Origin of the sequence: Candidatus Dorea massiliensis AP6, from assembly GCF_964245105.1 — a bacterium.
GTDB lineage: Bacteria > Bacillota > Clostridia > Lachnospirales > Lachnospiraceae > Laedolimicola > Laedolimicola intestinihominis.
In genome coordinates, this window is the sequence record NZ_CAXTKW010000014.1 from 1 (window position 1) to 115,343 (window position 115,343).

The window sequence follows — 115,343 nt, forward strand, 5'->3', positions numbered from 1 at the left end:
TTCAATCCTAACACAGGATCCCGGTGCTTTCTTTCTTTTTTCTATTAACTTTTCCTACAAAAACTTTACCCTACGTTATTACGTAACAATCTTGCCTATCTGCAGACTTCTGTCCCATATATTCTGTCTCTGCTGTTATTACAGATATTTCCGCACAAAGTGAAACAGACAGCTCGCGCTGTCTGTTTCAGGAGAAGGTATTTCTTTTTACTTATGGGGTGTAGCAAAAACTATATAATGTATTGGGGGTTTTACGAGTATTATTATATCATAATGTCGCGATAAGTGTGCACAAACTTCACAAAAATCAGCATCTGTTTTTGTGAAATATTCACAATTTCATTCCGTCATAATGACGAAAACGCTAGTCTGGCGCTGTAAAAAAAGGGATCTCACTAAATCGTGAAATCCCTAAAAGCTCACTTTTATACAGCCGGTACGGCCTCTTCCTTTTCAAACAATGCCTCAAACTCGTCCCGGGAGATCTTTTCTTTCTCCAGAAGCAACGCTGCGGCTGCGTCCAGGACGTCGCGGTGATCCAGGATGATGGCTTTGGCCTTATCGTAGCACTCGTCTACGATGCGCTTGACTTCCGAATCGATCTTGCTTGCCACGTTCTCGCCATAACCCTTGGTGTGGCCGTAGTCACGGCCCAGGAAGACTTCCTCGTCGGAATCATAGCTGACCAGGCCAAGCTCGTCGGACATGCCATACTTGGTGACCATGGCGCGGGCCACACGGGTAGCCTGCTTGATATCCTGGGAAGCGCCGGTGGTGATATCGTCGAAAATCAGTTCTTCGGCGATACGTCCACCTAAGGATACCTCGATATCCTGCAGCATCTTTCCCTTGGTATTGAACATCTCATCCTTCTCCGGCAATGGCATGGTGTAGCCGGCCGCTCCTACGCCGGTGGGAATGATAGATACACTGTATACAGGTCCCACATCCGGCAGCACATGGAACAGGATCGCGTGCCCTGCCTCGTGGTACGCGGTGATGCGCTTCTCCTTCTCGGAGACGATGCGGCTCTTTTTCTCTGCGCCGATGCCCACCTTCACGAAGGACTTGCGGATATCCGCCTGGGTGATATAAGGACGGTTGTCCTTGGCTGCCAGAATGGCTGCCTCGTTCATCAGATTTTCCAGATCCGCGCCGGTCATGCCTGCGGTGGTCTGGGCTATCTGCTTCAAATCCACATCCTCTGCCAGCGGCTTATTCTTCGCATGAACCTGCAGAATCTCTTCTCTGCCGCGCACATCCGGTCTGCCCACCATGATCTTACGGTCAAAACGACCCGGACGCAAGATAGCCGGATCGAGAATGTCCACACGGTTGGTGGCCGCCATGACGATGATGCCCTCGTTGACGCCGAAGCCGTCCATCTCCACCAGCAGCTGGTTCAGGGTCTGCTCACGCTCATCATGACCGCCGCCCATACCGCTGCCGCGGCGTCTCGCCACCGCGTCAATCTCGTCGATAAATACGATACAGGGGCTGTTCTTCTTGGCATCCGCGAACAGATCACGGACACGAGAAGCACCTACACCGACAAACATCTCTACGAAATCCGAACCGGAGATACTGAAGAACGGCACGCCTGCCTCGCCTGCGACGGCCTTGGCCAGCAGGGTCTTACCGGTTCCGGGAGGACCCTCCAGCAGCACGCCTTTCGGGATGCGCGCGCCTACCTGAGTATATTTCTGTGGAAGCTTCAGGAAATCTACGATCTCACGAAGCTCTTCTTTTTCTTCCTGCAGACCTGCCACATTTTTAAAGGTGGTGTGAATCTGCTCCTGGGTGGTCATACGGGCCCGGCTTCTGCCGAAGTCCATCATCTTGCCGCCACCGCCGCCGTTGGCCTGACGGTTCATCAGGATCATCATAACGACTACGGCCACTACAGCCGCCAGAAGGGGCGCGCCCAGGGACGCCATCCAGTTATTGGTGCTCACTGCAGCAAAGGCTACCGCCACATTCTCAGACTCCAGAAGCTCTCTGGCCTCTGTGGTGTCTGCCACATTCACATCCTGACGGCTGCCGTCCTTCAGGGTCAGGCGCACCGTGCCGGTAGGTGTAGCTTCGGACTGGCTGATCACGGCAGATACTACCTCGCCGTTCTCCACGGCAGTCTCAAACTGCTGATAGGTATACAGATTTTCCATGTCCATCCGTTTTACGTAGGTACTGAACAGATAGACCAGCACCAGTAAAAATACGAAATAGATTCCGGAAATCCGAAATTGTCTGTTGTTCAAAATGTGTCCTCCTTATATCCGTACGTTCAGCCCGCGCCGTTCGCAGTTAATCAACGAACTCCAGTACTCCGATGTACGGCAGATTCCTGTATTTCTGATCGTAATCCAGACCATAGCCCACCACGAACTCATCCGGAATCGTAAATCCGGTGTATTCCACGTCCACATCTACGACTCTGCGGTCCGGCTTGTCAAGCAGGGTACACAAGGTCATGGTCTTCGGATTACGCTGTCCCAGAAGCTTTACCAGGTGGCTTAAGGTCCGTCCGGAATCGATGATGTCCTCTACGATAATCACGTTCTTGCCCTGCAGCGGCTCGTCCAGGTCCTTGCTTAAGCGTACCACGCCGCTGGACTTGGTCTCCGCGCCGTAGCTGGATACCTGCATAAAGTCGATGGTCACCGGCACGGTAATTCTCTTGGCCAGCTCGCATACAAAGAATACGCTGCCCTTCAGGATACAAATCAGGTGAACCTCTTCGCCTGCAAACTTTTCGCTGATCTTCTGTCCCAGCTCTCTGATCTTCGCGTCTACTTCCTCTTCGGGAATCATAACTCTGATTTTCTCAGCCATGTTCATTTCCTCCGCTTATCTGTACTTTTAAAATGTTCCTTGTCTCTTCCGTGACCTTGTACGCTTCGCTGATACGATGCCCCGGAATCCATACAATATGCGCTCCATCCGCCAGCAGCAGAAGCTCGTCCCGCTCCGATGCCGGCACCTTTTCATCAATCAGATACGCCTTCAGCTTTTTGCGCCCGTGCGCTCTGTTAATCTCCAGATAATCCCCGGGCTTACGCCCCCGGATCTCCAGACATTTTTTTATTTTATCATAGTCAAACCATTTCGTATATGTTTTTTGGGGAATAATTTCAATTTTTTCCGCCGGATACAGGGCAAATTCCCATTTTCGTCCCTGGATGGCAACGCTGCCGGGAATCTCCGGACAAAACGATATGGGACTGGTTTTCTCACCGTCCTGCTGCCGCGCAGGCTTCTCACTCCGACTGAGCCGCACGCCCTCATATTCCCGTCTTGCGCTGCGGCCACCCGGCAGATCCATTCTGCTCCCGGTCTGCTTTTCGAACAGCTCCCGGAGCATCTCGATGTGAACCCGCTCCACGTCCTTGAGTCCGCCAAGCTCCGCCATGCACCGTCGCAGCAGTCTGCTTCCGATCAGGGGATCCTGCATGGAAAATGCGTTGGTGAATACAAACCGTGCGCCGTCCTCTTCCCGCACACAGATTCGGTAGGCTTCCGCCGTCTTCCGCTCCAGAAACGCCTCCACCTCCCCAAGCTCCGCAGCCGCCTCGGCCACATGTCGGATCGCCTTCGCATTGACGCTCTCCCGGACCGTCTTCAGAATGTCGCCCCGAATCCGGTTGCGTGTGTAGTCCATGCTCAGGTTCGTGCTGTCAGTGCGCCAGGCTATCCCTCGCCCGGTCAGCCACGTCTCGATTTCCTCACGCTCTGCGCAGAGCAAAGGCCGAATGATATTGTCCCGCGCCGGGCTCATGCCGGACAGCCCCTTTAGGCCGCTTCCGCGGAACAGCTGAAACAGTACCGTCTCCGCCTGATCCCCCGCATGGTGGGCCACCGCAATCCGCGCGCCCCCAAGACGCTCCGCTTCCTCCGCGAAGGCCTCATACCTGCAGAGCCGGCCGGCCTCCTCCAGCGTCAGATGCTCCCGCTTAGCCCGGTCCTGCACGTCAAAGGAACGGACGGAAAGCGGAACCTCCAGGCTTCCGCAAAGCTCCCGCACATAGGCCTCGTCCCCGTCGGCCTCCGCGCCCCGCAGACAATGATTTACATGCACTGCGGACAGCGCTGCGCCCTTTTCTCCGCACAGCTCTTTTAACAGGAAAAGCAGGCATACGGAATCCGCACCTCCCGATATGCCCGCCACAATCCTGTCTCCCGGACGAATCATCTGATATTTTTCTGTAAATGCACGCACACGATCCAGCATTTCCCAGTTTTCCTTTCGTAGTTTTTCCATTGCTTATAGTATACCATATCTCTTTAATACTTTACCAGCCCCATCACCAACACCGTCATATCGTCGACAGGCTCCTTCTCCCGGTACTGACGCACCCGGGCCAGAATGTAAGCTGCCAGCTCGGACGGATTTCCTGTATCGTGCTCCAGAATGATATCCTTTATCAATTTCTCCTGATGAGCCGCAGGCAACGCATCCAGCACACCGTCGGTGACCATGATGACCATGTCGCCGTCGTAGAGCTTTTTACTGGTACAGTCCGGCTCCAGCTTGTGAAAGACGCCCGCAGGCAGGCTGGTTGAGGAAATGGTTTCCACCCAGTTTTCCCGCCGGATAAAGGTGGTGGACGCGCCCACCTTCAGGAACTCGCAGATACCCGTATACAAATCCAGCGAACTGATATCAATGGTGGAGAACACCTGCGCGTCCGACCGCACGATCAACGCCGAATTGATCATCCGCACCGCCGTCTCCTTGGAGAATCCCGCCTCCAGAAACTGCTCCAGCAGATCGATGACCATCTCACTGTCCCGGTAAGCCGCCATGCCGGACCCCATACCGTCCGACAGCGCCCCGATAAACTGCCCCTCCCGGCACCGATGCAGGGAAAAATTGTCCCCGGAAATGGTTTCTTTACTTTTGACCGCCTTCTCTACGCCGCAGAGCACTTGGAAGTTCGTCCGTTCCGCGAAAAGCACCGTCACCTTCTCACTGCCCACAAAGGCCCGGCTGTCCTTGCCCGGCATCATGGCCTTCTTCATCATCCTGGACAATACCTCTGCAATATCCTTCGTCGCCACACATTTCCGCCTGCGGGTACTGACCGTCAGATATACCTCCTGCCGCCGGTGCTCCTCCTGATAGACCAGCACTGAATGGACGCAGAGTCCCATACCCTTCAGCTTTTTCGCTAAAACCTGTTCCAGTTCCTCGTCTGGCCTGGTATCCCAGGCATATTCTACGGTATCCGTCATGATCTGGGCCATTTCCCCCAGCTGTATCGCCACTGCAGCGCGGTTTTCCTCCAGCCTGTTCTTCCAGAGCAGCTTCATTTTCTCTGTCTTATCCAGCTGTTCGTTCTCCGGAACGGCTTCCACTTTCTGTCCTTCTCCCGCGAAGCTTACCGCCAGATTGCCGAAGGCCTCCCGGTAATCCCGCAGGCGCTGCTGCACCGGATTGGGCGCTTCCTCATTTTCCATGGGAAGGGGTCTTAAAATCCATGCCAGAATCCCGCCGCAGATTACCGTCAGTGAACACACCAAAAGCCCCTGGGCCGCCCCCAGCAGGATGGCGTAATCCCGATCCATCTGAAGCATCCCCACGCCGATCTGCATCGCCGCCACACAGCTGCCCGCCACAATTCCGTAGAGCCAGCCGTAATTTTCCTCTCGTCTCACCTTTTACTCCTCCTCGTCTTCTGTGTGTGTCTGTGTGATTGGGAATTATAGAGGACAGAAACGGATTATTTTGTCAAATGGAGGCGGGTGATTTCAGATCTTTTCGGCAAAAGGGGACATAGAATTCTGTTTAAGAACCTGCCGGAAAGCATAAAGGCTGTCCGGAACCTTCCCTGTCCCGGACAGCCTTTACATACACGTATTATGTAAACCAATTATTCTTTAGCCTTGAACAGAATCTCATCCGGATAAACCAGTCCGAGCCGCTCCTTCGCCACTTCCTCCACATACTTCTTGGTCTGGACGTATTTGCCAAGCTCCTCGATATCCTTCGAGCGCTGTTCCTCTTCTTCGATCTGAGCCATCAGCTGTTCTTCCTGATTCTGATAGGCCGCGTTCTTCTGCTGGAGCCGATGCTTTGCATAAAAACCCGTTACCAGAAGACACATGACTGTCAGTACAATCAGTCGGTAGCCCATACGCTTTCTGCGATTCATTCCGCGCCGGGTCTTCGTCGTCATAGCTCCTTCCGCCTCACTTTCATTCTGAAAACTGTTTCCACAGCCAGTCTTTCTTCGCGTTTTCCACAGAAACCTCTGTCTGTGGGTATATTTATTTGATTATAATCTTTTTTATACATTTATGCAATTTTTTTCTTATGAAATTGACCATATTTCGAAACATTTTCGAAAGCAGCAGCCAGGAAAGCATGCCCAGCACCACTGCCGCCACAGCAAAGCCCCTTACCGCCCCGCTGTTCTCCCGGTACAGCATCCGGAAAATCAGGAAACCGCAGAGCAGCCAGTAAGCCAGATCCTCCGCTGCCATCCAGACGGTCCCATGGAAAACCAGCCGCCGGAAGACCTTCAATCCCCCGTACAGGAAGGCCAGGACCGCGCCGCAAAGGAAGGCTTTTCCAAAAAACTGCAGTTCAAAAAGAATTCCACCGGCCATAGGCTATTTGAACAGGCGGCCCAGGATCGACGCGCCCGCCTTATGAAAATCTGTGACCTCCGAGTAGGCCATGCTGTCAATCCGCCCCTCGATATCCACCTCGCCCTTTTCCAGGGTCAGACGGTTCACATGGAGATCGGCGCCTTTGATGGTCAGCATACCCTGTTCCGTCTCCAGCAGGATTTCCGCGATATCGAAGGAAATCACGTCGGTCACGCCGCTGATGGTGCCCGTCCGCCGGTTGCTTAAGAGCAGCTTGTGGGCTTTCGCGTATTGCTTTTCTTCCAAAAAAAGACCTCCCCATACACTTACTAGTTTACAACTAAATGTATGAAAAGGTCTTTCTCATTATTCCTGTTTTTAAAGATAACGGTAGAGCTCCTTGGCGTCATCCTTGCGGACGGTCTCCTGAACGTCCAGAACCTCCACCTTTACGGACTTGCTGCCAAACTGAATCTCGATGACGTCACCCGTCTTCACGTTCACAGACGCCTTGGCCACCTTGTCGTTGACCAGCACGCGTCCCGCGTCACAGGCTTCATTGGCTACGGTCCTCCGCTTAATCAGCCGGGAAATCTTTAAATATTTATCAAGACGCATAGATTAGTTCAGGGCATCCTTCAGTGCTTTTCCAGCCTTAAACTTCGGGGACTTGGAAGCCGCAATCTTCATAGCCTCGCCAGTCTGCGGGTTTCTTCCCTCTCTTGCAGCTCTCTCAGATACCTCGAAGGTTCCGAATCCAACCAGCTGGATCTTCTCGCCCTTCTTCAGCTCCTCTGCTACTACATCTGTGAAAGCCTTCAGAGCCTTCTCTGCGTCCTTCTTGGATAATTCAGTCTTCTCTGCAATAGCAGCAACTAATTCCATTCTGTTCATCTGGTAATTCCTCCTAATAATACTACTACTCTTTTTTGTCGATGATATGTCTGTGTGTGCGTTCTGCCATATCTTCTTTCCTATTTATACCCGTTTCTCAATTATTTGTCAAGGCATTTCGGGTTTTGTTACTCAAATATGGGAGCGATTGCTGCTGCCAGCGCATCCTTCTGTGCCTGGGCTTCTGCCAGATCTTTTCCGAGTGTAGTAAAATAGGTTTTGATCTTCGGCTCGGTTCCGGAGGGACGAACGATGACCTCGGCGCCGCCTTCCAGCTTGTACGCCAGAACATTGGCTGCCGGGAGTCCTGTCTCCTCAGGCTTCTTATAATCAGTTACCTTCACTACCGCATAATCGTCGAGCTTTGCAGGCGGATTCTGGCGCAGCCCGTCCATAATGCCGGCCATCTTGTCCATACCGGACAGTCCCGGGAACTCAAAGCTGTCTACCTTGTTCAGATAACGGCCATATTTCTCATAGATCTCCTCCAGACGCTGTTTGATAGAGGAACCAATGCTCCGGTAATAAGCTGCCATCTCACAGATGAGCATGGAACCGATAATCGCGTCCTTGTCACGTACATAGGGGCCTGCCAGATAACCGTAGCTCTCCTCAAAGCCGAAGATAAAGCGGTCTACCTCACCTGCTGCCTCCAGCTGCGCGATCTGGTCTCCAATCCATTTGAAGCCGGTCAGAACACTTCTCAGCTCCACGCCGTAATTCTTCGCTACCGCATCCGCCAGCGGAGTGGATACGATGGATTTCACCGCCACCGGATTCTTCGGCATGGTGCCCTTCTCGATGCGGCCTGCGCAAATGTAGTCCAGAAGCAGTACGCCCATCTCATTACCGGATACCAGCTCGTAGCTGCCGTCCGGACACTTCATGGCGATACCCACGCGGTCCGCATCCGGGTCAGTGGCCAGCATCAGGTCTGCCTCTGTCTTCTTGGCCAGCTCCAGTCCCAGACGAAGAGCCTCAAAGATCTCCGGGTTCGGGTACGGGCAGGTGGGGAAGTGACCGTCCGGATACTGCTGCTCCGGTACAATGGTCACGTCAGTGATGCCGATATCCTTCAGCACCCTGGTAACCGGCACCAGACCGGAACCGTTCAGCGGGGAGTATACCAGCTTCAGGCCGGATGCAGCGCAGATTCCCGGACGCACGCTGCGGGCCTCGATAGCCTGGTACAGGGCTTCCTTACAGTCGTCGCCCACATATTCAATAAGTCCGGCCTTGATTCCTTCCTCAAAATCCATAACCTTCGCGCCGGTCAGGATATCTGTCTTCTGAATCTCCGTGTATACAATATCAGCCGCCTCGTCCGTCATCTGGCAGCCGTCCGGGCCGTAGGCCTTATAGCCGTTGTATTTCGCCGGATTGTGGGACGCGGTCACCATGATACCCGCATTGGCCTCATAATAACGGGTCGCGAAGCTCAGGGCCGGAACCGGCATCAGAGCATCGTAGATGCGAACCTTGATTCCATTGGCTGCCAGTACGCTGGCTGCTGTCTTCGCGAATACGTCGCTGTTGATACGGCTGTCGTAGCTAATGGCTACCAGCTGCTTGCCGCCCTGGGTCTTTACCCAGTTGGCCAGACCCTGGGTGGCCTGACGAACCACATAGATATTCATACGGTTAGATCCTGCTCCCAGCACGCCGCGCAGGCCTGCAGTACCGAACTTTAGGGCCACTGCGAAGCGATCCTTAATCTCATCGTCCTTACCCTCGATACCCTTCAGTTCCTCTGTCAGAGCCGGATCCTCCAGTTCTGTGTCCATCCAACGCTTATAATCGTCCAAATACATAACTTATACCTCACTCATACAGTTTTTTAGATAGAGTTACCTATGCTTAATTTTAGAATATTTGTACAGCAAAGTCAATGTATCCGGGCATATTTTACAGCACATTTACGATACCCATAACTCTTTTACCATTTTCTTCCTGCGTTCATTCTGGGCCAGGAAAACCTGCAGCTTCTCGGCGCTTTTTTCCGGCACCCAGGCCTTGTTGGTATGGTAATAATGATGCACCAGCTTCCAGGCCTTCTCCGGGTAACAGAGGCTGGCAGCCAGATAGGCCCGCTCCTCCCCGGACAGAGGGCGTTCCCGCTCGTAGGCTGTCAGCATCCGCTCTGCCAGCCCACCGTTCCAGTTGTGCTTCTCCATGATTTTCCGCAGGAACTGGCTCACATCGTTCATCTGCACATTGATTTCAAACCGGGAGAAGTTCACCAGGGCCGTTTCCTGCCGCTGAAGCAGGATATTGTGATGGACATACTCCCCGTGGCAGAGGTGTTCGCCATCCACGGCCTGCTGATACAGCTTTTCACTGCCGGAAGCCTTCAGAAGCTCCAGGGCATCCGCTCCATTCTGGAAAATGGTTTCGGCGCACTGAAGATATAAGAGTTCAAACTCGCCCTTTTTCTGCCGGGTACGGATAAAATTCCGGGCACGCTTCATTTCCCGGTTATGCTTTTCTAACTCTTCCGACCGGTCGGCGCCCAGAATCCGGCGGCGCTCCGCCCCTTCTGTGCGCAGAACGCCCCGAAGCTCCCGGTGAACCCGGGCCAGCAGACGCATACTTTTCAAAAGCTCTTCCTCATTCTTCGGATCGCATTCCCGCCCCGGCGGCCAGTCCTTGATGATGTAGGGCGTCTCATAGTCGCCGATGGTCACAAGCTCCCCTTCTTTGTTGGCCTGCACCTGATCCACGGCGCAGACGCCGCGCTCCGCCAGAATCCCCAGCACCCGCTGTTCCAGGGGAAGCTTTGCGCGCGAGCCTGCAAATTCCTTTATCATTTTTAAGCCGTCTTTTGTCTCCAACATGATTCCGCCCCGGCCGCCGTAGCTTCGAAGAACCTCCAGATCATACTGCTCCAGGATTTGCAGCGCTTTTTCGTTCACAAAAATCCCCCCGTTCCTTTCAAATCTATGAGGAAACGAGGGGTAATATTCTTTCTAAGAGATATTCTTTTGTATTGTATTCCGGGTGCTCGATAACGGCCTCCAGCATGGCGTTCAGGATGACTCCTAAGGTCGGTCCCGGCTTCACGCCCGCATCTATGAGATCTCGGCCGGTCACGGCCAGATCCTTTAGGGACAGGCAGTTTTGGGCTTCCAGTATCTCTGTATACAGACGCTCGATTTCTGACAGCCGCGCAAGCTTCTCCGGCAGCAGCGCCGGATTCTGGGCCAGCGCATCCGCCCGGGCAAGCTTCAGATAATCCGGAAACAGATCCGCGCCAATCCGGTGAATGGCCCGGCGCACGCCCCGATGATTCAGCGGAAACTGCCGATCATCATGGAACTCCACCAGCCTCACCACTCTTTTGCGGGTGTCGTTGTCAAATTTCAGGCGGCGTAAGATTCCATTTGCCATCTCGGCACCAAGCTTCGCATGCCCGTGAAAATGGTCAATACCCTGCTCATCCGTAGTACGGGTGGCAGGCTTGCCCATATCGTGCAGCAAAGCTGCCCAGCGGAGGGCTTTGTCCTTCTCTACGCCGGTCAGGGTCCGCAGAATGTGTTCACCCACGTTCCAGCAGTGATGGGGATTGTGCTGGGGCGTCTCCATGCAGGCGTCAAATTCCGGCAGAATCACCGCCGTGATGCCCGTCTCCCAGACCACACGGAAGGTCTCCGGGTGATCCGAGGTCAGAAGCTTCATCAGCTCCACCTGAATCCGCTCGGCGCTGACCTTAGTCAGTCTCGGTGCAAATTCCGCCAGGGCCGCTTTTGTCTCCGCCTCAATCTCAAAATCCAGCTGGGCAGAAAAACGGACTGCCCGCAGGATTCGCAGGGCGTCCTCGGTAAACCGCTCTCTCGGGTCGCCCACACAGCGGATCTGTCCGCACTCTAGGTCGCCGATACCGCCGAAGGCATCTACCAGACCCTCTTTTTCATTATATGCCATGGCATTGATGGTAAAGTCCCGCCGCTTCAGATCTTCCAGAAGATTTGGCGTGAACAGCACCTGCTCCGGGTGGCGGCCGTCCAGATATTCGCCGTCAATCCGGTAGGTGGTGACCTCGAAGCCTTCTTTTCCGTTCAGGACCGTCACGGTTCCGTGCTGGAGCCCCGTGTCCACCGTTCTGGGAAATAAAGCCTTCACCTGCTCCGGTCTGGCGTTGGTGGTGATATCCCAGTCCGCCGCCTCCCGTCCCAGAATGGCGTCGCGCACACAGCCGCCCACCACATAGGCTTCGTAGCCTGCCTCCGCAAGAGTTGCAATGATTTCATTTGCTTTTTCCGGGATCTGAATCTTCATGTGCGCGTGTCCTTTCTATCTTATTTCCGGGTGTTTTCCGTCAGAATCTATATATGTAAGATTCTTCCAGATAAGCTGTAATGGAAAAGCGGCCCGAGGGGTTTGGCCTCCAGCCGCTTCTCGTAACTGTTCAGTAGCTTCTCAGCCCTGAATCATTTTCTTCTATCATTTTTAGTATGCCTTGCCCCAGTAAACAAGCGCCTTCGCAGGCTTTCCGCAGCACACGCAGGTGTCCGCGATGTGATCCTGCTTGAAGGGCATACAACGGGAAGTAGCCGTGGTATCTTCCTTAATCTTGTCCTCGCAGGCCTGATCGCCGCACCACATGGCGCGTACGAAGCCCGGCTTCTCATTGATGGTCTTGACGAACTCCTCGTAAGTGGCTGCGTCGTAGGTATGGGAATCGCGATGCTTTCTCGCACGCTCCAGCATATCGCTCTGCATAGTGGTCAGCACTTCGCCTACCTTCGCTGCCAGCTCCGGAATCGCTGCTACGATCTTCTCACGGGTGTCGCGGCGCACGATAACGGCCTGATTTGCCTCGATATCCTTCGGTCCGATTTCGATACGTACCGGGATACCCTTCATCTCCTGCTCGGAGAACTTCCAGCCCGGACTCTTATCGGAATCATCTACCTTTACCTTGAAGCCTGCGTCCAGCAGCGCGGATTTCAGCTCATATGCCTTGTCCAGCACGCCTTCCTTGTGCTGCGCAATCGGGATGACCATAACCTGGGTCGGCGCGATACGCGGCGGCAGAACCAGTCCGCTGTTATCGCCGTGAACCATGATGATAGCTCCGATCAGACGGGTGGTCATACCCCAGGACGTCTGATGTACATACTGAAGGGTGTTGTCTTTTGCTGTATACTGAATACCAAATGCCTTTGCGAAGCCATCGCCGAAGTTGTGGCTGGTACCGGACTGCAGCGCCTTACCGTCGTGCATCAGGGCTTCGATGGTGTAGGTCGCCTCTGCGCCGGCAAATTTCTCCTTATCGGTCTTACGTCCACGGATAACCGGCATTGCCAACACTTCCTCGCAGAAGTCCGCATATACGTTCAGCATCTGCTGAGTACGTGCCTCAGCCTCCTCTGCTGTCGCGTGAGCGGTATGACCCTCCTGCCACAAGAATTCGCGGGAGCGCAGGAACGGACGGGTGGTCTTCTCCCAACGCATAACAGAGCACCACTGATTGTATACCTTCGGCAGATCACGATAGGACTGGATCTCTTTGGAATAGAAATCACAGAACAGAGTCTCGGAGGTCGGACGGATGCACATACGCTCCTGCAGCGGCTCCAGTCCGCCGTGGGTTACCCATGCTACCTCAGGCGCAAAGCCCTCCACATGATCCTTCTCCTTCTGAAGCAGGCTCTCCGGAATCAGCATGGGCAGGTAGACATTCTCTACTCCTGTCGCCTTAAAACGCGCGTCCAGCTCCTTCTGAATATTTTCCCAGATCGCGTAGCCTGCCGGCTTGATAACCATGCAGCCCTTTACGCTTGTATAATCGGTCAGTTCCGCTTTTTTCACCACATCGGTGTACCACTGTGCGAAATCCACGTCCATGGAAGTGATCTCTTCGACCAGTTTCTTCTCCTTCGCCATCTTGTTCTCCTTCTCGCCCATCGGGGCTTTTTCTCATTTATTTTCCTCTAACAGTAAGCTGTTATGATTATCACGCCCGGGTGGGCGTATCTTTTTGTATTGTAGTACGGAAATGGCGATTTTGTCAAGGTTTTCGCGGTCTGAGGAGCAATTTGAGTGAAACGGCGAATCCTTATGACCTTAAATAACTTGACCCATCGTAAAATCAATTTCTCTATCGGAATATTATCAATTTAATTACTGCTGATTTTCTGCTAAACAAAACTCCGTAAAAATAATAATAGGGGCAATTTACTTTGACGGATTTTCCATATTTGGGTACAATAGAACTATCTACTTTGATTGGAGGATTCCCATGGACGAACAGGAGATTCAGAAACTGGTGGCCCGGCAGCGGCGGTGTTTCCGGTCGGGTTCGACACTTTCTTATAAAAACCGGATGGCCGCCCTGACCCGCCTCGAACATTTGGTGGCAGAACATGAAACAGAACTCCAGGAAGCTCTGCAGCTGGATCTGGGCAAAAGCGCCGCAGAAAGCTATATGTGTGAGACCGGCCTTCTTTTAAACGAAATTCATTATCTGAAGCATCATCTGCGCCTCTGGATGCAGGATCGGATCGTCCCGACGCCGTTGGCGCAGTTTTGCTCGACAAGTTACCAGAAGCCTTCGCCCTACGGCGTGACACTGATCATGAGTCCCTGGAACTATCCGCTGCTCCTGACCCTGGAGCCGCTGGCAGACGCCCTGGCCGCCGGTAATACGGCGATTTTAAAGCCCAGCGCCTACTCCATTCACACCAGCCGCCTGATGGAGCGTCTGATTCCGGCTTATTTCCCGGCGTCCCGGGTGGCTGTCGTAACCGGAGGACGGGCGGAAAACGCAGCGCTGCTGGAACAGCATTTCGACTATATCTTTTTCACCGGCAGCAAATCGGTGGGCCGCTTCGTCATGGAGAAGGCCGCCGCGCACCTGACTCCGGTGACCCTGGAGCTGGGCGGAAAGAGTCCCTGCATCGTGGACCGTACCGCGGATATCCATGCGGCGGCCCGGCGCATCGTCTTCGGCAAGTTTCTGAACTGCGGACAGACCTGCGTGGCTCCCGACTACATTCTCTGCGATATCCGGGTGAAAAACCGGCTCATAGAAGAGCTGATCCGGCAGATCCGCGCCCAGCTTGGCGAGCGTCCCCTGGAAAATGAGAATTACGGCCATATCATCAATGAAAAACATTTTCTGCGGATCCTGAATCTGATGAATCCGGCTAAGACTGTCTTTGGTGGACGGACAGACGCCGAAGCCTTGAAAATTGAACCCACCATCCTTGACCGGGTCTCCTGGCGGGACGACGTGATGCAGGAGGAAATCTTTGGACCGTTGCTGCCGATTCTGACCTACGATTCCATCGACGAAGTGATTCGCACCATCAACGAGAGGCCCCATCCGCTGGCTCTCTACGTCTTCACCCGGAACCGGAAGCTGGCCAGCCGGGTGCTGACCCGCTGCTCCTTTGGCGGCGGCTGCGTCAATGACACGATCATCCACCTGGCTACGCCGTACATGGGCTTCGGCGGCTTCGGGGAGAGCGGTATGGGCAGTTATCATGGGAAGGCCGGGTTTGAGACCTTTTCCCACCGTAAGAGTATCGTGGATAAGAAGGGATGGCCGGATCTGCCCATGCGGTATCAGCCGTATACGGAAGGAAAGCGGCGGCTGGTGAAAATGTTTCTGCGATAACATCTATTTCGAAGGAGTATCTGCTTCATTTGCCGATGCTCCTTCTTTTTTATCTGCATCCACCCTCTTCCACAATTCCTGAATAATTAGTACTGATAAAGGCCCCAGCACGATCCCGCCCGCTCCGTAGATCTTCACGCCCACATACACACTGGCCAGCACCACCACCGGCAGCAGCTTCAGATGGGCGCCCACCAGCCTGGGCTCCAGAAGCTCCCGGGTCAGGGTGCAAAGACCATAAGTCACAGCTAACACGACAGCCGCCCGATATCGCTTCTGCCAGATGACCAGAATCAGAATCCATGGCACAAACACCGTCCCCGTTCCGAAGATCGGCAGCGCGTCCAGAAAACCGGTGCCGACTCCGGCCAGCAGCGGGCTTTTTGCCGTTCCCGAGCTCCAGATTCCAACGGTGCAGATCAACATCACCAGTCCCATGATGATACACTGGGCATGCAGGTAACGACCAATGGCCCGGGAGATTCCCCGAAGCGCTTCGGACACGTTTTCATAGAAGCTCCACCGCTGTCCCATTTCCCGCAGCTTGTCATAATCACCTGCCAGCAGAATCGCGGCAATTCCCGTCACAAAGGCGCCGGTAAGGAAGCCGCCCAAGACGCGTACCGCCTGCCAGGATCCTCCGAACACACCCGGCAGGAGCTGCTCCCAGGTCTTATCTCCGATACAGGCTGTCTGCTCCTCTACAAACTGCATCATCATCCTGCTATCTATATGAAGCATACCCCCAAACCGTTCACAGCACTGTGCCAGAAGCTCCCCCACCCGTCCCGGGTAGCTGAAATACACGCACAACCGCCGGATCTGAATATGCAGATTTCGACCCGCCAACGCTCCGGCTGACACAAGCCCTCCTGCTGCCCCTATGATCAGCACCGCCATGGAAATTCCCGGGCGGATATGAAGCCGTTTCTTTAACCATGCAAGCAGCGGCCTGCACCAGTACACAATCGCTCCCGCGATCAAAAACGGAATCACCAGTGGCGCCAGGTACTTCATTGCAAGCCCGACCGTCACTGCGATTCCGATTTTCTTCCACAAGTTCTGATATTTCCGCACCCATTCCATAAAGCCGCTCCTTTTGCATCCGCTTGAACTGACAGGCCCCGAAAAAGCGAACGGCTTCTCCCTTTTCTGTCCGTCTTAGTATCTGCAAAAATGAGCGTTTTACGCTGTGGATAACTGATTTACATAAATTTCTGAAACACCGGATTTTCCGGCTTCCGTTCAAATTCCATCCATTTTCCGGTGGACGGATGGCGGAATTTTATCCGATATGCACACAGGGCCGGGAAGGAGTTATCCACATTATCCACATAGTTTTCAACCTTTCCATATTTGCGGTCGCCCACCAGAGGGGTTCCTCTGCCCGCCATCTGCACCCGAATCTGATGATGACGGCCTGTTTCCAGGCGGATTTCCAGCATTTCCAGGTTATCCACCCGCTTTAAAATCCGGTAGCGGAGCACTGCTTTTTTAGCCCCGGCATGTCCCTCCTGTACCATCTCAGAGCGGTTATTTTTCCCGTCCTTCCACAGGTAATCCACGCACTCGTTCCAGTTTTCCACCAAGTTTTCCACATTATCCACAGGTTTTCCACAGAACTTTTCCTCATTGGGGACAGGATGTGGACACTTATCCACACTGTGCCGAACCGCCAGATAGGTTTTCTGCATCTCTTTTCCGGCTGACTGCTTACTTAAGGCTGCCGCAGCCTTCGGATTTAACGCAAATACCACCAGTCCCTCCACCGGCTGATCCAGCCGATGAATCAGTCCCAGATAGGGCGCGCCGCCCTTTGGATTCTTCTTATATAAGTAATTTTTCAGCAGGCTCTCACAGTCCTTCGCTCCCACCCGCGCGCTCTGCACCGGCACCCCGGCAGGCTTGCGAATAACCAGCACATCCTTGTCCTCGTAAATGATTTCCAGTTCTTTCATATGCTCTCCGTTTTGTAGATAGAAAAAGATTGCCCTCCCGCTTCCGCGCTGAAGGGCAATCTCATTATAACGTTATTTTTCCCCTATCGTCAATGCTTTAAAACCGTCTCCGTGTACTTCATTTGACTCCCAGATAATCATAAAGGATTCCGGATCCAGCCTTTTTACCTGCTGCGTAATCTCAAACATCTGTTTATTATTGCAGACGCAGAGTACCGCATATTTTTTCTCCTGCCGGTATCCGCCCATGACTGGAATAATCGTAGAGCCTCTGTGGCAGCAATCCTCGATTCCATCCGAAATCTTTTTACCATCCTTTGTAATAATCATGGTCATTTTTCCGGCATTTCTTCCGTACATGGTCTTATTGATCACTGCTCCTGCCAGATAATTGATAATCAATCCGTAGATAACGCCTTCTGTATCCCCGAAAATCAGCCAGGTAACGCCAATGACGCTGACTGCGAAAAGGAAGGTAATATTGCCCAAAGGCAGATACGGCTTCTTCGCCTTTAATGCCATAATCAGGAAGTCCGCGCCACCGGTCGAGGAATTCTGCATATAAATCAGCGCGTATCCTACCCCGCCCAAAACGCCGGTGCAAATCGCAGCCAGCATCCGATTTCCCGTAAAAACAGGAAGCAGAGGAGCCACGTAGTCCATCAGCAACGAGGAAATTACCATGCAGCGCACAGACCGCAGAAAAAAACCTTTTCCCAGCATTCGAAAGCAGAGAATCACCACCGGAATATTTAAAAGCACATTGGACAAACCCAGTGGAATCCGGAACAACCGATACAGAATCAATGCGATTCCGGAGAAACCGGTCATGGGAAATTCCGCGGCCGCCGCAAAATTATAAATACTCACGGCGACCAGCAGACTTCCCAGCACCTCCAGAAAAAAGGATTCCCAATTCAGCTTTTTCCCAAACATATCCTTATTTCAGCTCCGGCCAATATCCTTTATTAGCTTCAATCAGTTCATCCAGAATCTGCTTTGCCACAGTAGCGCTGGGTACGGTTTTGGATAAGGTCAGTGCCTGCCACAGCTTATGATAGGAGCCGGTAATCCATGCGTCTACGACCAGTTTTTCCACCGATACCTGCTGCTCCATCAGTCCCTTCTGGAACTGGGGAATCTCACCCATGGCCAGCGGCTCGATACCGTTCTTTCCCACCAGACAGGGCACTTCCACCATGGCTGTCGGATCAAAGTTTGCAATAGCTCCCTTATTTTCCGTAATCAGCAGCATTCTTTCATGGGTATTATTGGCAATTCCGGTTGCCAGATCCACAATGAAGGTTGCGTGATTATCCACATCAAACAAATCATCATGGCAGTGGCCGTCCTCCGCCACCTTCCGGCATGCTGTAAATACATCCTTTTCACGGCCATCCATAACCTCGTTCGTACGGGTATAATTCTTATCCGAATGCTTTACCACATAATCCTGGAACAGATAATATTTCAGATAGGTATTCGGCAGATACGCATCATCCAATTCCAGAATATCCCGGGCCTTCTGATAAGTTGCGTGCCAGCTGTCACGCTTCGGGTCTGTATACAGAGATTCATCTTCCACGTAGCCGTACTTCCGCACATGCTCTTTCAGACGGGGCATCAGATCGTTTCCTGCCTTATCATGAATCTCCGTCCACCATCCAAAGTGATTCAATCCAAAATACCGCACATCCATCTCTTTTCTGGATTTCAGACCCAGTATAGTCGCCATGTGATTTTCCAGCTCAATAGGCATATCGCAGATATTGATAATTTTGGAATTGGGGCGCAGCCGTCTGGTCGCTTCAGCCACAATCGCCGCCGGGTTAGAGTAGTTCAGCATCCAGGCATTCGGAGAATATTTCTCCATATAGTCCAGATTCTCCAAAATTCCACCAATCGAACGCATGCCGTAAGCGATACCGCCCGGGCCACAAGTTTCCTGTCCAACCACATCGTATTTCAGCGGAATCTTCTCATCCAGCTCGCGCATAGCGTATTTTCCTACACGAATCTGCGCCATGGCAAAGTCGATATCTGTATACGCCTCCTCCGGATTGGTGGATGCCAGGAATTCAATCTCCGGTGCTTTCTCGTGGATAATGATTTCGCATGCTCTGGCAATCACTTCCTGACGCTCCGGATCATTGTCATAAAGCTTGATTTTCCGTAACGGGAAACGATCCAGCTGACTTAACAGCATCAGAACCATACCCGGCGTATACGTACTTCCGCCGCCTACAATCAATACAGAATATTTTTTCATAATATATTTCCTCCTATTTCTTTAATTGCTTTCTGACAGATTCTTTAATAATACCTACGGTCGTTCCGTAAATAATCTGAATGTTCCGATCATCAATGACGCGAATGGCTGTGCAACCCGTTTTATTCAGCATCTCCTTGTCAACAAGGGAACCATCTTTTAATACCACACGCAGACGGGACATACAGGAATCTACCTCCTCAATATTGTCCTTGCCGCCCAGACCCTTGATGATAGTCAGTGCTTTCAGCGTTTTCGGGTCCGTCGCTGCATCCACGCTGCTACCTTCCTCTGAATCATTCGCCTCCTGCAGTGCTTCCAGAGATGCGTCATAATCACCTCCGCGCCCCGGAGTCTTCACGTTGAATTTCAGGATAAACCAGCGGAAAATTGCATAGTTGGCAATAAATTCGCCAATGGTTACAAAAACACATACCCACCAGTGAGAGTCTGAACGTAAAAGTCCAAATACAACAAATTCAATGATTCCGGAACCGTAACCAATCTGATTTCCGAATAGATACATAAATACCCAGCTTAATCCATAAAGAACTGCATAAATCACATACAGAACCGGAGCCGTAAACAGGAAGATAAATTCCAGCGGTTCTGAGATACCTGCAATCATGGCTGTGGTCACACCTGCCAGAATCAGCGGTTTTACTGCTTTTTTCTTATCCGCGTCCGCACACTGGTAAATTGCAAGTCCGATAGCCGGAAGTGCGCCCAGCATCATCGGAATCTGCGGTCCATAGGAGAATTTCACCATTTCACGCAGAGTGGTATTCAATGGAAGTCCCTCTGCCAGATACTGCATGAAGGCCGGTCTCTGACCCTCTACAATACCGGAAGCAAACTCAAATATACCGGACACAGAAGTATCACGTACAACAGAAATCCAGATCTGATGGAGACCGGTGGGAATCAACAGTCGCTCTACAAAACCGTACAGCCACAGGCCAAAGACGCCCATCTGATTCAGAATGGTTGCCAGTCCATTGATACCGCGGGAAATAAACACCCATACGAAGGGGAACAGATTTCCCAGAATCATAAAGCTGAACACACTGATAATCGGCACAAACCGTACTCCCTGAAAGAAGGAGAACGCCATCGGGAATTTTACCGTATGGAATTTTTTGTGCAGCACACTGGTCAGAATACCTACCAGAATACCTCCCAGCATACCGGCATTTACGGTACTGATACCCAGCACTGTGGTCAGACCATTGCCCGGGAACATGGCTGCGATATTCGGAAAATTATCCACCAGCATTCCCATTCCCGTCAGAAATGACAGATATCCTACAAAGCCCGCGAAGGCTGCGTATTCCTTATCCTCATCCACCAGCGCAAAGGGCAATGCCACTGCGTACAGCGCCGCGAAATTGCTGACTACGATGCTTCCCATCTGAAGCAGTACCTTAAAGATGTACTGAACCATGGTGTTGCCCAAAAAGGGAGCTGCCGCAATAATATCCCCCGATGTAAAAAACGATGCGACTCCCATTAACAGTGACGCTGACGCAATCAGCGACAGCGGCGTCAGAAATGCTTTTGACAATTTCTGAAAAAATACCATTGTATTTCCTTTCTTCATACCTTTCCCTCCTGATAAACAAAAAGACCTTCTGTCCTGAAACATACAGCCTGAATCCCTGTATTTTCAAGATAGACGGTCTTGCCTCCTGTGAGTAACAATCCTACTGGCCTCTGATCCGAAGAATATGCATAGCCAGATAGGCCGCTTCCTCTTCTGATATGTCATAATCAAAGGTCTCACTTATGAAATTTTTAATTTTTTCAATTATCTCTTCCAGCTTTGGCTCCCTGGCCAACAGCCCCGGATACAGGCCCTCCATAATGCCAAACTGAACCTGTTCCTGATTAAAAATACGTCTTGCCAAAAATTTCAAATGCGTAAGAAATCTACTGTACTCAAAGTCATCCTCCCGGCAGTGAATTCCCATCTCCGCTTCCAGAATTTGCAGAATTCCGTTGGTCAGCACCAGAATATTGTTCACATCTACAGATGGTTCTCCCATTCTGGTATTCACAATATGCAACGCGAAATACCCCGCCTCATCCTCCGGAAGCGAAATCCCCATTTCCTTTTCTACCAGCTGTTTCCCGTACCTTCCAATCTGATATTCCCTGTTATACAGGAGTTTAATCTCCTGCAGCATCAGATTGGGCAACGGCTCCTGCTTTTTCTGTCGTTCCACCGCAAAGGAAATATGATCCGCCAACGCAAATACAAACTGCGGACTCAACGTGCATGCAAGCTCCTTTTCCGCATATTCCTGTATCTGTTCCACCAGCTTAAAAACACCCGGTTCAATATGCCGGAAAATCTGCTCGTATTTCTGGAAAAACCGATCCCGTATCTGGTATACCTTTTCTATCTTCTTAACCTCTACCGTATCTCCCGGTTTCTTCTGAAATCCGATTCCAGAGCCCATTAGAATAATTTCTTTTTTATTTGCGACTGTCGCAACGGTATTATTGTTAATGACTCTTGTAATTTTCATGCTCTTCCCCTCTTACGCAACTTAAAATGCAAGCACCGCGCTTTTTCCTGCACATACCTCCCCTTTTTTTAAATATTGCAGGGATCCATAGCTTTCGACCTCCGGCACCAGTACCATGGTTACCAGATTGTATCCCTTCTTATAGAGGGCTTCCCGATCCACCAGCACTGCCGGCGTACCGGCTTTCACTGGCTGATGCGCTTTTACCTGCACCTGAAATCCTTCCCCCTTTTCATTCACTGTGTCGATCCCGATGTGAACCAGAATCTCCGGTCCATCCGGAACTCTGACTCCGAAGGCATGACCTGTCTCCATTACAAAGCTTATCTCACCGTCCACAGGAACTACTATCTGATCTTTTTCCGGAATCACTGCTATGCCGTCACCGACCAGTTTTTCCGAAAAGACACCGTCGCCGACTTCTTCCAGGGAAATCGCCCGACCATCTACCGGAGCGTAAATCTCCGTTTGTTGTTTCTTTTTCTTTAAAAATCCAAACATAGAACCTCCGGGTTATCATTGTCTAAAAACAAAAATGGCATGAGTGAAAAATCACTCATGCCTGCAATTCAGTAACACGTGTTATTGAGCATAATATACAACAGTCCCCCGCTTTTGTCAAGTTGTTTTTTTACATTTTACTCTTTTATATTTTGTCAATAGTTTTGCGACAAGTTTTTGAAAATTATTATGCCGTGATTTTTTCTAACTCTTCTTTAAATAATTCTTCTGATGTTTTGAAACCAAAAATACCCCGTGGGTATGTGTTTATCCAATTTTCTATAAATTCAATGTCCCTATCTTGCTTTTCGTCAAAATCTTCCCCTTTAGGGATATGGCGGCGGATTAGCTTGTTGGTGTTCTCGTTGGTCCCTCTCTCCCAACTACTGTATGGGTGGCAGTAGAATAGATATGTGCGTTTCTCCCCTGGTGTCAATGCTGAACGCTCCATGCCCTTACAATCCGAAAACTCCACGCCGTTATCTACTGTGATGCTTCTAAACACCTTAGAAAACATATCTCCCCATTTTCTTTCTAAACGGTCCAGGGCATCCACCACACTTTCCGCCTTTTGGTCTTTCAGTTTAAATATAATCTCGTCCCTGGTCTTTCTCTCTGTTAATACAAGCATACATGATTTTGTAACGCCTTGTTTACCCTTTACGGTGTCCATTTCCCAATGTCCGAATGTTTCACGGGTTGCCACTTCATCCGGGCGGTTCTCTATGCTCTCCCCGGCTGCTGCCCTCTTCTGTACCTGGACTTTCTTGTTTTTCTTTTTCTTCTTACCCTTAACGGGTAAATGCTTGTTGGTAAGTTTAAGGAATATGCCGTTATCAATATAGCGGTATAGGGTTCTTACGCTTATAGTGGTGCTAAATTCTATTCCGCTTGTTGCTACTGCTGCCAATGCTGCTTCCGGGCTATATTTATTTTCTACAATCTTATTTTCTATGTATTCCGCCAATTTAATATCATTGCCTATTTTAATATTTCTGCCTTTGCCCTGGGCGTTCCAATCATGGGTCTGCTGCCCCTTATCACTACTATAACGCACCTCTTCCGTATAGTCTGAATTTCTATGTACATACTCGCCCCGTTTCATTTCTCTGTAAATAGTGCTTCTGTGAACGTGCAAATAATCCGCAACCTCTTGTACGGAATGACCTTTGTTAAGTAGTGTTTCCATTGATATTCTATCATTTTGGCTTAACTGTTTGTATTTTCTACCCATAAAAATAACCCCCTTGATACGGCAATAGGGACAACCCGGAATAATCCGTTGTTGTCCCCGTCTGTTTCCTATGTTCCTTTACTTATTCTGTGATTTCTTCTTTATAGGTTATTTCAATGGTAATACTAAATGGTGTTTCTGTGTCTAATACGGTATATTCATCATCCCATTCCTTTATCATTTTATATTTTCCGCCGGACACCTCAACCCATATATTTTCTATATTGCCTTTTTTTAAAAGATTTTTTACTCTACTTATGCCGCCCTTTTTTATATCTCCAATGTGGGTATTACGCACAAATACTTGTAGTTGCTCCGCCCCCCCTCACAAGATATAGTGGTTATTGTAGCTTTTTCGTTTATTTCATATTGAAATACTTTTTCATTTTCTTGTTTTTCATCTATAAAATCCCGGTCTTTCATTTTGTAATCTTCGTTTTCATCCACAAGGTCCATAATATCTTCCATGTGGTCTTTTACATTGTCCAGGATAAACCGTTGGTTTTTTATAATATACCTCGGCTTTTTTTCTTCCGGCATCTGTACGGGCTGCGGTTGTACTGCTGCCGTGTTCTTTTTAGAAAATAGGTTACTAAATAATCCCATGTTGTGTTCCCTCGCTTTCTTCCGTGTTACTCTTCTGTTTCTGTTACTGCTTCCATTGCTTCCATTTTTTCTTTTACTGCTGAATACACAAACTCATTTACACTTGTCCCTACTGCTGCCGCTTTTTCCTTTATTACTGCTTTTTCTCCCTTTGGCACAAGTAATTCCATGCGGTCATAGGTTTTCTTTTTATATTCGTTCTGATATTTCGTCTGGTCGAACTCTTTTTTTATTTTTGGCATTTACGCCCTCTTCCTTTCTCTTGCCAAATGGTGTATAATACTTTTTACAGTTTAGGGCGGCTTTGGCAAGTCCACCGCCCTTTCTGTTTCCCTAAAGCCTTACTTATTAAGTAGGGCTTTTACTCTTTCTTTGGCTTCTGCCAGGTCTTTACACTCGTTTAATATTTCAAGTATTTTCCTGGTCTGATTTTCTTCTGCCGTTTCTTTAAGTAACTCGCCTACGTTCATATCCTCGTCCATGAAGTTCTCCTTTCTATGCTTGCCCATTACTCATTAAGTTTGTGTATCTCCCTTAACTGTCTTTATTATATAACATATTCCGTACTATGTCAATACATATTCCGTACTATTTTAAATTTATTTTTATGTGCAATAAGCCCGGCGGAATGTGCCAGGCTTAAAAGTGCGTGTATTTACCATTGATAAAATCACAGAAACAACGGGTTTCAATATATAGTTGCATCATATAGGCGTTTTGGGTTTCCGGGCATTGGTCTAAACGATTGTGTATATAAGCAATGCACCCTTGCCCGGTGTATTCCTCATTGCTTCCCCGTTTCACATTAAAACGTGGGTCAAAACTTGTCAGACAGTACCGCAACGCCTATTGTTGCAACCCCTCAACGGTTTATAGTGGCTTGGGACACTCGCACCCGTTCACGGTGTGGCCGTTTTAGTTGTCGGGCGGCTATTCTTCCGCCCTATTCTTTATTTTATTAAATTCTTTTAGAAATTCCTCAATAACCCAATCTTTTTCTAAACTTTCCGTTTCTGCTAATCTCTTGCAACTCCACAATGCCATTTCCGCTTCCTCTTTAACCTTTTCCCTTGCATCTTTCAACCACTTTTCCATATTGTCTTTCCTTTCCGCTGGGAACTTTTCCCCGGCTTAATGCTTATAGTGCAGTTTCGATAAACTCAACCGCTGCCTTTATGGTTTTGAATGTGTGGAACTCTCTAAAGCCTTTCCCTTCTCTTACTGATACATGGTAAGCACCACGGCTTCCGGTCATTCTTGTTATATCATATCCCTTTACTGTTTTTACTACTTCCCACATTTTCTTTTCCTCACTTTCTTTGTGTTCCTCTCTTAACTGTCTTTATTATATTACATATTCCGTACTATGTCAATACATATTCCGTACTATTTTAAAAATCTTTTAAAATAAAGAAAAAGCACACTTTTTAAAGGTGTGCTTTTAGTTCCGTGATATACATTATTTCCTTGCTCTTTTGGTAGCCAAATTCCTAAAGGCGGCGTTGCTTATGCTGCTGCTAAATTGGCGGCGTTTACTGCTGCCGTCACGGTGTTACCGATACCAATAACAATTCTGTCATTCTTAACCTCGATAACATCATATTTACTGTACCAACACTTAAACATATTGCCGTAGTAATCGTAAGCATTGATAACCTTTACTTTCTGCCCTACCTTGAAGCCGTGGGCGTTTTCTGTTTCTTCCTGGGTCGGAATGTCGGTTGGTACTTCTGCATCCGCCGGGGCTTCTGCAATCTCTTCATCCTTTGCAATGTTGGCGGCGTTTACTGCTGCCGTCACGGTGTTACCGATACCGATAACAACACGGTCCCCGTTTACCTGGATAACATCATATTCATCATAGTAGGTTGCGAAACGCACCCCGTTGTATGTGATGTTGTCAATCACTCTTACCTTGTCCCCCACCTTATAACCGTGGGTTTCCTTGTTCGCCGGTCCCTGGTTCTCTCCGTCCCATGTATCATACTGTGTAAGGTTGTAAGAATTGATGATGTTCATTACATTCTTGATGTATGTAGGACTTGTTGCATATCCGCCGTTTTTGATTGCGGTAATGGCACTTTCGGCGTTTCCGTTGTTTACTGCTCCGGCATAACGGGAACTTCCGCAAATCAGATTGTAATAATCCGCCACGCTCTCTTCCAGGCTATCATAAGCACGGAAAGCGGCGGTAATCTGCGTGTAGGTCTTACCGTCATAGCACTCGTTTGTTTTACTACTGTAAACCTTACCTTTCCAACTGCTGCCGGCCTTAATGCCAAAAAACGCATTGGCTTTTGTCATAAGCCCGGACGTTCCCCACCCGGTTTCTAATGCGGCCTGTGCGATACATACGGACGGTAAAACCCATTTATCACGGGTTAAATATTCTTTTCTTGCGATTGCTGCCAATTTCGCAATAAAGGTGTTTACCTGGTCTTTTGTTGCCATGTCTTATTCCTCGCTTTCTTCTTTTTCTTCCGCTTTCGCTGCGTTCTTGTCCCTTAACTGCAAAAGCACATCTTTTAACTGCTGCGGTATGTTGATAAATTCCGCCGCATTTTCCAAAATGGAAAGTGCTTCATTGCAGATAAAGAAAACAATAACAATTTCCCTTAATGGTATTGTGTCCCCGGTCATTCTCTGCACGTTGTAGGCAACTGCGATAACCACAAATACCATGATTTTTTTTACAATCCCCTTAAATCCGATTGCACTTGAAAGTTCTTTTTTATAGACTGCTTTCAAAATGCCCGTGAAATAATCCAGGATAGCAAAAAGCAATATTGTGTATAACATCACATCCCAACCGCCGAACAACGAAACGATAAAACCGCCAACCAATCCGACAATCACGGAAATAAAGTTAAACATTTTCTCCATTGTTCCATGCTCCTTTCCTTGTTTTTTACAAGTAAATCATATAATGGAACGGCTTTTTATTCTGACCCTTTTTACGCCGTTGCTTCCAGGCGTTCCCATTCATAGAATAACAATTCGTATTCAACCGCCTTTGCAATGTGGTATGTGTCGGCGTGTCCTAAATGTCCCTTTTTGCTTTCATACTTCCGGTTAAATTCTTCCGGCGGCAATTCGCCCAACTCATACGCCTTTACATCTTGCTTTAACTTTCTGATAGATGATTTTCTTACTTTCTTGTGGTCTGCATAGTGGATATATCCGCAAAAATCTATGCCATTCCCGGCGTATAGGATTGTGCTTTTAGGGTTAATATGCAAAAGCATTTCATTTTCCAAAAATTCTTCTATTCTCTTAACCCATTCTTTTAACTGCTCCAAATCATCCGATAGGATAATAAAATCATCCATGTACCGCACAAAATACGGAATATGTAAAACGTGCTTGCAAAATTTATCTAACTTATTGCCGTACACATTCGCAAATAACTGACTTGTGAGGTTTCCAACGGGTATTCCCACGCCGTCCGGCAATATGCCGTTGTGGTCTATAATATCATCCATTAACATAAGGGCTTTCTTATCCCCTATATAGCGGCGGTTTTCATCCTTTAATTTGTCATGCGGTATAGATGCAAAATACTTTGATATATCCCCTTTAAAGGCATACATCCTTAACCCTTGCTTTACCTCTGTTTCATACATCCATTGATACAATGTATCACTTGCGGCGTGCATCCCCTTACCGCTCCGGCAAGCGTAAGAATGGTAATAAAATCCGTTTTCAAATACGGGTTGAATAGCGTTACAAATCATGTGTTGCACCACTCTATCATAGAACGGCAACGCCATAATAAGCCGTTCTTTTGGCTCAAACACCTTAAATATCTTATATTCCCCTTGTCTATATGTTAAATTCTGTATTTCCTCGGTTGCTCTTAAAAGTTCCTCTTCCTTAACCATAGAAAAAGCCAATACCTCATTCGTGTACCGCTTGCACCTTGCCGCCTGGTGGAATGAAGTATTGGCATTTTCAAAGGTCCCCATTTTCTCATGTAGTCCCTTTACTGTTTTCATTTAATCCCTACCAATTTTCAAATATTCTATTTTACTAAAAGGTGGTTTGCTTTGTTAGTTTGTCCGGTATCGCACCGGAACGGGCAAACCGTCTGACTTACTTAAAATGTAAATCTTTGCTAGTGGCCGCTTGGGCTTCTATGTCTATAAAATTGTAAAGTCACACACGCACCGCACACCAATGTTCGTGTTCACGTTCCACGGGTAATTGTTGCAATTGACGGCACGGCTACCGCAATGCACGCCGTTGTTCCAATTGCCGCCGCCAATGAGGGCGTGCAAGGCTCGGAAAGTTCCGTGAACTGGCCCGGTGCATATTAACAGTTTCCCCAAAATAAAATTGGCAATGCCAACATTATTTCCAATTTCCATTCTTTACGGCTTCGATTATTCCGCCAATGATACATCCTAATTCTGTCATTTTCTTACTCAATACTTCGTATCTGTGTTTGCTCATTGCCGGATATTCCAAATCGTAGGAAAGCCGTATGAGGGTTTTGATAAACTGCAACTCTACATCTGCGTTATATATATGGCTCTTTGTCCCGGTCTTTCTAAATCTGATTACTGATTTAAGCATTTCAAAAACCGCCGTTTTAATTTGGCTCTGCAATGCGAATTTCTCAAATTTCGGAAACTGTGACAATATGGGATAAAGGTATAAAAGAAAATCATAGGTCTTTTGATACGCTTTCATGCTCTCCATATACGCATCCGCTTGATTGCTTTTCTTGTTCTCTGCCATGTTTTTATCCTCGGTTTATATATTTTTCTATGGGGTGGGCTTTCGCCCACCCTGGCAGATTACAGACTGTCACACACGCACCGCACACCAATGCCCGTGCCCACGTTCCACGGGTAAAAGCTGCAAGCGACGGCACGGCTACCGCAATGCACGCCGTCGACCCAACCGCCGCCGCCAACGAGGGCGTGCAAGGCTGTTTGTGACGGCATATAAATTTGACCGTAGCCGGACATAACATTGTACCAATTCCAGGATGCAGCGGTTGGGTCTAAACACAACTCGTTAATCCATTCCCACACGTTCCCGGCAATGTCCATAATGTTTTTTACAGAAATTGCATTTTTGATTTTTCCAACGGCGGTTCTTGCAGTGTTGGTTGTTGCGGTCCAACCGTTTGTATTGCTGCCGTCTAATCCCTGGGGGCTTCCCTCTGCTGCAATTAACCACTCTGCAAGGTCCGGTAAACGCTTTCCGACACGGGCAGCCTTTTCATTGGCAATATACCAATTTAAACCCTCTGTACCCGTAATAGGCGTTGCATTATATACAGATTGTAAGCCGTTCGCCCCATCATCTGATGCAAGGTAAATATCAGCCCACAAACCATTCCCCAGGTATGCCATACCGGACGGGTCGCACTTCGGACGGTGTAAGGCGGTCCATACAGAGTTAGGGGCAATGTCCTCACGCACGTTACTTTCCCAACCGCTACCACGCACACTTCCACTTGTATTTACTTCTCTGCCGTATTCATCCACATTTCTAACAAAGCCATAATGGAAACCGCCAATTTTACGGGTGTTTGTATCGTCCCATTCCACGCCGTCCGGGAATGTGGAATTTTCAGAGATTAAATAAACCTCGTTTGAACTGTCCTTGCCATTGTTGCATAAGTAAATGTAATAATCTTTGCCGTGTGCAAAGCTGCTTGCACCGTCCAGGTTGGCGGCGGAAAGCGTTGTTTCTTCGGTCTGAAAAATGGCATCCCCTACCGCAATAACTGCCCCGGCAAGCACGGTTAATTGTCCGGCTGCGGAATACTGTATAAACGCCTTTTCACTCGCTACAATGTCCGATACGGCGGCCATTTTAGCAACTGTGATTTTCGCCCTCTCGTCCGTCATATTCTCGTCATAAACAAATAATCTTCCCATTATGCTAATTCTCCTTTCATCTGCTCCACTTCCTCTTCTGTAATTCCCAGGCGGTCATAAAATGTAACCTCTGCCGGAATACCGATTGTAGCCGCATCCGCCGCAATAGCCTTTGAAAGTGTCAAAATTGTGTGCTTGGTCTGATTGTTATTTGTGGTTGTTTCGGCATCTGCTGCCGCCGTTCCCTCTGCTGCTGCCGCTTCCTGGTCTGCTTCTGCTGCCTTTTCAACCTCGATATGCTCCACGGTCTTAACGGTTGCGGTCACGTTCCCGGCTTTTACCTTGTCCCCCTCTGTAACCTCGTTTACAAACATAAGGGTAACGCCCTTTCTGTCCTCGGTTTTCTCCAGGATAGGGCAAAATATGAAATTCTGATTTTCCAACTTCTCAACTGCTGCCAACCAATCTTCTTTCTTCAATCTGCCTTTCTTTACAAGTTTGTAAGTGTTGACTAAATCCGCCTTTGTCTTAATTACTTTTGGAAATCCTACCATTGTTTAATCCTCTCTTTCTTTTTATTGTGCAATAAATGAACCAATATAATTTCCGATATAGCCCAGGTTTGAACCCTCACGCAATGTAATATTCTGCGTTGTCATAAGATTATCGTTTGTAACCTTAAAGGCTTTCGGTGTAACCATAACGCTTTCCAAATCCGCTTCCACGGTGTATTCTCCGGCTTCCGTGACATAAAAGCCCATTTGGCTTTTTGTAACTGTAACCGTCTGCATGGTCCCCGTGGTCTTATTCGTAAGTTTTACCGTTACCGGGCTTGTAATCTGCTCCAATGTGCTAATGATGTAAACCTTAAAGGCAATGTTGTAAACCTTTTCTTTTACATCATCAATCTGTAATTGCAGTTTCCCGGCAATGTCCCCGGAAAGTTCCGTTTGCTTCTCTTTAAACCACTTATTCCATTGTGCTTCCTGGTCCGTCATAAACGCTTGTGTCATTTCTGCGTATTCTTCAATAAAATTTGCATGGTCTTGTTCCATGCTCTTTTTTTCCAGGGCGAACCATGCGTTAAATTGCTTTGTGAACTGTGAAAAATCAAAGTCCTCAAACTGTGATGCAATGAAACCGCACAATCCCGTGTCTGCCCTGGTGTCTGTAATATCACTTTGGGATATTGCCACCGCTCCGGCTGCCACATAAATTTCCGCTAAACATTTTTCCTGGATTGTGTCATTGTTCGTAAGTTCCGGCGGCTGCGGATTGCTTGAATATGCCCCCTCTAAAATAAAAATGCTTGGTTTTCGCTCTGTTTCATCATTCCGCAATATTACACGGTCAATTCTTGGCAATGTACCGTTTGAACCGCTCACGGGCAATTCTAGGACGGTTGTATTATGGATTGTGTGCAAGTTGATGTATGCGTACCCGGTACGGCTTCCGCCGTCCACCTTTACCGCCATACTTTCCCCGTCTGCGGTTACTTGCAAATGTCCATACGCCACACCCTCTTTATAGAACGGGGCTTTGTCCTCGTTCATATCCTGGCCGTTGTATAAGCGGTCTTTATTTACGGAATTGTAAAAAAATCCTCTTACTGCCATTTGCTTTTCCTCTCCTTTCCTAATTGTCCCAATTTATGGTTGTGGGTAGGGCATCCCCAAAAGTAGGAACAACATACATTCCGCCGTATTCGTAAACCTCGCAAAGTTCCGTAATGCGTAAATTTAATACCTTGTTCCACTTCGCCTTTTCTACTGTCACAATGTCCCCTAAATCGTAATCCGTGCCATAGATAAAATTAACCTCGGCTTCCACTTCGGCTTCTATGTTCTCAATCACGGCGTTTTCCGCTTTGTACTGCTCCCCCCGGATGCGTAACGCTTCCAGGTATTCTGCATTGGTCGAAAAATCATCTTTGTTTATGTCTTTGGCATCCAAAAACTCTTCCCGTAAATCAAACCCCGTTCCGCCGCCTACCGTTACATAAATACGGTCCGCACCGTCCCCGGCCCCACCTACAACAATCTTTGTTTTGGCGGTTTCGTCTGAATAGGTATGTTTTGCACGGTTTAGGTTGTTGTAACTCTCTGAAAAGATTACACGGGGCTTTGTGCCTTGCTTCTTGGTTCTGTCTATGCCTTTATATGTTTCAAAGGTCATTTTCTTACCCTTAAAATCCGGCACTACCCTAAAGCCCAATTCACAATACCGGGCAATCTTAGAAAGATAGGTTAATACATTCTTATAGGTTGCCTGGAATGTTATTTTGGTTGCATCCCCTATTCCTGGGGCTACTTCTAATAACGGTACTGCTGCCATGCGGTTAATCATATAACGCATAGCATCTTCACACGTTCCGTTAAATGTAAACATGGGGCCTGTCAATCTGTCATTGAAATATATAGGCAGAAAATAGCCGTTTCGCACAACCTCATTTACAAGTGTGCTTTCCTCTTCTGTCTGGTCCCCACGGATAACGGCGGCTTCATCTTTGCCCTTTGGTCTTATTACGTTACCCGGCTGCAAAAGTCTTATGTTTTTTTCTGTTGCCGGGGCGTGTAACTCAAACGTGCCGCACTCGTAATATTTTCTATGCCATTGTAAGGATGTATGGTTTTCAATCGTCCCCAGGCGGTACAAATTGCGGTCATATATAATAATTTCCATGCTCTTACACCCCCAAATATGAAATGCGGTAATATACGGACACGGATAAATAGTTAATGCCGCTTTCTGCATTGTATGTAATGGTGTTTGTGCCGTCCTGCAACTGTATAAAATCCCCGTCCTCGTCCAAATACTGATTTATGATTGTTCCGTACATAGAAACAACCGTTTCCCAATCAATCATTCCGTAACGGTCCTTGTGTTCCTCAATTTCTGCCTGGCTCACACCGTCCAAAAGGTATATATTTTTCTTTCCGGTGTGCGTGAAAATAACCACATATTGACCGCTTTGCAATTCAAAATCATTTCCGGCATAACCGACTTTTATATATTTCCCGCTCTCTGAATGGTAAATAGCCGGATTTTTTACAATGCCGTCCGCTCTGAATATTGCAGTTATTCCGATATTGTCCGCACCGTTGTTATTTTCAATTTCCTTTACCAACTCGGCTTCCCGGTGTCCAAATTCCACGCCGTTAATATCAAACCCGTTTTCAAAGTACCAATCTGATACCCAACTTGCCATTACCACTTCCACATCTGACAGGTCCTTAAAATACGGGTCGGTGCAAATAAGGCTAATTGTATAATCCCTTACAACGCCCGTTGTTGCCCCTGGTGTCACGCTTTCCACTCTGTAAGTGATTATTTTTATATCCCCGTCCTCGCTATATTCAAGCGTTCCGGTTCTACCCTTTGGAAACACTCTATACAGTAATTCCCGGTTCTTTCTGTAATCTCCGTCAATCTCTGCGGTTATTACAATGTTTCTTTCCTTTGCCGTGCTTCCCTGGTATGTGCTGCCGTCTGTTGTGGTGTTTTCTGATGTGGTAACATTGCAATCATAACCATATATTCCGTCAAGCCCTAATAGGTGGAATGGGTTATTATCCCAATCCCACCTAAAGGCAATAGAAACATTTTTATCATTTGTACAAGTAACTGTAATATCTGCCATAATTTACCCCCTCTGCATTGCAATAACCATTGCACGGGTCTGTATTCTCGTTTGTCTTGCTACTTCATAAGGGGATAAGGCTTTAGGACTTGTAATATTGATTTCCTGGTGGAAACCTCTATTGTTGCCCTTTAGGTTGTCTGCTGCCGTGTTTACCGCTGAACCCGTAAGCGGTGTTACAACTGCCTTTCCGTTTACCATGCTTAAAAGTTCCGGTCCGGCTTCTGCTACCATTGCCGTACCCTCTCTTAATACACCGCCTTTTGCAAGTCTCGGAAGTGAAAGCGTATCAATTTTTGAAAGCGAAACGCCCGGTATCTCATTGATAATTCCAATTACTCCGTTAATCATTCCGATAAACTTATTTACAACGCCCTCTATTGTTGATAAGCAACTGTTGATTGCTGATTTAAAAGCATCCCCAACCGCTGAACCGATAGCCACACCAACATTTACGAAACAACCTTTAATTTTCTCCCATAAATCAGAGAAAAAAGAAGTTACATTGGCAAATGCGTTTTTTATGTTTGTCCATGCGTTATCAAACTGTGTTTTAAACCATGCCGGAACGGATGCAAGGGCGGTTTTTATCTCCGTCCACCTCGCCCCAAACCATGAACCAATTGCAGCGAATACGTTTGTTACATTGGTGTATGCGTTTGTGAACATAGTTAAAAACCATGTGGCTACTGCTGCAAGGGCGGTTTTTATGTCGTTCCACCTGGCGGCGAACCATGAACCGATTGCAGCGAATACGTTTGTTACATTCGTATAGGCATTTGTAAACATGGTAAGAAACCACGTTGCCACGGTCGCAAGGGCGGTTTTTATGTCGTTCCACCTGGCGGCGAACCATGAACCGATTGCAGAAAAAATTGTGGTTATTGCGTTCCATGCTTCCGTAAATCGGTCACTGAACCACTGACCCACGCCCTGGAATACGGCAACAATGCTATTCCAAATATTGGTAAATAATGTTTTTACATTTACGCCGAACCCCTCTAAAAATCCGATTATGAAATTTATAACCGCCTGGATGATGTTTTTTACAAACGATATTGCACTATTAAACGCACCTTGCAGATACGAAAAGAAACCGTCAAAATCTCCATGTAATAACGCTATAATGGCATTTATGATATTGGTAACAAAATCAATCACATTTTGGATTGCTGCAATTATCGGTGCTGCTGCATTGATAACCCCATTTACAATACTTGCTATGTATGTAAGAACAAATTCAAATACGGGTTTTAATGCAGCCATGAGGTTAATAAACGCTTGCTTTAGGCTCTCCAAAAGCGGTTGTATGGTTGTCCACATCTGCGAAAAGGCATCCTTTACCTTTCCTATGGTCCCGTCCACTTTCTCTTTAAATTCATCATTCGTTTTATATAAAGCAATGAACCCGGCGGCAAGTGCCGCTATAATAGCAATCACTATTCCAACCGGTCCCGTGAGTGCTGATAAAACACCACTCATTCCGCCTATTTTGCTTGTTAATCCCGTTACGGTTTTTATTACCCCGGATATTCCCGTTGACATTTTCCCAAATATGATTAAAGCCGGGCCGATAGCCGCAACAATCATTCCGATTTTTACAATCATCTGCTTTGTGTTGTCGTCCAGGTTTTTAAACCATGTTGTAAACTCTTTTACCTTATTCACAACCTTATCAATTGTTGGCTGCAATGTGGTTAAAATGGAACTTCCCAGGTCTGCCCCGGCAAGTTTCAAATTGTTCATTGCTACGGCTGCATCATCCCACGGGTCTAATGTGGTTTCAAATGTGTCACTTACCACATCCCCATAGTCTGATAAAGCACCGCTTAAATCGTCTACGGATAAACGCCCCTCACGGATTGCCTGGGTCATTTCCGCCGCACCTTTCTTTCCGAAAAGGTCGGATGCAATGGTTAAGGCTTCCGTTTCTGTCTTTGCGTTTTTAATGCTATCTATTGTTTCGGTCAATGCTTCGTCTGCACTCTTGCCGTCTGCCGTTGCGTTCTGAACCGCTTTTTTCATTCCGGCAAGTGCGGTTGAAACATCAACGCCGCTTGCTTCCATTTGTGCAAGCAAATTAACGGATGATGTTAAATCAAGCCCCATTTCTTTAAGGCTTGCACCGTTGGTTGTAAGTGCGGTTTCCAATGTTTCCATTGAAATACCCGTGTCCTGGCCCGCTTTTGTCATAAGCCCCAACACATTTTTTGTCTGTGAGGCATCAACGCCGAATTTTGTCATAATACTGTCCACGCTATCAATAGCCGTGTTTAAATCCGTTCCGTTGATGTTTGCAAATTTAATAAATTCTTTTGAAAGATTTTCTAACTCTGTCCCGGTTGCCCCGAACCTTGTATTTACTTCTCCAACCGCTACGCCCACATCATCCATTGTAGTTGGCATATCTGAAAATACATTGTCCGCTACTGTCGTAAGGCTTTCCAGGGCTTCCCGGGTTGCTCCCGTCTTGGTAATAATGGTGTCATAGCCGTTATCTAATTCCATAGATGCAGCAACCCCGGCTGCTCCTAATGCGGTTATTCCGGCCGTTACGGGCATCATCTTTTCCCCGGCTTTGGTTGCCTTATCCCCTACCGTTCCAAAAGCATCCCCCACCTTTGCAAGCGTTGAATTACTCGCCTTTGCTTGCTCTTCCAGGTTTTTAAGTTCTGCTTCCGTTGCGATTACTTCACGTTTGATTGCCCGGTACTGCTCCTCGGATGCTTCGCCGTTTTTAAACTGCTGCTCCACCTGGGCTTCTGCCGTTTTTAATACATCTAATTTATCTTTGGTTTCGCCTACTGCCTTTGTAAGCAACTGTTGTTTCTGTGCTAAAAGTTCGGTATTCTTGGGGTCTAATTTCAAGCCCTTTTCAACCTCTTTTAACTCATTCTTGGTACTTTTGAGGTCCCCGTTTACACCCTTTAAGGCATTTTGCAACTTGGTTGTATCTCCGCCAATCTCAATAGTAATACCCTTAATGTTGTTAGCCACTTGATTTTCCCCCTTTCTTTCCAAATCTTTCTCTTAATCCCTCACGGTCCGGTTTTGTCTGCTCCATACGGAAGCAATCTTTTAAATATTTCCGTCCCTCTTCAGTCTGTGAATTTTCAAAAATCATTGCTTCCCGTAAGAAGAAAAGGTAAATATCTATTTCCATTTCCTGGACTTCGTAAATATTGATATGGCAATAGTCCATAACCAATTTTTCCGGGCGTGTAAGGATTGTATACGGGATTTCGCCCTTTTTATCCTGGCGTGGATAATAGGGCATTTTTAGTTTGGGTTTGCTTTTAATTCATCCACAAACTCCATGTATGCGTTAAGGATTGCCGTACACTCTTCAATGTCGTAACTCTCTACCTCTTCGGCTGAAACTTTCACATTTCCCATATTGTTGTTTAATACTGCCGCCACAAGGTTATAAATGGTTGATGTATCGGCATCCTCGCCCGTTCCGTTGGCTTCCACATCCTTTATTGCTTCAAAAACGCCCTTTTGCGGCATACGGACAATAATTTTTTTGCCCTTTTCAACCACATTTCCGTTTTCATCCTTTTTATCTTTCAGAGTAAACGGCCAAAAGGTACGTTTAATTTTGTTCATGTTAAATTCTTTTACTGCCATGTTGTGTTCCTCTCTTTCATGCAATAAGGCGGCTCGATTTTTCAACCGGCCGCCCGTTCTTATCGTTGGCCCGTGTTTTGGCTACTCTGTTTTGTCAATATCCTCTGTGTAAAGGATTAAAGTACCCTCTTTGTCCATAGGCTGTGCTTTAAATTCTGCATCAATAACGGTTTCGCTATCCTTTGCAAAGGCAATCGTAAAACCGGCCTGGTTATTACCAACAATCGTTACACGGATATTTCCGTCCTGGGTATCTTTATGGACAAATCGCAAAAGGTATTTCTTACCCGTTGCGTTTCCGATACCGCCAATTTTGACCGTTCTAATTCCCTTTGCCTTATCTTCTGTCACTCTTGCGGTCTGACATAACTTTTCAAGCGTTGTTCCGCACCATGTCATAATTCCGCTTTTAAGGGTGGCTTCCTCTTCCGTAATAATTACTTTGGAAACTTTACCCATATCGTCTTTTGCTTCGTAAAACTCCGGTGCATACTCAATTTCCGCACCGCCCTTAATATGCCCCAGGCGGTTATCTTCTGTTTCAATCACCGCATCATCCGGGATTGCTTCGTTTGTTCCCTGGAAGTCTGTACAATACAAATCTCCGCTACCTAAAACAATGCTTTCTTTGTCCATTCTTATTTCCTCGCTTTTGCAAACATCTTTTCTGTTTCATCCGTTACGCACGCACTCGCTACGATTCCGCTATCAAGAAGAAACTGCAACATCCCGTTGGCTAATGAGTTCGGTGTTATGGTTTCCTCTGCCGGAATTGCTGTTTTAGTTGTTTCTTCCCGTCCTGCTGCTGTCTTGGCTTCTGCTTCCGCTGCTGCCAAAATGCTTTCCGCCGTTGGCTTCTCTTCCGGTTCATTCATTCCGGTAAAGTTCTTGTTTTCTGCTTCCATGTTTTGTTCCTCGCTTTCTTCTGCTGCATAAATGCTTTTTGCTATCTCTTCCGCTATTGCAGTAAATACCGTTGTAGTTACTGCGTTACCAAATTGTTTATATGCCTGGCTATCTGAAACAACTTGTTTCCAATCGTCCATAGGGAACGCTTGTAAAATTCCGTATTCTTTTGGAGTCAACTTTCGCACCCTCAACCGCTTTGTATCAAATATTTTCACTTCCCTTTGCCCCCCCCGGATGTTGTAAGGGTTGGTGCTATTCCATTCACGGAATACACCCGGCGGCATTGGTCTTGGGCCTTTATGTCAAGCATCCCCACCATTTGGCAACCCTGGTTATTTGCTCTTTCCATTGTCTTGTTCCTTTCGCTCTTCTATAACTGCTATCATGTCTTTCTTTCCGGCGTACCCTTTATAATCCCTTGCGGTAAGGCACGGGGAAACATCCGCAATTTTTAAAACATTTCTTCCGCACTTATTGACCGTTACTGTTATGGGAAACTCTGTTGCTCTCTGCCCCCCCTGGATTGATGATAACGTGTTGGTAGTTATGCTTCTTTGTGATGCTTCCGCCCCCCCAACTCGTAATGTTTTACCGCAACCGTTGGGGTCTAAAAGCCCGGTTTCCTCTGCAATGTCCGTAACCACGCTTTCTTCCGTCTGTTCATCTTCCAGGATGATAACGCCGTGTAAATCCTGGGCGGTAAGTGTAAACATTGGCTCGTCCTCTGCCTTTGCCCTCGGTCCGTTCTGCCGCTTGTTGATACGGTCCGGCGTAATGCACGCATGGCACTTTCCCATTTTCTCTAATTTCTCCATTGCCTGGGCTATAATGGTTTGTGCCTTTTCGTCCGGCAAGTAATATTTTTCCGGCACATCTTTTTCCAGGTAATCCGATAATTTCGGTACAAATTCGTGTTGCTCTTTTGGAAATGTAAATGATAGGTTCTTTTTGTTCCTGGTCCCTACTACTGCGTAACGGTCCCGGTTCTGTGGCACGTTCCAATATTTGGAATTAAACATTTCAATATGTGCCGTGTACCCGTGGCGTTCATATTCAAGGCGTAACACGGGCAAATACGGGCGTAATCCTCGCACGTTCTCCGCAATGATAACGGCCGGCATGGCGTGTTCTCTCTCTCTCTCTGTTTCTTCAAGCAATCGCATCATTTCAAAGAAACATCCGCTACGGCTCGCCGCCTTAAAATTGTTACTGCTGCACTTAGGACAAATGGTGTTGCCCGTGTACTCTTCCGGGTTTATCTCTATTTCCTCGCCGCAATCCTCGCATTTTAAAATCATGCCCCGTTGCTTTCCGGCAACGCTCAAATCCTGGCATGGGAAACCAAACGCCCACACATCCGCTTGTGGGATGTCTGCTTGGTGTAATTCCTTAATGTCTGCTTTCTGTACATGGTCCCCTACGTTTGCCCGGTAGCTCTCCACGGCGTATTTATCAAAGTCCCATGCCCCGGCTATTTCATACCCGGCATTTTTAAATGCAATACCCATTCCGCCGCATCCACAAAAAAAGTCATTAACCTTTAATTTTCTTTTCATCTGCTGCCGCCCGTCCTTTCGTTCATTGCTCTGTATAAGTCCTTTTTATTTGTGTAGACTTCGTTGGTCTGAACTCCGGCGGCATTTAACTTTGCTTTCACTTCTAAAAGTTCTTTTCTAAAAAATCTTTCTCTATCTCCCCTTGGTCGCTCTGTGAAATCAACTATTTTCCCCGGTGTTATAAGCAATCTTAATATTTTGGCGGTCGTTTCCCCGTACTGTCTAAAAACGCCATATTCTATATATGTTTTTTGCCATATAAACAATTTGAACCCCAACGCCTTTTCCACATCTTCAATCTTTTTATCAAGTTCCGGCGTTGTGTAGTGCGGTCTGTAAAACCATTTTGATATATCCATGTTGAGTTCCTTTCTATATTGCTGCCGCCTGGCATTTATAAACTTCTCTGTGCTACTTCTGCCCGGTATGGTGTTCCCCCACGCTTCAATTCGTTATAAATCGTTGCTCTGTGAAACCCAACCGCCTTTGCAATATCTGTAACCTTTGCCCCGGTTCGCTCCATTGCTTCAATCTTCTGTCTGTCGGCGTATGTAATACGCTTATCTCCTTTTTTCACGTTTCCGCCCACCTTTCCTTAAAAATTGGCAAAATAAAAAGTGCTACAAGAGTTTTTTAATTCTCTTGTAGCACTCATATTTTCTATAATAAAAAATCAAGTGCGATAGAGTTATTAACCCTTGTCGCACTTGATTTTACAACTTAGCACATTTTACTCTTTTTTTGTTCTTCCAATCGATTTACCCCAGGAATTCCGACAGCACCTCCTTCAGCACCTGCTCCTCCTGGGGATTCAGATTTTTCACAACGTTTTTTACCGGCTTCTCCGTCTCCTGCTGCGTCTGTTGTTCCTGCTCCTCCCGGGCTTCCTGCTCAAAATTCGGAAAGCTCTCCGCCGCCCGGGCCGACAGATTGCTGCGCAGCAGCTCCCGCTTGGTATCCTTCACCACCGAACGAATCTCCCGCACGTCCGCCCACAGATAAAGCACCACGATCAACAACACGGCCCAGGCCGCTATCATCACGATTCGAAACATCCTGTCCCCTCCCGTTTTTTTACTTCCGTATGCCTTTTCCATACGGAATTTTTTCTATCTTTTATTATAAAAGGCAGGCAGGTAAATAAAAAGAGCGGGCGCTCGTCATTGCCCGACAGGGACTGACAAGCTTCCCGCTTATGTGACTTTCTATTCTCCGGCAGCAAGTTACCGGCAAACGAGAGAACCTATGCTTCGCGAATTTTACTCGCTGCCCGCGTAAACTAAAATAAGAGAAGTACCTGTATCGCACTTCTCTTATCCTCTTTAGATTCTGACCGCCAATCTAGTATACATCCTCCGGGATCCGGGACACGAAGTCTTCTACCAGCTTCACGCTGTGCTCGATGGCCTGTGCCTCAAAGGTGGGGTAATCCATCGTGGCGCTGTCATCTGCCTTATCGGAAATGGCGCGGACGATGACGAAGGGTACCTTGTTCAAATACGCCGCCTGCGCAATGGCTGCGCCTTCCATCTCGGTGCAGTAGCCTTCCGTCCAGGACGCAATCTCATTCTTCACGGAACGCTCCGCAATGAACTGATCGCCCGTGACAACCCGTCCCACGAAGACACGGATATCCGGGTTCACTTCCTCGCAGGCTGCTTTCGCCATGGCGATAAGCTCCGGGTCTGCCGGGAAGCTGATCGTATCCATGCGGGGGATCTCGCCTCTGGCATAACCGAACTGCCGCGCGTCCATATCGTGCTGCAGCGCGTCGGATGATACCACGATATCTCCGATATTAATCTCCGCTTTCAGGGAGCCTGCAATTCCTGTATTGATGAGGTGGCTCACATTGAACGCATCCACCAGAATCTGGGCGCACATGCCTGCATTCACCTTGCCGATACCGCTGCGCACCACGACTACCTCACGGCCATTCAGATGACCCTGATAGAACTCCATGGATGCCTTTTTGACTACTACCTCTATTTCCATTTTCTCTTTTAAGAGAGCAACTTCCTCTTCCATCGCTCCAATAATACCTGTTCTGCCCATAGACGCCTCACTTTCTTTGCTTCTCCGTTCTCTATTTTACCAACACTTGTACGGAATTGCAAGAAAGAATCCTTTTGATACCCGCCGGTCAAAAGAGTCGGCCGGAATTCCTCCGGCCGACTCTTTTCATCACATCACAAAACAACAATCACTGCTTTTTCAAAGTGTGTAGATTTTTTTGATTTTTCAGTTACATTTTTTGGTTCCTTTACTTTTCCATATTCAGTTGTGTATAAATGATTGGTAGATGGTTTGTCCTAACCTGCGCCCGGGTATTGGGAGTGGAGCGCGGGTTAGGATGCGGTGATAACACCAGCACTGGTTGTGGTGGATTCCACGGTGCTTCCTTTTACAGCAGTATGTCCGCCTCTTACACGGTATTTGTAGCCTTTTGTTACGGAAATATTGGTTTTATTTCCATGGCAGGATGTAGTGTTCTCTTCCTGGAAATAGTAGCTGGCAATATTTCCGAAATGGCTGCCGCCGTCAGAACTCTCATCCAGATGAAGGCTTACCTTTACATAATCACAGGTCTTGTACGCAGTTGTTGTTCCTGAGATGCTCAACAACCCTGAACCTGTCCGCTTTATTCCGGTAGTTCCATCACATAAATAAGTTCCTCTTGCGATTCCATACCAGGTGTCAATCGCTTCGTCCTCTGTGTTGACATACTCGTGATATCCCGGCATTTCTTCTGCATGGCTGGTGATGGCTCCTGCATTACAAATTCCTCCTACAAGCAGAAGACTCATCAGCGCCATTGCAATTCTTTTCTTGTGCATATGTTTCCCCTCCTTCATATTGCACTTCATTGGTAGTTACGTTAAGAATACGAATGAGGGGAGCCATATCAGACACTTTCGAAAATAATTCCCATAATAATTTGTTCAAACTCTTCCAAATTCAAGTCTGAGATTACATAATAATATGCATTCCCTTGTTCCAACTGAATTACATAGGAATTCGAATTATCTCCCTTATCAATTTTGAATATTTCTACCTTTTTATTTAAATGAAATATATCTACAGTGTCTACTATTTCGCCATCAGTTTTCTTATCAAATGCAGAATCTTCATTTTGTTTATTCTCATATATTATAAGCATTCCACCTTTATACCGAAACTCCATCTGAGCTTCGCCCATCACATCATCTATATATACCTTTTCCAGAACCATATCCTGAGGTTTATCATTCAGCCTGAGCGCCTGAATCCCCAATCTGTCCTCAATTTCCTGATAGGCATCTTTCTCTGAAATGTCCCTGTCTTCTTCCATCTCTCCATTAATAATCGTTGTATTAAAATCCCCATCCTCACTCCGTTTTTCCACCTTCGGCACGAATAATTTCGCGCCGGTAACGCCTGCACCCATTGCAGCCACCAGGATCGCGGCAGCGGCCACGGTGAGGAGCGTGCGCTTCCGAATCCGGAACGGCTTTTTCGCGGGACCGTTCTCATTTTTACTGATGTTCTTATTCTCTTCCTCGGCTTTAATTCGCCGCATCAGATCGTCGAAGGAATCCTCCGGCATCTCCAGGGCAGCCAGCTCGGGATCCGCTGCTTCATGCTCCTGCAGCCGCTTTTCCAGTTCCTCTGCCTCTTTTTCAAATTCACTGCTTATCCATTCACGGAATTTTTCTTCACTCATATTTCTTTCCTTATCGTAATTCTGATAGTTTTGTGTTTTCCGGTTTCCGTGTGAAATCTATCTGCTCCCCTCTGATTTACAATTGACAGAAGGGATGGAACCTAGCATAATAACCTTAGACAGTTATCTACGGAGGTGTAATTTTGAAACGAATTCTTTTGACCGGCGGCGGAACTGCCGGACATGTAACGCCCAATATCGCGCTGTTGCCGCGGCTTCGCGAGCTCGGCTACGACATTTCCTATATGGGTTCCTACGATGGAATCGAGAAAAAGCTCATTACGGAATTCCAGATTCCTTACTACGGCATCTCTTCCGGTAAGCTGCGCCGGTATTTCGACCTGAAAAACTTCTCGGATCCTTTCAAGGTCCTGAAAGGCTACGGCGAAGCCGTCCGCACCATGAAAAAACTGAAGCCGGATGTGGTATTTTCCAAGGGCGGCTTCGTGTCCGTGCCTGTGGTTCTGGCCGCGAAACACTGTAAAGTTCCCTGTATCATCCACGAATCCGATATGACGCCGGGCCTGGCCAATAAGCTGGCAATTCCGGCTGCCTGGAAGGTCTGCTGTAATTTCCCTGAGACTTTGCAGTATCTGCCCAAGGACAAGGCGGTCCTCTCCGGCTCTCCCATCCGCCAGGAGCTGCTGCACGGCGACGCTCTGGCCGCGCGGAGGTTCACCGGTCTCGCCGATGACAAGCCCGTCATTCTGGTTATGGGCGGAAGTCTGGGCGCTGCCGCTGTCAATGAGGCGGTCCGCAAGATTCTTCCCACCCTGCTGAAGGATTTCCATGTGATCCATCTCTGCGGCAAGGGAAAACTGGACGCTTCTCTGTCCGGTCTCTCCGGCTATGTACAGTATGAGTACATTAACGAGGAGCTGAAGGATCTGTTCGCTCTGGCGGATCTGGTCATCTCCCGGGCGGGCGCCAACTCCATCTGCGAGCTGCTGGCCCTTCACAAGCCGAACCTGCTGATTCCGCTCTCCGCTGCAGCCAGCCGGGGCGATCAGATTCTCAATGCCCGTTCCTTCGAGAAACAGGGCTTTAGTCTGGTTCTGGAAGAAGAGACGCTCACCAATGAGCTTCTGCTCCAGACAGTCCGCAAACTCTACGCAGAGCGCGTTTCCTTCTCCGAGGCCATGAAAGCCAGCCGTCAGACCGATTCCATCGATACGATCATCGGGCTCATCGAAGAGGCTGCTGCCCGTTAGGGTAGGCCCCAATTGTTTTCTTTGCGGCGGAAATCTGCATTTCCGCCGCTGTATTATTTATTTTTCCTTTACATCCTGAAACCTGGCCTTCAGCCATTTCTTACATCGTCTCAGATAGGTATCCACCGTACCGACCGGGAATCCGGTCCGTTCCGCGATTTCCTTCTTCGACATTCCAAAATAATCAAAAAGTATCAACATTTCGTACCAGTCCTCATTCTTCTCACGCACTGCGCGCAGAATGTGCAGACACCGATTCTGATTATCCATCTCTGCCGCGTGATATTCCAGAGGATTTTCCGCGCTGCTTACCACCACATCGCTGTTTTTCTCAACGATTTCGTAGTACTTTTTATTGCGACGCAGCCAATCACATGTTTTATTATAGGACACTACCAGCATCCAGCCTTTTGCTTTCTCCTCTTCTATTCTGTCACGGTAACTGTATAATTTCAGAAATGTTTCCTGACAGATATCCTGTGCCAAATAATAATCTTTCGTCATATCATAGACTTGCCGAAGTATCAGGTTTTTATATTTTTCGTGCAGTTCACGAAATTTTTCTTCACTAATCCCCATGCATTTCCCCTGAATTCGGCTTTTTAATTATCTTTTAACAGCTCCACAAGTTCCTCTTTCGCGTCGTCTGTCAACGCTCCCTGTTTCCATCCGATTCCTGCTCCGTCATTCTCGTAACGCGGAATCAGATGCATATGAAAATGGAATACGGTCTGACCGGCTGCTTCTCCGTTGTTCTGAACCAGATTCAATCCATCGCAGCCCAGCTTCTCCTTCATCCGGCTTCCGATTTTCTTTGCCAGCAGAATAGCCTTCTCTGCGTGCTCTTCATCCAACTCCAAAAGATTCGCAAAGTGATCCTTCGGTACCAAAAGCGCATGCCCTCTGGTGGCCGGATTCAGATCCAGAAACGCCCGAAAGTCGTCATCCTCATAAATCGTAGCGGACGGAATCTCTCCATTCGCAATTTTACAGAAAATACAATCATCATGTCTCATTATCATGCTTCCTCCTTTTGTCGAATTTTAAGCTTTTTTGTTTTTATTTGTTGGCGGAATCCATATTGTCACATCCCCGCCCCCATGCTACACTTAGTTACAGGAGTGGTACAAACTATGGATGAACTTAACCTTACTATCGCAAAAATCACACACGAAATACGTAACCCGCTGACTTTAATCAACAGCTCGCTTCAGTTGATTGAGACGATGCACCCTGAGGTGCGGGATTTCCAGTTCTGGAATCAGACCCTGGAAGATGTGGACTATCTGGGACAGCTTCTGGAAGACCTGGCCGCGTATACAGACGGGCGCCGTTTCTTCATGTGCGAGGTGGATATGAAAGAACTGTTTACCTCACTGGAAAGCAGTCTCCAGCCTTACATACAGGAGCATGGGAAACATTTTTCCCTCCATCTGCCTGCGCACCTTCCCACGGTATTTGGAAACCCTATGAAATTGAAACAGGCCTTTCTGAATCTTCTCAAAAATGCCTTTGAGGCCACCGATGAAAGCGGCTGTGTCTCACTGTCTGCCAGAAAATATCTGGATCAGCTCATTATCCGCATCTCTGACGACGGCTGCGGTATGACGCCGGAAGCTGCCGCGGAGCTTTTTACCCCCTTTGCTTCCGGTAAGACCGGCGGAACCGGTCTTGGTCTGGCAATTACCCAGAAAATTGTGAAGGCCCATTACGGAACCATCGAAGTCGCCTCTACTCCCCAGCGAGGTACGACTTTTACCATCACACTTCCTCATTTATAGGGATATTTTAGTATACGATTTTATATAACGCAAGTAAATTTTTGTAAAACTCAGATTATTTCTGAAATGTCAACGGCCCTGCACTTGCAGGGCCGCTTTTTTGTCGTCATTTTGTAACATCTTTAAAATTTCATTATCTGGTTTACTTCAGATATAAATACGGTTGCTCCGCCAATTTTCAGGGTCTTCTCAGCCTGCACCATCATGTTGCCATTGTACTCCCATACTTCGCAGATTTCTTCCCGTTCGGTGCAGCTTTCCTGAATGTACGTTAGTATCCGCTCCTGCTGTTCTTCCTCCACACAGATAAACAGAGTCACGTTCTTCTTATTGGAATAGAGACCAGACGTCTCGAACTTCGTGGCACGAATCCGGTTCTGAATCAACCGGGTCGCCAGCTTCGCGTAATCCTGATCCTGCACAATTACCATCATCAGTTTCATATTTTCTTCCTCCTGACCGCCGGGACGGCACTCTTTTCCCTATAGCCCCAGTATAACGGAGATGGCCAAAAATTACAATCTCCAGCTTAGAAGAAAACGTGTATTATCTCAGCCCCCCATTTCCGGGCACAAAAAAGCACCGACCCCGCAGTCATCTGCAAAACCGGTACCTTAGAGTGCGCGATCAGGGGTTCGAACCCTGGACACCCTGATTAAGAGTCAGGTGCTCTGCCAGCTGAGCTAATCGCGCATATTTTGTTCGTTTTGGGCTGTCCCTCAACGCAAGATTTATTATACTGCATGGTTTTCAAAAATGCAAGCACTTTTTTTCATTTTTCTTGATTTTTTTTTCGATTTTGTTTACAATGTAAAAAAACCGCGTATTTATAAGGTTTTTCGAGTCTCCGGAATTTAGAAACAACTACGTTTCTGAGTGATTTCCTATTCCGGGAACCCAAAAACCATAAAAAATCATTTCTATGTATCTGAAAAAATACACTGTTTACGTACAAAAAGGAGGACTATTTTGAGACTGAAACATGTTAAAGGAGCCGAAGAAGCCATTGCCGCTAATGAATATGTCGTTCACGACGCCAAAGAGCGTCCGGGGAAGTGGCAGGAGCTTTTCGGAAACGATCATCCGATTCATATAGAGATTGGTATGGGAAAAGGACAGTTCCTGATGGAGCTGGCCAGACGGAATCCGGATATTAATTATTTGGGCATGGAGCGCTATAGCAGCGTGCTGCTGCGGGCGCTGCAGAAGATGGAAGAAGAACCGCTGCCGAATCTGTATTTCCTCTGCGAGGACGCGGCGGAGCTGCCGGAGATGTTCGCGAATGGAGAACTGAACCGGATCTATCTGAATTTTTCCGATCCCTGGCCCAAGGCACGGCACGCAAAGCGACGCCTGACTTCCACGGAGTTCCTGGCGCGCTACAATCTGGTGCTGGCGGCGGATGGTCAGATTGAATTCAAGACCGACAATATGGATTTGTTCGATTTCTCACTGGAGAGCGTGGAGGAAGCCGGATGGAAGCTTGTGGGCTGCTCCAGGGATCTGCATCATGATCCAACCATGAATGAGGGCAATATCATGACGGAGTACGAGGAGAAGTTTTCAGCAAAGGGTAACCCCATCTATAAACTGGTTGCCATCCGGTAGGTATTTATTGCAGCCATAATTTCTAAGCTTCTTATACTGCCATGATACTCTAAATACTTTGGCTTAGAGTATCATGGCATACTTTTTTTATTTCCCATCGCTTGTATTCCCTGATTTTTTCACAATTATCAGACAATACCAATTATATTTCGACATTGCAAAAGTCAAGTCTGTTTCCCACTTTATTTTCGTCTTATGCAGTTTTATTCAATCTGTACAGAACGTTTGTTTTTAAAAATACTATGTAAACCTGGGTTTTACACATCCAAAAATGTGGATAATGTGGATAACTTGGTTGATAACTTTATTTTATGGGCTTTTTTGTCCGTTTTTATGTGGATATCTTTTTCACTTATCCACGTGGATTCGTGCATATTTTTATGAAAGGTGGATTTCTTTGTGCAATCTGTAACCGGGTCCGTATATGGGTAACATAAAATTGTGTATGGGTGTCTGATAATTGTAGTATGTTGTCTGATTTTAATTCAGTCCGGCGTGCAGCCAGGGCTTCTCCCTATGGAAAACACCAAGAGGCGGGAACCATTTCGGATTCCCGCCTCTTTAGATTTTATACTATTGGAAATTAAAAAATACGTCTTACACAGATAACGCTCTTATAGTTCGCCGGAGAGGTGTACTTGATTCCGGTGGCCGGTGTGCTGGCATGTACTACGGTGTTATTTCCACAGTAGATAGCTACATGACCACTGTAGCAGAGGATATCACCCGGCTGTGCCTCGGAAAGGCTTACGCCGTATCCTACGCTTCTCATGGCGCTGGAAGAATGGGGCAGACTCACACCGAAGTGCGCGTATACACCCATAACAAAGCCGGAGCAGTCTGTTCCGTTGGTGAGGCTTGTGCCGCCGTATACGTACGGATTACCCACAAACTGACTTGCATAGCTGACTACGGAATTGCCGCTGCTGCTTCCGGAACCGCTGCCTACAACCGCGTTTGAACTGCTGTCGGACTTGGTCTTCGCTGCTACTTCCTCGGCCTTCTTCTTACCTTCCTTTTTCGCAGCCTCTTCCTTGGCCAGACGCGCTTCCTCTTCTGCCTTGGATTCCGCCTGTACGAAATCGGTTCTCAAATCTACATAATCGGTGGATACCCAGCCGTCGCCTTCCTCGATAGATACCTTTACAAAGCCTTCCTGCTCATCGGTAACGGTTAACTCCTCACCTTCACCAATCAATCCCAGGACGCTGGCGTCTGTGGTGGCGTCCGTTCTGACACGCAGAGTCTGGGTGGTGACAGTCGCCACACGCTTGCCGACCTCTTTGGCCAGCTCCTCTGCCTCGTCGCCGGTCACTACATAATCAGCCTTCACATAACCGGTCACGCTGCCGGATGTAATCTTGTACCAGCCGTTCTCTTCTCCGTCCACAGTTCCGGCGGACTTATCATAAAGCTTTCCGACGATCTCACTGTCCTCGCCGGCTTCACTTCTGACATTTACGTAATCATTTACCTTCGCAATGCAGATACCGTCGAACTCTGACGGAGTCATGTCCTCCAGTACCTTCTCATCTGCCTCCGGATCTGCTGCCTGAGCCTCTGACATAACGGAAGCAATTCCTTCCTCTGACGCCAGTGACAGGCTGCTTGCCTCCGCGCGGATTCCGCTGAAGCTAAAGCAAAGCGTTCCTGCGAGACATATCATTGCAAACTTGTGCATGCTATCGTTCCTCCAATGTTATCTGTAGCAGCTCTACGTCCTTCTCATTACACAGAGCTGTTGTTCTTCACTCAAAAGTTTAAATGTTACAAATTTATTAAAACTTATGACTGAATTATAACAGCATGATTATTGTTTGTCAACCTTATCCAGATATTCTTCCGGAGTTATTTTACGCTTCATAATATGACTCGCCGGATTTTCTCTGCAGGGCGCAGGGCTTCATTTTCCGCAAAACTATCATATTTTTCCATTGACATTCCCGGGAAATTTGCTAAAATAAAAGAAACAGTAACCGTTATTATTATCAAATAAAGGAGGGTTTTATGCCAGCTTTAAAATACAGCCGCCAGCGGGAGTCTATCAAGCGCTTTTTGTTGTCCCGGTATGACCACCCCACCGCAGATACCATCTATCTGCACGTAAAGGAGGAATTTCCGAATATCAGCCTCGGCACTGTCTACCGCAACCTGGCGCTGTTGACGGATCTGGGAGAGATTATCAAGATTACCACCGACGGAGCCGACCGCTTCGACGGACATGTGGCGCCCCACTCTCATTTTATATGCAGGAAATGCCATGCGCTCTTTGACATCCATATGGACGACGAGGCCTTTATCGATGAGAAGGCCCAGAACGTATTTCCGGGAATCATCGAAGGGCATACGGTACAGTATTTCGGGCTCTGTGAGGAATGCGCGAAGATACATACGTCCTGATGCCGTTTCTTCTATATATTATAGGAAATGAGATAGCGAAGGATTTAAAATTTATTGATAATAATTTTTAAATAATGCTTGACGAAATCAGGAACGTATGCTATATTAATATCAGTAACAGGAATCGTTACTGATTTAGTAAAAAATAACTGACAATCTTAAATATCAAAAAAAGAAAAGGAGAACAAGATTATGAAGACATGGGTATGTACAGTATGTGGTTACGTTTGGGAAGGCGAGACAGCACCGGAGAAATGTCCGCAGTGTGGCGTTCCGGCATCTAAGTTCAAGGAGCAGGCTGGGGGTCTTACCTGGGCAGCTGAGCATGAGGTAGGCGTTGCACAGGGCGTAAGCGAGGATATCCTTGCAGACCTTCGCGCAAACTTCAACGGCGAGTGCTCTGAGGTTGGTATGTATCTGGCAATGGCTCGCGTAGCTCACAGAGAGGGTTATCCGGAAATCGGTCTCTACTGGGAGAAGGCAGCTTACGAAGAGGCTGAGCACGCTGCAAAATTCGCAGAGCTGCTCGGTGAGGTAGTTACCCCCAGCACCAAGAAGAACCTGGAGCTGAGAGTCGCTGCAGAGCACGGCGCAACCGAGGGCAAATTCGACCTGGCAAAGCGCGCAAAGGCTGCTAACCTGGATGCTATTCATGATACCGTTCATGAGATGGCTAAGGATGAAGCCCGCCACGGCAAAGCATTCGAGGGTCTGTTGAAGAGATACTTTGGCTAAGCTATAAGGCATGCAAAAATGTAAGGAAATGGTTCAGAGGGAGCTTGCTCACTCTGGGCCATTTTTTTACATTTTTATAGGGCGCCAGCCCGACAGTGAGGGACTGCCAACGGCAGTCTCGAATTGGCATGCCTGATAGCCTTACTACCTTCCGGGCATGTAAAAATCCCCTTGACTTTTTTCATTTTCCGCATATAATATGAATATAGTTACACATAGTTTTAAATACTATATATAGAATTATTAAAAACCGTATTCATATTATAGCTAAACGAAAGGGGTTGTTACCATGAAATTTGAAATCAAAGATCCAGGAAGCGCGATTACTCATTTTATCGGCATGCTGATGGCTGCCTTTGCGGCGACGCCGCTCTTAATTCGGGCGGCCAGCAATCCCGATAAGATCCATCTCATTTCCTTAAGCATTTTTATCATCAGCATGATTCTGCTGTACGCGGCCAGCACCACCTATCACACGCTGAACCTGTCCGAACGAACCAACCGCATCCTGCGGAAAATCGATCACTGCATGATCTTCATGCTGATCGCAGGCTCCTATACGCCGGTGTGCCTGATTGTGCTGGGCGGCAAGGTAGGGTATACCCTCTGCGCCATCGTCTGGGGCATCGCCATCGCCGGCATTATCCTGAAGCTGTTCTGGATCACCTGCCCCAAATGGTTTTCCTCGGTGCTGTATATCGCCATGGGCTGGGTGTGCGTGCTGGCTTTCACGCAGATTCTGAACGCCCTGTCACCGGCGGCCTTCGGCTGGCTGCTGGCGGGCGGCATCATTTACACGGTGGGCGGTATTATCTACGCGCTGAAGCTGCCGCTGTTTAACGCCAGACATAAGTATTTTGGCTCCCATGAGATTTTCCATCTGTTTGTAATGGGCGGGAGTATCTGTCATTTTATTATGATGTATGTATTTGTGGCAAAGATGCCGATTGGGTTGTAAAATTTGCATAAAAGAACTCCTTCGCGTATAATAAGAAAGACTCACAACAGCTTCTATTATATGCGAGGGAGTTTTTTATGAACTACACCTACATCCTCCGGTGCGGCGACGGCTCGCTCTACACCGGCTGGACCAACCATCTGAATAAACGCGTGGCGGATCACAACGCAGGCCGCGGCGCCAAATATACGAAAGCGCACCGGCCTGTGGAGCTGGCTTACTATGAGATCTTTGAGACGAAAGAGGAGGCCATGAAACGAGAATGCGCCATCAAAAAATTAAGCCGCCCTCAGAAGGAACGGCTTATTGAATCCGATGCAAATTTACTCTATACGATAGGAGTACCTTCGGAGCAGCATGAAGCACCCACTACAGAAAGTGTACAAAAGTAATTTATGGGAGCAATTCTTTAGGATTGATACTTTCCCCATCCTTCAGCACCTGAAAATACAGGTTACTGCCCTCTTTACTGTAAAAGCGGGTAGGCTCCGCCACATAGCCTATCAGAGCCCCGGCCTGCACGTAGTCGCCCTGCTGCACGGCCGGTTCTTTGATCTGCCCGTAAATAACCTGGTAACCGCTGCCGATATCCATGGTGATGGTTGTGCCGGTCTCATCCACATTTTCAATAGAAATTACCTTTCCGCTGGCTGCGCTCAAAACACTTTGATCTACACTTCCTTCTATTATAATAGCCGGATTGTACTTATACTGATCAAGCGTCGAAAAATAGACTGTCTTGTCCATGCTGAAATCCATCAGAATATTGCCGGCAATGGGCCAGAGAAGCTGATCCGTCTCGGCCGAGAATGACAGGGGCGGCGCCTCCGCGCCTGCGTTTGCCTCAATGATCACCGGCTCGTCCACACTGATTTCCGCGTATTCGCCCTCCAGCTCGGCGTTGTTTGTCTCGGCTGTCTCTGAGCCTTCGACCTGCGCGGTCTCCGCTGCGCTCTCACCGGTCCGGTCCCGGCTGGCGCTTCCCGAAGCCGCCTGCCGCTCGGCCTCCGCTGCCTTCTGCTCCCGGGCGGCTTTCGCCGCCACCTCCTGCTGCCGGGCCTGCGCCGCTTTTTCCGCGTCTGCCACCTCCTGCTCCAGCCTCCGCTGCTGCTCCTCGGTCTTACCCACTGTGTACATGCCAAACAAAGTCACGCCCGCCAGAAGACACAGGCTCAGCGCCACTGTGGCCATCCGCCTTCCCGCCGGGCTCGTCTGCCGTTTCTTTTTTGTTGTCATAAACTTCACCTCTATGATATGATTCCGCTTTTTAAGTGCTATCCCTAGCATAGCCATTTTCGGTAAAGCTTATACAATCCAGATTTTTATAAAAATAAGACAAAATTTCCCGGTAGGTTCGCCCCTCCAGCGCCATCCGCCCAGCTGTATACAGGCTCATGCCAAAGCCGTGGCCCAGTCCCCGGGTGACGATGCGCACACCCTGGTCCGTCTCCTCCGCCGTGAAACAGCTGGAATTCAGCTCATATCGGAACCGAAAGGCTTCGCCGGTCAGTGTCTCATCCCCCAGCCGCACCGTCAGCACGTATCCGGCGCTGTCCCGGCTTTCAATCACCGGCAGCTCCAGCTCCGGGAAATAAAAAATCTGCAGATAATCCGCCGACTCCACATCGCCCGCACAGTCCGCCGAAGTAAGATAGGTATAACCCTCTCCCAATGCGCCGCCCTCTCTGGTCTTTCCGGCGCTAACTGCATGGTAGGGCAGATCTTTCAGTTCCCCTTCCAGAGCCAGCACCTGTCCGGCAGTCTCCTCTGCCGCCGTCCGGCATTTTTCCAGGTATCGCTGACGGTTTTCATAGCTCCAGAGCTTTTCTGCCTCGCCTTCTGTGCAGACCGTAAAGCCCAGCGCTGCCAAATCCTCCTCCCGGATGGCCTCTGCCGCCTGCTGCCAATCCGCCGCTTCATAATATTCCATGGCCGCCCGCAAAAGATTCGTCCGAATCACCACCGCCTGAGCCTTCAACGCCTCGGTCTCATAGGTCACGGATATCTGCATGGGCAGTATCTGCGCCACACAGCGCTCCAGGTTGCCTTCCGCAGGCTCCGTCTGCCCACCCGCCAGCTCGCCGGTGCAGAGTACCACAGCCACATAGGGCAGTAATATCAATATAATCAGAATCGAAGCCGCTGTCTTTATTTTTTCTCTCATTCTACAGCTTATGCGCGGCCACGAAAAAGCAGACCTGGGATTCCGGCCTGCTTTCGCATGGTTTACATAACTTAATTTTCTTTGTCCGCAAGAATCAATTTCCGAATGGCTTCGACGCTCACCTGAATCGCCGCCGTCATGTCCTGGCTTTCCGTGTCATCCATCCCCTGTTTCCTGCGCTCCTGGTTCCAGAGCACGTTCAGCACGCAGCCTGCCCGCATACCCAGGATCTGGGATACAATAAAGACTGCCGCGCTCTCCATCTCCGACGCCAGGCAGCCTGCCTTGATCCAGGCGTCCCATTTGTTCAGGAGCTCGTAGCCTGCCGGCATCCGTTCCGGGCTATGCTGGCCGTAGAAGGAATCCTTGCACTGAACCACGCCCGCGTGATACGTATGGCCCAGCTCTTTTGCGCTCTGGACCAGGGCGTTGGTCACGTCCAGGTTCGCGATAGCCGGGAATTCGATGGGTACATACTCTTTGGACGTTCCCTCCATACGGATAGCTCCGGTGGCCACCACCAGATCGCCGCCCTTCACCGGCAGGGCCATACCGCCGCAGGTGCCGATGCGGATAACCGTATCCACGCCAATCTGATGCAGCTCTTCGATTCCGATGGCCGCTGAGGGACCGCCCATACCAGTTGACATAACATATACTGGTTTCTCCTCAATCTCGCCCACCCAGGTGGTGTATTCCCGGTTCTGTGCCACAAACCGCGGGTTTGCAAGGTGCGCGGCGATTTTCTCCACTCGCCCCGGATCGCCCGGCAGGATGGCGTAGCGCGCCCCGACTTCATTGATAAATCCGATATGGTAAGGTTTCTGATGTTCATTGTACATAAGCCTGACCCCCTTTTTCTTAACCATACACGATTTCACCCCATTTTGCAATGGAATTTCCTGTTACATAAAAAGGACAGACGCCCGAAAACGTCTGTCCCTTTGAAAAAACTGTTTTATTTTGCTTTGGCCTTGTCCTTAACCGGCTCGTCTTCCTTCGGAAGCTCTACGGTCATCTTATCCAGATGCCAGATGTCGTCTACGTACTCCTGGATGGTGCGGTCGGAAGAGAACTTGCCGCTGCATGCGGTGTTCCAGAGGGCTTTCTTCGCCCACTGCTTCTCATCCCGGTATACAGCCTCGATCTTCGCGTGTGTCTCTGCATAGGACCGGAAATCCTTCAGGATAAAGTAGGTATCTGCCCGATCGCTGTTGTTGGTGTTCAACAGGGAATCATACAGATCCCGGAACAGCTCCGGATCCTGAGGTGCGTAATAACCATTGATCAGCTGCATCAGCACGTGACGGATATCCTGATCGGAATTGAAGATGTCCATGGGGTTGTAGCCGCCATGCTGCTCATAATTGATAACCTCGTCTGCGCTCAGACCGAAGATAAAGGCGTTCTCCTCACCCATCTCTTCTACCATTTCCACATTTGCACCGTCCATGGTTCCGATGGTCAGGGCTCCGTTCAGCATGAACTTCATGTTACCGGTACCGGACGCCTCCTTGCTGGCGGTAGAGATCTGCTCGGATACATCTGCTGCTGCGAAGATCAGCTCCGCGTTGGAGACACGGTAATCCTCAATAAATACCACCTTCAGCTTGCCGTTAATGGACGCGTCGTTGTTGATCACGTCTGCCACAGAGTTGATAAGCTTGATGGTCAGCTTCGCGCGGCGGTAGCCTGCTGCAGCCTTGGCGCCGAAGATAAAGGTTCTCGGATAGAATTCCATATCCGGATGCTCTTTGATCTTATTGTACAGATACATCACATGCAGGATGTTCAGCAGCTGACGCTTGTACTCATGCAGTCTCTTCACCTGTACATCGAAGATAGAGCGCGGGTCTACGGTGACGCCGTTGTGCTCCTGGATGTATTTTGCCAGACGCACCTTGTTCTGATACTTGATGTTCATGAACTCCTGCTGCGCCTTCTCGTCGTCTGCGTAAACCTTCAGCTTACTGATCTGGGACAGGTCGGTGATCCACTCGTCGCCGATGTGGTCGGTCACCCACTGAGCCAGCAGCGGATTGCCGTGAAGCAGGAAACGACGCTGGGTGATACCGTTGGTCTTGTTGTTGAACTTCTCCGGCATCATCTCGTAGAAATCCTTCAGCTCCTGCTTTTTCAGGATCTCTGTATGCAGTCTCGCTACGCCGTTTACGGAATGGCCTGCTGCGATAGCCAGATGCGCCATCTTAACCTGTCCGTCATAAATGATAGCCATCTTGCGGATCTTCTCCTGATCGCCCGGATATTTTGCCTGGATATCCAGTACAAAACGACGGTTGATCTCCTCCACGATCTGATATACACGGGGAAGCAGACGGGAGAACAGCTCGATGGGCCATTTCTCAAGGGCCTCTGCCATGATGGTGTGGTTGGTATAAGCGCAGGTCTTAGTGGTGACCTCCCATGCCTCGTCCCACTCCAGGCCTTCCTCGTCGATGAGGATACGCATCAGCTCGGCTACCGCCACGGTCGGATGGGTATCGTTCAGCTGGAACGCCGCCTTCTCGTAAAACTTACGGATGTCGTCATGGTTTCTCTTATAACGGGCAATGGCCTCCTGCACGCTGGCGGAGATAAAGAAATACTGCTGCTTCAGACGCAGCTCCTTGCCTGCCATATGGTTGTCGTTGGGGTACAGAACCTCTACCAGCAGCTTCGCCAGGTTCTCTTCCTCTACGGCCTGCTGATAATCGCCCTTGTCGAAGGCGTCCAGACGGAAGGTATTCATGGCCTCTGCGTCCCAGATACGAAGGGTATTTACTACGTTATTGCCATAGCCTACTACCGGAAGGTCGCAGGGGATAGCGCGTACGGCCTGATAGCCCTTCTGGATAAAATGGTTCTTGCCGTTCTGATCGACTTCTACATCTACATAGCCGCCGAACTTGACGATCTTCGCGTACTCCGGACGGCGGAGCTCGAAGGGATTGCCATCCACAAGCCAGTCGTCGGGAATCTCTTTCTGATAGCCGTTCTCAATTTTCTGCTTGAACATACCATAGCGGTAACGGATACCGCAGCCGTATGCCGCATAGCCCAGGGTTGCCAGAGAATCCAGGAAGCAGGCTGCCAGTCTTCCCAGACCGCCATTTCCCAGAGCTGCGTCCGGCTCCTGATCCTCGATCACGTTCAGATCGCAGCCCAGCTCCTCCAGAGCTTCCTTTACTTCGTCATAATAGGTCAGGTTAATCAGGTTATTGCCAAGAGCACGGCCCATCAAAAATTCCATGGACATGTAATACACGATCTTCGGATCCTGCTTTTTCATCTGCTCCTGGGTCGCAATCCATGCATCGATGATCGCGTCCTTGGTAGCCAACGCTACCGCATGAAAAATCTGGTGCTGTGTTGCCTCTTCAATGGGTGTCCGGTACAGAGTCTTCACGTTGTAAACTACGCTTCTCTTAAAGAGTTCCTTGTCAAAGGGTCTCTTACTCATAATAGTTTCCTCCTCTTTGATACCGTTTATCACTGTTCACTCCGTTCACAGTGACACGCTTCGCAATGCACAGAAATTATACTGTCCGCATCATTTCGTGCTGCAAGACCAGAACGCGCTTACGCACGCTCTACGCCCATGGTAACATTCTCGCCGTTGATACTCCAGTCCTTCACGTAGCCATTGGCCTCGTCGAACTTCACATCCACTGCCAGAACCTCGGACTTGATCTGATCCGCATTGGCCTTGATAAGCTGTTCGATCTTCTCATTGCCCTTGCAGGAAATCACGATCTTGTCGGTTACCTGGAAATCTGCCTCTTTCCGCATGGTCTGCACCTTGCTGATGATCTCGCGGACAAAGCCCTCCTCGATCAGTTCCGGCGTGAGCTTGGTGTCCAGCACTACGGTGATGGTATTGTCACCGTCGGATACGAAGCCTTCGGTCTGTGCCATGTCGATCAGCAGATCCTCCTCCGATAATACCACATTTGTACCATTTACGTCAAATGTGAGGCTTCCCTTCTCCTTCAGCTCGTCCATGGCGGTATTGCCGTCCACCTCAGACAGGTGCTGGCGGATGCCGTTCAGGCACTTTCCATACTTGGGTCCTACGGTCTTCAGCTGCGGCTTGAAGCTATATGTGGTAAATGCGCGGACGTCGTCGGTAAAGTCTACCTTTTTCACATTCAGCTCGTCCTCGATGATCTCGCAGTAGTACTCAGCCAGCTTGTAGGGAGCCTTTACATACATCTGGGCAATGGGCTGACGGTTCTTGATGTTCGCGGTGTTACGGCACGCACGGCCCATCACAACGATCTTCAGAACCTCGTCCATATCGCGCTCCAGCTCTTCGTTGATCCATGCCTTGTTTACAGTCGGGAAGTCGCACAGATGGATGCTCTCGGGAGCGTCCTTGTCGATGCTTCTTACCAGATTCTGGTAAATTTCTTCTGTCATGAAGGGTACCATGGGCGCTGCTGCCTTGGAAATGGTTACCAGGGAGGTATACAGGGTCATATAAGCATTGATCTTATCCTGCTCCATGCCCTTTGCCCAGAAACGCTCACGGCTGCGGCGTACATACCAGTTGGACATATCGTCCACGAACTCCTGAAGGGCTCTTGCTGCCTCCGGGATCCGGTAATTGTTCAGGTTATCGTCGACCTCGCCTACTACGGTGTTCAGCTTGGACAGAAGCCATTTGTCCATGACACTCAGGGAATCATAATTCAGCTCATACTTCGTTGCGTCAAATTCGTCAATGTTGGCATACAGCACGAAGAACGCATAGGTGTTCCAAAGGGTACCCATGAATTTACGCTGTCCTTCCTGTACGGCCTTTCCGTGGAAACGGTTGGGCAGCCAGGGCGCGCTGTTGATGTAGAAATACCAGCGGATGGCGTCTGCGCCGTATTTATCCAGCGCGTCGAAGGGATCCACCGCATTTCCCTTGGACTTACTCATCTTCTGGCCGTTCTCATCCTGTACATGTCCCAGAACGATAACGTTCTCATACGGCGCCTTATTGAACAGAAGAGTGGACTCTGCCAGCAGGGAATAGAACCAGCCTCTGGTCTGGTCTACGGCCTCTGAGATAAACTGTGCCGGGAACTGCTGATGGAACAGCTCCTGATTTTCAAACGGGTAATGATGCTGCGCGAAGGGCATCGCTCCGGAGTCGAACCAGCAATCCAGTACCTCCGGTACGCGGCGCATAGTCTTGCCACAGCAGGGGCATTTCATGGTGATCTGGTCAATGTACGGACGATGGAACTCGACGGTCTTCGCGTTCTCGTCGCCGCTCATCTCATAGAGCTCCTCGCGGCTTCCGATGGACTCCTGGTGTCCGCAGCCTTCACACTCCCAGATGTTCAGCGGAGTTCCCCAGTAACGGTTACGGCTTACGCCCCAGTCCTGAATGTTCTCCAGCCAGTCGCCGAAACGTCCCTTACCGATGCTCTCCGGGATCCAGTTGATGGTATTGTTATTGCGGATCAGGTCATCCTTTACCGCAGTCATTTTGATGAACCAGGACTCACGCGCGTAGTAGATAAGCGGTGTGTCGCAGCGCCAGCAGAACGGATAATCATGCTCGAACTTGGGCGCGTCGAAAAGCTTGCCCTCTGCGTCCAGATCCTTCAGGACTTCGGGGTCAGCCTTCTTTACAAACATACCTGCATACGGCGTCTCGGCGGTCATGTTACCCTTGCCGTCCACGAACTGTACGAAGGGCAGGTCGTAGTTGCGGCCCACGCGTCCGTCGTCCTCACCGAAGGCCGGGGCGATATGAACGATACCGGTACCATCGGACATGCTGACATAGTTGTCTACGGTTACATAGAAGCCCTTTTTATGCTGCTTTGCTGCTGCCTCTCCGGCGCATGCGAACAGCGGCTCATACTCCTTGTACTCCAGATCTTTTCCGACATATTTTTCCAGAACCTCGTAGGCGGGCTTGCCTTCCTCTGCGAGACCGCCCAGCACCTTGTCTGCCAGGGCCTCTGCCAGGTAGTAGGTGTAGCCGTCTGCTGCCTTGACCTTTACGTAGGTGTCGCTGGGGTTCATACACAGACCCACGTTGGACGGCAGGGTCCAGGGGGTGGTGGTCCATGCCAGGAAGTACGCGTCCTCATCCTTTACCTTGAAGCGGACGATGGCGGAGCGCTCCTTCACCTGCTTGTAGCCCTGGGCTACCTCATGGCTGGAAAGGGGGGTACCACAGCGCGGGCAGTAGGGAACGATCTTGAAGCCCTTGTACAGCAGGCCTTTCTTCCAGATCTCCTTCAGCGCCCACCACTCGGACTCAATGTAGTTGTCATCGTATGTGACAAACGGATGCTCCATGTCAGCCCAGAAACCTACGGTGCCGGAGAAATCCTCCCACATGCCCTTGTATTTCCAGACGCTCTCTTTACATTTGCGGATAAACGGATCCAGGCCGTACTGCTCGATCTGCTCCTTACCGTCCAGTCCCAGTGCCTTCTCCACTTCCAGCTCTACCGGAAGTCCGTGGGTATCCCAGCCTGCTTTTCTCGGTACCATGTAACCCTTCATGGTGCGGTATCTGGGGATCATATCCTTGATAACACGGGTCAGTACATGGCCGATATGAGGCTTACCATTGGCGGTAGGCGGTCCATCGTAGAAGGTGTAGGTCTCGCCTTCCTTGCGGCTGTCCATGCTCTTCTCGAAAATGTGATTTTCATCCCAGAACTTTTCAATCTCTTTCTCCCGTCCAACGAAATTCAGATCGGTTGATACTTTGTTGTACATGATTTTTCCTCCTTTTGAAATCACTGAAAACCCTGTTCTCCAGAATTTCAGATTCGCGGGGCTGCGTCCGAAGGGACTTGTGCCTTTCGCGAAAAAAAACGACCCTTGTCCTGTAACAGGACAAAAGCCGATCGCTTCTGTGAAACCACCTTATTACAACATGCCATCACATGTGTCTCCCATAACGGCGGAGTACCGCCGGTACCTAATCATCCCTCTTGTATACAGGATTCTTTCAGCCCGGAGCTCGGAAGTGATTTTCAAAAAGTCCTACTCGCGCCGGGCTTCCACCCTCCCCGGCTCTCTTTGCCTTTTGGAGCTTTCCTACTCTCTTCGTCAATGCTTTTTCTTTATGTTTCGTCGCTATTAGCCAGTATAACCCGTTTTTGCGGGCTTTGTCAACCGTTCGGCAGGGATTTTACACACTTTTTTCTTAAGGAATTTTAAACTTTTTCCCGAAGCCCTTGCGCCTATAGTGGAAATAGCCTATACTTAAATTTACATTTGTTACAATTTTCAATTACGAACCAAATTTTTTCTATCTTCAAGATATATTTTAATTTTTAATTACAGGAGCGTTTTCACATGAAATTTTCACATAAATTTAGATTTTTCACGGGTCTTATGGCCCTTTCCCTGGTAGGCTCCCTCTGTTTTAGCCCTGTTTCCGCAGAAGCTGCAAAGAAGGCCAGTAAGAAATCAGCGAAGCAGATTGCTGCTGAAAAGGCTGCCGCCGAACAGCTGGAGGCGGAACGCCAGGCCGCTTATAATAAGGCCATCGACTCGAACGCCATCGACGGTTGGCCTCAGGGGCCGCAGATCTACGCGGAATCTGCCATCGTCATGGAGGCTTCCAGCGGCGCCATCCTTTATAATAAGGATATGGATATGAAAAATTATCCGGCCAGCATTACGAAGATCATGACTGCGCTTCTGACCCTGGAGAACTGCTCGCTGGACGAAACTGTGACCTATTCCTATAACGCGACCCACACCATCGACGCGGGAAGCAGCAGTATCTATACCACTGAGGACGAGCAGCTGACTGTGGAGCAGTCCCTCTACGCCTTGATGCTGGAGTCCGCCAATGAATGTGCCAACGGCCTGGCCGAGCATGTGGCCGGATCCATCGACGCCTTTGCGGAAATGATGAATCAGAAGGCTGCGGAGCTTGGCTGCACCAATACTCATTTTGCCAACGCCAATGGTCTTCACAACGATAATCATTACACCAGTGCCCACGATATGGCGCTGATTACGAAGGCCGCCATTCAAAATGAAGACTTCTTACGCATCTCCGGTACGGCCAAGTACCAGATGCAGCCCACCAATAAGCGTGATGAAATCACCTATATGACCAATCACCACTATATGATTGCCCCCTACAAAGGCGTCACAAAGTACCTGGACGATTCGGTTATTGCAGGAAAAACCGGCAACACCAGTGTGGCCAAGGGTACTCTGGTCACTGTAGCGGAACGAAACGGCATGACGCTCATCGTTGTGACCATGCGGACTCAGTCCACCGGCGAGAAGGGTGTACCCCTGTTCACCGATACAGCGCTGCTTCTGGATTATGCCTCCGAGAATTTCACCCGGTTTAATGTCTCCGAAAACGAAACAAATTTCTCGGTAGCCGGTTCCGGCACTTCCTATATCGGAAGCGCCATCTTCGGTCAGTCCAAGCCGTTGATTCAGATCGACACCAACGCAGGCATTGTGCTTCCAAACGGAGCTTCCTTTACAGACGCCTCTCCGGAGCTAACCTTCCAGGATGAAAATACGGATTCTGACGTGATTGCCAGTCTCTCCTATACTTACAACGAGGAGCCTGTGGGAACTGCGGATATTTCGCTTACCAAGGATAATTTACAGGAATTTACATTCGATAAAGAAACTGATTCTGACGAAACCGCTGACACGGACGGCACCGAAAAACCGATTCAGCAGACACATTTTATCAAAATCAATGTGCGGATGATTCTGATTGTAGCCGGAATCCTTCTGCTTCTATTCCTGCTTTACCGCTTGCTTCGCCATCTGATGAAGACCTTCCGGTTTTCCATTCATCTGCCGAAGCTCCATCGAAGACGAGCACGTTCCCGCGGAAGACGCACCTCTTTCACCGGATCCAAAACCGGAGCAAAAAATAAGCATTCGGAAAACCGGTATCACCGGACGCCGAAGGACCGGGGCGGATGGGATGATTTGGACCTATAAAATTCACTATTCGTAATAAAAACGAGCACTCACAAATTTTCTGATCGTTGTGAATGCTCGTTTTTTATTACATCACCCGGAAATTTTCAATATCTCCTTCGCCTTCGTCAGCCGCTCGTCAAACTGCTCATAGAAGTCTCTGTCCTTCTCCCATTCCTCCTGATAAAAGCTTTTCAGAATATAGAGGTCTATCATTTTCTGATACTGTTCCCCATTCTGTTCCCCGAGGCGCGCTGTGACGTCTTTCAGGAAATAGTGCCAGTCAATGATGAATTTCTCATTGCGCTTCAGATCCGGCGTGTCGATCCATTTCTGCACCTTTACCTTCAGCTTCGGCTCCCTGGGACATTCGTGTACCTGCAGGAAATACTGAAAGCTGTGGTTCTCATAAAACCGGCCCAGCGGAAAGATCCGGCAGAAGCCCGGCCGCAGCGCATGAATGCTGCAGCGCCCTTCCCCATTCAGGAAGCCACAGCGTTCATTTTCCCCGGAGGTCTTCATGTTCGGCAGAATAATCCCCTCCACCAGGTTCAGCTCCAGCTTGTCCTGCAGAAGCGCCTCAAAGCTCACCTGCAGTCCCGCAGTCAGCCGCCATACATCGTAGGGATCCAGAATAATTGTGCTTCCCATGCTTTCGCAACACTGGGAGCAGCCTGCGCAGCCGCCGCAGTCAGCCTTCACCATATCCCGCAGACCATAGAGCCTTCCGTCGGAAACCTCCTTCATATCAATCTCACGTTCCATCGTTTTTCTCCTTGTCTGTTTTCTTATTTTATGGTACACTGTTCCAGTGAGGTCAGTCAAGACTGACTCGCAGGTTTCTGATGACAGCCGGAGCCAAAGGGTCGAAAAATCCCGGAAATATGGCATGGGTTCCCATAGTTAAATGGATATAACAAGCGCCTCCTAAGCACTAGTTGAGGGTTCGATTCCCCCTGGGAACATCCGAAAAAAGCAGTAATGATTGAAAAAAATCATTGTTGCTTTTTTGTTTTGGTTGGAAATTTCACCATTACCCATTTCCAATTACTATCAATTACCTGTTTCCTTCTCATATTCATATACTTTTCCTTGTGTTTCAATTTTATGTCTTCTATAATAAGGTATAGAAACAGCTATGCATTCAAACTGACAGGGAGGCAGCCGCTATGAAAAAAATGATAACTACAATCCTTTTCCTTATGCTGACACTTCTTTTCGTCGGCTGCGGAAAAGCCGATACCTCAGAGGTAGAAATCGATTATGGAACCTCTTCCCTTTATTCCAAAGAAGACATGGACGCCGCCATGAAGGTCATACGAAAACAGTTCCGTTCCTTTGAGGGCTGCGAATTACATAGCCTCTCCTATATATCCGATGAAACCTGCAGTGATCCCGATACTCTTGCATGGATGAACGATTTGCGAACGGAAAAAGACGAGAAAGAGCCCTTTACCCAATGCATCGCATTTGACAGCAGCTTCCGCTCACCGGAAAATGGCGGCGGCGCATGGGAAGCGAACGAAGAATACACCTGGTCCTGGTGGCTGGCCCGGAGCGAAGGCGGAAAATGGAAGCTCATGACCTGGGGATATTAAGGGAATTCCGCGGGGAATAAATGGCAAATGAAATATACTTCTTGACAGAAACAACAGCGATGGTATATAGTTTTCTTAAATAAAAGGGAGTAACTTACGCTTGCGAATCTGCGTTTGTGGCGTCGTCAATACGGTGGAAGCATCCGGTGTCACAAGAAAACAGTGAGACTTTTATTGCATATTTATGGTGCAATAAAGGTCTCTTTTTTTATACAAAAATTCCTGTTGGCAATACTTAGGAAAAAGGAGGAAATCATATGAAACAAATTTATCAGCAAACACCGGAAGAGGTTCTGAAACATGTGAACAGCAGAGAATCCGGACTTACCGGCGAAGAAGTAAAAAAAGCCAGAGAGATCTACGGCTGGAATGAACTTGCGGAAGGAAAAAAGAAAAGCATCCCACAGATTTTCTTTGAACAGTATCGGGATTTTCTGGTGCTTATTCTGATTGCGTCGGCAATCATATCCGGTGTGCTCGGAGACATGGAAAGCGCGCTCGTTATCCTGATCGTTATCACAATTAACGCAATTTTAGGAACTGTTCAGACCATAAAGGCAGAACAATCCCTGCAAAGCCTGAAGACGCTTGCCGGCCCGGAGGCCAAGGTATTGCGCGACGGCACAGTCATTCAGCTTTCGGCAAGAGAGCTGGTCATCGGGGATATCATCCTGCTTGAGGCTGGCGATATGATTCCGGCAGACGGAAGATTGATCGAGAACGCCAGTCTGAAGATTAACGAAAGCGCTCTTACCGGAGAAAGCCTTGCTGTAGAAAAAAGCCTGGATACTCTTTCCACAGAGGTTCCCCTTGGCGATCGAACCAATATGCTGTTCTCCGGAAGCTTTGTGACCTATGGCCGCGGCAGGGCAGTTGTGACTGCCATCGGAATGCAGACTGAGGTCGGGAAGATTGCCGGACTTTTGAAATCCACCTCAGAAAAGCAGACGCCTCTCCAAGTAAATCTGGAGGCCTTCGGAAAGAAGCTTTCCATCTTAATTCTGTTTTTCTGCGGAATCTTATTTGCCCTCAGCGTATTCCGGGGCGAACAACCCGGCAACGCCTTTCTGTTTGCCGTAGCGCTTGCGGTCGCTGCAATTCCGGAGGCCTTAAGCTCCATCGTCACCATAGTTCTTTCCTTTGGGACGCAGAAAATGGCGAAGGAACACGCTATCATTCGCAAGCTTCAGGCGGTGGAGGGGCTTGGAAGTGTCTCCATTATCTGTTCCGATAAAACAGGAACGCTTACCCAGAACAAGATGACCGTAGAGGATTATTATATAGATGAAAAACGGATTCCCGCGTCTGCCATTGATGTAATGGATCCGGCGCAGCGATATCTTCTGGACTGCAGTATTTTATGCAATGATTCAACCAATGAAAATGGAGTCGAAATCGGAGATCCCACAGAAACTGCTCTGATTAATCTGGGAAGCCGCTGCGGAATTCATGCCGCGGAAGTAAGAAACGCTTATCCCAGGAACGGAGAGCTTCCCTTTGACAGTGAACGTAAAATGATGTCAACCCTTCATAAGATAGACGGTGAGAATCGACTGATCGTAAAGGGCGCGGTAGACTGTCTCCTTGAACGGACGGAACAAATCTGGACCAAAGAGGGCGTCCGGGAAATGACAGCGGACGATAAAGAGAAAATCCAAAAACAGAATCAGGAATTTTCCATGGAAGGACTCCGCGTGCTTGCCTTTACCTACCGGCCACTTCCGGAAAAACATCTCTTAACCGCCGAAGATGAAAATCATCTAATCTTCCTGGGTCTGATCGCTATGATGGATCCGCCAAGAGAAGAATCGAAGACAGCGGTTGCCGAATGTATCAGAGCCGGAATCCGGCCGGTTATGATCACCGGGGATCATAAGATAACAGCGGCGGCAATTGCGAAAAGAATCGGCATTTTACAAGACTTATCTGAAGCCTGCGAGGGAGCGGATATTGAACATTTAAGCGATGAGGAGCTAAAAGCGCTGGTTCCGAATATTTCGGTGTACGCAAGGGTATCCCCGGAGCATAAGATCCGTATTGTCCGCGCATGGCAGGAAAGAGGTATGATTGTCGCAATGACCGGAGACGGCGTCAATGACGCCCCCGCGCTGAAGCAGGCAGACATTGGCGTTGCCATGGGAATCACCGGAACAGAGGTTGCCAAGGATGCCGCAGCGATGGTGCTTACCGATGATAACTTCGCAACAATTGTAAAGGCCGTGGAAAATGGCCGTAACGTCTATCGGAATATTAAGTACGCAATCCAGTTTCTGTTATCCGGAAACTTCGGAGCAATCCTGACGGTTCTTTGCGCGTCGATAGCAGGCTTTCCGGTTCCGTTTGCACCGGTACATCTGCTGTTTATCAATCTTCTGACAGACAGCCTTCCGGCAATTGCCCTGGGCGTAGAGCCCCATAGCAGCGAGGTCATGAAGGAAAAGCCGCGCGCTGCGGGTGAGTCGATTCTGACAAAAGATTTTCTCAGCAAAATCGGCCTGGAGGGCCTGGTCATCGGTATCATGACGATGGTTGGATTTCTGACCGGATACCATCAGAACGGCGCGCTGCTTGGAAGCACGTATGCATTTGGAACCCTTTGCCTGTCGCGTCTGTTCCACGGCTTTAACTGCAAATCCGATCACCCGGTTCTCTTTACCAGCCGCTTCTTTCACAATCCCTGGCTGCTGGGGGCCTTTGCTTTGGGCGCAGTGCTTATCACAGCCGTACTGACCCTTCCCGGCCTTCATCTCCTGTTTAAGGTGGAATCCCTGAACCTGACGCAGCTTGGCCAGGTATACCTGTATGCAGTTATCAGTCTTTTGCTCATTCAGGCGCTGAAATGGATTCGTATGAAATTAAAAAAGAATGGAGAAAACAATGGATCTAAATAACTTATCCATGAAAAAAATCCGCGAACTCATCGTATTTACCGCATTTCTTGTCATTGCGCTGTGGAAATTCGATATCGTGATCGACGTAATAAAAACCATCTGGGACATTCTGTCTCCCTTTGCGCTGGGAGGCGCCATCGCCTTTGTCATCAATGTCCCCATGAACTTCTTAGAAAAGAAGCTCTTTGGAAACGCAAAGGAAAAAGGAACGAAGGCCGCCGAAAAATTCGCGCGGCCCATAAGTCTGCTTCTCACCCTTACCGGGATTGTCGTCCTCCTTGTCCTCGTGATGTTTGGAGTCATTCCCCAGCTTACCAGAACCATCGGAACTCTAATCACAAACATCACTGCCTTTATTCCTCAGATGCAGGCCTGGATCCTGGAATTTTCACACAATAACCAGGAAATCGTGCAGCTGGTAAACCAGATCCGGTTTGATCCGGACCAGGCCGTCAGATGGGGAATGGGCCTTCTGGGAAAAGGAACCGGAAATGTGATGAACACAACCATACTGGCTGTCGGCTCCATCGTCAGCAGTATCACGACCTTTTTTATCGCATTTTCTTTTGCCTGTTATATTCTGTTTCAGAAGGAAAAATTGCGTATCCAGGTAAGGAAGGTCTTTTTTGCCTTTCTCCCAAAAGAAAAGGCGGAGGCTTCCCTTCGAATCTGTTCCCTGACCTATCGGACCTTTGCAAATTTTCTTACCGGACAGTGCCTGGAAGCGGTGATTCTCGGAAGTATGTTTCTTCTTGTCTTAAGTATTTTAAAAATGCCCTATGCGCTTTTAATCGGAATTCTGATTGCGTTTACCGCTTTAATTCCCATTTTCGGCGCATTCATAGGCTGTGCAACGGCAGCCTTTCTCATTTTCATGGTAAGTCCCAAACAGGCTGTTTTGTTTATTCTTGTATTTCTGATTCTTCAACAGCTGGAGGGAAATCTGATTTATCCTCATGTAGTCGGCGGCTCTGTCGGGCTGCCCTCCATCTGGGTGCTTGCGGCTGTGACAATTGGCGGAAATCTGATGGGAATTGTGGGAATGCTTGTCTTTATCCCACTGACCTCCGTTTTGTACACCCTTTTCCGGGAGTACGTATATCTGCGCCTGAAAAAACGGCACATAAACTGGCAAAATTTTTCTTGACCCCTCTTTTTCTCCGCGTTACTATAAGAAAGATTTAAAATCGTATTCTTATGACATCGAAAAGGAGAGCCTGCTATCTATGTTAGATCTGACCGAAGGGCGCCCGTTCCGGGCGCTTCTTATCTTTGCCTTTCCGGTAATCGGAGGCAACCTGTTCCAGTTATTTTACACGCTGGCAGATTCTGTCATTGTGGGACGGACGCTGGGCGCCGACGCGCTGGCTGCCGTGGGCGCCACCAGTATGATTGTATATTTTGTACTCTGCTTTATCCAAGGCTTTACCAATGGCTTCGGTATCTGTCTGGGCCAGCGGTTCGGCGCAAAAGACACAGTCGGTATGCGCAGAAGCGTAGCTGCGTCCACCCTGTTAAGCATCCTTTTTACCATTTTCGTAACACTGGTTTGCTGCGCGCTCTCCCGCCCGATCCTGGACTGGATCCATACGCCGGAGGATATCTATCAGCAGGCCTATGACTATATGTTCGTTATCCTGCTTGGCACCGCCGCGCCGGTCTTCTACAATCTGATCTCCAATCTGCTCCGGGCTCTCGGCGACAGCCGGACACCCCTGTACTTTCTGATCTTTTCTTCGCTCTTAAATGTGGTTCTTGATATCGTTTTTATCGTCCCACTGCACATGGGCGTAGCAGGCGCTGCCTGGGCGACGGTACTGTCCCAGTTTATTTCGGCCTTTTTGTGCCTGATTGCGGGTTTACGTTCCTTTGAAATACTGCGGCTCCACCGGACGGATTTTCACGGCATCGGCACGGATCTTATCTCCCATCTGAAAATCGGTTTTCCCATGGGCTTCCAGATGTCTGTCATGTGCATCGGCCAGATCTCCATGCAGTCTACCGTCAACGCGCTGGGATCTGCGGCAGTCGCCGGCTATACAGCCGCTACCAAGGCCGATCAGGTATCCGTTCTGGTCAATAACGCCATGATGACCGCTATCTCCAACTATGTGGCCCAAAACTATGGAGCCGGTAAAAAGGACAGAATTCTGGCAGGCGTCCGGGCTTCTCTGCTCCAGACGGAGGCCCTAAATCTCCTGATGTGCGCCGGAATCATTCTGCTGCGCCACCCCATTGTAACACTCTTTATCGCAAATCCCAGTGATGAAATCTTCTCCTACGCCAACGGCTATCTGCTGACCGTAGCTCCCTTCTACTGGTTGCTGGGACTTCTGGCTGTCTACCGAACCAGCATCCAGAGCATGCAGAATGGTACTGCTCCCTTTGCCGCCTGTATGATTGAACTTGTCATGCGTCTGGCCGCCACCATTGGCCTTACGGCAGCTATCGGCTATATGGGCGTCTGTCTGGCCAGTCCTCTGGCCTGGGCCGGAGCCTGCGGACTGCTGATTCCGGTATATTACCGGATGATCCGAACTCTGAATTTTGCTGATACTTAAGCAGTTATGGTTTTCTTTCTTACGCTGGCTAAGTCTCCCACACCGGTTCTGTCTCCCGGCTGTCCCGCTCCTGTTCCACGCGCTCAGCGGTATTGCGGATAGCCGCCTCATGACCTGTCAGGGCTGCGAAGGGGGAGAACTGGGCCGCCCGATCAGCGCGGGACATCTGGGGATGTACCGTGGACTGGTGGTGCGGTAAATGGATGATATCTTCGTATGAATCTGATTTTCCCATAAATCAAAATCTTCTTTCTAAATGATTTTCTTTCTGATTTTCCGCATAACAAGCGGCAGCTCTGCCCTAGGCCCGGTGGCCTCCGATCTGGCTGTTCCGGTGCTGGGCGGTGGCTCCTTCCTGCAGGTTCGCTCCCTTCAGGATTGCGTTTTTTCCATATCGTTTCTTGATGTCCAACATGGCTTTCTGCAACCGTTTTTCTTTTTCTAAAGCCTCTTTCTGCGCTTCCGTTTCCTTTTTTTCTGCCTCATAATCGGTAAACAGGCTGAGCTGCTCATAGGTCTCTTTCTTCTGTACGTTCTCTTCCCGCACCAGATGATTGGCCGTCACTGTAATCCGACGTACCAGAAGCTTCGGATCCACAATCCGGGCATACAATTCCGACACTGCCCTCACCAGAAGCTCTGCAGAAGCTGTCTGGCACTCCAGACGGCTCGACCCGTGAGCATGCTTAGGAACCCGGCGTCCATATCGGTCCACGGTAATTTTCCCATGATAATTCTTTCTGCGCTCCGGATCCGTCAGATTCTCTATATCGTATCCAACCGTCAGCACCAGCTGATCGGTCACCAATCCTTTATCCACCAGATCCAGCGCCAGCAAATCGGTCATCTCCCGGACCACCATCCGGGCTTTTTCATATTCATAAGGATACTGCAGCACCTGACCGGAAACTATACTGTTGTTCTCCGGCTTATATGCCTTGATCTCCGGGATCGTACAGGGCTCCCAGCCCCAGGCGTGATCGATCAGAAGCTCCGCGTTGACGCCAAACATTTTATAAAGAAGCTCTTCGTTGTAGTAATCGCCTGGCTTTCCTATAGAACAGCGGGCGACATCACCCATGGTATATATGCCCTGCTCCTGAAGCTTTCTGGCATAGCCGGGACCCACCCGCCAGAAATCCGTCAGCGGCCGGTGTGTCCAGAGCTTCTGCCGATAGGACATCTCATCCAGCTCCGCAATCCGGATTCCGTCTGCATCCGGTCTGGCATGCTTAGCCAGGATATCCATGGCTATCTTGCACAGATACAGATTCGTTCCGATCCCGGCTGTAGCTGTAATACCTGTCTCCCGGTAAACGGAACGAATCATCTCTGTGGCCAGCTCCCGGGGCGTCTTCCGGTAGGTATGCAGATAAGTGCTCACATCCATAAATACCTCGTCGATGGAATAGACATGCATATCCTCCGGCGCAATATAGTTCAGATATATCTCATATATTTGCGAGCTGTATTCCAGATAATACGCCATACGGGGCGTCGCTACAATGTAATCCAGCGCGTATTCCGGATGTGCCGCCAGCTCTGCCGCATCGGAGGATGAGCCTGCAAACCTTCCTCCCGGCGCCCGCCGAAGCCGTTCCGCATTGACCGCACGTACTCTCTCTACTACCTCGAAAAGCCTGGCCCGTCCAGAGATCCCGTATGCCTTCAGCGCAGGCGTCACTGCCAGACAGATGGTTTTTTCCGTCCGCTCCGGATCTGCCACCACCAGATTCGTCGTCAGCGGATCCAGTCCCCGTTCCCGACATTCCACAGAGGCATAGAAGGATTTTAAATCAATCGCCACATAGCAATGTTCTTTTCCCATTTTTCCAAACACCTCCAACCGCTTCCGGTGTCGATTTTCTTATTATGCTTATTATTTTTGTCCTTATTATAAAACAGCCGCATCTTATTTTTAAGAACGGATGTTCGATTTTTATCTGTTTTTCTGTCCCACCTGCCAGAACGCCACCGCGCTGGCCGCCGCCACATTCAGGGAATCTACCCCGTGGGACATAGGAATTTTTACCGTATAATCGCAGTCCGCAATGGTAGAAGCAGCCAGGCCGTCCCCCTCGGTTCCCAGAATCAGTGCCAGCTTTTCCTCACTCATCAGATCCGGATCATCAATACTGACCGAATCGTCCTTCAAAGCCAGGGCTGCGGTTTTAAAGCCAAGCTCCCGCAACAGTCCGATTCCTTTTTCCGGCCAGTCCTCTTTGTCGAAAAAGGTCCAGGGAATCTGAAATACTGTTCCCATACTGACCCGAACCGCCCGGCGGTAAAGGGGATTGCTGCAATCGAAGGTCAGAAGCACCGCATCCATATGAAGGGCAGCCGCGGAACGGAAAATAGCGCCCACATTCGTAGGATTTACCACATTTTCCAGAATGGCAATACGCCGGGCGTTCCCGCACACCTTCCGCACAGACGGAAGGGCTTTCCGGTACATGGCACAGAGCATTCCCCTGGTCAGCTTAAAGCCTGTAAGCTGCGCCAGAACCTCCATTTCCGCCGTGTATACTGGAATATTTCCCAACCGCTCCAGAACCGTCCTTGCTTCTCCCGCAAGCTGCCGTTTTTCCACCAGGCAGGACACCGGCTCATACCCTGCATCCAGCGCCCGTTCGATGACTCTGGGGCTTTCCGCGATAAACATTCCTTCCTTCGGGTTTGCCCGGTTGACTAACTGATTTTCGCTGGTACGCGCGTAGATATCCAGCTCCGGCGCGTCAAAATTACTGATTTCTATGATATGAGACATATTCTTTTCCTTTTCTTATCCACAAAAACGGACTGAATTTTATTCCCCATTCAGTCCGTTTTCCTTTTATACTATCTCTCGTTTTCTGTTAATTATGGTAAATCACCTCGCCCTGCATCCACACCACGCCTTTAAAGCGACGGCCCACTGCCGGTTCACCCAGCAGATCGTCCTTGTTGATGCAGACCTCGAAGACCAGATCGTGGCTCTCCAGCGTCAGAACATAGATCCATTCCTTTGTCAGGCTGTTCTGCACAAGATGATACTCGAGAATCTCTCCCAGCACATTATAATGGTCGCACTCCACGCCGTAAGGCATAAAATACGTAGACACAATCGAGAAGACGTCCTCATGGGCGATCCGCCGTGAAATCATGGAATAGGTGTCCATGTCCTCAATGGTCAGGTTCTCGATGGCCTCCTCATCCCCCTCACGGGCGGCTTTGATAAGCTTCGTCCGCTGCAGAATTGCCTTCGTGTTCTCCTCCGGCGTCAGGCTCTGGGCCACCGGCAGAAGAATCTTGCCTTCTGTGGACAATCCTGCGAATTTCAGTGTGACAGTGCAGGATGAGAAATGGCTCCGCCGCCGTTCACTCAAATAATCCGCCACATTTTGTACATAGAAAATGATCGTGACGCCCATGGCCAGATCGTCGATGACGCCCGCGTAGGATTCTTTCTCCGCATGGCGCTCGATGGTAATATTGTCGTAGAATTTCTCCTGTCTTCCCTGAAAATAGGGAAAATAATATTCGCTCTGATATTCTTCGCGGTCATTGTACTCCCCCCGCAGCATGATGCCCATGCCCGGTGCGAATTCCTTCCGCCGCTCTGAGAAATCGCGTCCTCCATACTCACCGGAAGTCCGCTCACTCTGGTAGCTTTCCTCTGTCATTTTCAACAGGTAATTCAATTCTTCTTTGGTCTGGATTCGGCTGAATCCGATGGCTCTCAGATATTCATGCACTGTAATCACCTCCTTCGGGATCCGTTATCCACAATTCCACCGGGTTATCCACTTTTGTGGAAAACCCGGTGAGTATGTGGATATCTTTTATCTGGAATCTTTTTTTATCGAATCTCTTTCATACCGCCCATGTACGGCTGCAGTGCCTCCGGAATACGAACGCTTCCGTCTGCCTGCAGATTATTCTCCAGGAATGCGATCAGCATACGCGGCGGAGCAACTACGGTATTATTTAATGTATGCGCGAAATACTTGCCCTTTTCCCCGTTGATACGGATTTTCAGACGGCGTGCCTGTGCGTCGCCCAGGTTGGAGCAGCTTCCTACCTCGAAGTACTTCTTCTGACGCGGAGACCATGCTTCTACGTCTACAGACTTCACCTTCAGGTCAGCCAGGTCACCGGAGCAGCACTCCAGCGTACGTACCGGGATGTCCATGGAGCGGAACAGGTCTACGGTATTCTGCCACAGACGATCAAACCACATCTTGCTGTCCTCCGGCTCGCAGACTACGATCATTTCCTGCTTTTCAAACTGGTGAATACGGTATACGCCTCTCTCCTCCAGGCCGTGGGCACCCTTCTCCTTACGGAAGCACGGAGAATAGCTGGTCAGAGTCTTTGGCAGCTCATCCTTCTGCAGGATGCTGTCGATGAATTTTCCGATCATAGAATGCTCGCTGGTACCGATCAGATACAAATCCTCGCCCTCGATCTTGTACATCATAGCGTCCATCTCCGCAAAGCTCATAACGCCGGTAACCACGTTGCTGCGGATCATGAAAGGCGGTACGCAATAGGTAAAGCCTCTGTTAATCATGAAATCACGGGCATAGGCCAGCACTGCGGAATGCAGTCTCGCAATATCGCCCATCAGGTAATAGAATCCGTTTCCGGCTACCTTTCTTGCGCTGTCCAAATCGATGCCGTTGAAACGCTCCATAATCTCGGTGTGGTACGGAATCTCGAAATCCGGAACTACCGGCTCGCCGTAACGCTGAACCTCTACGTTCTCGCTGTCGTCTTTCCCGATCGGTACACTCGGGTCAATGATGTTCGGGATAGTCATCATATCCTTCAGGATCTTCTCATCCAGCTCTTTTTCCTTCTCGGAAAGCTCTGCCAGACGGTCTGCCTCTGCAGCTACCTGCTTCTTAACTTCCTCTGCCTCTTCCTTCTTGCCCTGGCCCATCAGCGCGCCGATCTGCTTGGACAGCTTGTTACGCTCTGCACGTAAGCTGTCTGCTTCCTGCTGAGCAGCTCTCTTCTGCGCATCCAGCTCGATGACCTCGTCTACCAGGCCCAGCTTCTGATCCTGGAACTTATTGCGGATGTTCTGTTTTACGATTTCCGGGTTCTCTCTGACAAATTTTATATCCAGCATGTTTTTTCTCCTTTACTGCTTTCGATACTTAATTTTGCGTCAATCGCACAAGCACGTTGACTCTCTAATGCTCACTTAATCATATAATATCTCTGTGTTTTTTTCAAGCCTGGCTTTTGGCTTTATCCAGGGCTTTCTGCTCGTCCTCGGAGAGAAGGATTTCACTTTCTCCGTTTTTAATTTCCTTGATGTAGGAATAACCGCCTTCGTTACCATAGACGGAATTGATCAGAAATCCGTTATTTTCCTGATCCAGCAGGGCCAAAGCAAAGCTCAAATCACCGCTCATTTCACGAAAGGCATTGTACTTTACCATTCCCATTTTCTGGAAAGTAATTTTCTGGTTCTTGCGGAGGCCAATGATATCTTCACGCAGAATATGGTTCATCTGGTCCACCTTCTCTGCCTTTTCGATACAGGATAAAATAGTTTCCTCCAGGCTTTCCGCATCTTTGCCGCGCATGTAGCGATCCAGCTTGCGACGTAACTTTTTCAGTTTACATAATGTCACAATTATTAAAATCAACAAAATCAGAATCAACGCCAGCATTCCGGCCAGAATGTAGGCTGTATCGATCCCGGTTACCTGATAGACGTACTTTAAAATCGGACTCATCTTAGTGTTCTCCTTTCCTTGATCTGCGCGTGTTTTCAGCGCATCCAGGGATCCCCGTAGGGGATTTCCTTGATCTGCGCGTGTTTTCAGCGCATCCAGGGAGCCCCGTAGGGGATTTCCTTAATTTGCGCATGTTTCCAGCGCATATAGGAATCCCCGTAGGGGATTTCTCCTCTAATTCTTTCTGGTAATGGCTTCAAAGATTCTCTCCAGATCCTCCCGGGAGTAGTATTCGATCTCGATCTTTCCTTTTCCCTTGGCCTTCTGTTTGATCGATACCTTCGTTCCCATAGCCGCTTTCATTTTTTCTTCCAGATCATTGTAAATGAAATCGTCCACCGGATCAGTCTTCGGTTTTTCCGGCTTATTTTCCTGGATTTTCTTTACCAGTTTTTCTACTTCACGGACACTCAGCTTTTCGTCAAATACTCTGGTAGCTATATTGACCTGCAGCTCCGGATCTTCAATTCCCAGCAATGCTCTGGCATGACCGGTACTTAGCATGTCGTCAATGAGCATCTGTTGTACCCGTTCATCCAGCTTCAGAAGACGCATGGAGTTGGTGACAGCGGCACGGCTTTTCGATACTCGCTCCGCCACTTCGTCCTGCTTCAGATGAAATTCGTTCAACAGTTTTTTGTAGGCTAAAGCTTCCTCGATGGGGTTCAGGTTTTCTCTCTGGATGTTCTCGATCAGGGAGATTTCCATGATTTCCAGATCCGTGTATTTCTTAATAATGACCGGAACTTCTTTTAAGCCCGCCATCTTGGCTGCGCGCCAACGGCGTTCGCCTGCGATAATTTCATAGAAACCGTTCTTCTCCTGAACCACCAGTGGCTGGATAACGCCGAACTGTTTGATGGATTCTGCCAGCTCCGCGAGGGAATCTTCATCGAACTGCTTTCTAGGCTGATCCTCTCTCGGTCCTATCTTGGAAAGCTTTACTTTCTGCTCAACTGGTTTTTCTACCACCTTCTCTACTATTTTTTCTACTACTTTCGTCTTTTCCTGAGGCGCTGGTTTGATCGTCTCCGGAATCAGACTGTCCAGACCCTTTCCGAGTCCTCCTCTTCTTGCAGCCATGCCTGCTCCTTTCTATTCTTGCTACTGTTCACTTCATTCACGCTAATCGTTTCGTGTGAAAATGACTGAGAACAGTAATATGCCTTTTCATTTTATACTTATATCCTTTTCATGCTTTGTAATGTAAGTATTCATAAACAGGTTTTATCTGCTCTTATTCCTCCGGACGGTTAATGACCTCCTCGGCCAGGGCACGATAACTTTCTGCGCCGGTAGATTTGGGATCGTAGACTGTGATCGGATATCCATGGCTGGGCGCCTCAGCCAGACGTACGTTTCGTGGGATGATGGTGCTGTATACTTTCTGCTTGACGTTGGCACGGACATTTTCTACTACCTGCAACGACAGGTTGGTGCGGGCGTCAAACATAGTGAATACGATACCCTCGATGTCCAGGTACGGATTCAGACGTTCACGAACCAGATTGATCGTGTGTATTAGCTGGCTTAAGCCTTCCAGAGCATAGTATTCGCACTGGATCGGAACCAGGACAGTGTCAGCAGTGGTCATGGCATTGATCGTCAACAGATTCAGAGACGGCGGACAATCAATGATGATAAAATCATATCGATCACGGATCGTTTCTACCGCCTTCTTAATAATGAATTCTTTTTCATTAATTCCAATCAGTTCGATCTCAGCGGCTGCCAGATCCACATTCGACGGAATCAAATGAAGATTTTCAAATTCCGTATATTCGATACAGTCCTGGATTTCTTTTTCTCCCAGAATCAGGTCATAGATGGTCGTTTCAACCTGATTTTTGTCAACTCCCACTCCGCTGGTGGCATTTCCCTGGGGATCACTGTCTATCAGAAGTACTTTTTTTCCTTTTTCGGCCAGAGCCGCAGCCAGGTTAATCGATGTTGTAGTTTTGCCAACGCCACCTTTCTGATTGGCAACTGCTATGATTCTTCCCATTTTGTTCTCCTTCGATCAAAGGTAGGGCGCAGATTGCCTTGCCTTCGAGAGATGTTTCACGTGAAACATTTAAGCTATATTTTCGTTTTGTCGCGTTAAAATTTATTATAACACAGGATATTTTAGATTGCTATACAGAAACAAATTTTCCCTTATAATGCCTTCCGAGGACAAGCTTTGACACATTCCATACAAAGAATACATTCTGTGCCGTTCTTTCGTTTTCTGGAATTGTCTGTAATATCCACATCCATCGGACACACTCTTTTGCACTTTCCACAGGAAATACATTTTTCCACATTACATTTGACACGAACCAGAGAAAAATAACTTGCAGGCTTCAGAAATACCGTGATCGGACAGAGATATTTACAAAAGGCCCGGTTATCCTTGAAAAGAAAAGCAAGTATAATTCCAATTACGTAATAAAGAATATTTCCGATCACAAAACTCCAAAACATAATGCGCTCCAGATGTCCCACCTGAAGCAAAAATAGGGAAGCTACAAAAATCAATGATATTCCAAATGTGACATAACGTAACTTTTCCCATTTTGTATTACGTGAAGTCTGGGGAATTCTGTAGGGAAGGAAATCCAGAACCATGGCTGTCCAACAAGCATAGCCGCACCAGCCTCTTCCAAAAACAAGCGCCCCAAATATTTTTGCAACGGCATAATGTATCGTTGCCGCTTCAAATACACCGGTAAACAGATAATACCAAAATCCCTCGATCTGCATATTTTCTCCGCAAATCAAGCCCAAATACACGAGCATATAGAGACCAACCAATAGTTGTACCATATGTCTGGCATATCGATAGTTTCTTTGAAAGAGCAGTAATCCAACTGCCAACACGGTACCTATGTAAGAAAAATTAAACAAGTAAAATACCTGTTCCTTTGTCAGCCACAAAATCACCGCTATACTTTCAAATATCAGCCAAAGTCCAACCGGAATATACCATCTTTGACGTTTCACTTTTGCTCCTTCTCTCTATTTATCTGATAAATGTGCCAACCGATGTTCCTCACTATTTTTGTAATCTCCGTGCGTATGCCCATGTTTCTTTTCTGATGTGATATGATGATGTTCATGTGTATGAGTAATGATATGGGTATGAATTCTTCCGTTATGAACATGAACAACGATATGGGAATGCTCATGTAAATGATATCTTACCATAGTGTCATACACAATCATAATGCTACCAATCATCATAAAGATGAGTCCTACAAAATAAGCGGTTGTAAGTTCTTCTCCATTTATAAGAAAGGCTAAAAATGTACCTACAAAGGGTGCCACCGCATAATATGCGCTTGTTTTTGCCGCTCCCAAATCCTTCTGTGCCCTGATATACATAAAGATACTAAGTCCATACGCTACAAATCCAAGCAGCATGGCAAGCATCATATACTTCCATTCCGGAATATGCTCTCTTAAAATAAAGGAAATCACCAGAGAACCACCGCCTGAGAAGATTCCCTTTAAAAACACGATTTCATAAGTACTCTTATCTGAAATCTTTCTGGTACAATTATTTTCCAGTCCCCAACAGCAGGTCGCCAGAATAACAAACAGAGAACCGAGAGAAAACTGAAAACTACCGCTTCCTTCAAAGGAAAGCACAATACTGGATACTGTAATAAAACCAATCGCTGCCCAGAGCCTGGCCGTCACCTTCTCCTTAAATACCAGCAGCGCAATCAGCGTTGTTGTTACAATTTCGAAATTTTCCAATAGCGAAGCGTTTGACACGGATCCGATACGGATTCCAATCATCAGAAATATAGGCGCTGCGATATCCAGCACGATCATTCCTATGGTATATGGAAGATCCTTTTTTGTCAGCCTTTCTAACTTATCCTCCCCTTTTATATGAAACAAATACAGAAATCCAACTCCGATTCCGGCGCCAAGATATAGAAACGCAGCCATCAACGTAGGCGGTATCTGATTTAGAAGAATTTTTGAAAACGGGGTATTGATTGCATAGAAAATAGCTGCAAGTAACGCCAGCACCACTGCTATTGCCTGTCTCTTTTTATTCATACTACCACCTTAGCTTTTTTCTTAAGTCCTGAAACAAACATTGCTGCAATTCCCAGCAGCAAATAAATCAGAGCATATAAAACAAAGACCGTTTCATTTTTATCAAAAATACTCCAGGCTCCGGCTAAAAAGAGCACTGCAGTTATAACCGGAACAATCCACAGCTCTTTTCTGTCTTTTCCTGCATACACGCCGGCAAGGATCGAGTAAATTGGATTTCCCAGATAAAACAGAATAAAACAAACCGCCATTCCATTGTCACCCTTTACAAAAGAAACCGCAAGCCAGGGCAATATCAGCATAACCAAAGCTGATACCAGAATCCAGAACACCACTTTTTTCATCGCTTTTCTCCCTTTTCCACGTCATTCAACCCTTCTCATGCTTTTCAAAATACGCATTTAAAATCACCAGACTTTCCTCGCGCAGTACACCTGCCGTAACCTGTGGCTGCCAGAAAGAATTGTCAAATACCATTTTAGAACAATTACATCCTTCATTTCCAAGGATTTTCTCCAGTTCCATATTACTTGCAGCATAAACCAGACGTCCCAGTTTTACCCACACCATTGCGCCACTGCACATAAAGCAAGGTTCACAGCTGGAATACATGGTATACTCCTGTAAATCCGTGATACCAGTCTGAGCGCAGAATTCACGAATCAGACCAGCTTCCCCATGAAACGTAGGATCGTGTCTGGTGTAAATTTGATTTTCATTGGTAAAAACCATCTCATTGTCCTTGACAAGTACAGCGCCAAAAGGCTCATTGCCATGCTCCACTGCCAACATGGAAAGCTCGATCGCTTTTCTCATAAAAACTTCATCTTGCATATCTCATTTGCTCCCCTCATCATTCATTTCTAATCCTATTCTAACACCAGAATATTCAAAAAGCCACCTGCAACTTTGCAATAGGAATTTATTTTGTTATCAAATACGATTATTTTTACTGTCATTTCTTGAAGTCCAGAAATATAAATCCTCCTCCCGGTGGGGAGGAGGATTTTTGTTTCGTCCATTGTTTGTTTGTAAATCATCACATGTTTCACGTGAAACATCTCACACTCTTAATGCAGCGGCTCCTTGGTTGGCATTCCTGCCTTTCTCGGATATTTCTTTGCCGTCGCCTTCACTTTTTCAATATACAGTAGACAGCGATACATATCTGAACCCGGCAGCATGAATTCCTTCCGCTGTCCAATCCATCCACCCAGAATCTCCACAGCCTTCCCGGCAGCTTCAATCTCCTCCTGTATCTTTCCGGATTTATAGGGTACGAATGCTCCGCCCACCTTCACAAAGGGCAGACAATACTCCGAAAGAGACGCCAAATTTGCCACTGCCCGGGAAACGCAGCAATCGTACTGCTCTCGGTACTCTGCTTTCTTTGCGTATTCTTCCGCTCTTCCATGCAGAGCTTCTACCTGCTCCAGTCCAAGCGCGTCTACAACTTCCTGTAAAAATTTCACTCTCTTGTTCAGGGAATCCAATAGTGTCACCTGAAGCTGTGGGTACACGATTTTCAAAGGAATTCCCGGAAAGCCTGCGCCAGTTCCCACATCGATCCATTTTTCGTTGTCGCCCAGCTCCCGCACTTCCTTTATCATCACACTGTCAATGAAATGCTTCTGCACCACTTCTTCAAATTCTGTAATGGCAGTCAGGTTCATCACTTCATTTTTTGCGATCAGCATCTCATAATACTGCTCAAACTGCTCCGCCTGCTTTTCGCTCAGTTCTATTTGAATTTTGGAGAATTCGTCCCGAATATACGCTCTCTTATCCATGTTCTATTTCCTTATATTATGCTTTTCTATTTCAGATGCTTTTTCTTACTTACCTATCCTTTAAAATTCTGAAAAAGTGTCATCCATATTTTTACATTTATATCAGTATCCATTCTATTTATTTTTTATGCTCCAGCCACACCAACAGCACCGATATATCCGCTGGCGACACGCCCGAAATTCTCGACGCCTGTCCGATAGACAAGGGCCGTACCGCCGTCAACTTTTGCCTTGCTTCTGTCCGCAGACTGGGCACATCGTCATAATTCAAATCTTCCGGAATCTTTTTATTTTCCAATTTTTGGAATTGTTCTACCTGTCTCATCTGTCGCTGAATATAGCCATCGTATTTCATATGGATATTTACCTGCTCGACCACGCCGCGCATCAACTCCGGCCTTTGCGGATCCAATGGCGCCAGGATCTCATAGCTGAGCTCCGGTCGCTTAATCAGCTCCGCCAGAGAAATACCGGAATTCAGCGGTGTACTGCCATGCTCGACCAGAAGCTCCTGCACTTTCTCAGATGTTCCCACGAAGACCTTCTCTACCCTCGCAATTTCCTCCGCAATCTGCCGCTCCTTTTTTAGCAATTTCTGATACCGCTCCTCGGAAATCAGTCCCATCTCATGGCCAATCTTCGTCAAACGCAGATCCGCGTTATCCTGTCGCAGAAGCAGACGGTATTCGGCACGGGACGTCATCATTCGATAAGGCTCCCTATTTTCCTTCGTTACCAGGTCGTCGATCAGAACGCCTATATAGGCCTGGGAGCGATCCAGGATTAGCGGTTCTTCGCCAAGCACGCTTCGCCCCGCGTTGATTCCTGCGATCAGACCCTGAGCCGCCGCCTCCTCATATCCGGAGCTGCCATTAAACTGACCGCCGCTGAACAGGCCGTGCAGCTTTTTAAATTCCAGGGTCGGATAGAGCTGTCTTGCGTCGATACAGTCATACTCAATGGCATAGGCATTTCGTACGATCCGCACATGCTCCAGACCGGCCACTGAGGAATACATGGCGTGCTGCACATCCTCCGGAAGAGAGCTGGACATGCCGCCCACATACATTTCGTTTGTATACAGGCCCTCCGGCTCCAGAAATACCTGATGCCGGTTCTTATCGGCAAAGCGTACTATCTTGTCCTCAATGGACGGACAGTACCGGGGACCGGTTCCCTCGATCATACCGGAATACAGAGGAGAGCGATCAAGATTATCCCGGATAATCTGATGGGTCTTCTCATTGGTATAGGTCAGCCAACAGCTAATCTGGGGCTTCTGAATCTCATCCGGATCGGTCGTAAAGGAGAACGGCACAATCTCCTCATCCCCAAGCTGCTCCTGCATTTTACTGAAATCAATGGAACGCTTATCTACACGGGCCGGTGTTCCGGTCTTAAAACGATACATCTCAATCCCCAGCTTTTTTAAAGAATCTGTCAGATGGGTCGCTGCCTGCAGACCGTTCGGCCCTGTGTAATTGCTGATATCACCATAGATACAGCGCGCCCGCAGATAGGTTCCGGTACAGAGTACCACTGCCTGAGACTCATAGATGGCTCCCGAGGTAGTTTTCACGCCTTTGACGACGCCATCCTCTGCCAGGATTTCCGCCACCTCTGCCTGCACAATAGACAGATGGTCCGTGTTCTCCAGTACCCGGCGCATACTGCGGCTGTATTCCGCCTTGTCCGCCTGCGCCCGCAGGGAATGAACTGCCGGTCCCTTAGATACATTCAGCATTTTCGACTGAATAAAGGTCCGGTCAATATTTTTACCCATTTCTCCGCCCAGCGCGTCAATTTCCCGCACCAGATGTCCTTTGGAGCTTCCGCCTATGTTGGGATTGCAGGGCATCAATGCGATGCTGTCCACACTTACTGTAAAGATAATCGTTTCCAGTCCCATTCTTGCACAGGCAAGAGCAGCCTCACAGCCTGCGTGGCCTGCGCCCACTACTACTACCTGACAGGTTTCCCGATATACATTCTTCATATTCATCACCTGATCTCATATCTAAATTATCGTGATTACGCCATTTTTGCACCAAATGCTTCAGCCTGATCACCTTTTATTTTCCCATACAGAATTTTCCAAATATCTCGTTTGCCAGATCATCGCCAATCTCCTCGCCGATGATAAACCCAAGCGAAGTATACGCATCTTTCAAATCTATCGTAAAGAAATCCTCCGGCATTCCATTTTCGATGCTCTCGATCACCATGGAAAGGCTCTTGGATGCATCCATAAGCGCCTGCTTCTGGCGCAGATTCGTGATCAGCACCTCATCATTAAAATCCACTTCTCCCCGGAAGAACAGACTTCTTATCTTTTCTTCCAGCTCCTGAATGCCCGCTCCTTCCTTTGCGGAAATCACCAGAACCGGATGACCTGTCCTCTCCCGCATGATTTGCGGCGTAATCACCGGAGCCAGATCTGATTTATTCAGCAGCACTAATGCTTTTTTACCCTCCAGCAGCTTCAGAATCTCCTCGTCGCTCTCATCCAGCACCCGGGAGCTGTCCGCCACATAGAGGATCAAATCCGCATCCTCCGCCTGTTTTCTGGCCCTCTCCACACCGATCTGCTCTACCACATCTTCAGTGGAACGGATTCCGGCCGTATCCAGAAGCTGTAAAGATACCTCCCCGAGCTGCAGCTGCTCCTCCAGCACATCCCGGGTGGTTCCGGCAATCTCGGTTACGATGGCGCGTTCCTCCCCCAGAAGTACATTTAAAAGGGATGATTTTCCCGCGTTGGGCTTACCCAGGATAACGGTCTTGATTCCTTCCTTCAGCATCCGTCCACTCTCTGAACTTTTCAGCAGCCTCTCCACTTCTGCGGCAATTCCCCGCATTTTTTCCAGAAGCTCCTCGCTGTACCCATCCAGGCTGATATGCTCCGGATCATCCAGCGCTGCTTCCACAAAGGCCATCTCATATAGAATCTGTGCCCGCAGCTTCTCGATCTCCTGCCGCACGTTTCCCTTAAGCTGGGCCAGAGATGATTTGAGAGCCATTTCATTTTTCGACTGAATCAAATCCATGACGGCCTCTGCCTGGGACAGATCCATCCGCCCGTTCAAGAATGCCCGTTTGGTAAACTCCCCCGGCTCCGCGGCTCTGGCGCCATTTTTCAACACGGCCTCCAGAATCTTCTGCATCACCAGCCGTCCGCCGTGACAATCGATCTCCGCCGTATCCTCCGCCGTATAGCTGTGGGGACCACGCATCAGCATCACCAGCACCTCGTCCAGTACCTGTTCGCCATCTACGGCCATGCCGTAATGCACCGTATAACCAGGCTGTTCACTCATTACCTTTTTTTCGTTTTTCGGTCGAAATACTTTCTCCAACACCGCAAAGGCGTCCGTACCGCTGATTCGGATAATACCGATCCCGGCGCTTCCCATGGCCGTCGCAGCTGCTGCTATCGTATCTGTATGATTCATGTCCTGTCTTAACTCCGTTTAGAGAAAAAGGAACGCCTTAGCGTTCCTTTTTCTTATTATAATTTCGATTATAACGTCCTCTGTTCCGGTTACCGTAGTTGTCCAGCTTTACGCCTTCCTTTAAGGTAACCACCACGCGGCGATAAGGCTCCTCACCTTCGCTATGCGTGCATACAAACTTGTCATTCTGAAGCGCGGAATGAATCACCCGTCTCTCATAGGGATTCATGGGCTCTAAGGATACCGGTTTTCTGGTTCTCTTTACCTTCTGGGCAATGTTCTTTGCCAGATTTTCCAGAGTTGCCTTTCTGCGTTCCCTGTAATTCTCAGTATCCACCTTTACACGGATATAATCCTCGGTATTCTTATTAACCACCAGGCTGGAAAGATACTGGAGAGAATCCAGTGTCTGACCTCTCTTACCGATCAGAACGCCCATATCCGCACCGTCCAGGGTGATATTCATTTCTCTCTCCTGGGGATTCTGGGTGATAGCTACGGTCACTTCCATACCCATGGCGCCAAATACATCCTTCAGAAACTTCTCAACCGGAGCGGTATCTACCGGAATAGCCGGCTTCTCCGGCTTCGGAGCCGGTACGGGAGCGGAAGCTTCCTTCTTCTCCTCTTTCTTTACCTCCGGTTTTGCCTTCGGTGCCTCAGCTTTCGGTGCAGCCGGTTTCTTTACTTCTGCAGGCTTCTCCGGCTTTTTCGGCGCTTCTGCCTTCTTTACCGGTTCAACCGGCTTCGGAGTCTCTTTTTTCTCATTGACACGCTCCAGAAGCTTCTCCATCTCTTTATCAGCCTTCAGCTTGGCCTCAATCTCCTCATCGGATTTCTGATGGGCACGAATAACAGCCTTTCTTCCGCCGATTCCAAGAAAACCGGATGTGGGCTGTGTGATTACTTCGTAAGCGACCTTGTCTCTGGTGGTTCCAAGCTGAATCGCTGCTTCCAGAACCGCATCCTCGACTGTTTTTGCGGAAACCTCAATACTTTCCATATCAGACACCCCCGTCTTTTATTTCTTCTTGTTCTTCTCGTCAAACTTTTCTACCATTCTTGCCTTGGCTGCCAGACTTCCCGGCTTTGCCTCGGTGTTCTTATAGAATTCGGTAGAATCCTGAATCTGCTTTGCGCGCTCTGCGGCACTCAGCTCCGGCTTTTTATTCACGGATTTTACGCTGGTTCTTGCCACGTTGTTCAGCTTCTCAGGCGGCAAACCGTCCTTTTCGCGCTTGCGGTTATATTTCTCGATGTTCTTCTTGATTTCTTCATCAATATCCATCTTGGACAGATACTTGTTAATCACGAGCTGCTGGACCATACGAACCACACCGCTCATAACCCAGTACAGACCCACACCTACGGGAAGCACCGCACAGAAGTATACGGACATCAGCGGCATGAAGTTGTTCACGGCCTTCATGGACTGCATCATCTCGTTGTTGGAATCGTCGCCGCCATTGGCTGCTGCCTGGGGCATCAGACGGACGCTCATCCACTGGGTCAGACCTGCCAGTACCGGAATTGCGATAGCCGCGAGCAGGAACAGATAATTATGCTCACCCAGATACTGCTTTGCGCTGTACCACGGGGAATTGGCGATATTCAGTCCAAAGAAATTATTAAAACCGTCCAGAGTCTGACGCGCTGTCTCCATAACGGAGCTTAAGTCCGGAAATGCGGCTGCTACGCTGTCCCACTCTGCAGTGGACGCTTTATTCAGTACGTCAATGATGGTGTTCTCAGTAAAGCCCTGCTTCTTGAACTGCGCCGCACTCTTCAGACCCATAATGATGTCCTGGGCACCCTTGCTGTTCATCAGCTCAGTAACCAGCGGATAGTAAGCAGCTTTTACCTTATCTACATAAGCCGGAATTGCGTATACCACCCGGTATACAGCCAGCAGAACCGGCAACTGAATCAGAAGCGGCAGACAGCTTCCCGTCTGGGATGTGCCGTACTTTGCGTACACAGCCTTCATCTCGTCCTGCATCTTTACCATGGATACCTGATCCTGCTTACCCTGATACTTCTTCTGAATGGCCTGAATCTCCGGATTCATGCGGACAGACATTCTGGCAAACTTCTGCTGCTTATAAGTCAGCGGAATCATCAGAGTGTATACCACAATGGTAAATAAAATAATGGCCAGACCTACGCTGGGTGTTCCCATGGAATACAGTAAATCAAAAATACGCTCAATCAACCATCCCAGAATTGCCGCAAACTGGCTTAAAATCGGCGTCGCGTTCCGGGTCAAAAATAAACCTGTCAATGAATGAATCCTCCTTAACTATGGTACGGGATCATATCCACCACTGGAAAACGGGTTGCATCTTAAAATTCTCCAGGCGGCAAGAACGCTTCCTTTGACAGCTCCGTATTTCTGAATAGCTTCCAGACCATACTGAGAGCAGCTGGGATAATAAGGACACTTTGTACGTTTCATCGGCGATAGATATTTCTGATAAAATTGAATCAATCTGATCAATACAATTTTCATTCTTTTTTTAAAACTCCCTGAAGCTTTCCCAAGTGAAGCAGCGCGCTTTCGATCTCTCTCATTCCCCGATCCTTCGCGCTGACCCTTGCGATGACTACCATGTCCAAACCACTATTGAACATGTCTTCATGCAGTCTGTAACTTTCCCGAATCAATCTGGTGATTCTGTGCCGCACAATGCTGTTGCCAACCTTTTTGCTGACAGAAACACCGAGACGATTCTTCTCCAGACCGTTCTCCTTCACATATAGTACCAGATAACGGTTGGCACGGGACTTTCCTTCCTTATATAAAAGCTGAAAATCCCGGTTCTTTTTCAAAGATTCTGAATGCGGATACCTCATACACTCTCCACTTAAAGTCTCTACAAACTTAAAGAGAAAAAAAGGCCACATATATGCGGCCTACGCGGATAATTTCTTTCTTCCCTTTAATCTTCTGGCAGCTAATACCTTTCTTCCGCCAGGAGTGCTCATTCTAGCTCTAAATCCGTGAACCTTTGCTCTGGATCTTTTCTTCGGTTGAAATGTCATCTTCATGGTGCCTACACCTCCTATCTACAAAATATCATTTCAATTATATTCATAAAAGCCCATAAAGTCAAGCAATTTGGCGCTAAAATTCATTTTCTTCCCGGATTTTATATATCTTGTGGCTGTTTTTGAGTTATCCACAAGATGTGGATAAAATGTGGATAATAAGTGGATAACCTGATTTTTCTGCTTGATCGCAGTTCTGATTTGGTATATTATTGATTATAGGATAAATTGCTCTTTTTGGGCACTGAGGAGATAAATGATGAATCTGATAAAAGAAAAATGGAGCGAAATTCTCGAACACGTCCGGAAGGAACATGAACTTTCGGATATTTCCTTTGAGACCTGGCTGCTCCCACTGACAGTCTACAGCACTGACAATCATGTAGTGAAGATCATCGTTCCCATGGGCGAACAGATGATTACGTATTTGAATTCCAAATTTAAGACGCCGATTTTTGTGGCCATTGCCGAATTTACCGGCGAGAAATACGAAGTAGAATTCATCACTGAGAAAGAAGCCATGGAGCAGAAAATCACGGAAGTGCCTGCTTCTTCTGCCGCTGCGCCCGCAGAGCGCCCGGTGAACAGTCCGGATTTTGAAAAATCCAATATCAACCCGAAGTTTACCTTCGACACCTTTGTGGTCGGCAGCAACAACAAGTTTGCCCACGCCGCGTCCCTGGCCGTTGCCGAGACACCCGGTAAAGTGTATAACCCTCTTTTCCTGCATGGAGGCGTAGGACTGGGAAAAACCCATCTGATGCACGCCATTGCCAACCATATTTTAAAGGAAAATCCCAATATGAAAGTGCTCTACGTCACCAGTGAGTACTTCACCAACGAGCTGATCGAAACCCTGCGAATGGGCGATCCCTCCGGTATGACCCGCTTCCGTGAGAAATACCGCAACATCGACGTACTGCTCATCGACGACGTGCAGTTCATCATCGGTAAGGAGAGTACGCAGGAGGAATTCTTCCATACCTTCAATGCCCTTCACACGGCCAATAAGCAGATCATCATCTCCAGTGACCGGCCACCCAAGGATATTGAGACGCTGGAGGAACGTCTGCGGACCCGTTTTGAATGCGGTCTGATCGCCGATGTGTCTTCCCCGGATTTCGAGACCAGAATGGCCATCCTGCGGAAAAAAGAAGAACTGGAAGGCTATCATATCGACGACGACATCATTACCTATATCGCTACGAATATCAAGTCCAACATCCGTGAGCTGGAGGGTGCCTTCAACCGTCTGATCGCCCTTTCCACCCTGGAAAAACGGCCTATCGATATGCTGCTGGCTGAGGAAGCCATCAAGGATATTATTTCTCCGGGCGAGAGCCGGAAAGTGACGCCGGAGCTGATCATCGAGATCGTGGCGGAGCATTTCCATATTACGCCTGCCGACATCTACAGCAACAAGCGTACCGCCAATATCGCCTACCCCCGTCAGATTGCCATGTACCTCTGCAAGGAAAACGGCACGACGCTGAAGAAAATCGGCGACATCATGGGGGGCCGCGACCACACCACTGTCATGCACGGGGTTGAGAAAATCGAAAAGGAACTACAGAACAATGATTCCACTATCCGCACCATCGGAACTATCCGAAAAAAAATAAGCCCCAACTGATCCACGGACTTATCAACATTTTGCTGTGGACAAGTATGTTGATCCTGTGGGGAAAACCTTTTGCCGGTTTGGGCCATGTGTATAACCCCTTCCGTTCAGGGTCAGTTATACAGTACTTTTTCACATAGTTATCCTTTGCCTGAAGCCTTGATTTTAAAGGCCTCAGACCACTTATCAACATATTCACAGTCCCTACTACGGATACGACGGATTATTTTATATATTTATCTATATCCCCCTCCGGGGAGCATCTGAAAGGAGTTATACACATTATGAAGTTTGTCTGCAAAAAATCAGACCTTTTAAAGGGTGTTAATATTGTTTTGAAAGCAGTTCCTTCCAAGACAACCATGTCCATTCTGGAATGCATCTTAATTGATGCATCTACAGGACAGATCAAAATGACAGCCAACGACATGGAGCTGGGTATTGAAACCGTGATCGAAGGAGATATCCGGGAAAAAGGAATCATTGCCATTGACGCCAAGATTTTTTCCGAAATCGTAAGAAAGCTTCCGGACAATGACGTTACCATCGAAACCGACGCTAATTTCCAGATGCTGATCTGTTGTGAAAAGGCACGCTTCAGCATCGCAGGAAAATCCGGTGAGGATTTCTCTTATCTCCCTTATATTGAAAAGGCGGAGCCGGTGGTAGTTTCTCAATTCAGTCTCCGGGAAGTAATTAAACAGACTATTTTTTCCATTTCTGATAATGAAAGCAATAAAATGATGACCGGTGAGCTCTTTGAGATCAGTGGCAATCACTTAAAGGTGGTTTCTCTGGACGGTCATCGTGTATCCATCCGGAATCTGGAGCTGAAAGGGGAATATCAGCCGAGAAAGGTGATCGTACCCGGCAAGACTCTGATCGAAGTCAGCAAGATTCTCTCCGGCGAGCTGGAAGCTCTGGTGAATCTGTTCTTCACCAAGAATCACATCGTATTTGAGTTTGATGAGACCACCGTGGTATCCCGTTTGATCGAGGGCGAGTATTTCCGCATCGAGCAGATGCTTTCCACGGATTATGAGACCAAGGTAAGGGTCAATAAGAAGGAACTTCTGAACTGTATCGATCGTGCGACCCTGCTGATCCGCGAGAGTGACAAGAAGCCCATCATCATCCAGATCGAGGATGGAGAAATGCGCCTGAAGCTGACCTCCGGCGTGGGTTCCATGAACGAGGAGATCGTCATAGAAAAAGAGGGTAAGGACATTCTGATCGGCTTCAATCCGAAGTTTATGATCGACGCCCTGCGCGTCATCGACGACGAAATGGTGACCTTGTATCTGGTAAATCCCAAAGCGCCCTGCTTTATCCGGGATGAGAAGGAATCTTATATTTATCTGATTCTTCCGGTAAACTTCAGCAGCGCTTCTGTATAAAGGAGATATTATGGAATATATCGAAGTAGCGATCCGCGATGAATTTATCCGGCTGGGCCAGGCCATGAAGCTGGCTGGTATCCTTTCCCTGGGATCGGATATTAAGTACGAGATCGTGGACGGCAATGTAAAGGTAAACGGCGAAGTGGAGGAGCGCAGAGGCCGCAAACTCCACAAGGGCGATATTTTTACCTATCAGGGGCAGGATTATAAAATCGTATGATCATTGAATCCATGGAACTGAAGAATTTCCGAAATTACAGGGAATTACAGCTTCATTTTGATGCAAAAACCAACATTTTCTACGGCGACAATGCTCAGGGAAAGACGAATATACTGGAAGCCGTGTATTTAAGCGGAACCACTAAATCCCACAAGGGCAGCCGGGATCGGGATATGATTCTTTTCGGCGAGGACGAAGGGCATCTTCGAACCTTTGTGAAAAAGGGTGAGATCGAATATCAGATTGATATTCACCTGAAGAAAAACAAGACCAAGGGCATCGCCATCAATGGGGTACCGATTCGGAAGGCCAGCGAGCTTTTCGGCATTGCCAATTTCGTATTTTTTTCTCCGGAGGACTTAAGCATTATCAAACAGGGTCCCGGGGAGCGCCGACGATTCCTGGATATGGAGTTATGTCAACTTGATAAAGTATATCTTCACCATCTGGCCAACTACAATCGCATCGTGGTGCAGCGCAATAAGCTCTTAAAGGATCTGAGCTTCCGGCCCGAGCTTAAGGATACCTTGGATATCTGGGATATACAGATGGCAGAATATGGTAAAAAGATCATTGAAAGCAGGAATGCTTTTATTGAGTCTCTGGGAGAAATCATTCGCGGAATCCATGAAAAGCTTTCCGGCGGTAAAGAGGAGCTGACGCTTTCCTACGAGAAACATGTGGGAGCGGAGGAGCTTTACGATGCTATTACCCGGAGTCGGGATCGGGATATCCGCATGAAGACCTCGAATGTGGGTCCTCATCGGGACGATCTGATGTTCGCCATCGGCGGTGTCGATATTCGGAAATTCGGTTCCCAGGGACAGCAGCGGACAGCGGCCCTTTCCCTGAAGTTAGCGGAGATCGAACTGGTCAAACAGGTGATTCACGATACGCCGGTTTTACTTTTGGACGATGTGTTGTCTGAACTGGATCATAACCGGCAAAACTATTTATTAGACAGTATTCATGATATTCAGACCATGATAACCTGTACGGGTCTGGATGAGTTTGTAAATCACAGGTTTTCGATCAACCGGGTTTTCCGTGTGGTCGAGGGCGCTGTATACAGCGGAAATTAGGAACTTAAAATAAGCAATAGGAGGATTGGAAATGAGCGCAGAATACGGAGCAGATCAAATCCAGATTTTGGAAGGATTGGAAGCAGTCCGGAAGAGACCTGGTATGTACATTGGAAGCACCTCCTCCCGTGGACTTCATCATCTGGTTTATGAGATTGTAGACAATTCCGTGGATGAGGCCCTGGCAGGCTTCTGCAAAAATATTGACGTGACGATTCAGAAGGATAATTCTATTACAGTTACTGACGATGGACGCGGCATTCCGGTGGGAATCAATCACAAGGCCGGCATTCCGGCGGTGGAGGTGGTCTTTACCGTGCTTCATGCAGGCGGAAAGTTCGGCGGTGGAGGATACAAGGTGTCCGGAGGTCTGCACGGCGTAGGAGCCTCCGTAGTCAATGCTCTTTCCGAATGGCTGGAGGTTCGTATCTGCAGCGAGGGCAGGATTTATTTCCAGCGGTATGAGAGAGGCCATGTGGTAGAGCCGCTGAAGGTAATCGGAGAATGCGATCCGGAGAAAACCGGTACCCAGGTAAGTTTTCTGCCGGATAAAGAGATCTTTGAGGAGACTGTTTACGATTATGATGTGCTGAAGGTACGTCTGCGGGAAATGGCTTTTCTGACCAAGGGCCTGAATATCATTCTCCGTGATGATCGCCAGGAGCCCCAGTACAAGAAGGAGTTCTGTTATGAGGGCGGTATCAAGGAGTTTGTAAGCTACCTGAACCGATCAAAGACGGCCCTGTACGATCAGATCATTTACTGCGAGGGTACGGTAAATGATGTGGTTGTAGAGGTGGCGCTGCAGCACAATGATTCTTATACGGAGAACTGCTACAGCTTTGTAAATAACATCAATACTCCGGAGGGTGGCACCCATCTGACCGGCTTTAAAAACGCGCTGACCAAGACCTTCAATGATTACGCGCGGAAAAATAAGCTCCTGAAGGACAGCGAGCCCAGTCTGAACGGCGATGATATCCGCGAGGGACTGACTGCCATCATCAGCATTAAGATCGGCGAGCCCCAGTTCGAGGGTCAGACCAAGCAGAAACTGGGTAACAGCGAAGCCCGTGGAGCCGTGGATAACGTGGTTTCCGAGCAGCTGATGATTTTCCTGGAGCAGAATCCCATGGTAGCCAAGGTGATTCTGGAAAAATCCATTCTGGCCCAGCGTGCCCGTGAGGCAGCGAGAAAAGCCCGCGACCTGACCAGAAGAAAGACCGCTCTCGATGGTATGGCTCTGCCCGGAAAGCTGGCAGACTGCTCCGATAAGAATCCGGAGAACTGCGAGATCTACATCGTAGAGGGAGATTCCGCAGGCGGCTCCGCCAAGACGGCCCGTTCCCGCGCGACCCAGGCGATCCTGCCCCTGCGCGGTAAGATTCTGAACGTGGAAAAGGCCCGTCTGGATAAGATTTACGCCAATGCGGAGATCAAGGCTATGATTACCGCCTTTGGTACCGGTATTCATGATGATTTTGATATCAGCAAGCTTCGGTATCACAAGATCATTCTGATGACCGATGCCGATGTGGACGGCGCGCATATCAGCACCTTGCTTCTTACATTTATTTACAGATTTATGCCGGATCTCATCAAGGAGGGCTATGTATATCTGGCCCAGCCGCCTCTCTATAAGCTGGAGCGGAACAAAAAGGTCTGGTATGCCTACAGTGATCAGCAGCTTGCCGATATTTTGAATGAGGTAGGCCGTGATACCAACAACAAGATCCAGCGTTATAAAGGTCTGGGTGAGATGGACGCCGAGCAGCTCTGGGAGACCACCATGGATCCGGAGCGGCGTATCCTGAAGCGCGTAACCATGGAGGACGCGGATTCCGCGGAGATCGATCTGACCTTCAATACCCTGATGGGCGATAAGGTAGAGCCGAGACGGGAATTCATCGAAACCAACGCAAAATACGTGAAAAACTTAGACATTTAACAGTTCAGCCCTGGCGCGGCTGAACGTCCGTAACCTAGTAAGGGAGAATAGAAAATGGAAGACAATATCTTTGACAAAATCCATGACGTGGATTTGAAAAAGACCATGGAGGATTGTTATATTGATTATGCCATGAGCGTAATCGCTGCCCGTGCCCTTCCGGATGTCCGGGACGGTTTAAAGCCGGTACAGCGGCGTGTGCTTTATTCCATGATCGAGCTGAATAACGGACCGGATAAGCCCCACAGAAAGTGCGCGCGTATCGTCGGCGATACCATGGGTAAATATCACCCCCATGGAGACAGCTCCATCTACGGAGCCCTGGTTAATATGGCCCAGGACTGGTCCACCCGTTATCCGCTGGTAGACGGACACGGAAATTTTGGTTCCGTGGACGGTGACGGCGCTGCGGCAATGCGATATACAGAGGCCCGCCTGAGTAAAATTTCCATGGAAATGCTGGCGGACATCAATAAAAATACCGTAGACTTTGTACCGAACTTCGATGAAACCGAGAAGGAGCCTGCTGTGCTGCCCTCCCGTTTCCCTAATCTGCTGGTCAACGGAACCACAGGTATCGCAGTCGGTATGGCCACCAACATTCCGCCCCACAACCTGCGCGAGGTGGTAAAGGCGGTGGTGAAGCTTATCGATAACCGGATCGAAGAGGATCGGGATACCACCATCGAAGAAATCTTAAAGATTGTCAAGGGACCGGATTTTCCCACAGGCGCGGAGATTCTCGGAACCCGCGGCATTGAGGAGGCATACCGTACCGGCCGGGGCAAGATCCGGGTGCGCGCGGTTACCAATATAGAGACCATGAGCAACGGCAAGAGCCGTATCGTGGTAACAGAGCTTCCCTATATGGTCAATAAGGCGCGGCTGATCGAGAAGATCGCCGAGCTGGTAAAGGAGAAGCGGATCGACGGTATCACCTACATTGGCGATGAATCCAGCCGGGAAGGCATGCGGATCAACATTGAGCTCCGTAAGGACGCCAACGCCAATGTAATTTTAAATCAGCTGTATAAGCACACACAGCTTCAGGATACCTACGGCGTGATTATGCTGGCTCTGGTAAATAACGAGCCGAAGGTGCTGAATCTTCTGGATATGCTGAAGTATTATCTGCTTCACCAGGAAGACGTAGTGACCCGCCGTACCAGATACGATCTGAACAAGGCGGAGGAGCGCGCCCATATCTTAAAGGGTCTGCTGATTGCCCTGGATCATATCGACGAAGTAATCCGGATTATCCGCGGCTCCCGGTCTACGCCGGAGGCGAAGCAGAAGTTGATGGATCGCTTTGAACTGGACGATGTACAGGCACAGGCTATCGTAGATATGCGTCTGCGTACACTGACCGGTCTGGAACGGGAGAAGCTGGAGGCAGAATATAAGGCGCTGATGGAGCAGATTGATTACCTGAAGGGAATTCTGGCAGATGAGAAAAAGCTGCTGGGCGTCATCAAGGAAGAGATTACCGTAATTGCAGATAAATACGGCGACGATCGCCGGACCAGCATCGGCTTTGACGAATTTGATTTGTCCATGGAGGATCTGATTCCGGAGGAGGACGTGGTTATTACCATGACCAATCTGGGTTATATCAAGCGTATGACCACGGATAATTTCAAAAGCCAGAACCGTGGCGGCAAGGGAATCAAGGGTATGCAGACCATCAATGAGGATTACATTGAGGATCTGATGATGACCACTACCCACCATTACATCATGTTCTTTACCAATACCGGTAAGGTTTACCGTCTGAAGGGCTATGAGATTCCGGAGGCCAGCCGGACTTCGAGAGGAACCGCGATTATCAACCTTCTGTCTCTGCAGCCGGGAGAGAAGATCACAGCGGTGATTCCCATCAAGGAGTACGAGGAAGGCAAGTATCTGTTCATGGCCACTAGAAACGGCCTGGTGAAGAAAACGGCTATCCGGGAATACGCCAATGTGAAGAAATCCGGACTGGTTGCGATCAACCTCCGAGATAATGACGAGCTGATCGAGGTAAAATATACCAACAATGAGCAGGACGTATTCCTGATTACCAAGTATGGTATGTGCATCCGTTTCCGCGAGACAGACGTGAGAGCCACCGGTCGCGCGTCCATGGGCGTCATTGGTATGAATCTGACCGATCAGGACGAAATCGTGGCTATGCAGGTGCGCAGCCAGGGCGAGTATCTTCTGGTAGTATCCGAAAAGGGTCTGGGTAAGCGAACCGGCATGGATGAGTTTACGGTACAGAACCGTGGCGGCAAGGGCGTGAAGTGCTATAAGATCACCGATAAGACCGGAAATGTGGTCGGCGCTAAGGCAGTCAACGAGGACAATGAGGTAATGCTGATTACCACAGAGGGAATCATTATCCGGATTCCCTGCGGCGGTATTTCCATCGTAGGCCGTATCGCATCCGGCGTGAAGCTTATGAACGTGGATTCCGAAAATGTATCGGTCGCAAGTATCGCGAAGGTGCGGGAGCAGATGAACAAGGACGATTCTGTGGAAGAGATTGAGAATTCTGAAACGGAAGAATAAAATATCGAAAATCAATAAAAACATATTGAAAAACGATAAATAAAGTGGTAAGATACAGGTATCTGAAAGGGATAGCTGTATCTTACTATTTTTTTTAACGTAATTTCATTACAGGAGGTAATTATGAAAGTGACGAAATTTACAAAGGCTTTGCTGGATTTCATGCTCTGGGCGGGGATTCTGGCGGCTTTCAGTCTTCCGGTTTCCCTGAAAATCCTGGGAGACTATTTTCCGGAGTATCGGCGGTATTACCTGCCGCTTTTGGTGTTCCTGTTTCTCTCCGGCATTTTCGCGGTGCTGATTATCCGGGAGCTCCGCTCTATGTTCCGGACGGTTCTTGCTTCCGACTGCTTCGTGGAGAAGAACGTAACCAGTTTGAAGAGAATGTCGGTTTACAGCTTCTGCATTGCGGGACTGACCGTGATTCGATTATTTCTGGCGATGACCCCGGCGGCTATGGTGGAGGTGCTGGTGTTCCTGATCGCGGGGCTGTTCAGCCGGGTGCTGGCAGATGTCTTCGATCAGGCTGTTACCTACAAGCTGGAAAATGATTTAACCATATAGGGGGATTTGAGATGTCAATTCGTATCAATCTGGACGTGATGATGGCCCGGCGGAAAATTGGCCTCACGGAACTTTCACAGGAGGTAGACGTGACCATGGCCAATCTGTCCATTTTAAAAAATAACAAGGCAAAGGCAGTACGGTTTTCAACGCTGAACGCCATCTGTAAAGCGCTGGACTGTCAGCCCGGCGATATTCTGGAATACGTTCCGGAGGGTGACGGCGCGGAGGTCAGTGAGGAGGAATTCTAACATGAAGCTGTCGAAAAAGCTGGAAAAGTTCAGCCATCTGCAATTACTGTTTGGATTTTCGCTTTTTTATGTTTTCTGTTTGTATGACAATGTTTCAGGCGTGCTGTATCCGGTATTCCTGACCGGGATGCTTATGATGTATCAGTGCCTGATGGAGCAGGCCGGGCGATCGATCAAAAAAGACTCGAAGCTTTATATGCTGGCCATTCTGCTTCTGGGAATATCTACCTTTCTGACCGGCAATTTCATCATCATCTGGTGCAATAAGCTGGCGGTCTGGGTATTGTTTGGCATTCTGCTTCTGCATGATGGCTATGAGGATCAAAAATGGACGGTATTTCGCTATGTGGGCGGTTTATGGGAGCTGGCAATGATGACACTGGCCCATCTTTTCACGGTGTTCCCGGAGCTGGCCAAAAGCCGGAGAGTGTGGAAGGAGCAGGCCGGAGCCGGTGAAAAGAAGCAGAATGGGAAACTGATTTATGTGATCCTGGGCATTCTGTTGGGTGCAACCCTGCTCTGCCTGATTCTGCCGCTTTTGATTTCCGCCGACGCGGTCTTCGATCAGATGCTGGGCGGCGCGTTCGACTGGGTGGTGCGGGTGCTCAGCCGTATCATCCTTCCGACGAAGCTGCTCCTTATGACACTGATGTTTCTTTGGGGTCTGATGTTCTTCTTCGGCATCTACAGTGCTGTTAAGAACCGAAAGCCTCAGACGGAAGAAAAGGATCTGCGCACCCAGGAGCCGGTTTTAGCGATTACGGTGCTGGCTGTGATTGGCGTCGTATATCTGCTGTTCTGTATGGTACAGATTTCCTATCTGTTCACCGGCGGCTTCACCCTGCCGGCGGAATATTCCTACGCAGGATTTGCCAGACAGGGCTTCTTCCAGCTTCTGTTTGTCAGCGGGCTGAATCTTATGCTGGTGCTGGTGACCTTAAGCTTTTTCCGGGAAAATACAGCGCTGAAAATCATGCTGACCTTCCTTTCCGCCTGCACGTACATCCTGATCATTTCCTCGGCCTGCCGGATGTTCCTGTACATTCAGGCCTATCAGTTAACTCGGCTTCGGGTACTGGTGCTGTTTGCGCTGCTGGTGTTGACGGTGCTGTTTGCGGGCGTGATCCGGAGCATTTATCAGGAGCGTTTTCCAATGATCCACTACAGCGTGGCAGTGGTCGCCGTGTTGTATCTGGTTCTGTCCTTCAGCCACATGGACGCCTGGATTGCCTCCTACAATATCGCCCACGATCAAACCAGCTATCTTTATGAGCTGTCTACCGACGCATCGGGCCCGATGCTGAAGGCAGCAAAGGAAGGAACCGCAGAGGTGGAGATGACGCGGGAATATTTTTCCATGAACAAGTATCAGGCGGAGGCGCACAGCGGAATGCGAAAGTTCAATGTGTCGGAATTTCTGTTCGGGCTGCGATGTAAAGAATACTTCTGTGGGAATACCGGCGCGCCGCTGGAATAAGAGGCGGCGATTCGGCAGAGCCTGCGCCAGTGAAAAATCAGGTAATTCAACAGAGCCCGCGCCGTCGGAACTTTAGGATGACAAATGAAGTGCTTTATACTATAATTACATTGAATTCGTGTACCTTTCCCGGTAATGCGGATTCAATGTAATTTTTTTGACCTGAAATACTTTCTGAAACGAAAGGCTTACGCTCAAAGAAAGCATTCAGGAACATGTATTTTACGATAAAGAACGGAGATTTTATGCAAAATAAATTGTTACGGGCGGCGGACGGCGTGGTACTCTGGCTGTCCATTCTGCTGTTCGGTTTTCTGACGGTGGCCAGCATGTTAAGCACTGCCTATTTCACACCGAATTCCTCTTACGCGGAGCGACCGGAGTATCGGTGGGATTTGATTCCGCTAAATCTGTTGTTCCTGGCGGCTGTTGTGGGAATCCTATATATATTATATAAAAAACAAATATTTGAGAAAATTTCCACAAAGGCATTGGCGGCGATTGCGGTTCTTTTTGTAATCGGTATGGGCATCCTCTGGATTCAGGCAAGCCATACCTACCCGGAGGCCGATCAGAAAGCGGTTTCCTGGGTATCCTACCTGATGACCCAGAATAATTTTCTGTTTTTTGAGCATGGAAAATATATGCAGATCTACCCGAATCAGTTGGGTTTGTCGGCGATTCTGGAGGTTCTGTACCGGCTGACCGGGGGAGAAAACTGGAAAGCGTTTATGTACCTGACCGCTCTGGCAAATGGTGTGGTGGTCTATCTGCTTTACAAAATTACCGACAGGCTTTATCACGATCAAAACACGGATCGGCTGGTGCTACTGGCGTCCATGGGATGTATCCAGCTCATACTGTACAGCACCTTTCTCTACGGTATTATGTTGGGACTGGCCTTTGCGCTGGGGGCTTTTTACGCACTGTTGTTTTTTTTGGAGCATGGAAAATGGCGTTATGCGGTAAGCTCCGGAATTTTGATTGGAATTTCGATTCTGGTGAAGAATAACTACAGTATCTTTCTGGTGGCGTTGGTGCTTCTGCTTTTATATGACGCAGTAAAAAAGAGTGGCGTAAGGATCAAAAAAGCCGGAAAAAGCCTGGCCGCCATCTTGATTTTGATCGGTTTGACTGTGTTTTTGAGTAAAAGTCTAACGGCTTTTTATGAGTCACGCTCCGGCTTTACGATCGAGAGCGGCATGCCCAAATCCCTCTGGGTGGCCATGGGCATGCAAGAGGGTGAGCGGGCCGAGGGCTGGTACAACGCATTTAACTTTGATACTTATGTAAACTCGGACTGCGACCCGGTAGCCAGCGACGCCATTGCCAAAGAGGCAATCGGGGAGTCATTGAGGCAATTTCGGAAGGATCCGGTCTATACCGCCCGCTTTTACCTGAGAAAAACCCTGTCCCAGTGGAACGAGCCCACCTACGAGGCCCTCTGGGTTAATCAGTTTCACAGCGGTGATTTTTCTACCATTGTTCAGAGCATCTATGAGGGCAAGCTGTATCAGGTGCTTAGCGAATACATGAACCTGTTTCAGCTTTTGGTCTTCGCGGCGGTTTTTGCAGGATTTTTGATCGGCATAAAAGTGGAAAACCGGTGGCAGCTTCCGGAGCTTTTTCTGCCCATGGTGATTCTGGGGGGATTTTTCTTCCACACCATCTGGGAGGCCAAGTCCCAGTATATCTTCCCGTATTTTGTGTGTATGCTTCCGGGCGCGGCTGCAGGGCTGTCGGGAACGCTGAGAAAATGGAACAGCCATAAGAAAGAAAAGTAAGAGAAACCAAAGGAAATACCCTACGGGTATCCCTGGATGCCCTGGAAACATGGGCAAATATAGGAAAGGTTTTAGACTATGAAAAAATATTTTTCACAGAAAATATGCGTCATTTCAGCCCTGCTGACGATCCCGTCCACCGCCCTCCTGTGCTGGCTGGTTATGCGGGTATTGTATCAGCGGATGCCGGAATATACGGAGTTTGTCACAGGCTATACCACCTGGACCGCCTACTATAAGCAGGGGGATATGACCCTGGCGAATCTGTTTATCGGCGGGCTGCTGGGCTTTTTTCTTCTGTATGCGGTGCTTCTGACTCTGCTTTCGAAGAAATGGAGCCGGCTTTGCGGCAGTTTTGATCGGACAAAAGAATATACGGCGAAGCAGCGTGAAAGCTATGGGTGGTTTGAGGACGCCTGCTTTCTGATACTGATTTCCCAGTTCATTCTGGCCTTATTTGGCTATGGAATGGAAGCGTTTTTGGGTATACAGGCGTGGTTGGAGAAGCTTTTCCCCATAGTTCAGTGCATAACTCTGATCGGTGTGGGTATCTTTCTGTTTTTTAACTACAAATGTGGAAAAGATCCGCAAAAGAGAAAACCAAACCGAGAACAGCTGAACAAATATATGCAGTGGGGACAGTGGATCCTGCCGATTTCTTTTCTGATGCTTGGAAATTATGAATATATTCGCGAAGGACAGGTTATCCGGCTTTATCAGAATGTGAAAATGCAGACTGTAGTTCTTATACTGATAGTTGTATGTACCCTGTACAACAGGAAATTTTTCAGAAAATACAGGGAAGATTCCAGACCGGCGCTTTCTCTTCCGACTTTCCTCTCCCTGGCGGTTTTTGCCTCCTGGACGCTGCCAAACGGAACGATTTCCGGCACGCCCCTGGAGATGTACCATTACGGAGAAATTTCAGAGCCGCTGCATGAGCTTCTGAATTACGGCATTGTGCCCTATATCGATACCATGCCGATCCACGGAGTATGCGATTATTTCCAGGCGGCAGTGGGAAAGCTGTTATTTGACGGAACCTATGCGTCCATTGAACCGGCTATGACCGTAGGCTGTGTCCTCATCGCCATGGCGACGGCGGCGGTGTTCTACTATTTTATCGACAATCAGCTGCTGGGGCTTCTCTGCGTGCTGCTGTTCTCCCTGTTCGGAGACAAGTACTATTACGTGCGCTGGGCCTTTGCGCTGCCCTTTATCGTGATCGTATTTTCAAAAAAAATGCGGAAGGATTTTTCCATGCAGCTCTGGAGCTGGATCTTTATCTCGATCCTGTCCATCGCCTGGAATTCCTCTATCGGCGGAGCCTGCGCCCTGGCGACCCTGCCTATGATTCTCTGGGAGTGCTTCCATGAGAAGGGCTGGAAAATCTTCTTCCGCCTGAACGAAAAAGAAGTGCGGCGGAAAATTCTGCCCTGGTATATTCCGCTTCTGATCCTGGGAATTTGCTTTATTCCCATGTTTTTCGCGATTCTTCGATATATTGTGGAAAATTCGGCGGCGATTCTCGAAACCACCGGGGATATTCTGCGGGAGGAGCTTGCAAGTCCCTTTGTCTGGTACGCCACCTTTGGCTTCGGACTTTCCCTTCTGGCAGCCCTGATTTTCCCGGCAGGAAAAGAAGGAGAAGAGAAAAAGTTTGCCCTGTACGCTCTGTTTTTCCTGATTATTTTCAATCTGGTGATCGTGCGTTATACCTTCGTGCGGACCCAGTTTGGCGAGCGGGGGATTATCGTAACTACCATCTGCAGCCTGTTTCTGATTTTGATGATTTTCCTGCCCTCCCTGGAAAAACGCTTTTCCCTGTGGACAGCGGGTATGATGGCCTTTCTGTTCCTGGCGACGGTGGTAACCAGGGGAAGCAATCTTTTGACTATGCCCGCGAAGGTGTTCGAGCGGGATACGATCAGTGACGATTATACTTACGCCACCGTGGAGGAGACGGGCATCCCGGGCCTCGGCAACATTTACATTACGGAAGAGCAGAAGGAAGAGCTGATGAACCTGAATACCCTGGTCAATGATCTCTGCCGGGATAAGAAGGTTGTGGATATGACGAACCAGCTGTCCCATTATAATATCCTGAATAAGGAAAACCTGATGCCTTTCAGCAGTACCTACAACACCAACAACCGGGTGATGCAGACCCGGGCTATCGAGGTGCTGCAGGAAAAGCAGCCGGAAATCCTGATCGTGGCGCCTGCCTGGCAGCACGATTCCGGATCCATAAGCACTCGGAATTACTACATGTACCAGTATCTGCAGAAGCACTATACGCCCTGCAAGTATAAGAATATCATTTTCCTGACCAATGACGACGAGGTGCGGGCCCGGTTTGAACCGGCCTACGAGGAGTTTGGAAAGCTCCAGCACATTGAGGATCTGAAAATGCTTCCGAAGGCCTGGGGCAATGAAGTTCTAAAGGAGCAGGAGACGGAGGCGCTGAAGATAGACTGGAGCCTGCTGGACACCAACGCCACGGAACTGGGCGATGATCGGTATATTCTGAATGCCGAGGAAAACTATTTTCTCTACGCTTTTCCGGAGAACCGGGACGGTTCGGAGATTCCCTTCCTGCGGATTACGGTCAGGGACGAAAGCGGATCCGGGGAGCCTTTGAAATTCCAGGGCGTGGTGTACTTCATGAATGAAGGGAAGGGCGTGAAAGAGGCTCACCGCTTTACCTTCGACGGAAGTGAAGGAAGCTTTCTGATTCCATTGACTACCAGCCCCTACTGGAGCTATTCTGATGAGCTTCAGTCTATGATGCTGGATTTCATCAGCGGCAGCCTGGCAGGAAAGCAGGTTTCGATAAAGACAGAGTTTGAGACGCTGAAGCTTACAGAAAGATAAAGAGAAGGAAAAAAAGATGAGAAGAATTATTTTGATGGTATTGTATAATCTGCCCTTTGTACCATACTGGTGGTGGCAGCTGTGCCATTTCGCAAAGCATACGGAGGAGATTCCGGAGCCGGAGAAATACGCGCTGCTGAAAAAAATCACCCTTCACGCCAATAAGGGAGGACGTGTGAAAATCGACGTACATGGAAGAGAACATATCCCCACAGGGGAAAGCTTTGTCTTTTTTCCCAACCACCAGGGACTCTTCGATGTGCTGGCGATTATTGAGGCCTGCGATCAGCCCTTCTCGGTGGTGGCAAAAAAAGAAGTAAAGGACGTGCCGTTTCTGAAGCAGGTGTTCCGGATCATGAAAGCGAAAATCATGGATCGGGAGGATGTACGTCAGTCCCTGCAGGTAATTCTGGCTGTGACCGAGGAGGTCAAAAACGGACGGAACTATCTGATTTTCCCGGAAGGAACCCGATCGAAACAAGGAAATCAGGTGGGGGATTTCAAGGGCGGCAGCTTCAAATGCGCTGTGAAGGCCAGGGCGCCCATCGTTCCGGTAGCGCTTCTGAACGCCTTTGAGCCCTTTGATCGGAACAGTATCGCCCCGGTTACGGTTCAGGTTCATTTCCTGGAGCCGATTTTCTACGAGGAATATAAGGATCTGAAGACCACCGCCATCGCCGAGCTGGTGCGGGAGCGGATCGTAAAAACCATTGCGGAACAGGAAAAGGAAGCAGCAATAAAATAAGGTTCCATTCATAAGCAAAGGAAGGTATGTCTATGAGCAAAGCACTGGAAAAACTGCAGAACTGTATGAGATGTATTCGGGAAAAAACGGATTTTCAGCCGGAGGTGGCGCTGATTCTGGGCTCAGGTCTGGGCGATTACGCGGAGAGCATTGATATCCGGGCTGAGGTCAGCTACCGGGAAATTGAAGGCTTCCCGGTGTCCACCGTACCCGGACACAAAGGACGGTTTGTCTTCGGCTATGTGAATCAGGTTCCGGTGGTAATCATGCAGGGCCGGGTTCATTATTACGAGGGCTACTCCATGGAAGAAGTGGTGCTGCCCACCCGTCTTATGGGTATGATGGGTGCCAGAAAGCTTCTGCTCACCAATGCAGCAGGCGGCATAAACTTTGATTTCGCGCCGGGAGATTTTATGTTGATTACCGATCACATCTCTTCCATGATACCCAATCCTCTGATCGGAACGAATCTGGAGGAGCTGGGCCCCCGGTTTCCGGATATGAGCGAGGTCTACAGCCGCCGTATGGGCCGGGTGGTAAGAAAAGAGGCAGAAAAGCTGGGCATCCCCCTGAAGGAGGGCGTCTATATCCAGCTGACAGGCCCGTCCTATGAGACCCCGGCTGAGATCCGCATGTTTCGGAGTCTGGGCGCAGACGCGGTCGGCATGAGTACCGTCTGTGAAGCAATCGCGGCCCGGCATATGGGCATGGAGATCTGCGGAATCTCCTGCATCACCAACCTGGCGGCCGGTATGTCGGCCAGGGAGCTGAACCATGCAGAGGTACAGGAAACGGCAGACCGGGTGGCGAAGCAGTTTAAGGAGCTGGTGACAGCTGTGGTGACCGGGATATGAGAAAAATAGCGCTGGTGGCCTGTTCAAACGGTCTGGAAGTACGGAAAAAAGAGAGCGTGGAGGAGCTTTGCGCATACCTGGAGGGGCTGGGCTTCACGCCCTGCGTAAGTCCCTGCCTATATGAGAAGGATCCGATTTTTTGTTCTGTCTTCAGCGGCACTGCGGAAGAACGGGCCGAAGCTCTGATGAGCTTCTACCGGGATCCGGAAGTACAGGCGATACTGGATCTGTCAGGCGGCGATCTGGCCAATGAGCTTCTGCCTTATCTGGATTACGAGGTGATCGGGAAAAGCCAGGCAGAATTCTGGGGCTACAGTGATCTGACCACGATTCTGAATGCCATCTATGCGAAGACCGGCAGGTCTTCCGTCCTTTATCAGGCCCGGAATCTTGTTTCGGACGGCGGATTCTTTCGCCGTCCGGCCTTTGAAAATACAATATTACAGAAACAATCGGATTTATTTCAAATTTCCTGCCAATACGTGCAAAAAGGACAGAAGCAGGAGCTCTCTGAGTTCTGCGGCACTCTGGTGGGCGGGAATATCCGCTGCCTTCTGAAGCTGGCGGGGACGGAATACTGGCCGGATATGCAGGACAAAATCCTTCTTCTGGAGTCCTGGAGCGGCGGCGTCCCGAAGATGGTTACGTACTTCAGCCAGCTAAGGCAGCTTGGCGTATTCCGGCAGATAAAAGCCCTGCTTCTCGGCACCTTTACGGAGATGGAGGACAGGGGCTGTTCCCCGACCATAGAGGAGCTGGCCTGCCGTTATGCAGGATCAGAGCTTCCGATTCTGAAAACCCGGCAGATTGGCCATGGAAAAGACGCGCTGGCCGTCCGTGTCGGAGAAAAGTTCGGTATGTAGATAGAAACAGCAGCTCTATGAAAAATCATAAAGCTGCTGTTTCCATTAGGATAATGAAATTAATTAGAAAAAAGCGATTTAAATTTATTCTGAAGATAATGTATACTCTCTTCGGCCCACTGTTCTTCTAAAGCAGTGGTTTCTTCAATCGTTCCAAGCCAGGGCATCCACTGTTCCAAAATCAGATTAAAATTTTTTTTGGAATGATTTCGATTTTTAATCATATAATCCATATCAGTCATTCCCTGTCCGGCAATACAGCCCTGAACAATAAATCCCATGTCATAATCAGTTCGCCGAATTGTAAAGTCTTTATAATGAAAATTAATTGCCTGAGGAAGCAACGCTTCTATGACCTGAGCTTGACATTCCTGAATTCCAAGGGAGTTAACACAGTCAATACAGGTACCAAGATAAGGACTATCGATTGTTTCTGTCAGTTCTTTTAATTCAGCAACATGACGCAAATCATGATTTTCTATCGCAAGACTAATTCCTGCGGCTTCATAGGAAGGTAAAACCTCTTCGATCCAGGAAATACCTTCGGAAACACTTGGATGAGCGCCATCCCCATCCATAATAGTACGTACAAGGGTAGAACCTGTAATTTCAGCAATATGAAGATATTGTTTCAAAATATGGGGAGTAATTCCACGGGTTCCGATTTCAAGTTGTAGACAATGTGCATCTGCGGATTTTCGAATATCGTATAAAGCAGAATCCGAAAAAAGATGCAAAGGAACAATATTGTCTAAAATCTGAACAACAGGAATATGGTGGTTAAAAGCCTTGTCAAACAAGACATCCAGAGTAAAAGGATGAGAAGGCTGTGGATAATTAGCAACACCAAAATTCCAGGTATAGGTACAGGTGCTGAGTCCAAGTTTCATGGGAAACCTCCATTACTGTTGATACTGATCCGGATGAAGCATAGCTTTTACAATGGTACGTGTGAATTCAATATCAAGCGCTTCACGCCAGTTAGGATTAATAACTTTTTTATACCCATTGCTTGCTGCAATTTTAGCTGCATCTGACAGAGGGTTGGTATGCAGAAAATAGATAGAAAGTCCCATCTGCATATGACCAAGGATAAATGAGCGGGCAGCTGCTTCCGGAACGCCGGCTTTTACAATTTCGTCAACTACTTCTGTCATACATTTGATAAGGGCAGTATTTACCACTTCTGTAGCAGCAGGCTCGAGAAGTGCCATTTGTTCAACGGTAATTTCAAAGCTGTTCATTACCGGTGAAAACATTTTTTTACTCAATGGCATAGCCAAATCGTCAAAAAGCTTTCTTTCACCAGAAACGTAAGCAATTACAATATCCTGAAGGGCAGCAACACCTCCAAAATGATCATTTCTGGCTTCTTCATTTGGCTGCTCAAAGAAAAGCTGTGGATGGCAGGGGTGAATTACAGCAGTGGTACAGTCCGCCCGTATAAAAGCTTCTTCTGCAAATACTGCGGCAGGATCAAGCAAAATGATTAATGTTCCGGGTTTTACCATAGGAGCATATTGTGCGGTAAGCTTTCCTAAAAGTCTGTCAGGAAGAGCGAAGATTACAACGTCGCAATCAGAAAGCGCTTTTTCAGGGGACTCAATTGGAAGTCCTTTATGTTCAATAGAAGGAATTTTACTTTTATCATTTTCAACCAGGCAGGGATGATAGCCATTCCGAAGAAGGCTGTCTGTAATTCTGGCACCCATTTTTCCACCGGCGCCTAAAATAGTTATTTTTTCCATAAGACATTCTCCTTTTGTATTAAAATTTAAACATCGGATGTTTTATGTTTTGGATTATAAAACAACACAAATAAAAAGTCAACTAAAAAATCTAAAATAAAATAATAATCTGGAAAATGGGGAAAATGCACAAAAATATCAAATAAATTAATACAAAATATAAAAAATATAAAATTATATTGACACATATAACCGGATGTGCTAGGATGGGGTCACAAGAAAGGTATGATGTTTAAAAGATGATAAGGAGGACGGAAGTATGATTATTGATGCACATGCGCACTTGGGACATGATTATGTGTTTGATGAGGAAATCACAGAAGAGGAGCTGATCACTCAGTATAGAAAAGATCATGTAGATGGCGCAATCATTCAGCCTTTTATTTCCCGGCCTTATATAGAAGAAACAAAGGCATATCATAACAGAATAGCAGAATTCTGTGATGCCGGAAAAGGACTTTTTTATGGAATGGCTTCTATTAATCCACATTTTAAGGATGAAGAAGTATATGACGAATTAAAGAGATGTGTGAAAGAATTGGGATTTGTAGGGGTAAAGATTACACCCATTGCGCATGCGGTGAATCCTGCCTCAAAAGATGGAATGAAGATTTTTGATATGGCAAGAGAATTAAAAATCACGGTTATGGTGCATACCGGATCTGGAGCTCCCTTTTCGGATCCAATGATGATATTGCCGGCAGCAAAGCAATTTCCGGATGTGAAAATTGTAATTGCCCATGCGGGAACAGATCTTCTGAAAAGTGAGGCAGTTTTTCTGACAAAGACGTATGATCAGATTTATATAGAGCCCAGTTGGTTAGGAATCTCAGCAACAAAGGCAGTGATAGAAAGCTGTGGCGTTAATAAAGTAATGTTCTCATCAGACCATCCGCGCAATGTTCCTATGGAACTGTTAAAGTATAGAAATCTGATTTCCGATTCGGAGGACTTGGAACGGGTTTTATCAGGTACAGTCATCGAAGCGTTTGAGTTGAAAACAAAATAAGGAGGAAAAAGATGGAGAATAACCTTTTCCTTGAAATTTGTGGGGTATCAAAAATATTTCCCGGGATCAGAGCATTGGACAAAGTCAGCTTTGATATCAGAGAGGGTGAAGTGCATGCTATATGCGGAGAAAATGGAGCCGGAAAAAGCACACTGATTAACGTTTTGGCAGGTAATTACAGACCGGACGAGGGCTATTTGAAAATAAAAGGAGACAGGGTAGCGTTCGCAAATCAGTCGGAAGCTATTGAGGCAGGTATAGCCGTAGTGTATCAGGAGAGAAGTCTGGTAGGAAATCTTTCAGTGGAAGAAAATATTTTTGCGGACAAGGAGCCTTTGAACAGATTTGGGTTTATTGATGGAAAAGAATTGTCCAGAAGGACAAAAGAAGCCTGTCAGAAAATAAAATTAGACCTAAATCCTAAAATGCTAATACAAGATGTTTCGCCGGCAGATCAGCAAATGGTAGAAATTGCAAAGGCCATGACTACAGATTGTAAACTGATTGTGTTTGACGAACCGACGGCAGCCCTGACGGATCGGGAAACAAAGGTGTTATTTGAATTAATTCAGGAATTTAAGAGCAAGAAGATTTCAGTGATTTATATTTCACACAGACTTGAAGAAATCTTTGAAATTTCAGATAGGGTAACTGTTCTAAAAGACGGAAAGTATATAGGAACTAAAAATACGGTTGATACAAATATGGATCAATTGATTCAGATGATGATTGGCCGGGATTTGGTAATTGATGCATATAAACCTTATTATACAGATAAAGTGGCATTGAAGGTTGAAAATCTGTGTGGCGCAAGGTTTGAAAATATTAACTTTGAAGCGTATGAGGGAGAAATTCTGGGTTTTTCTGGTCTGGCCGGGGCGGGACGAACAGAAACGTTTCGAGCAATTGTAGGTGCAGACAGACTCTATTCAGGAGAGATTACAGTATACGGGAAAAAGGTAAAAATTCATAATACAACGGAAGCAATTCAATGTGGAATAGGATATCTGCCGGAGGATCGGAAGGAAGAAGGCCTGTTTCTGGAACAGAGTATCGCGTCAAATATTATATCGGGTAACATGAATGCTGCTGAAAAAAATGGATTTTTATCTGACAAAATGGAATTTGAGGTTGCCGAGAAATATAGAAAAATTCTGAATATAGCGACACCGGATGTTAAAAAATTGGTGGGGGAGCTTTCTGGTGGAAACCAGCAGAAGGTTGTATTTGCAAAATGGTTGTTAGTAAATCCCAAAATTCTAATTGTAGATGAACCTACTAAGGGAGTGGATGTAGGTTCGAAGTCTGAAATATACAGAATTATGAGAAAGCTTGCAAAGAAAGGGACCTGTGTTATTGCCATATCTTCAGATTTGCCGGAAATATTGCAGATTAGTGACAGAGTAATTGTAATGCATGCAGGACATATAAGCGGTGAATGCGAAAGAAGCGAGATGAATGAGGAAGCAATTATGCGTTATTCATCAGGATTAGCATAAAAGGAGAAGGTAGCATGAAAAAAAGAATCAATCTGATGATGATTTTACAGAACAGAATTGTGTCGCTGGGGGCAATTAATTTTATTGTTATTATAGTATCCAGTCTTATCTGGAGCAATTCATTCGCGACAATTGCAAATGCTCAGTCGGTAGCGCTAAATATGGCAGTGAATGCAATAGTATGTATTGGAATGTTGGTTGTGCTGGCAGCTGGAGGAATTGATCTTTCTGTGGGAGCGGTTGTAGCGCTGTCGGGAGCACTCTGCGCAAATCTAATGATGCACCATAATGTTCCGATGGTAATTGCGATTATTGTCGCGTTAGCTGTAGCAGGGCTTGTTGGAGTAGTTAATGGTATATTAATTGCGGTTGTTGGTGTAAATCCGATGATTGTAACCTTATCCATGCAGGGGCTGATCAGAGGAATCGCAATGTTAATTGCGGGTTCGGGAATTACTAATCTTCCATCTGTATTTACTGGTCTTGTTGGCTGGAAAATAGGAGGATTTCGCGCACCAGTATTTTATATGATTATTCTCTGTGCTATTTATAGTTTTCTGGTAGCCAAGACAAAGTTTTTCCGGAGGTTTTATTACATAGGAGGAAATGAAAAAGCTGCACAGTTATCCGGTATTAATGTAATTCAGACGAATGTACTGGGGTATGTAAATAGCGCATTGTTGGCTGGATTGGCAGGTATTATTCAGGTGGCGAGAATGGGAGCAGCCGTTTCTTCTATTGGAGAAGGAATGGAGATGACAGCAATTACGGCATGCGTTCTGGGTGGAGCAAGTCTTACAGGAGGATATGGAACTGTTTTAGGAGCAGCTTTTGGTGTGTTGTTTACGAGCCTTGTAGATAATATTATGATTATGGGTAGAGTTGCATCCAGTTGGCAGGATATTGTTGTGGGTATTATTCTGATTGTGGCTGTTTCGACAGATGTTATTATCAAACGAAACCGAATCAGAATAAAAAAATAAAACCAAAGAAAAGGAGAAAAAGTATGGGTAAAAAGAGAATTTTAGCAGGGGTTTTAGCAATTGCAATGACAGCGACAATGGCATTGTCAGGCTGTGGAGATTCATCTGCGGCTACAGACGCAGGAGATGGCCAGAAGGCTGATTATTCAAATGAGGAATATGTGTGGGTTTCCTGTCTGTCTAATCAGTCCATGTTTGTAAATTCAGATCAGGCAGGTTTAAAGCAATTTGCAGAGGATTATGGGGTAAAAGTCAGTGTAGTAGGTCCGACTGATTATGATGTGGCAGGACAGGCAGCGGCATTAGATCAGGTGGTAGCAACGAAACCGGCAGGAATTATGGTAATCGGCATGGAATCTTCGTTGAAGGATTCTATTGATGCAGCAGTGGATGCGGGGATTCCGGTTGTAACGATTGATGCGGATGTATCTGATTCAAAGAGACTTTGCTTCATTGGAACAGATTGGTATCAGCTTGGTGTAAAGCATGCGGAGGCAGTAATTGAAGCTACTGGAGGAAAAGGAAAATGTGCCGTTATTTATCAGCAGGGAACAGAAACGCAGGAAGATGCACTGGATGGATTTAAAGATACCATTGCTGGTACAGGAATGGAGTTTGTAGACGCTTATTCTGCAAACGGGTCGATCGAGACGGCTTGTCAGATTGCAGAAGATTTGATGACATCTACTCCGGATATTGCGGCAATTTCCTGTTTTGATGGTTCTACCCCAGGACTTGGAACGGCCATTGAGGAAATGGGAAAAGCAGGAAGCGTAATTGCCACGGGAACGAATGCTGAGGATACGCAGCTTCAGCAGTTAAAGGATGGAAAATTCTATGCGCTTGTGGGACAGAAAAGACAGCTGTTTTCTTATTGGGGTGGTGCTGTACTGTTTGCATACAATCATTCCTCTGCAGCTATCACAGCAAACGATAAAGAAAATGGTATTCTGAATATACCGCAGAATGTCGATACAGGACTGTATCTTATCACAGCGGATAATGTGGATTCTTTCTTGAATAAATAAAAAATGCTCCATGTTATTTGAGAAAGATCTGTGCTTTTAGACTGAATTATATGGTACAATGAAAATAAAATTCTATCATATGGGGGAAAAGAATGGAAAGACAGAATAGGGATATTATTTCTTTGCTGGAGAAGGATAATAAAAAAAAGAAAACGGCCACAGATGTGGTAATAGATAAAATTAAGAGCCTTTTACTTGCAAAGGAATTAAAGCCTGGTGATTTGATTCCTCCGGAAAATGAGTTGGCAAACGCAATGAATGTCAGCCGTGGTTCAGTAAGGGAAGCAATGAAAGTTCTGTCGGCTTTTGGAATTGTCGAAATCAAAAGAGGAAATGGTACCTATATAGCCAGTGAAATAGGAGAGCAATGTCTGGATCCGTTGATTTTCGGTATCATATATCAAGGAAATGATATAGAAGAAATGAGGGAGCTTAGAGAGCTGTTTGAACTGGGAGTCATAAAGGACGCAATAAAGCATGTAACAGAAGAGGAATGTAATGAAATACAGCGTATTCTGGATGATTTTGAGGAAAAAATTGCGGAACCGGATTTTGATGAACAAATTATCTATGCTCATGAGGAAGCTTTTCATCGGGCGTTGGGAAGAGCAACGCATAACAGGTTGATAGAATATATGTATGCCTTTTTATTGAAATTTATGCAGTCGGAAATTAAGGTTACAACAAGTAAGTTTAAGACCGCAGCAGGACAGAATACTTTGAAAATTCACAAAAAAATATTCGAAGGACTGAAGGAAAAGGATTTCAGGAAAGCTACAAAAGCGGTTTCCGCATCTGTTTCAACCTGGCATAAATATTATATTGAATAATATTTTAATAATATTATTAACTCCATTACCCTAAATACAACAGATTGGATATGTATCCGATCTGTTGTATTTTTTTAGAAGGTTCATTTCTTTTGACAATCCCCAAACTCAATTTTAACAAAACATGCATATTTCATTTACCTTTCGGTGTTACCCTTACAAAGGCGACATCGAAAGGAGATTAAAGTGAAAAGAAGCAGAAAGAGATCCGAAATAAGAAACCTGGGAGCTGTGCTGCTCTTTGTTTTACCGGCACTGATTCCGCTTTTTATTTTCTGGATTTATCCGATTCTCAGGTCGGTCTGGCTCAGTTTTACGGACTGGGATTTTATGACGCCTGACTACAATTTTATCTGGTTTAAGAATTATACGTCTTTATTGAAGGACAGCCGTTTTTACGAAGCTCTGTGGAATACCCTGGTATTTACGGCAGGAACCCTGTTTCCTACGATTATTGGCGGCCTGGGTCTGGCGCTTCTGCTCCGCAGAAATTTTAAGGGAAGCGGTGTATTCAAATTCGTCCTGTTTTCCCCCTGGATTACACCGACCGTAGCCATCTCTATCGTGTGGACCTGGATTTTCCGGGAGGACGGAGGTCTGGCCAATCAGGTTCTGGGGCTATTCGGACTTCCGGCCCTGAAATGGATCAGCAGCTCTGATACAGCCATGCTTTCCGTTATCATCGTTACGGTATGGAAAAGTCTGGGCTATGCCATGATCTTTTATCTGTCCGCGCTGGAAAAGGTTCCGGAGGAGCTTTACGAGGCAAGCGCCCTGGACGGCGCGAAGCCCTGGCGGCAGTTCCTGGATATGACGCTTCCGGGAATCTCACCCACCACATTTTTCCTGATGATTATTACCATGGTTAATTCCCTGCAGGCCTACGATCAGATACAGATTCTGACCCAGGGCGGCCCCAGCGGAAGCACCCGAACCCTGCTTTATATGTATTATCAGCTGGGCTTTCAGGAATTTAAGATGGGACAGGCTACAGCTACGGCAGTGATTATGATTATCATAACCGTCATTTTATCCCTGGCGCAGTTTACCGCGTCGAAAAAATGGGTCCATTACTAGGAGGCGGACATGAAAGAAAACAAAATCAAGCTGGTATTGAAATTCGCAGTATTGCTGGTCGTAAGCCTGTTTACCGCCTTCCCCTTTATCTGGATGATTTTGAGCGCGCTGAAGACCAAGGCGGAGATTATGAATGTGGGAGCCTTTTTCCCGGCAGTACCTCAGTGGAGCAATTTTATTTCCGTAATCTTTCACTCTCCGCTGCCGGGCTATATTGTAAACAGCCTCTGGGTTTCTCTGGTGGTGGTAGCCCTGCAGATTATCACAGGGGCCATGATTACCTACGCCATGGTATTTCTGGAGTTTAAGGGAAAGAACGCGTTATTTGCCATCGTGATGGGAACCTATATGCTTCCGGTGGCAGCGACCTATATTCCAAGCTATATCATTCTGTCCAGATGGAATCTTCTGGATACCATGACAGGACTGATTGTCTCCAGCAGTGTCAGTATCTTCGGTATCTTTCTGCTGCGGCAGTCCTTTATGCAGGTACCGAAAGGGCTGGTAGAGGCGGCCCGGATAGACGGCGGCAGTCATTTC

114 protein-coding genes, 2 tRNA genes and 1 pseudogene (1 of these 117 running past the window's edge) are annotated in these 115,343 nt (G+C 48.1%); 35 read left to right on the forward strand and 82 right to left on the reverse strand.

Features of this window, described 5'->3' with window-relative positions:
• Positions 1 to 425: 425 nt before the first annotated feature.
• The 13 genes from ftsH to proS form a co-directional block, all read right to left on the reverse strand.
• On the reverse strand, positions 426 to 2,258 hold the full coding sequence (ftsH, locus tag ACESZP_RS14080; protein ID WP_178038996.1) for an ATP-dependent zinc metalloprotease FtsH: 1,833 nt from the start codon (positions 2,256 to 2,258) through the stop codon (positions 426 to 428).
• Between the two features lie 46 nt (positions 2,259 to 2,304).
• Positions 2,305 to 2,832: a hypoxanthine phosphoribosyltransferase gene (hpt, locus tag ACESZP_RS14085; RefSeq protein ID WP_178038995.1), complete on the reverse strand. Its 528-nt coding sequence runs from the start codon at positions 2,830 to 2,832 to the stop codon at positions 2,305 to 2,307.
• Positions 2,825 to 4,258 carry a tRNA lysidine(34) synthetase TilS gene (gene tilS, locus ACESZP_RS14090; protein WP_499709400.1) on the reverse strand — a complete coding sequence of 478 codons (1,434 nt, stop codon included), beginning with the start codon at positions 4,256 to 4,258 and terminating at the stop codon, positions 2,825 to 2,827. The genes hpt and tilS overlap by 8 nt, the downstream gene beginning before the upstream one ends.
• A 23-nt stretch (positions 4,259 to 4,281) precedes the next feature.
• Complete coding sequence (locus ACESZP_RS14095) at positions 4,282 to 5,655, reverse strand: SpoIIE family protein phosphatase (protein ID WP_499709401.1); 1,374 nt, start codon at positions 5,653 to 5,655, stop codon at positions 4,282 to 4,284.
• Between the two features lie 215 nt (positions 5,656 to 5,870).
• Complete coding sequence (locus tag ACESZP_RS14100; protein WP_499709402.1) at positions 5,871 to 6,176, reverse strand: FtsB family cell division protein; 306 nt, start codon at positions 6,174 to 6,176, stop codon at positions 5,871 to 5,873.
• 91 nt (positions 6,177 to 6,267) lie between these two features.
• Positions 6,268 to 6,609, reverse strand: a complete 342-nt coding sequence (gene yabQ / locus ACESZP_RS14105) for a spore cortex biosynthesis protein YabQ (protein ID WP_499709403.1) — start codon at positions 6,607 to 6,609, stop codon at positions 6,268 to 6,270.
• Positions 6,610 to 6,612: 3 nt separating this feature from the next.
• Positions 6,613 to 6,897, reverse strand: coding sequence for a sporulation protein YabP (yabP, locus tag ACESZP_RS14110; RefSeq protein ID WP_178038990.1), 285 nt, complete (start codon positions 6,895 to 6,897; stop codon positions 6,613 to 6,615).
• Between the two features lie 72 nt (positions 6,898 to 6,969).
• Positions 6,970 to 7,209 carry an RNA-binding S4 domain-containing protein gene (locus tag ACESZP_RS14115; protein ID WP_349164895.1) on the reverse strand — a complete coding sequence of 80 codons (240 nt, stop codon included), beginning with the start codon at positions 7,207 to 7,209 and terminating at the stop codon, positions 6,970 to 6,972.
• Positions 7,210 to 7,212: 3 nt separating this feature from the next.
• Positions 7,213 to 7,533, reverse strand: a complete 321-nt coding sequence (hbs, locus tag ACESZP_RS14120; RefSeq protein WP_349164958.1) for a non-specific DNA-binding protein Hbs — start codon at positions 7,531 to 7,533, stop codon at positions 7,213 to 7,215.
• Between the two features lie 80 nt (positions 7,534 to 7,613).
• Entirely contained in the window at positions 7,614 to 9,296 is a 1,683-nt protein-coding gene (locus tag ACESZP_RS14125) for a phospho-sugar mutase (protein WP_499709404.1), read from the reverse strand.
• Between the two features lie 105 nt (positions 9,297 to 9,401).
• Complete coding sequence (locus ACESZP_RS14130; RefSeq protein ID WP_349164893.1) at positions 9,402 to 10,397, reverse strand: YutH/CotS family kinase-like spore coat protein; 996 nt, start codon at positions 10,395 to 10,397, stop codon at positions 9,402 to 9,404.
• A 25-nt stretch (positions 10,398 to 10,422) separates the two neighbouring features.
• The gene (locus ACESZP_RS14135; protein ID WP_499709406.1) at positions 10,423 to 11,760 is read right to left on the reverse strand and encodes a CCA tRNA nucleotidyltransferase; all 1,338 of its coding nucleotides are present in this window, start codon (positions 11,758 to 11,760) and stop codon (positions 10,423 to 10,425) included.
• A 171-nt stretch (positions 11,761 to 11,931) separates the two neighbouring features.
• Positions 11,932 to 13,371: a proline--tRNA ligase gene (gene proS / locus ACESZP_RS14140; RefSeq protein ID WP_178038984.1), complete on the reverse strand. Its 1,440-nt coding sequence runs from the start codon at positions 13,369 to 13,371 to the stop codon at positions 11,932 to 11,934.
• 355 nt (positions 13,372 to 13,726) lie between these two features.
• Here proS and ACESZP_RS14145 point away from each other — a divergent pair, with 355 nt between their 5' ends.
• The gene (locus ACESZP_RS14145) at positions 13,727 to 15,106 is read left to right on the forward strand and encodes an aldehyde dehydrogenase (RefSeq protein ID WP_499709407.1); all 1,380 of its coding nucleotides are present in this window, start codon (positions 13,727 to 13,729) and stop codon (positions 15,104 to 15,106) included.
• 3 nt (positions 15,107 to 15,109) lie between these two features.
• On the opposite strand, the gene ACESZP_RS14150 is transcribed toward ACESZP_RS14145, so the two are convergent.
• The 35 genes from ACESZP_RS14150 to ACESZP_RS14320 all read right to left on the reverse strand — a co-directional run bounded on the left by ACESZP_RS14150 (position 15,110) and on the right by ACESZP_RS14320 (position 43,477).
• Positions 15,110 to 16,192 carry an AI-2E family transporter gene (locus ACESZP_RS14150; RefSeq protein WP_499709408.1) on the reverse strand — a complete coding sequence of 361 codons (1,083 nt, stop codon included), beginning with the start codon at positions 16,190 to 16,192 and terminating at the stop codon, positions 15,110 to 15,112.
• A gap of 119 nt (positions 16,193 to 16,311) precedes the next feature.
• The gene (locus ACESZP_RS14155) at positions 16,312 to 17,064 is read right to left on the reverse strand and encodes an RluA family pseudouridine synthase (protein ID WP_349164888.1); all 753 of its coding nucleotides are present in this window, start codon (positions 17,062 to 17,064) and stop codon (positions 16,312 to 16,314) included.
• 72 nt (positions 17,065 to 17,136) lie between these two features.
• A complete protein-coding gene (locus ACESZP_RS14160; protein ID WP_349164887.1) occupies positions 17,137 to 18,000 on the reverse strand; it encodes a YitT family protein in 864 nt (287 codons plus the stop codon).
• 4 nt (positions 18,001 to 18,004) lie between these two features.
• Positions 18,005 to 19,333 (reverse strand): 6-phospho-alpha-glucosidase, encoded by a 1,329-nt coding sequence (locus ACESZP_RS14165; protein WP_349164886.1) that lies wholly within the window; start codon positions 19,331 to 19,333, stop codon positions 18,005 to 18,007.
• A gap of 13 nt (positions 19,334 to 19,346) precedes the next feature.
• Positions 19,347 to 20,933, reverse strand: coding sequence for a PTS transporter subunit EIIC (locus ACESZP_RS14170; protein ID WP_499709409.1), 1,587 nt, complete (start codon positions 20,931 to 20,933; stop codon positions 19,347 to 19,349).
• Positions 20,934 to 21,036: 103 nt separating this feature from the next.
• Positions 21,037 to 21,864: a PRD domain-containing protein gene (locus ACESZP_RS14175; protein ID WP_499709411.1), complete on the reverse strand. Its 828-nt coding sequence runs from the start codon at positions 21,862 to 21,864 to the stop codon at positions 21,037 to 21,039.
• A gap of 21 nt (positions 21,865 to 21,885) precedes the next feature.
• Positions 21,886 to 22,365: a PTS sugar transporter subunit IIA gene (locus ACESZP_RS14180; protein ID WP_349164883.1), complete on the reverse strand. Its 480-nt coding sequence runs from the start codon at positions 22,363 to 22,365 to the stop codon at positions 21,886 to 21,888.
• Between the two features lie 187 nt (positions 22,366 to 22,552).
• Positions 22,553 to 23,599: an IS30 family transposase gene (locus ACESZP_RS14185; protein WP_069431745.1), complete on the reverse strand. Its 1,047-nt coding sequence runs from the start codon at positions 23,597 to 23,599 to the stop codon at positions 22,553 to 22,555.
• A gap of 82 nt (positions 23,600 to 23,681) precedes the next feature.
• Positions 23,682 to 23,897, reverse strand: a complete 216-nt coding sequence (locus tag ACESZP_RS14190) for a hypothetical protein (protein ID WP_242878362.1) — start codon at positions 23,895 to 23,897, stop codon at positions 23,682 to 23,684.
• Positions 23,870 to 24,205: a hypothetical protein gene (locus ACESZP_RS14195; protein WP_242878363.1), complete on the reverse strand. Its 336-nt coding sequence runs from the start codon at positions 24,203 to 24,205 to the stop codon at positions 23,870 to 23,872. The genes ACESZP_RS14190 and ACESZP_RS14195 overlap by 28 nt, the downstream gene beginning before the upstream one ends.
• A 26-nt stretch (positions 24,206 to 24,231) precedes the next feature.
• The gene (locus tag ACESZP_RS14200; protein ID WP_015516493.1) at positions 24,232 to 24,447 is read right to left on the reverse strand and encodes a hypothetical protein; all 216 of its coding nucleotides are present in this window, start codon (positions 24,445 to 24,447) and stop codon (positions 24,232 to 24,234) included.
• Between the two features lie 99 nt (positions 24,448 to 24,546).
• Complete coding sequence (locus ACESZP_RS14205; protein ID WP_015516494.1) at positions 24,547 to 24,687, reverse strand: hypothetical protein; 141 nt, start codon at positions 24,685 to 24,687, stop codon at positions 24,547 to 24,549.
• A 448-nt stretch (positions 24,688 to 25,135) separates the two neighbouring features.
• Positions 25,136 to 25,300 carry a hypothetical protein gene (locus ACESZP_RS14210; RefSeq protein WP_015516495.1) on the reverse strand — a complete coding sequence of 55 codons (165 nt, stop codon included), beginning with the start codon at positions 25,298 to 25,300 and terminating at the stop codon, positions 25,136 to 25,138.
• A 43-nt stretch (positions 25,301 to 25,343) separates the two neighbouring features.
• On the reverse strand, positions 25,344 to 25,505 hold the full coding sequence (locus ACESZP_RS14215; RefSeq protein ID WP_015516496.1) for a hypothetical protein: 162 nt from the start codon (positions 25,503 to 25,505) through the stop codon (positions 25,344 to 25,346).
• A 206-nt stretch (positions 25,506 to 25,711) separates the two neighbouring features.
• Entirely contained in the window at positions 25,712 to 26,656 is a 945-nt protein-coding gene (locus tag ACESZP_RS14220) for a glycoside hydrolase family 73 protein (RefSeq protein ID WP_499709413.1), read from the reverse strand.
• Between the two features lie 3 nt (positions 26,657 to 26,659).
• Positions 26,660 to 27,088 (reverse strand): phage holin family protein, encoded by a 429-nt coding sequence (locus ACESZP_RS14225; RefSeq protein WP_015516498.1) that lies wholly within the window; start codon positions 27,086 to 27,088, stop codon positions 26,660 to 26,662.
• Between the two features lie 71 nt (positions 27,089 to 27,159).
• Positions 27,160 to 28,200, reverse strand: a complete 1,041-nt coding sequence (locus tag ACESZP_RS14230; RefSeq protein WP_499709415.1) for a reverse transcriptase/maturase family protein — start codon at positions 28,198 to 28,200, stop codon at positions 27,160 to 27,162.
• A 355-nt stretch (positions 28,201 to 28,555) separates the two neighbouring features.
• Entirely contained in the window at positions 28,556 to 28,945 is a 390-nt protein-coding gene (avd, locus tag ACESZP_RS14235) for a diversity-generating retroelement protein Avd (protein ID WP_007037229.1), read from the reverse strand.
• Between the two features lie 59 nt (positions 28,946 to 29,004).
• Positions 29,005 to 30,099: a phage major tropism determinant gene (locus ACESZP_RS14240; RefSeq protein WP_499709418.1), complete on the reverse strand. Its 1,095-nt coding sequence runs from the start codon at positions 30,097 to 30,099 to the stop codon at positions 29,005 to 29,007.
• A complete protein-coding gene (locus ACESZP_RS14245) occupies positions 30,099 to 30,593 on the reverse strand; it encodes a hypothetical protein (protein WP_227064474.1) in 495 nt (164 codons plus the stop codon). Before ACESZP_RS14245 ends, ACESZP_RS14240 begins: the two co-directional genes overlap by 1 nt.
• Before the next feature lie 21 nt (positions 30,594 to 30,614).
• Entirely contained in the window at positions 30,615 to 31,655 is a 1,041-nt protein-coding gene (locus ACESZP_RS14250) for a hypothetical protein (protein ID WP_444088929.1), read from the reverse strand.
• 19 nt (positions 31,656 to 31,674) lie between these two features.
• Entirely contained in the window at positions 31,675 to 32,721 is a 1,047-nt protein-coding gene (locus ACESZP_RS14255) for a siphovirus ReqiPepy6 Gp37-like family protein (RefSeq protein WP_055304022.1), read from the reverse strand.
• 4 nt (positions 32,722 to 32,725) lie between these two features.
• On the reverse strand, positions 32,726 to 33,679 hold the full coding sequence (locus ACESZP_RS14260; protein ID WP_055304021.1) for a phage tail family protein: 954 nt from the start codon (positions 33,677 to 33,679) through the stop codon (positions 32,726 to 32,728).
• Between the two features lie 3 nt (positions 33,680 to 33,682).
• Positions 33,683 to 36,700: a phage tail tape measure protein gene (locus ACESZP_RS14265; RefSeq protein ID WP_499709420.1), complete on the reverse strand. Its 3,018-nt coding sequence runs from the start codon at positions 36,698 to 36,700 to the stop codon at positions 33,683 to 33,685.
• The gene (locus tag ACESZP_RS14270) at positions 36,669 to 36,956 is read right to left on the reverse strand and encodes a hypothetical protein (protein WP_007037236.1); all 288 of its coding nucleotides are present in this window, start codon (positions 36,954 to 36,956) and stop codon (positions 36,669 to 36,671) included. Before ACESZP_RS14270 ends, ACESZP_RS14265 begins: the two co-directional genes overlap by 32 nt.
• 2 nt (positions 36,957 to 36,958) lie before the next feature.
• The gene (locus ACESZP_RS14275; protein WP_007037237.1) at positions 36,959 to 37,309 is read right to left on the reverse strand and encodes a hypothetical protein; all 351 of its coding nucleotides are present in this window, start codon (positions 37,307 to 37,309) and stop codon (positions 36,959 to 36,961) included.
• An 81-nt stretch (positions 37,310 to 37,390) separates the two neighbouring features.
• Positions 37,391 to 37,945, reverse strand: a complete 555-nt coding sequence (locus tag ACESZP_RS14280; protein WP_008722347.1) for a hypothetical protein — start codon at positions 37,943 to 37,945, stop codon at positions 37,391 to 37,393.
• 2 nt (positions 37,946 to 37,947) lie between these two features.
• Positions 37,948 to 38,433 carry a DNA cytosine methyltransferase gene (locus ACESZP_RS14285; protein ID WP_499709422.1) on the reverse strand — a complete coding sequence of 162 codons (486 nt, stop codon included), beginning with the start codon at positions 38,431 to 38,433 and terminating at the stop codon, positions 37,948 to 37,950.
• A 117-nt stretch (positions 38,434 to 38,550) separates the two neighbouring features.
• Entirely contained in the window at positions 38,551 to 39,774 is a 1,224-nt protein-coding gene (locus tag ACESZP_RS14290) for a DNA cytosine methyltransferase (RefSeq protein WP_499709423.1), read from the reverse strand.
• Positions 39,771 to 40,133, reverse strand: coding sequence for a hypothetical protein (locus ACESZP_RS14295; RefSeq protein ID WP_499709425.1), 363 nt, complete (start codon positions 40,131 to 40,133; stop codon positions 39,771 to 39,773). Before ACESZP_RS14295 ends, ACESZP_RS14290 begins: the two co-directional genes overlap by 4 nt.
• A gap of 35 nt (positions 40,134 to 40,168) precedes the next feature.
• Complete coding sequence (locus ACESZP_RS14300) at positions 40,169 to 40,351, reverse strand: helix-turn-helix domain-containing protein (RefSeq protein ID WP_021938450.1); 183 nt, start codon at positions 40,349 to 40,351, stop codon at positions 40,169 to 40,171.
• 181 nt (positions 40,352 to 40,532) lie between these two features.
• Entirely contained in the window at positions 40,533 to 40,829 is a 297-nt protein-coding gene (locus ACESZP_RS14305) for a hypothetical protein (protein WP_349164882.1), read from the reverse strand.
• A gap of 286 nt (positions 40,830 to 41,115) precedes the next feature.
• Positions 41,116 to 41,829, reverse strand: a complete 714-nt coding sequence (locus ACESZP_RS14310) for a 5'-methylthioadenosine/adenosylhomocysteine nucleosidase (RefSeq protein WP_349164881.1) — start codon at positions 41,827 to 41,829, stop codon at positions 41,116 to 41,118.
• Between the two features lie 293 nt (positions 41,830 to 42,122).
• The gene (locus ACESZP_RS14315) at positions 42,123 to 42,611 is read right to left on the reverse strand and encodes a DUF6147 family protein (RefSeq protein ID WP_499709428.1); all 489 of its coding nucleotides are present in this window, start codon (positions 42,609 to 42,611) and stop codon (positions 42,123 to 42,125) included.
• A 68-nt stretch (positions 42,612 to 42,679) separates the two neighbouring features.
• Positions 42,680 to 43,477 carry a DUF4367 domain-containing protein gene (locus tag ACESZP_RS14320; protein ID WP_499709429.1) on the reverse strand — a complete coding sequence of 266 codons (798 nt, stop codon included), beginning with the start codon at positions 43,475 to 43,477 and terminating at the stop codon, positions 42,680 to 42,682.
• Positions 43,478 to 43,620: 143 nt separating this feature from the next.
• Here ACESZP_RS14320 and murG point away from each other — a divergent pair, with 143 nt between their 5' ends.
• The gene (gene murG, locus ACESZP_RS14325; protein ID WP_499709430.1) at positions 43,621 to 44,688 is read left to right on the forward strand and encodes an undecaprenyldiphospho-muramoylpentapeptide beta-N-acetylglucosaminyltransferase; all 1,068 of its coding nucleotides are present in this window, start codon (positions 43,621 to 43,623) and stop codon (positions 44,686 to 44,688) included.
• A 57-nt stretch (positions 44,689 to 44,745) separates the two neighbouring features.
• Here murG and ACESZP_RS14330 read toward each other — a convergent pair whose 3' ends face one another.
• Entirely contained in the window at positions 44,746 to 45,267 is a 522-nt protein-coding gene (locus ACESZP_RS14330; protein ID WP_178038975.1) for an RNA polymerase sigma factor, read from the reverse strand.
• A gap of 23 nt (positions 45,268 to 45,290) precedes the next feature.
• Positions 45,291 to 45,704 carry an HIT family protein gene (locus tag ACESZP_RS14335; RefSeq protein ID WP_349164957.1) on the reverse strand — a complete coding sequence of 138 codons (414 nt, stop codon included), beginning with the start codon at positions 45,702 to 45,704 and terminating at the stop codon, positions 45,291 to 45,293.
• Between the two features lie 117 nt (positions 45,705 to 45,821).
• Here ACESZP_RS14335 and ACESZP_RS14340 point away from each other — a divergent pair, with 117 nt between their 5' ends.
• A complete protein-coding gene (locus tag ACESZP_RS14340) occupies positions 45,822 to 46,469 on the forward strand; it encodes a sensor histidine kinase (protein WP_499709432.1) in 648 nt (215 codons plus the stop codon).
• Positions 46,470 to 46,591: 122 nt separating this feature from the next.
• On the opposite strand, the gene ACESZP_RS14345 is transcribed toward ACESZP_RS14340, so the two are convergent.
• Together ACESZP_RS14345 and ACESZP_RS14350 are read right to left on the reverse strand one after the other, a co-directional pair.
• Positions 46,592 to 46,912: a cyclic-di-AMP receptor gene (locus ACESZP_RS14345; RefSeq protein ID WP_440321290.1), complete on the reverse strand. Its 321-nt coding sequence runs from the start codon at positions 46,910 to 46,912 to the stop codon at positions 46,592 to 46,594.
• Between the two features lie 177 nt (positions 46,913 to 47,089).
• Positions 47,090 to 47,162 (reverse strand) — tRNA-Lys (locus ACESZP_RS14350).
• Between the two features lie 276 nt (positions 47,163 to 47,438).
• Here ACESZP_RS14350 and trmB point away from each other — a divergent pair.
• Positions 47,439 to 48,077: a tRNA (guanosine(46)-N7)-methyltransferase TrmB gene (gene trmB, locus ACESZP_RS14355; protein ID WP_178038972.1), complete on the forward strand. Its 639-nt coding sequence runs from the start codon at positions 47,439 to 47,441 to the stop codon at positions 48,075 to 48,077.
• 583 nt (positions 48,078 to 48,660) lie between these two features.
• Here trmB and ACESZP_RS14360 read toward each other — a convergent pair.
• On the reverse strand, positions 48,661 to 49,758 hold the full coding sequence (locus tag ACESZP_RS14360) for a C40 family peptidase (protein ID WP_499709434.1): 1,098 nt from the start codon (positions 49,756 to 49,758) through the stop codon (positions 48,661 to 48,663).
• Positions 49,759 to 50,084: 326 nt separating this feature from the next.
• Here ACESZP_RS14360 and ACESZP_RS14365 point away from each other — a divergent pair, with 326 nt between their 5' ends.
• The 4 genes from ACESZP_RS14365 to ACESZP_RS14380 all read left to right on the forward strand — a co-directional run bounded on the left by ACESZP_RS14365 (position 50,085) and on the right by ACESZP_RS14380 (position 52,562).
• Positions 50,085 to 50,477 carry a transcriptional repressor gene (locus ACESZP_RS14365; protein WP_178038970.1) on the forward strand — a complete coding sequence of 131 codons (393 nt, stop codon included), beginning with the start codon at positions 50,085 to 50,087 and terminating at the stop codon, positions 50,475 to 50,477.
• A 192-nt stretch (positions 50,478 to 50,669) separates the two neighbouring features.
• Positions 50,670 to 51,212, forward strand: coding sequence for an NADH peroxidase (locus tag ACESZP_RS14370; protein ID WP_499709436.1), 543 nt, complete (start codon positions 50,670 to 50,672; stop codon positions 51,210 to 51,212).
• 289 nt (positions 51,213 to 51,501) lie between these two features.
• On the forward strand, positions 51,502 to 52,170 hold the full coding sequence (gene trhA / locus ACESZP_RS14375) for a PAQR family membrane homeostasis protein TrhA (protein ID WP_178038968.1): 669 nt from the start codon (positions 51,502 to 51,504) through the stop codon (positions 52,168 to 52,170).
• 77 nt (positions 52,171 to 52,247) lie between these two features.
• A complete protein-coding gene (locus ACESZP_RS14380; protein WP_178038967.1) occupies positions 52,248 to 52,562 on the forward strand; it encodes a GIY-YIG nuclease family protein in 315 nt (104 codons plus the stop codon).
• A 1-nt stretch (position 52,563) separates the two neighbouring features.
• Here ACESZP_RS14380 and ACESZP_RS14385 read toward each other — a convergent pair whose 3' ends face one another.
• The 5 genes from ACESZP_RS14385 to ileS form a co-directional block, all read right to left on the reverse strand.
• On the reverse strand, positions 52,564 to 53,406 hold the full coding sequence (locus ACESZP_RS14385; protein ID WP_499709438.1) for a peptidoglycan DD-metalloendopeptidase family protein: 843 nt from the start codon (positions 53,404 to 53,406) through the stop codon (positions 52,564 to 52,566).
• A gap of 31 nt (positions 53,407 to 53,437) precedes the next feature.
• A complete protein-coding gene (locus ACESZP_RS14390) occupies positions 53,438 to 54,334 on the reverse strand; it encodes a SpoIID/LytB domain-containing protein (RefSeq protein WP_178038966.1) in 897 nt (298 codons plus the stop codon).
• A gap of 71 nt (positions 54,335 to 54,405) precedes the next feature.
• Positions 54,406 to 55,176 carry a uridine phosphorylase gene (gene udp / locus ACESZP_RS14395; protein WP_499709440.1) on the reverse strand — a complete coding sequence of 257 codons (771 nt, stop codon included), beginning with the start codon at positions 55,174 to 55,176 and terminating at the stop codon, positions 54,406 to 54,408.
• 116 nt (positions 55,177 to 55,292) lie between these two features.
• Complete coding sequence (locus ACESZP_RS14400) at positions 55,293 to 57,794, reverse strand: glycogen/starch/alpha-glucan phosphorylase (RefSeq protein ID WP_349164596.1); 2,502 nt, start codon at positions 57,792 to 57,794, stop codon at positions 55,293 to 55,295.
• 119 nt (positions 57,795 to 57,913) lie between these two features.
• Entirely contained in the window at positions 57,914 to 61,069 is a 3,156-nt protein-coding gene (gene ileS, locus ACESZP_RS14405) for an isoleucine--tRNA ligase (protein WP_499709442.1), read from the reverse strand.
• A gap of 585 nt (positions 61,070 to 61,654) precedes the next feature.
• Here ileS and ACESZP_RS14410 point away from each other — a divergent pair.
• On the forward strand, positions 61,655 to 63,289 hold the full coding sequence (locus ACESZP_RS14410) for a D-alanyl-D-alanine carboxypeptidase family protein (RefSeq protein ID WP_499709444.1): 1,635 nt from the start codon (positions 61,655 to 61,657) through the stop codon (positions 63,287 to 63,289).
• Positions 63,290 to 63,361: 72 nt separating this feature from the next.
• On the opposite strand, the gene ACESZP_RS14415 is transcribed toward ACESZP_RS14410, so the two are convergent.
• Entirely contained in the window at positions 63,362 to 64,033 is a 672-nt protein-coding gene (locus ACESZP_RS14415) for a YkgJ family cysteine cluster protein (protein ID WP_440321311.1), read from the reverse strand.
• Between the two features lie 128 nt (positions 64,034 to 64,161).
• Between ACESZP_RS14415 and ACESZP_RS14420 the strand changes: the two genes are divergently transcribed.
• From ACESZP_RS14420 to ACESZP_RS14440, 5 genes are all read left to right on the forward strand, one after another.
• Positions 64,162 to 64,233, forward strand: a tRNA-Arg gene (locus ACESZP_RS14420).
• Positions 64,234 to 64,437: 204 nt separating this feature from the next.
• A complete protein-coding gene (locus tag ACESZP_RS14425) occupies positions 64,438 to 64,866 on the forward strand; it encodes a hypothetical protein (protein ID WP_499709446.1) in 429 nt (142 codons plus the stop codon).
• A gap of 257 nt (positions 64,867 to 65,123) precedes the next feature.
• Entirely contained in the window at positions 65,124 to 67,757 is a 2,634-nt protein-coding gene (locus ACESZP_RS14430; RefSeq protein ID WP_499709448.1) for a cation-translocating P-type ATPase, read from the forward strand.
• Positions 67,744 to 68,904, forward strand: a complete 1,161-nt coding sequence (locus ACESZP_RS14435) for an AI-2E family transporter (protein ID WP_499709450.1) — start codon at positions 67,744 to 67,746, stop codon at positions 68,902 to 68,904. Before ACESZP_RS14430 ends, ACESZP_RS14435 begins: the two co-directional genes overlap by 14 nt.
• Before the next feature lie 79 nt (positions 68,905 to 68,983).
• Positions 68,984 to 70,318, forward strand: a complete 1,335-nt coding sequence (locus ACESZP_RS14440; RefSeq protein ID WP_499709452.1) for an MATE family efflux transporter — start codon at positions 68,984 to 68,986, stop codon at positions 70,316 to 70,318.
• Positions 70,319 to 70,370: 52 nt separating this feature from the next.
• Here the strand turns inward: ACESZP_RS14440 and ACESZP_RS14445 are convergent.
• The 21 genes and pseudogenes from ACESZP_RS14445 to rpmH form a co-directional block, all read right to left on the reverse strand.
• Positions 70,371 to 70,553: pseudogene (locus ACESZP_RS14445) on the reverse strand (hypothetical protein); the annotation flags it as partial.
• A 66-nt stretch (positions 70,554 to 70,619) separates the two neighbouring features.
• Entirely contained in the window at positions 70,620 to 72,146 is a 1,527-nt protein-coding gene (locus tag ACESZP_RS14450; RefSeq protein ID WP_499709454.1) for a Y-family DNA polymerase, read from the reverse strand.
• A 111-nt stretch (positions 72,147 to 72,257) separates the two neighbouring features.
• Positions 72,258 to 73,085, reverse strand: coding sequence for a TrmH family RNA methyltransferase (locus ACESZP_RS14455; RefSeq protein WP_499709456.1), 828 nt, complete (start codon positions 73,083 to 73,085; stop codon positions 72,258 to 72,260).
• Positions 73,086 to 73,173: 88 nt separating this feature from the next.
• Positions 73,174 to 74,052, reverse strand: coding sequence for a DUF3881 family protein (locus tag ACESZP_RS14460; RefSeq protein ID WP_499709457.1), 879 nt, complete (start codon positions 74,050 to 74,052; stop codon positions 73,174 to 73,176).
• 104 nt (positions 74,053 to 74,156) lie between these two features.
• Positions 74,157 to 75,434 carry a serine--tRNA ligase gene (gene serS / locus ACESZP_RS14465; RefSeq protein WP_178038057.1) on the reverse strand — a complete coding sequence of 426 codons (1,278 nt, stop codon included), beginning with the start codon at positions 75,432 to 75,434 and terminating at the stop codon, positions 74,157 to 74,159.
• A gap of 103 nt (positions 75,435 to 75,537) precedes the next feature.
• The gene (locus ACESZP_RS14470) at positions 75,538 to 76,050 is read right to left on the reverse strand and encodes a DUF4446 family protein (RefSeq protein ID WP_499709459.1); all 513 of its coding nucleotides are present in this window, start codon (positions 76,048 to 76,050) and stop codon (positions 75,538 to 75,540) included.
• Positions 76,051 to 76,224: 174 nt separating this feature from the next.
• On the reverse strand, positions 76,225 to 77,133 hold the full coding sequence (locus ACESZP_RS14475) for a ParB/RepB/Spo0J family partition protein (RefSeq protein WP_499709461.1): 909 nt from the start codon (positions 77,131 to 77,133) through the stop codon (positions 76,225 to 76,227).
• A 154-nt stretch (positions 77,134 to 77,287) separates the two neighbouring features.
• Complete coding sequence (locus ACESZP_RS14480) at positions 77,288 to 78,055, reverse strand: ParA family protein (RefSeq protein ID WP_158361308.1); 768 nt, start codon at positions 78,053 to 78,055, stop codon at positions 77,288 to 77,290.
• Between the two features lie 152 nt (positions 78,056 to 78,207).
• Positions 78,208 to 79,035, reverse strand: a complete 828-nt coding sequence (locus ACESZP_RS14485; RefSeq protein ID WP_499709462.1) for a 4Fe-4S binding protein — start codon at positions 79,033 to 79,035, stop codon at positions 78,208 to 78,210.
• A 15-nt stretch (positions 79,036 to 79,050) separates the two neighbouring features.
• Positions 79,051 to 80,106, reverse strand: coding sequence for a DMT family transporter (locus ACESZP_RS14490; RefSeq protein WP_499709464.1), 1,056 nt, complete (start codon positions 80,104 to 80,106; stop codon positions 79,051 to 79,053).
• Positions 80,103 to 80,408, reverse strand: coding sequence for a DUF2651 family protein (locus ACESZP_RS14495; RefSeq protein WP_499709492.1), 306 nt, complete (start codon positions 80,406 to 80,408; stop codon positions 80,103 to 80,105). The genes ACESZP_RS14490 and ACESZP_RS14495 overlap by 4 nt, the downstream gene beginning before the upstream one ends.
• Positions 80,409 to 80,475: 67 nt before the next feature.
• A complete protein-coding gene (locus ACESZP_RS14500; RefSeq protein ID WP_178038063.1) occupies positions 80,476 to 80,940 on the reverse strand; it encodes a deaminase in 465 nt (154 codons plus the stop codon).
• Between the two features lie 35 nt (positions 80,941 to 80,975).
• Positions 80,976 to 81,158, reverse strand: a complete 183-nt coding sequence (locus ACESZP_RS14505; RefSeq protein ID WP_499709466.1) for a hypothetical protein — start codon at positions 81,156 to 81,158, stop codon at positions 80,976 to 80,978.
• 18 nt (positions 81,159 to 81,176) lie between these two features.
• Positions 81,177 to 81,896 carry a 16S rRNA (guanine(527)-N(7))-methyltransferase RsmG gene (rsmG, locus tag ACESZP_RS14510; RefSeq protein ID WP_178038064.1) on the reverse strand — a complete coding sequence of 240 codons (720 nt, stop codon included), beginning with the start codon at positions 81,894 to 81,896 and terminating at the stop codon, positions 81,177 to 81,179.
• A 118-nt stretch (positions 81,897 to 82,014) separates the two neighbouring features.
• Positions 82,015 to 83,892, reverse strand: a complete 1,878-nt coding sequence (gene mnmG, locus ACESZP_RS14515) for a tRNA uridine-5-carboxymethylaminomethyl(34) synthesis enzyme MnmG (RefSeq protein WP_178038065.1) — start codon at positions 83,890 to 83,892, stop codon at positions 82,015 to 82,017.
• A 76-nt stretch (positions 83,893 to 83,968) separates the two neighbouring features.
• On the reverse strand, positions 83,969 to 85,348 hold the full coding sequence (mnmE, locus tag ACESZP_RS14520; protein WP_499709469.1) for a tRNA uridine-5-carboxymethylaminomethyl(34) synthesis GTPase MnmE: 1,380 nt from the start codon (positions 85,346 to 85,348) through the stop codon (positions 83,969 to 83,971).
• 37 nt (positions 85,349 to 85,385) lie between these two features.
• Complete coding sequence (gene jag / locus ACESZP_RS14525; RefSeq protein WP_499709471.1) at positions 85,386 to 86,351, reverse strand: RNA-binding cell elongation regulator Jag/EloR; 966 nt, start codon at positions 86,349 to 86,351, stop codon at positions 85,386 to 85,388.
• Between the two features lie 18 nt (positions 86,352 to 86,369).
• Positions 86,370 to 87,629 (reverse strand): membrane protein insertase YidC, encoded by a 1,260-nt coding sequence (locus tag ACESZP_RS14530; protein WP_178038068.1) that lies wholly within the window; start codon positions 87,627 to 87,629, stop codon positions 86,370 to 86,372.
• Between the two features lie 18 nt (positions 87,630 to 87,647).
• A complete protein-coding gene (gene yidD / locus ACESZP_RS14535) occupies positions 87,648 to 87,857 on the reverse strand; it encodes a membrane protein insertion efficiency factor YidD (protein ID WP_178038069.1) in 210 nt (69 codons plus the stop codon).
• On the reverse strand, positions 87,854 to 88,201 hold the full coding sequence (rnpA, locus tag ACESZP_RS14540) for a ribonuclease P protein component (protein ID WP_349164558.1): 348 nt from the start codon (positions 88,199 to 88,201) through the stop codon (positions 87,854 to 87,856). The genes yidD and rnpA overlap by 4 nt, the downstream gene beginning before the upstream one ends.
• A gap of 60 nt (positions 88,202 to 88,261) precedes the next feature.
• On the reverse strand, positions 88,262 to 88,396 hold the full coding sequence (gene rpmH, locus ACESZP_RS14545) for a 50S ribosomal protein L34 (protein ID WP_158361287.1): 135 nt from the start codon (positions 88,394 to 88,396) through the stop codon (positions 88,262 to 88,264).
• A 259-nt stretch (positions 88,397 to 88,655) separates the two neighbouring features.
• Between rpmH and dnaA the strand changes: the two genes are divergently transcribed.
• From dnaA to ACESZP_RS14615, 14 genes are all read left to right on the forward strand, one after another.
• Positions 88,656 to 90,029, forward strand: a complete 1,374-nt coding sequence (gene dnaA / locus ACESZP_RS14550) for a chromosomal replication initiator protein DnaA (protein WP_178038081.1) — start codon at positions 88,656 to 88,658, stop codon at positions 90,027 to 90,029.
• A gap of 272 nt (positions 90,030 to 90,301) precedes the next feature.
• Positions 90,302 to 91,414: a DNA polymerase III subunit beta gene (dnaN, locus tag ACESZP_RS14555; protein ID WP_499709473.1), complete on the forward strand. Its 1,113-nt coding sequence runs from the start codon at positions 90,302 to 90,304 to the stop codon at positions 91,412 to 91,414.
• 10 nt (positions 91,415 to 91,424) lie between these two features.
• Entirely contained in the window at positions 91,425 to 91,637 is a 213-nt protein-coding gene (locus ACESZP_RS14560; protein ID WP_178038072.1) for an RNA-binding S4 domain-containing protein, read from the forward strand.
• A complete protein-coding gene (recF, locus tag ACESZP_RS14565; RefSeq protein ID WP_178038073.1) occupies positions 91,634 to 92,719 on the forward strand; it encodes a DNA replication/repair protein RecF in 1,086 nt (361 codons plus the stop codon). Before ACESZP_RS14560 ends, recF begins: the two co-directional genes overlap by 4 nt.
• A 31-nt stretch (positions 92,720 to 92,750) precedes the next feature.
• A complete protein-coding gene (gene gyrB, locus ACESZP_RS14570) occupies positions 92,751 to 94,667 on the forward strand; it encodes a DNA topoisomerase (ATP-hydrolyzing) subunit B (RefSeq protein ID WP_178038074.1) in 1,917 nt (638 codons plus the stop codon).
• A 54-nt stretch (positions 94,668 to 94,721) separates the two neighbouring features.
• Positions 94,722 to 97,217 carry a DNA gyrase subunit A gene (gyrA, locus tag ACESZP_RS14575; RefSeq protein WP_178038075.1) on the forward strand — a complete coding sequence of 832 codons (2,496 nt, stop codon included), beginning with the start codon at positions 94,722 to 94,724 and terminating at the stop codon, positions 97,215 to 97,217.
• 123 nt (positions 97,218 to 97,340) lie between these two features.
• Complete coding sequence (locus ACESZP_RS14580; protein ID WP_178038076.1) at positions 97,341 to 97,781, forward strand: DUF2975 domain-containing protein; 441 nt, start codon at positions 97,341 to 97,343, stop codon at positions 97,779 to 97,781.
• Between the two features lie 11 nt (positions 97,782 to 97,792).
• Positions 97,793 to 98,032 (forward strand): helix-turn-helix domain-containing protein, encoded by a 240-nt coding sequence (locus ACESZP_RS14585; protein WP_178038077.1) that lies wholly within the window; start codon positions 97,793 to 97,795, stop codon positions 98,030 to 98,032.
• Between the two features lies 1 nt (position 98,033).
• Positions 98,034 to 99,509, forward strand: a complete 1,476-nt coding sequence (locus ACESZP_RS14590) for a DUF4153 domain-containing protein (protein WP_499709474.1) — start codon at positions 98,034 to 98,036, stop codon at positions 99,507 to 99,509.
• A gap of 245 nt (positions 99,510 to 99,754) precedes the next feature.
• Positions 99,755 to 101,293, forward strand: coding sequence for a glycosyltransferase family 39 protein (locus ACESZP_RS14595; RefSeq protein WP_499709475.1), 1,539 nt, complete (start codon positions 99,755 to 99,757; stop codon positions 101,291 to 101,293).
• A 78-nt stretch (positions 101,294 to 101,371) separates the two neighbouring features.
• A complete protein-coding gene (locus ACESZP_RS14600) occupies positions 101,372 to 104,167 on the forward strand; it encodes a hypothetical protein (RefSeq protein ID WP_499709476.1) in 2,796 nt (931 codons plus the stop codon).
• A gap of 16 nt (positions 104,168 to 104,183) precedes the next feature.
• Positions 104,184 to 104,912, forward strand: a complete 729-nt coding sequence (locus ACESZP_RS14605; RefSeq protein ID WP_499709477.1) for a lysophospholipid acyltransferase family protein — start codon at positions 104,184 to 104,186, stop codon at positions 104,910 to 104,912.
• A gap of 32 nt (positions 104,913 to 104,944) precedes the next feature.
• On the forward strand, positions 104,945 to 105,766 hold the full coding sequence (locus ACESZP_RS14610; RefSeq protein ID WP_178039795.1) for a purine-nucleoside phosphorylase: 822 nt from the start codon (positions 104,945 to 104,947) through the stop codon (positions 105,764 to 105,766).
• Positions 105,763 to 106,629, forward strand: coding sequence for a S66 family peptidase (locus tag ACESZP_RS14615; protein WP_499709478.1), 867 nt, complete (start codon positions 105,763 to 105,765; stop codon positions 106,627 to 106,629). Before ACESZP_RS14610 ends, ACESZP_RS14615 begins: the two co-directional genes overlap by 4 nt.
• Positions 106,630 to 106,688: 59 nt before the next feature.
• Here the strand turns inward: ACESZP_RS14615 and ACESZP_RS14620 are convergent, their stop codons facing one another.
• Both ACESZP_RS14620 and ACESZP_RS14625 read right to left on the reverse strand, forming a co-directional pair.
• Positions 106,689 to 107,519, reverse strand: a complete 831-nt coding sequence (locus ACESZP_RS14620; protein WP_499709479.1) for a sugar phosphate isomerase/epimerase family protein — start codon at positions 107,517 to 107,519, stop codon at positions 106,689 to 106,691.
• A gap of 12 nt (positions 107,520 to 107,531) precedes the next feature.
• Positions 107,532 to 108,377: a phosphogluconate dehydrogenase C-terminal domain-containing protein gene (locus ACESZP_RS14625; protein ID WP_499709480.1), complete on the reverse strand. Its 846-nt coding sequence runs from the start codon at positions 108,375 to 108,377 to the stop codon at positions 107,532 to 107,534.
• Positions 108,378 to 108,636: 259 nt separating this feature from the next.
• Between ACESZP_RS14625 and ACESZP_RS14630 the strand changes: the two genes are divergently transcribed.
• The 7 genes from ACESZP_RS14630 to ACESZP_RS14660 form a co-directional block, all read left to right on the forward strand.
• Positions 108,637 to 109,386, forward strand: coding sequence for an amidohydrolase family protein (locus ACESZP_RS14630; RefSeq protein ID WP_349164544.1), 750 nt, complete (start codon positions 108,637 to 108,639; stop codon positions 109,384 to 109,386).
• Between the two features lie 11 nt (positions 109,387 to 109,397).
• Complete coding sequence (locus ACESZP_RS14635; protein WP_499709481.1) at positions 109,398 to 110,885, forward strand: sugar ABC transporter ATP-binding protein; 1,488 nt, start codon at positions 109,398 to 109,400, stop codon at positions 110,883 to 110,885.
• Between the two features lie 14 nt (positions 110,886 to 110,899).
• A complete protein-coding gene (locus ACESZP_RS14640) occupies positions 110,900 to 111,868 on the forward strand; it encodes an ABC transporter permease (protein WP_499709483.1) in 969 nt (322 codons plus the stop codon).
• A 23-nt stretch (positions 111,869 to 111,891) separates the two neighbouring features.
• Complete coding sequence (locus ACESZP_RS14645; protein WP_499709484.1) at positions 111,892 to 112,896, forward strand: substrate-binding domain-containing protein; 1,005 nt, start codon at positions 111,892 to 111,894, stop codon at positions 112,894 to 112,896.
• A 92-nt stretch (positions 112,897 to 112,988) separates the two neighbouring features.
• Positions 112,989 to 113,726: a FadR/GntR family transcriptional regulator gene (locus ACESZP_RS14650; protein WP_499709485.1), complete on the forward strand. Its 738-nt coding sequence runs from the start codon at positions 112,989 to 112,991 to the stop codon at positions 113,724 to 113,726.
• Positions 113,727 to 113,912: 186 nt separating this feature from the next.
• A complete protein-coding gene (locus ACESZP_RS14655; protein ID WP_262670562.1) occupies positions 113,913 to 114,803 on the forward strand; it encodes a carbohydrate ABC transporter permease in 891 nt (296 codons plus the stop codon).
• A gap of 9 nt (positions 114,804 to 114,812) precedes the next feature.
• Positions 114,813 to 115,343: the 5' portion of a carbohydrate ABC transporter permease gene (locus ACESZP_RS14660; protein WP_158361255.1), read on the forward strand. 303 nt of this gene lie beyond the right edge of the window; 531 of the gene's 834 nt are visible here — the first part of the coding sequence; its start codon is at positions 114,813 to 114,815; the stop codon falls past the right edge of the window.

What these genes read in the sequence shown, in the direction of transcription:
- ACESZP_RS14165 (WP_349164886.1), bottom strand. Translation starts at nt 19,333, where the DNA reads ATGAAAAAATATTCTGTATTGATTGTAGGCGGCGGAAGTACGTATACG.
- gyrA (WP_178038075.1), top strand. Translation starts at nt 94,722, where the DNA reads ATGGAAGACAATATCTTTGACAAAATCCATGACGTGGATTTGAAAAAG.
- ACESZP_RS14635 (WP_499709481.1), top strand. Translation starts at nt 109,398, where the DNA reads ATGGAGAATAACCTTTTCCTTGAAATTTGTGGGGTATCAAAAATATTT.
- ACESZP_RS14260 (WP_055304021.1), bottom strand. Translation starts at nt 33,679, where the DNA reads ATGGCAGATATTACAGTTACTTGTACAAATGATAAAAATGTTTCTATT.
- ACESZP_RS14200 (WP_015516493.1), bottom strand. Translation starts at nt 24,447, where the DNA reads ATGCCAAAAATAAAAAAAGAGTTCGACCAGACGAAATATCAGAACGAA.
- proS (WP_178038984.1), bottom strand. Translation starts at nt 13,371, where the DNA reads ATGGCGAAGGAGAAGAAACTGGTCGAAGAGATCACTTCCATGGACGTG.
- ACESZP_RS14230 (WP_499709415.1), bottom strand. Translation starts at nt 28,200, where the DNA reads ATGAAAACAGTAAAGGGACTACATGAGAAAATGGGGACCTTTGAAAAT.
- ACESZP_RS14590 (WP_499709474.1), top strand. Translation starts at nt 98,034, where the DNA reads ATGAAGCTGTCGAAAAAGCTGGAAAAGTTCAGCCATCTGCAATTACTG.
- ACESZP_RS14620 (WP_499709479.1), bottom strand. Translation starts at nt 107,519, where the DNA reads ATGAAACTTGGACTCAGCACCTGTACCTATACCTGGAATTTTGGTGTT.
- ACESZP_RS14195 (WP_242878363.1), bottom strand. Translation starts at nt 24,205, where the DNA reads ATGGGATTATTTAGTAACCTATTTTCTAAAAAGAACACGGCAGCAGTA.
- ACESZP_RS14135 (WP_499709406.1), bottom strand. Translation starts at nt 11,760, where the DNA reads ATGAAGATTCAGATCCCGGAAAAAGCAAATGAAATCATTGCAACTCTT.
- ACESZP_RS14605 (WP_499709477.1), top strand. Translation starts at nt 104,184, where the DNA reads ATGAGAAGAATTATTTTGATGGTATTGTATAATCTGCCCTTTGTACCA.
- ACESZP_RS14385 (WP_499709438.1), bottom strand. Translation starts at nt 53,406, where the DNA reads ATGACAACAAAAAAGAAACGGCAGACGAGCCCGGCGGGAAGGCGGATG.
- ACESZP_RS14185 (WP_069431745.1), bottom strand. Translation starts at nt 23,599, where the DNA reads ATGGGTAGAAAATACAAACAGTTAAGCCAAAATGATAGAATATCAATG.
- ACESZP_RS14255 (WP_055304022.1), bottom strand. Translation starts at nt 32,721, where the DNA reads ATGGAAATTATTATATATGACCGCAATTTGTACCGCCTGGGGACGATT.
- ACESZP_RS14630 (WP_349164544.1), top strand. Translation starts at nt 108,637, where the DNA reads ATGATTATTGATGCACATGCGCACTTGGGACATGATTATGTGTTTGAT.
- ACESZP_RS14490 (WP_499709464.1), bottom strand. Translation starts at nt 80,106, where the DNA reads ATGAATAAAAAGAGACAGGCAATAGCAGTGGTGCTGGCGTTACTTGCA.
- ACESZP_RS14160 (WP_349164887.1), bottom strand. Translation starts at nt 18,000, where the DNA reads ATGTTTGGGAAAAAGCTGAATTGGGAATCCTTTTTTCTGGAGGTGCTG.
- ACESZP_RS14625 (WP_499709480.1), bottom strand. Translation starts at nt 108,377, where the DNA reads ATGGAAAAAATAACTATTTTAGGCGCCGGTGGAAAAATGGGTGCCAGA.
- ACESZP_RS14155 (WP_349164888.1), bottom strand. Translation starts at nt 17,064, where the DNA reads ATGAAAGAACTGGAAATCATTTACGAGGACAAGGATGTGCTGGTTATT.
- ACESZP_RS14345 (WP_440321290.1), bottom strand. Translation starts at nt 46,912, where the DNA reads ATGAAACTGATGATGGTAATTGTGCAGGATCAGGATTACGCGAAGCTG.
- ACESZP_RS14220 (WP_499709413.1), bottom strand. Translation starts at nt 26,656, where the DNA reads ATGGCAACAAAAGACCAGGTAAACACCTTTATTGCGAAATTGGCAGCA.
- ACESZP_RS14360 (WP_499709434.1), bottom strand. Translation starts at nt 49,758, where the DNA reads ATGCACAAGTTTGCAATGATATGTCTCGCAGGAACGCTTTGCTTTAGC.
- ACESZP_RS14450 (WP_499709454.1), bottom strand. Translation starts at nt 72,146, where the DNA reads ATGGGAAAAGAACATTGCTATGTGGCGATTGATTTAAAATCCTTCTAT.
- ACESZP_RS14410 (WP_499709444.1), top strand. Translation starts at nt 61,655, where the DNA reads ATGAAATTTTCACATAAATTTAGATTTTTCACGGGTCTTATGGCCCTT.
- ACESZP_RS14440 (WP_499709452.1), top strand. Translation starts at nt 68,984, where the DNA reads ATGTTAGATCTGACCGAAGGGCGCCCGTTCCGGGCGCTTCTTATCTTT.
- ACESZP_RS14640 (WP_499709483.1), top strand. Translation starts at nt 110,900, where the DNA reads ATGAAAAAAAGAATCAATCTGATGATGATTTTACAGAACAGAATTGTG.
- ACESZP_RS14250 (WP_444088929.1), bottom strand. Translation starts at nt 31,655, where the DNA reads ATGGCAGTAAGAGGATTTTTTTACAATTCCGTAAATAAAGACCGCTTA.
- ACESZP_RS14240 (WP_499709418.1), bottom strand. Translation starts at nt 30,099, where the DNA reads ATGGGAAGATTATTTGTTTATGACGAGAATATGACGGACGAGAGGGCG.
- ACESZP_RS14290 (WP_499709423.1), bottom strand. Translation starts at nt 39,774, where the DNA reads ATGAAAAGAAAATTAAAGGTTAATGACTTTTTTTGTGGATGCGGCGGA.
- ACESZP_RS14170 (WP_499709409.1), bottom strand. Translation starts at nt 20,933, where the DNA reads ATGAAGAAAGGAAATACAATGGTATTTTTTCAGAAATTGTCAAAAGCA.
- dnaA (WP_178038081.1), top strand. Translation starts at nt 88,656, where the DNA reads ATGAATCTGATAAAAGAAAAATGGAGCGAAATTCTCGAACACGTCCGG.
- ACESZP_RS14225 (WP_015516498.1), bottom strand. Translation starts at nt 27,088, where the DNA reads ATGGAGAAAATGTTTAACTTTATTTCCGTGATTGTCGGATTGGTTGGC.
- ACESZP_RS14310 (WP_349164881.1), bottom strand. Translation starts at nt 41,829, where the DNA reads ATGGGCAGAACAGGTATTATTGGAGCGATGGAAGAGGAAGTTGCTCTC.
- jag (WP_499709471.1), bottom strand. Translation starts at nt 86,351, where the DNA reads ATGGAAAGTATTGAGGTTTCCGCAAAAACAGTCGAGGATGCGGTTCTG.
- ACESZP_RS14280 (WP_008722347.1), bottom strand. Translation starts at nt 37,945, where the DNA reads ATGGACAAAGAAAGCATTGTTTTAGGTAGCGGAGATTTGTATTGTACA.
- ACESZP_RS14180 (WP_349164883.1), bottom strand. Translation starts at nt 22,365, where the DNA reads ATGTTTGGATTTTTAAAGAAAAAGAAACAACAAACGGAGATTTACGCT.
- yidD (WP_178038069.1), bottom strand. Translation starts at nt 87,857, where the DNA reads ATGAAAATTGTATTGATCAGATTGATTCAATTTTATCAGAAATATCTA.
- rnpA (WP_349164558.1), bottom strand. Translation starts at nt 88,201, where the DNA reads ATGAGGTATCCGCATTCAGAATCTTTGAAAAAGAACCGGGATTTTCAG.
- ACESZP_RS14100 (WP_499709402.1), bottom strand. Translation starts at nt 6,176, where the DNA reads ATGACGACGAAGACCCGGCGCGGAATGAATCGCAGAAAGCGTATGGGC.
- ACESZP_RS14335 (WP_349164957.1), bottom strand. Translation starts at nt 45,704, where the DNA reads ATGAGACATGATGATTGTATTTTCTGTAAAATTGCGAATGGAGAGATT.
- ACESZP_RS14210 (WP_015516495.1), bottom strand. Translation starts at nt 25,300, where the DNA reads ATGGAAAAGTGGTTGAAAGATGCAAGGGAAAAGGTTAAAGAGGAAGCG.
- ACESZP_RS14215 (WP_015516496.1), bottom strand. Translation starts at nt 25,505, where the DNA reads ATGTGGGAAGTAGTAAAAACAGTAAAGGGATATGATATAACAAGAATG.
- ACESZP_RS14270 (WP_007037236.1), bottom strand. Translation starts at nt 36,956, where the DNA reads ATGCCCTATTATCCACGCCAGGATAAAAAGGGCGAAATCCCGTATACA.
- yabQ (WP_499709403.1), bottom strand. Translation starts at nt 6,609, where the DNA reads ATGGCCGGTGGAATTCTTTTTGAACTGCAGTTTTTTGGAAAAGCCTTC.
- ACESZP_RS14320 (WP_499709429.1), bottom strand. Translation starts at nt 43,477, where the DNA reads ATGAGTGAAGAAAAATTCCGTGAATGGATAAGCAGTGAATTTGAAAAA.
- rsmG (WP_178038064.1), bottom strand. Translation starts at nt 81,896, where the DNA reads ATGGATAAGAGAGCGTATATTCGGGACGAATTCTCCAAAATTCAAATA.
- ACESZP_RS14480 (WP_158361308.1), bottom strand. Translation starts at nt 78,055, where the DNA reads ATGGGAAGAATCATAGCAGTTGCCAATCAGAAAGGTGGCGTTGGCAAA.
- ACESZP_RS14615 (WP_499709478.1), top strand. Translation starts at nt 105,763, where the DNA reads ATGAGAAAAATAGCGCTGGTGGCCTGTTCAAACGGTCTGGAAGTACGG.
- ACESZP_RS14205 (WP_015516494.1), bottom strand. Translation starts at nt 24,687, where the DNA reads ATGGACGAGGATATGAACGTAGGCGAGTTACTTAAAGAAACGGCAGAA.
- gyrB (WP_178038074.1), top strand. Translation starts at nt 92,751, where the DNA reads ATGAGCGCAGAATACGGAGCAGATCAAATCCAGATTTTGGAAGGATTG.
- ACESZP_RS14330 (WP_178038975.1), bottom strand. Translation starts at nt 45,267, where the DNA reads ATGGGGATTAGTGAAGAAAAATTTCGTGAACTGCACGAAAAATATAAA.
- dnaN (WP_499709473.1), top strand. Translation starts at nt 90,302, where the DNA reads ATGAAGTTTGTCTGCAAAAAATCAGACCTTTTAAAGGGTGTTAATATT.
- ACESZP_RS14390 (WP_178038966.1), bottom strand. Translation starts at nt 54,334, where the DNA reads ATGAGAGAAAAAATAAAGACAGCGGCTTCGATTCTGATTATATTGATA.
- ACESZP_RS14295 (WP_499709425.1), bottom strand. Translation starts at nt 40,133, where the DNA reads ATGGATATATCAAAATGGTTTTACAGACCGCACTACACAACGCCGGAA.
- ACESZP_RS14430 (WP_499709448.1), top strand. Translation starts at nt 65,124, where the DNA reads ATGAAACAAATTTATCAGCAAACACCGGAAGAGGTTCTGAAACATGTG.
- ACESZP_RS14610 (WP_178039795.1), top strand. Translation starts at nt 104,945, where the DNA reads ATGAGCAAAGCACTGGAAAAACTGCAGAACTGTATGAGATGTATTCGG.
- ACESZP_RS14650 (WP_499709485.1), top strand. Translation starts at nt 112,989, where the DNA reads ATGGAAAGACAGAATAGGGATATTATTTCTTTGCTGGAGAAGGATAAT.
- ACESZP_RS14400 (WP_349164596.1), bottom strand. Translation starts at nt 57,794, where the DNA reads ATGAGTAAGAGACCCTTTGACAAGGAACTCTTTAAGAGAAGCGTAGTT.
- ACESZP_RS14145 (WP_499709407.1), top strand. Translation starts at nt 13,727, where the DNA reads ATGGACGAACAGGAGATTCAGAAACTGGTGGCCCGGCAGCGGCGGTGT.
- trhA (WP_178038968.1), top strand. Translation starts at nt 51,502, where the DNA reads ATGAAATTTGAAATCAAAGATCCAGGAAGCGCGATTACTCATTTTATC.
- ACESZP_RS14580 (WP_178038076.1), top strand. Translation starts at nt 97,341, where the DNA reads ATGAAAGTGACGAAATTTACAAAGGCTTTGCTGGATTTCATGCTCTGG.
- ACESZP_RS14275 (WP_007037237.1), bottom strand. Translation starts at nt 37,309, where the DNA reads ATGGCAGTAAAAGAATTTAACATGAACAAAATTAAACGTACCTTTTGG.
- ACESZP_RS14475 (WP_499709461.1), bottom strand. Translation starts at nt 77,133, where the DNA reads ATGGCTGCAAGAAGAGGAGGACTCGGAAAGGGTCTGGACAGTCTGATT.
- ACESZP_RS14150 (WP_499709408.1), bottom strand. Translation starts at nt 16,192, where the DNA reads ATGGAATGGGTGCGGAAATATCAGAACTTGTGGAAGAAAATCGGAATC.
- ACESZP_RS14370 (WP_499709436.1), top strand. Translation starts at nt 50,670, where the DNA reads ATGAAGACATGGGTATGTACAGTATGTGGTTACGTTTGGGAAGGCGAG.
- ACESZP_RS14380 (WP_178038967.1), top strand. Translation starts at nt 52,248, where the DNA reads ATGAACTACACCTACATCCTCCGGTGCGGCGACGGCTCGCTCTACACC.
- ACESZP_RS14455 (WP_499709456.1), bottom strand. Translation starts at nt 73,085, where the DNA reads ATGTCTCATATCATAGAAATCAGTAATTTTGACGCGCCGGAGCTGGAT.
- ACESZP_RS14175 (WP_499709411.1), bottom strand. Translation starts at nt 21,864, where the DNA reads ATGAAAATTACAAGAGTCATTAACAATAATACCGTTGCGACAGTCGCA.
- ACESZP_RS14495 (WP_499709492.1), bottom strand. Translation starts at nt 80,408, where the DNA reads ATGCTGATATTGCCCTGGCTTGCGGTTTCTTTTGTAAAGGGTGACAAT.
- ACESZP_RS14435 (WP_499709450.1), top strand. Translation starts at nt 67,744, where the DNA reads ATGGATCTAAATAACTTATCCATGAAAAAAATCCGCGAACTCATCGTA.
- ACESZP_RS14645 (WP_499709484.1), top strand. Translation starts at nt 111,892, where the DNA reads ATGGGTAAAAAGAGAATTTTAGCAGGGGTTTTAGCAATTGCAATGACA.
- ACESZP_RS14425 (WP_499709446.1), top strand. Translation starts at nt 64,438, where the DNA reads ATGAAAAAAATGATAACTACAATCCTTTTCCTTATGCTGACACTTCTT.
- ACESZP_RS14600 (WP_499709476.1), top strand. Translation starts at nt 101,372, where the DNA reads ATGAAAAAATATTTTTCACAGAAAATATGCGTCATTTCAGCCCTGCTG.
- ACESZP_RS14470 (WP_499709459.1), bottom strand. Translation starts at nt 76,050, where the DNA reads ATGAGTCCGATTTTAAAGTACGTCTATCAGGTAACCGGGATCGATACA.
- ACESZP_RS14415 (WP_440321311.1), bottom strand. Translation starts at nt 64,033, where the DNA reads ATGGAACGTGAGATTGATATGAAGGAGGTTTCCGACGGAAGGCTCTAT.
- ACESZP_RS14340 (WP_499709432.1), top strand. Translation starts at nt 45,822, where the DNA reads ATGGATGAACTTAACCTTACTATCGCAAAAATCACACACGAAATACGT.
- ACESZP_RS14365 (WP_178038970.1), top strand. Translation starts at nt 50,085, where the DNA reads ATGCCAGCTTTAAAATACAGCCGCCAGCGGGAGTCTATCAAGCGCTTT.
- ACESZP_RS14500 (WP_178038063.1), bottom strand. Translation starts at nt 80,940, where the DNA reads ATGCAAGATGAAGTTTTTATGAGAAAAGCGATCGAGCTTTCCATGTTG.
- tilS (WP_499709400.1), bottom strand. Translation starts at nt 4,258, where the DNA reads ATGGAAAAACTACGAAAGGAAAACTGGGAAATGCTGGATCGTGTGCGT.
- rpmH (WP_158361287.1), bottom strand. Translation starts at nt 88,396, where the DNA reads ATGAAGATGACATTTCAACCGAAGAAAAGATCCAGAGCAAAGGTTCAC.
- avd (WP_007037229.1), bottom strand. Translation starts at nt 28,945, where the DNA reads ATGGCAGAGAACAAGAAAAGCAATCAAGCGGATGCGTATATGGAGAGC.
- udp (WP_499709440.1), bottom strand. Translation starts at nt 55,176, where the DNA reads ATGTACAATGAACATCAGAAACCTTACCATATCGGATTTATCAATGAA.
- ACESZP_RS14245 (WP_227064474.1), bottom strand. Translation starts at nt 30,593, where the DNA reads ATGGTAGGATTTCCAAAAGTAATTAAGACAAAGGCGGATTTAGTCAAC.
- serS (WP_178038057.1), bottom strand. Translation starts at nt 75,434, where the DNA reads ATGCTGGATATAAAATTTGTCAGAGAGAACCCGGAAATCGTAAAACAG.
- ACESZP_RS14305 (WP_349164882.1), bottom strand. Translation starts at nt 40,829, where the DNA reads ATGTTTCGAATCGTGATGATAGCGGCCTGGGCCGTGTTGTTGATCGTG.
- hpt (WP_178038995.1), bottom strand. Translation starts at nt 2,832, where the DNA reads ATGGCTGAGAAAATCAGAGTTATGATTCCCGAAGAGGAAGTAGACGCG.
- mnmE (WP_499709469.1), bottom strand. Translation starts at nt 85,348, where the DNA reads ATGAATCATACAGATACGATAGCAGCAGCTGCGACGGCCATGGGAAGC.
- ACESZP_RS14595 (WP_499709475.1), top strand. Translation starts at nt 99,755, where the DNA reads ATGCAAAATAAATTGTTACGGGCGGCGGACGGCGTGGTACTCTGGCTG.
- ACESZP_RS14585 (WP_178038077.1), top strand. Translation starts at nt 97,793, where the DNA reads ATGTCAATTCGTATCAATCTGGACGTGATGATGGCCCGGCGGAAAATT.
- ileS (WP_499709442.1), bottom strand. Translation starts at nt 61,069, where the DNA reads ATGTACAACAAAGTATCAACCGATCTGAATTTCGTTGGACGGGAGAAA.
- ACESZP_RS14115 (WP_349164895.1), bottom strand. Translation starts at nt 7,209, where the DNA reads ATGCGTCTTGATAAATATTTAAAGATTTCCCGGCTGATTAAGCGGAGG.
- recF (WP_178038073.1), top strand. Translation starts at nt 91,634, where the DNA reads ATGATCATTGAATCCATGGAACTGAAGAATTTCCGAAATTACAGGGAA.
- ACESZP_RS14315 (WP_499709428.1), bottom strand. Translation starts at nt 42,611, where the DNA reads ATGCACAAGAAAAGAATTGCAATGGCGCTGATGAGTCTTCTGCTTGTA.
- ACESZP_RS14560 (WP_178038072.1), top strand. Translation starts at nt 91,425, where the DNA reads ATGGAATATATCGAAGTAGCGATCCGCGATGAATTTATCCGGCTGGGC.
- ACESZP_RS14125 (WP_499709404.1), bottom strand. Translation starts at nt 9,296, where the DNA reads ATGTATTTGGACGATTATAAGCGTTGGATGGACACAGAACTGGAGGAT.
- mnmG (WP_178038065.1), bottom strand. Translation starts at nt 83,892, where the DNA reads ATGAAGAATGTATATCGGGAAACCTGTCAGGTAGTAGTAGTGGGCGCA.